This window comes from Janthinobacterium rivuli (assembly GCF_029690045.1).
Lineage (GTDB): Bacteria > Pseudomonadota > Gammaproteobacteria > Burkholderiales > Burkholderiaceae_D > Janthinobacterium > Janthinobacterium rivuli.
In genome coordinates, this window is record NZ_CP121464.1 from 3260424 (window position 1) to 3375766 (window position 115343).

Below are 115343 nucleotides of genomic sequence, written 5' to 3' on the forward strand. Positions count from 1 at the left end.
ACCGCGCCCGGGCGCATCCCCGTTGGCCTGCGGGGCATGCTGCGCAGCGAGCGGCATGCGTGCGAAGTGGATGCCGCCGCCGTCGTGCGCCGCGTGACGCCGGAAATGCTGGCGCATGCGCCAGTGGCGGATTTCTCCTGTGCTGCGCTCGACGCGTTGCGGCAGGTGGCGCCGCTGCTGGACGCCACGGGCTGGGCGTGGGGGCCGACGGGCGGCGTGGGCTTTGCGCTGGCGAGCAGCTTGCCCGTGCTGCGCGCCGACAGCGACCTCGATCTCGTGCTGCGCATCGCCGCGCCGCCGGACGCCGCCCAGGCCGAGGCCCTGCGCGCCATCGCGGCGACCGTCACGGCATGCCGGCTGGATCTGCAGATCGACACGGGTAGCGGCGGCTTTGCGTATGCCGAGTGGGCGGCGGGGCGGGCCAAGGTCTTGCTGAAAACGGACCGCGGTCCCGTGCTGACGGCTACGCCATGGGCGCTGGCATGAGCGTGCTATTTACCTTTCCCGGCCAGGGCGCCCAGACTCCGGGCATGCTGCATGCGCTGCCCGGCGATGCGGCCGTGGAGACAGCCCTGGCCGAAGCGGCGGTCGTGCTGGGCCACGATCCATTGGCGCTGGACACGGTCGCCGCGCTGGCGTCGACGCGGGCCGTGCAATTGTGCCTGCTGATCGCGGGCGTGGCCATGGCGCGTTCCTTGGTCGCGCGCGGCGCGCTGCCTGACATGGTGGCCGGCTTTTCCATCGGAGAGTATGCGGCGGCCGTCGTCGCCGGCGCGCTCGATTTCACCGATGCCGTGCGCCTGGTGGCGCGGCGCGGCGAATTGATGGAACAGGCGTATCCCGCCGGTTACGGCATGGCGGCCATCATCGGACTTGATCTTGCGCAGCTGGAACCCTTGCTGGCGCAAGTGCATGGCGCGGCCACGCCCGTGTATGTCGCCAACCTGAACGCGCCGCGCCAGATCGCCATTGCCGGCAGCGAACCTGCTTTGCACGCCGTGATGGCACTGGCCCTGGCGCATGGCGCCAGCAAGACCAGGCGCCTGGCCGTCAGCGTGCCGTCGCATTGCCCGTTGATGGAGGCTGCCGCGGGCGACATGGCTGCCGCCTTCGATGGTGTGGTAGTGCGCCGGCCATCGCTCGTCTACCTGAGCAGCAGCGCGGCGCGCGCGCTGTTCGACCCGGCCCGCATCCGCGACAGCCTGGCCGCCAACATGGCGCAGCGCGTGCAGTGGTCCGCTACCGCGCGCCTGGCATGGGAACGGGGCGCCCGGCTGGCGCTGGAAATGCCGCCTGGCAGCGTCCTCACGCGGCTGACGGCGCCCGACTTCACGGACGGCGTGGCCATCTGCTGCGACGGCAACCGGGGCGACAGCCTGCTGGCGCTGGTGGGTCGGGAGCTGGGCGGCGAATTGCCTTAGAGTTTCGCGCTTAATCCAATCTGGAAACCCCGGCCCGGCAAGGGCGCGATGTATTTCAGTGGAGAATTGTGCGGCCTGGCATCGTCATCGAGCAGGTTGGTGCCGCTAATAAACACTTCGAGACCTGCGAACGGTGAATTCGGCACCTGCAGTGCGCGGCTCACCTGGAAGTTCACCATGGTGTAGCCATCGAGCGGCACTTCCTCGCTGACGCTTTTGCCCAGATACTTCTGCTTGTCATACCAGGTACTGGACAGCCTGGCCTTCCAGCCCTGGTTTTCCCACAGCACGTTGGCTCCATAGCGGTTGGTGGGCATGTTGGGCAGATAGGCGCCATCGTTGTGCGCGCGCAGCTTGTCGGGATTGTCCGCCTTGTTCTTGACCAGGTCGGCAAATGCGGAGAGGTTCAGCTTGCCGTAGCCGCCAAGCTGAATCACCTGGGAGGCGTCGATCTCGAATCCCTTGACCGTCGTATCGGTCTGTTTCCAATATTTCAAGGGCAGGCGATTGGCCATCTGGGCGCCCGAGTGGCCAAGGTAGAGATAGTTCTCGTACTTCATGACGTAGCCCGTTGCGGACAGCTGGAAGCCGCGATTGGCGAATAAGCCCGTAAGCTCGGTATTTCGCGCGCGCTCGGCTTTCAGGTCCTGGTTGCCTTCTTCCTGCGTCATGATCGAATAGTGGCGGTTGCTCGCGTACAACTCATTGACGTCGGGTGCTCTTTCCGAGGCGGCATAGCGCAGCTTCGCGCCGAAAAGCTGGCCTAGCTTAGCCGAGGCCCCCAGGCTATAGCTGTTCAGGCTGAACGACTTGTCCTCGAGTTTGACATTTTTCGCATTCCTCGACGTCTTGAATCCGCTCTTGCGGATGTCGTGGTCCACTTTTTCATGGCGAAAGCCGGCATCGAAAGTGGCCCAGTCGAGGTCGAGGCTCTCCTTGACGAACAGGGCATTGCTGACCGTGCTCGCATCGGGCAGGTACAGCTGCGTCCCGCTGCCGGCGATATCCCTGGCTTTATGGCTGAGGCCAAGCAAGCCGCTCAATGGGCCCGCGCGCCGGTGCGCCAGCAGCAGTTCGGCTTGATTGGTGTCGAACTGGTAATCGTTCGCCTTGGCCGCGCCGAGACGTTCTCCCGACGCATTGTTCAGGCGGGACACGCGCAGCTGCGCGCTTTCCATATACGCGACGGGGTCGAGCAGCTTCGCTTCCAGCGCATATTTATCCTGGCTGATCACGACGCCGACGGGCAGCCCCTCATCATAGTTCGCGCCGAACGACTTGTTTTCCATGGAAAAGCCCGGCACGCCATACTCGCTATTCTTGGTGTCGAGGCTGACGGCCACGTAGCCGCGATCGAAAAAGTAGGTGCTGCCGACGGCAAAGTGGGAATTGCTGGCATGGCTGTTGCCCAGGGTGCCATGGTAGTCGGGAGTCACGTCCTTGTTGATCTTGTTTTGCGCCGTCTTGGGCGTACCGGGCACGTAAGCGGGGTTGGCCGGATTGACGTAGGTCTTGCGCTGCCAGACGGAGGTCGGCTGATTCGTATAGAAGGAAAAATCACCGTCGGCCCAGTCCGGATTCTCCTTCATGAACTGGTCGATAAACGGTTGCGACGCCTTGTTGTAGACTTGCTGGACCCTCGCTTCTTTCTGGCAACTGTCGGCCAGAAAGGTATTCACGCCGCCCTTCAAGGGGAACAGCTGGCTGTTGCACACGCCCGCCTTGCTGTTGCCAGGAATATCGTAATGCCCGATCTTCTGGAATGACATCTGCAAATTCGTCGAGAAGCGCTTGCCATCGTTGAAATTCATGCGCAAGCCCTGGGCGTTGGCGTCGTTGAAGCCCTTGCGCAAGACGAATTCCAGGTCTTTCTCCTTGCTCTCCATCTTCCTGGAAACGAGGCCGGAATCGACGTCGACGCTGCCGCCAATCGCATTGCCGCCGAAACGCACGCTATCGGACGATTTGTTGACGGTCACGCTGCGCGCAAACAGGGGATCGAACGGGATGTTGATGTCGCCGCTGAGCGCATTCATGCCGAGAATGGACTGGCCGTCTTCGAGTATCTGCACGCGGCTGCCGCTCAGGCTGCGTATCACCGGTGCGCCCGCATTCGGCCCGAAGGCGCTGCTTTGCACGCCCGAGACATGCTCGAGCATGCCGCCCAAGGTCCTGTTCTGGGCTTGCGTATTCTCGACCAGAACGACGCTGTCGATGCTGGATGGCTTGTCTGCCCGGACTTTGATGGTCTGCAGGGTGACGTCGTCGGCCGCATAGGCGAGCGGGGCAGTGGACAGCATGGCGGCTGCGAATACGTGATGGCGCATAAGACTCTCTAAAAAGACGGAATGGGTGCTGGCGCTGGACGCAGGCGCAGCGCGAAGGCATAAATGCAATTGAGTTGCAATAATAGCTTTCGTTCAGCGCTATTGCAAGTAAACTGCATTTAGCCGCATGGAAAGCGCAGCGCGGACAGCCGGCATGTGCCGGCTACCGTGTAGCAAAGTGCGGAGGTGGGGTGGAGTTACGCGGTGCGCGTGTGCGGCGCAGGCTGAATGCGTCCGCCTGCGCCGTGATGGGGGTGCTGCTTCAGGTAAGCTTCAATGGCTTCGCGCCTGCAGCCGGCGCGCGCGCCGTTTGCGTTCCCAGATGACGATGCCCGTCACCGACAGCATGGCCACCATCACGCCCATGAAGGACATCATGATGCGGCCTGGCAAGCCGAGGATGCGGCCCGAGTGCAGGGGGAATTGCAGTTGCACGAAGACGTCGGCCGCCGTGCCTTCCCATGGCTTGTGCTGGCCGATGATGCTGCCGTCCATGCCGTCGACGTAGAGGTTCGACAGGCCCATGCCGGCCGCGCCGAATTCGTCGGCCGGGTCGAAGAAGGAGACGTTGTAGAACGAGTAATTGCCGCCATAATAAATGCCGCCGATGGGCGCCGTGATGCCACGCTGCACGGCCTGCTTTTTGGCGATGTCCACGGCTTGCTCGAAACCGATCACGGGCGTGATGTAGGTGCCGTACGGTGCCGGCGTCTGCGTTTCGTACGGTCCCGGCGTGGTGGTGGAGACGAGCGACATGACGGGATAAAATACTTCGCGGTACAGGTTCAGCGAGAACGAGGTAAACGCGACAACAATAATGACGGCCCACACCCACAGGCCGCCCGCGCGGTGCAGGTCGAAATTGAGCTTGTAGCCGCCGGCCGCCCAGCGCACGACCCACGACGGTTTCCAGCGCTGCCACCAGCTGGCGGCGTCGCGGTGGCGCGGCGTTTCGTCTTGCGCGCGCGGGCGCAAACGGCGCGGCGTGGTCAGGTAAAACGCCACCATGCTGTCGAGCAGCCAGATCAGGGCAACCGTCCCCATCAGCCAGTAACCCCAGCGGTCCGTACCCCAGAAGGCGGGCACGTGCAGGCTGTAGTGCAGATGGCGCAGGAACGGCATCAGGCTGCGGCGCGACAGGGAAATGGCCGTCGAATCGCGCGTGCCCGTGATCTGCGCCGTGACGGGGTCGATGTAGACGGTGTTGTAGTCGAGCACGAACGGCTTGTTGGTGGCCGGATCAGTGAGGGGGCGCACCATGAAGGCGCCCGCATGGCCTTCTTCCAGGCCCAGGGTCATGTAATTGACTTCCACGCGCGGATCGGCGGCGGCGACTTTTTGCGCCAGCACAAATGGTTGCTGCAGGGGACCGCGGCCCGGTGTGTCCATGATGTCCGCGTTGAGCCACTCGTCCAGTTCGTGGTCCCACGACGTGACGGCGCCCGTGAGGCCCGCAACGATGAGGAAGAGGGCGATGGTGAGACCGGCCCAGCGGTGTATGACAGTCCAGAAAGCGCGCATGCGGTACAAACCTTCAACATGAAACCGGCTTGTTACCGCCAGCAGGCGCCACCAGGGCGCACAGGGCCAGGCACGAGCCTGACATTTTGATAATGGGAATCGTTCTCATTATCCGCCGTGACGCGGCGTTTGTCCAGCGCCACTGATGTTGCCCAAGGTTAAATAGCGCATGCTAAGATGCTAGCAAGAAGTTAATTTACATTCCACATGGAAATATTCAAGGCTGAAGCGGCATGCGCATAGAAGACCGGAACAATGTCCGCATTCGCGAATGCAGCGCCGTGCCGCCAAGGCACGCGGCAGCCACCATGGTGTTCATGCATGGCTTTGGCTGCGATCAAACCATGTGGCGCTACCTGGAACCGCTGTTTCGCCCCCACTACCGCACCGTGCTGTTCGACCTGGTCGGCAGCGGCGCTTCCGACCTGGACGCCTATGATTTCGAAAGCTACGCGCGGCTCGACGCGCATGGCGCCGATTTGCGCCGGGTCATCCATGCCGTTGGCGGCGGCCCCGTGATTTGCGTCGGCCATTCCGTCAGCGCCATGAGTGCCTTGCTGGCGACCATTGCCGAACCGGAGCTGTTCGCCGCGCAAGTCATGCTGGCGCCGTCACCGTGCTATGTCGACGATGCGGCGGCCGGCTACCGTGGCGGCTTCAGCCGTGCCGATATCGACGACTTGCTCGATGCCATGGACAGCAATTACCTGGGCTGGTCCGCCGGCATGGCGCCTGCCATCATGGGCGCGCCCGACCAGCCGGTGCTGGCAGGCGACCTGGTGAGCAGCTTTTGCCGCACGGATCCCGCCATCGCCCGGCATTTCGCGCAAGCGACGTTCTTGTCCGACCACCGCGCCGTCTTGCCGCACAACAGCATACCGGCCCTGATCGTGCAATGCAGCGACGACTTCATCGCGCCGCCGTTTGTGGGCGACTACCTGCGCGAGATGCTGCCGCACAGCAGCCTGCACGTGGTCGACAATGTCGGCCATTGCCCGCACATGAGCGCGCCCGATGCCAGCTACCGCGCCGTCCGCCACTTTCTCGACGGCCTGCACCTGTAATGCGCGACACGATGCCTTCCTTGCCTGATACCACTACCTTGTTCCAGCACGCGGCCTGCGGTTTGTTGCTGTGCACGGCCGACGGCACCATCGTGCAGGCGAACGCCACGTTTTGCGGCTGGCTCGGCTATGGCGCCGAAGAATTGATCGGGAAAAAGAAGTTGCAGGACTTGCTGACCATCGGCGGGCGCGTGTTTCACCAGACGCACTGGCTACCGTTGATGCAGGTGCAGGGCAGCGTATCGGAAATATTGCTCGACATGCGCCAGCGCCAAGGGCAATCCATCCCCATGCTGTTCAACGCCGTGCGCCGCGTGCATGACGGCGTTCGCTATGACGAGATCGCCGCCTTTGTCGCCAGCGACCGGCGCAAGTACGAACAGCAGCTGCAACTGGCGCGCAAGGAGGCTGGCGAACTCAACGAGCAGCTGGCGGCCGCCGACCGGCGCAAGGACGAATTCCTGGCCACCCTGGCGCACGAGCTGCGCAATCCGCTGGCGCCCATGCGCAATGTGCTGGAAGTGTTGCGCCTGGCGCAGCTGGATGACCCGCAGCTGCGCTGGGCGCGCGACGTGCTGGGCCGGCAGGTGGGCCACATGACGCACCTGGTCGACGATTTGATGGAAGTGTCGCGCATCACGCAGGGCCGTCTGGAACTGCGCCGCGCCAGCGTGGAACTGGCGCCCGTGGTGGAGGCCGCCCTGCACAGCGTGGCGGAGCTGGCGGCGCAATCGGGCCACAAGGTGCTCGTGGAGCAATGGCCGCAAGCCATCTGGCTCGATGCCGACGCCACGCGCCTGGGGCAGATGATCGGCAACCTGCTGACCAACGCCGTCAAATACACGCCCGCCAAAGGCGTCATCGGGCTGGACGTGGCATGCACGGAAAACGACGTACACATTACCGTGCGCGATTCGGGCATCGGTATCGCGCCTGAGCACCTGGACAAGGTATTTGACCTGTTTTCGCAGCTGGAGCCGGCCCTGTCGCGGGCTCAGGGCGGGCTGGGCATCGGCCTGTCGCTGGTGCGCGGCCTGGCCGAATTGCATGGCGGCAGCATCAGCGCGCACAGCGACGGCGTCGGGCAGGGCAGCACCTTTACATTGCGTCTGCCGCTGCCGGCCGTGCCTTTGCTGGCGCCGCCCGAATCCAACCGCCGCTTGCTGGCCGGCACGCGCGAGGGCAAGGTGCTGGTCATCGACGACAGCGCCGACGCGGCCGAAAGCCTGGCGCTGGCGCTCGACATCCTCGGCTATGACGTGCGCACTGCCTACGATGGCCCGGCCGGCATGGCGGCGGCGCAAGTTTTCATGCCGCAAGTGATCCTGCTCGATATCGGCTTGCCGCACATGAATGGCTACGACGTGGCGCGGCTGTTGCGTAGTGAACCCTGCGGCAAGGACGCCATCCTCGTGGCCGTCACGGGCTGGGGCCAGGACAAGGATCGCCAGATGGCATCCGATGCGGGCTTCGATTTGCACCTGACCAAGCCCGTGGATTTTTACGAGCTCGATGCAGTGCTGCAAAAGATGCTGCAAACGAGCTGAGTTGCCGCAGGGCCGTCCGGCCCGCATGCGGCAGCCATTGCCTGCGCCTGTTCGCCTCCCCATCATCTATTTCCGTTGGAATACCTCACTTGTTTGCGGTAAATCAAACACGGAATACCAATACTCAATTCATAAAAAATTTCATTTAAAAATTAAATGTTATTAATGGATAGATTCTGATTATTATTAAAAATAATTTGACTTGAAAAAATAATTAAAATATCCTCTCATCGTGGTTGCGATAATGCGGGTCAAAAAATATTATTGATCATCAAGCGCACGATATTATCGATAGATTTGGTGATTTATTGATATATTCTGTGTATTTTTAATTGATACATTTCGCGTATTTTTATGCGCCAGTGATGAATTCCGATTGCGTGCGAAGCGCTGCCGGTAATTTGACTGGATCTTCGTTATTTCATCGCACAAAGGATAGTTGTAATGTTTAATTCCATTCCAAATAGGGGTAAATCCATGGCAACAATTAACGTACTGGTGGCGGTCAATGTCGGTCAGGCAGTGGCGCAAAAAAATCTGAGCAAGTATGTCTTCATGGTCGACACGACGGGCTACTCGGGCAACGGCAACGAAGGCGGCAATGAACTGGTGACCACCTGCCAGAACGGCGACACCATCGTCTGGAACGTCGAATCGCTGGACCCGGCCGAGCAGGTTTCCATTCACAGCTTCGGTGGCACCGCCATCAGCAATGGCATGATCAATCCGGCGCCTTACCCGCAATACAGCAATACCGTATGGGGCGGCCGCGTGAATGCCAAAGGCAGCAATGTGCAATATACGATGACCTTGTTGCTGGCGGGTAATACGCTGCTGACCTTCGATCCGTTCATCGTGGCGTCGAATCCGCAATAAGCGAGGTGATGGCCATGTCCGGCACCTTGCGCGCATGGCCTTTTTGTTTTGATGTTTCTTTAAAAGAATATTTTCCTGATACCCTGGATTGCTAATTGATTCATTGGTTTCCTTGCTCTGATTAAATGCTCCGCTGCGCGGCAGTATAATTAATTGTTTCCTCTCTCGCTTATCGAAACGAGTCCCCGGTCTTTTCAATCGTTATTCCCTTCGCGTGTTTTTTTCTACCCGTCGTATAATGTGGCCGCGGCAACCATCCTTCTTGGTGCCGGACACCGTTTATGGTAACGACGCGCTTGCGAAGAATAAATAATGGAACAATTGACGGAACTTGAGCTGGAATGCTTCCGGCTGCGCCATGGAGATGGCCGGGCGGACCGCTGCGTGGACTGGGCCGTGGAGCGCTTGCGCCTGGATCAGGAGGGCGACGACCTGAATATCGTGCTGCTGGCCAGCGCCCGGGGCGTTGACGAGGTGCTACCCTTGACCGAGGCCATCATCGGACGCTACCGCGGCGACGCGCGCCTGGAGGAACAATTCCTCGCTGGCAAATACATCGTCGAACTGCGCGCCGCCTATCTGGCAGGCAGCGAAAGCGTGCAGTCGCTCGACGCCAGGCTGACGCGCCTGTATCCGGCGCTGGGCTATCCCGACTGGCTGGTCATGCTGAGCCGCAATTGCGAATACGCGCTCGACGTGCCCGATTTTCAGCAGCCGTTTGAACTGGAATTCGACTACATCGCAAGCTTGTGGGTAGAAGCGGACGATGTCGGCGGCTTTGAGCGGCGGTATGACCGCGAGAGGTCGAACCGGCAAGGCATGCCTTGCTGAACGAAGCTTGAGCTCATCAATATTCAGCCGTACTGATACATGCCTGATGCATGACTTGATTACATGAAGAAAATCGATATTTTTGTCTGTTCCGACGCCGGGATGCGCGCCTGTGCCAGCTGGGAAGATGCCTTCGATGCGTTTCCCGTCACCGGCATCACCTTGCCAGGGGAACTCGATTTTGCATCGCTGGGTCAATTGCTGACCCAGTCGGCAGAGCCGGTGCTGCGGCCCCTGCGGATCGAGGGGCGCGACATACACGTATTCAATGATGCGATTGCGCAAGCGATAGGCCGGATGGCGGATGACGACTTGCTGGCGCTTGCCGTGGCATGGTCCAGGACGGCGCCATGGGCGGACCTGAATGTCCAGCCATGCGATCTGGCCGGATTGTTGATGGAATTGAAATCAAACTGGCATCGGTCCGCCACGCCGGACAAGGCGCTGTTTGCGTGGGTGGACGCTTAAGGCCGCCGGGCGCTGACGCGCCAGCGGCCGCCTGCTTATTCCATCAGGCCGGTTGCGCGCCGCCCACATTGCGGCTGCGGTTTTCCACCAGCACGGAAATGCCGAGCACGACGATGCCGCCGCAGGCCAGCATGGCGCCGACCCAGCCCGTCGAACGCAAGCCCATGCCCATGGCGATGGCGATGCCGCCGGCCCAGGCGCCCAGCGCGTTGGCGATGTTGAAGGCGGAATGGTTGAGGGCGGCGGCCACGGTTTGCGCGTCGCCGGCCACGTCCATCAAGCGCGTCTGTACGGCGGGAGCAACGGCGATGCCGGCGCCGATGGCGAACAGGTTGATCGCCGTCAACCAGACGTTGCTGCTCGTATAAGTAAACGCGGCCAGGGCGGCCACGTTCCACAGCAGCACGCCAAAGATGGTCCACAGGCGCGAGCGGTCGGCCAGCCAGCCGCCGATCAGGTTACCCACCGTCATGCCGACGCCGATGATGGCCAGCAAGATGGAAATGACCAGGGGCGACACTTTCGTGATTTCCAGCAAGGTTGGCGTGATGAACGTGTAGACGGCGAACATGCCGCCGAAGCCGATCGCCACCATCAGCAGGGTCAGCCACACTTGCAGGCGGCGGAACACGCCCAGTTCGCGGCGCGGGCTGGAATCGCCGGCAGCGACCATCGGCACGAAGATGCGCACCATCAGCATGGTCAGCAAGCCCAGCGCGGCGACCAGCAAAAAGGCCGAGCGCCAGCCGAGGGTCTGGCCGATATACGTGGCCAGCGGCACGCCGAAGATATTGGCCACGGTCAAGCCCATCAGGACCCTGGCCACGGCCTGGCCCCGCTTGTCCGGTTCGGCCAGCGCGGCCGCCACCAGCGCCGCCACGCCGAAATAGGCGCCATGCGGGATGCCAGCCACGAAACGCGCCACGACCAGCAAGCCATAATTAGGGGCGATAGCGCTGAGCAAGTTGCCGCCAGCGAACATCAGCATCAGACAGATCAGCATCAGCCGGCGCGGCATGCGCGCCAGGAAGATCGTGATCAGGGGCGCGCCGACGACCACGCCCAGCGCATAGGCGCTGATCATGTGGCTCATCTGCGGCAAGGTCGTGCCCAGGTCGTTGGCCACCACGGGCAGGATGCTCATGGAGGCGAATTCGCCCGTGCCGATGGCGAGGCCGCCGATGGCCAGGGCCAGGTCGGCATAGCCAGCGCCAAAAGGCGCGGTGACGCGCGGAATCAGGGGATCTACGGAGGCGTGCATGTTCTTGTTGGTTGGGTAAGCAATGACAGGGTGGAGTGGTGCGTTGTGGCCCGGCCGGAAGTGGCAATGCGCCACCAGAGTCGACGGCTGGCCGGTATTTTCGGGCGATAGGAACTGCCCAAGGACAACATTGTAAAAGATTCGAGCAAGCTCTGCTGGGCGATGGCTAAAATCTGCTGCACTGCACACAACCGCACTTGCGCTTGTTGTTAACGATAACACGGAATCTGCGCGATTCCGCCACAGGGCAGACGAAGAAAAGCTGGCTGTGGCGGAATTGGTCTTCGCAGCGCCTTACTTCGCTAATGATTGCTGCAGCGCTTCCAGTCCCGCTACGTAAATGCCGTGGAACAGCTCCGTCACGTCCTGTTCGCTGACCCCGACAGGCGTAAAGCGGCCGGACCAGGTGACCCGCGCGCCAGCGCTATCCGCCAGCGGCTCGACTTGCAGGGTCGACAGGTAGTCGCTGGCAGGAAACGGCGCCTGCAGGATGGAATAGCTGTAGCTGCGCGCCGCATTGTCATACGCTTCCAGCTGCTCGACGATGACGTCGCCGGCCGGGTTGGCCAGGTGGCGGATGCGGCCCCCGTCGCTGAGCGTGCTGCTGGGAATATACGGCAGCCAGTCGGGCAGCGAATTGAAGCCGCCGATCAGTTGCCACACTTGCGCCGGCGTGGCGGCGACGTCGATGAAAGTCGTGGTATGTGCCATGATGGTATTCCTTTATATATTAGTTGCTGCCAGTTGGCAGCGGCGCGAACGGCGACACCAGCTGTTCGGCGCGCATCTCTTGCCAGAAGGCGGCGGAAATGACGCTGTTCAATGCCTGCTGGTCTTCGGCCAGGCGTTCCGGACGGCTGGCGCCGGGGATCACGGCAGCCACGGCAGGATTGGCCAGCGAGAATTGCAGGGCGGCCGCCTTCACGCTGACGCCGTGGCGCGTGGCAATCGCCTTGATGCGTTCCACATTGGCAATGATTTCGGGTGATGCCTTCTGATATTCAAAGTGCGCGCCACCGGCCAGGATGCCCGAGCTGTAGGGGCCGCCGACGACGATGTCGACGTTCTGTTTTGCCGCGGCTGGCATCAATCGCTGCAGCGCACGCTCATGGTCGAGCAGGGTGTAGCGCCCGGCCAGCAGGAAGGCGTCCGGCTGGGCTTCGGTCAGGTCCAGGGTCAGTTCCAGCGGTTCCACCTTGTTCACGCCCACGCCCCAGGCCTTGATGACGCCTTCTTCGCGCAAGCGGGTCAACACGCGGAAGGCGCCAGTGCGGGCAATCTCGAACTGCGCCAGCCAGTTGTCGCCGTGGAAGTCTTGCGCGATGTCGTGTACCCAGACGATGTCGAGGTGGTCCGTATCCAGGCGTTTCAAACTGTCTTCGATCGAGCGCAGGGTGGCGTCGGCCGAATAGTCATCGACGATCTTGTTCTTGCGGCCAAATTCGAACAAGCCGCCTTTTTCGCCCAGTTCGCGGGCGGCCGGGTCTTCCAGTTCATCGAGGATGAGGCGGCCGACCTTGGTGCTCAGTACGTAATCGTCGCGGCGGCGCTGCTTCAGGGCGGCGCCCAGGCGCAGCTCTGCCAGGCCGGCGCCGTAGAACGGAGCCGTATCGAAGTAGCGGATGCCCGATTCCCAGGCCGCGTCTACCGTTGCCATTGCTTCCTCTTCGGGAATGTTGCGGAACATATTGCCCAGCGGCGCCGTGCCGAAACCCAGTTTGCCTGTCAGTAAGTGTTTGATACTCATGATGTTTTCCTTCAATGTGTGGATCAGTGAAGACAGAATAGCTGGACAAGTTAAGCCTGTCCGAGACATAATTTGCGCAACTTGAGTCCTGAAAGGTCTGATATGCTGGACATCCGCCAATTGCAATACTTCATCGCCGTCGCCGAGGAAGAACACGTGGGGCGCGCCGCCGAGCGCCTGCATATTTCACAATCCCCGCTAAGCCGGCAAATCGCCCAGCTTGAAGAGAAGCTGGGCCTGACCCTGTTCGAGCGCAGCGCGCAGCGCATCCGCCTGACGCGCGACGGCCATACTTTTCTGGCCGAAGCGCGCGCTTTTATCACGCACGGAAATCGCCTGGAAGCATTGGCGAAACGCCTGGGGCGCGGCGACGAAGGCGGCCTGTGCATCGGCTATATCGAAAACGCCATGCATGCGGGCGTGTTGCCCGATGGCTTGCGCGCCTTGCGCGCCACGCGCCCGCAAGTGCACATCGCCCTGTATAACCTGCATTCGGCCGAGCAGATCGAAGGCTTGCGCCAGCGCAGCCTCGATATCGCACTGCTGTGCGAACCGCCGCTGCCGAACGATCCGGACCTCGATTGCGCGCAAGTGCTGAGCGACCCCATGCTGCTGGCCTTGCCGGAGACGCACCCGCTGGCGGTCAAGGCCGAGCTGACCCCGGAGGATCTGGCAGGCGAGGAGTGGATTGCCGTGCTGCACAAGGAAAGCGTGCTGAAACACGATAACTTCATCGCCGCCTGCGCGCGCGCCGGTTTTACGCCCGATATCCGGCTGGAAGCAACGGAACCGCTGACGGCGCTGGGCCTGGTGGCGGCCGGACTGGGCATGGCCATGATCCAGCACAGCCTGCGCCAGCACGCGCCGGCCGGCGTCGTCGTGAGGGAACTGCCGTGGTTCAGCTATCGCACGCCCTTGTGGCTGGCCTGGCACAAGGTCAACCTGCGTCCGCTGGTGGGGATTTTCCGCGAGACACTACTGGAACAGGCCAGCGGTGTGGCCATGGCGGCGTAAAAAGACGTATAAATAAGGCAATCATTCGTCAGGAGGATTGCCATGTTTGCCATGGATGTATCGGTGTGGGAATTGGTGGCGCGCGCCGTCATCATTTATCTTGCCTTGCTGCTGATGGTGCGCATGACGGGCAAGCGAACGGTGGGACAATTCACGCCGTTCGACTTGCTGGTGGTCATGCTGCTGAGCGAAGCCGTCTCGAATTCGCTGTCGGGCGGCGACGATTCGATTCCCGGCGGCCTGGTGCTGGCCTTGACCTTGATCTGTCTCAACATGCTGATCGCCTGGCTGAGTTCACGCAGCCGCAAGTTCGCCGACCTGGTCGATGGCAAGCCCGTGCTGCTGGGCCGCGATGGCCAGATTTTTGACGATGTCGTCAAGAAATGCAGGGTGGCTGGCGGCGATGTGGAGCAGGCGCTGCGCGAGGCGGATTGTTCCTTGCAGGACATGAAATGCGCTTTCCTGGAGGCCGATGGCAAGATCACCATCCTGCAAAAGTAAGCGGCCGGATCACATTTTCTTGCTGCGCTTTAAATGCAGGGGCAGCCACCACCACATGCAAATGATGAGCGACCCCATCAGCACGCCGGCGATGATGCCGGCGATGTGGCCAAACACTTCCGACATCACCAGGTTGGTGCCCAGGATAAACGCCAGCGCCAGGGTAAAGGCGCCGCACATCATGATGCGGTCGGCCACTCTTTTAAAACGTTCTCGGTCTTGCAGGGGCCGCATCACGCGGTGCTGGATGGCTGGCGCGCTGAGCAGCACCAGGCTGGTCATGGACAGGAAAAACGTCAGCAGGAAGACGACTTTTTCCGCCTGCACGATCTTCGCGAAGCCGCCGTTGAAGGGCAGGATGATGAGGAAGGCTGTCAGCATCTGCGCGCCCGGCAAGAGGATGCGCAATTCGCTGAGCAGGTCGGACAAGTCGCCTTCGTCGCCTTGCTGGTCATCGTCATCCTGGTCTCGCGCTTGCGGCATGGGGCTATCCTCGTGGTGGTGATGGCACTAGTCTACCCGGGAGTGCCTTGCCTGACTGTGGGCGGGCGCACCTTCAGAACCATTGCGTGTAGCGTTGGCGCAAGCGCCACAGCGGCGTCGAGACGATGGCCGTGGCGCTGTGCGAGGCGTCGTGGCCGCAATGGCCGCAACTGTGGCGCCGGTGCGGCGCCAGCGCGAAGCTGCCCAGGTCCAGGTGCGGGTGGCCGCAGCGGGCGCAATCGCTGCAGTCCAGCGGCGCGCCAGCCTGCAGCGCGGCGGCCAGCGCCTGCGCGGCGGGCGGCGTGATGTTCAGCTGCACTATGTCGGGAGGAAACAGGCCGGGCAGGGCGCGGCAGTCGATGGCCAGCGCGGCCGTGTCGCGCGCCAGCAGGGCGCCGCCGTCATCGGCCCGGGCGCGCAGTTGCAGCACGCCATCCGGGCCCAGGCGCAAGGTGGTGGCGTGAAATTGCATGGGGTCGAACAGTTCCGGGTACAGCACATAGCCCATGGGACTGGCGTGCTGGCGGCAACGCATGGGCTGCGTTGTTTGCCGGTCGGCCAGGTCGGCTTGCGTGCCCCAGTAGCACTGGTGCGTACGGCACCAGTGGCGCGCCGCGCCGTTGCGAAATTTTCCAGCAGGCAGCAGATCGCACAGGACGATGGCGTCCAGCCCCGCACCGGCGCGAAAGTGGCCCGTGATGTGGGACGTGGTGACGGCAAGATCGCCCGTGCTCGCTTGCAGGGGCCAGCAGATGCCGGGCAGGGTCAGCGGCGTGAGCAATGGGACCTCCGCGCAGCTATCGGCTTGCGAGCCGATAGTGGGCTGACATGAAAAAGCCCGCCGTCTCGGGCGGGCTGTGCTGACGGGAATGCCAAAGGCATGGCCCGGTTTATTCTTCCGTATCGGCCAGGGTGACGATGGCGCGCGCCCACTTCGAGTATTTCAGGTTCGCCAGGTCGCGCACGGTCTTGATATTGAAGGCCTGCTTGAGCAGCTCCGCATCCTTCTCGCTCACGCCTTGCAGCGCATCGACGGGGGCATCAGCGATTTCCTTGAACGTCTTTTTTTCGTAAGCCTTGTCTACCGCTTTATTGATGTTCATGTGTTGATACTCCTCAGTAAGTGGGGAAATTAATTCTACACGTTTTTGTAAAGTGTCAATTTACGCTTGCAAGTTGTGCCGAACTAAATATGATGGAGGTGGATGCCTCGGCAGCGAGGCCATCCGTGCGTTCGCTTCGAGATTGTAATTATGGCATTTTATTATTCATAGTATAATGATTTCCATGGCGGAGAAAGGTCTGCGCCATGCCGGACGCCGCAGTCACGCGGCACGAATCGATAGCGTTCAGGAGAATATGATGAGTTTGCTAGACCAACTTGCAGGACAAGCGATGAGCGCTTTGGGTAATAAAAGTGCTGACGGGGAAGCCCCATCGGGATTGATGGCCAGCGTCATGGACCTGGTCAACCAGCATGGCGGCTTGCCCGGTCTGCTGCAGAAATTCCAGGAAAGCGGCCTGGGCGACCAGGTGGCCAGCTGGATCGGCACCGGCGCCAACGCGCCCGTGTCCGGCGACCAGATCAAGGATGCGCTCGGTAGCGACACGATCACCCAGATCGCTGAAAAAGCGGGCGTCGCGCCGGACGCCGCCTCGGGCGGCCTGGCAGCCTTGCTGCCCCAGTTGATCGACAAGCTGACGCCCGACGGTCAGGTACCGGAAGGCAATGACCTTGTCAGCCAGGGTTTGAATATGCTCAAGGGCAAGATCTTCGGTTGATTCCCTGGCCTTGAAATGAAAAACCTCGCAGCAATGCGAGGTTTTTTTATGTGCAAGGTTTTTGGCAGAGAAGTGCGAGCGTCTGAAAAACGCCTGTGGCTAGGCGCGGCCCCGAAGACAGTACGAATAGTACGGCGAGGGGCAGGCAACAACGCCACGGGCGTTTTTCAGGCGGCGGCCATCATGCCGAAATATGGCTGCTCGACAGTCAGCCTGGCCGTACTGCCTTCCACCAGATACGAGCAATAGCGGCGCCGTTCGGCGCTGCCGCCGCGCCGCTCCATCAGTTCGCCGAGCATGGCGACGGCGTCGGTGGCCATCTTTTGCACGGGCTGGCGCAGGGTGGTGATGTCGTAGCTGAGCCAGCCCGACGCATCCAGCGCGTCGAAACCGGCCACCGACATTTGCAGCGGCACCTGGATGCCCATCTGGTGGCGCGCCGTGTCCAGGCAGCCGATGGCCATGATGTCGTTGCCGCAGATGACGGCGTCCGGCACGCGGCCCAGGCGGTCGATGACCTTGCGCAAGCCCCGTCCGCCGCTGGCGTAATCGTAGTTGCCGCTGACGACGATGGGGGCGGGCAAGCCCAGGCTCAGCAAACGGTCCAGCATGCCGGCCTTGCGCTCCTGCGCGACAGCCGAATCGCCGGGGCCGTCGATGATGGCGAACTGGCGGTGGCCCGCTTCGGCCAGACGCGAGACGAGCAGGCGCGCCGCTTCGGCCTGGTCGCACAGCACGGCGTGCACGGCGTGCTCGCGCGGACTGCGGTTGAACAGCACCAGCGGCACGTCGCGCCGGCCGAATTCGGCCATCTGCTCGTCCGACAGGCAGGCGGCCACGACAGCGCCATCGACCTGGTATTGCCACACATCGCACAAGACCTTGCCGATATCGGCTTCGCGCTCGAGGGTAAACAGTAACAGGCGCTTGCCCTGGCGGGCGATTTGCTGGCTCAGGTCGGACAGCACTTGCGGATAGTACAGATTGGCCAGGTTGGAAATGATGACGGCCACCAGGTTCGAGCGCCGCGTGATCAGGCTGCGCGCGGCCGCGTTGGGGATGTAGTCGAGGCTGATGGCCGCCTGCATGACCTTGGCATGGGTGGCTTGTGAGATGCTGGCGCCCGGCTTGAAGCAGCGCGACACGGCCGATTGCGATACGCCTGCCAGCAGGGCCACGTCATACGAGGTCACGCGCCGTCCCGCGCCGGGTATGGCGCGGCTGGTGGTGCTGGGTGTCCGGGCTACAGTATTCTTTTTTCGCATATTGGTCTGGCAAGCAACCTGTCTCAAAATATTCCTGCAGGCCCGGCCGCTTGTGGCGGCCTGGGCGGGCAGAATGAGCATAGCGCAAAAGATTGCCGCATGGCAAGACGGCCTTCTTGATTATGTTGCAAAAAATATGACTGAATGGCAAGTGTCGAGCGCCCCCCTTAATCGGGGCTGTCACAGGGGCCGCTGCCATAGGGGCTGAGGCGTCCCGGCGGGTCCACGCGGCGCGCGCTGAAATCGCTGGCCAGGGTGGGTAAGGGGAAATCTGCCGTCGCGCTCGCCTCCGTGCCGCTGACCGTGCCCCGCACCGTCAGGGTGACTTCCACCCAGGAAGCATAGTTGCGCGGATAGCTGACGGTGACGGTGGCCATGCCCAGCGCGTCGCTCAGGCCGCTGGCGCTGACGGTCAGGGGGATGCCCGGGTCGAGCACGCCATTGCCGTTGCGGTCGTAGGCGGCGTCAAAGATGCCGTTACGCAAGACGTCTTCATTGGCGCAGCTGTAACGGGGCAGGGCCAGGCGCCAGACGCCTGTGTCGGGGAACTCGGGCTTGTCCGCCTGCCACACATAAGATCCCTTGGCGTAGTGGCTGGGCCACGCTGCCGCCGTGATGGCAACGCCAGGCACGGCATTGCCAGCGCTGTCGGAGACGAACACGGCAAAGTCCTTCTGCAGCACGCTGGCCGAATGCTCGCGCAGCAGGCTGCCCGTGCCCAGCTTGATCGACAGCGCTTGCCGCGCCACCGTCAGGCGCACGAGGGCCGTGGCCGCCGCTTGCGGCGCGCCCTCGATGCGGGCCTGGATCAGCACGCCGTCGCGGCCGCTGTCGGCCGGCCCCGCCACGTACACGGCGCGCGCCAGGCCGTCGCTGCCCGTCAGCACCCGGCCCGCCTGCCGCAGGTAGCCGCCGCTGGGGTCGCTCAAGATGCTGAACAGCACGGGCGAGTTCTTGACCAGGTTGTTGGCCGCGCCATCGCGCACCACGGCGCTGAGTGTGCTGATACTGGTGCTGGCGTTGTCGGCCGCAGTGGCCGTATTGGCGCGCAGCACGGCAGGATCCGCTTGCACGGCCAGCTTGCTGGCGCTGCTCAATGGCGCGACGAATTCCAGCCGCGTCTGCGCCGTGGGACCGCCCGCCACGGCGGCCGTGATGGTGGTCACGCCCGCGTTGGCCGATTGCACATAGCTGCGCGGCAAGTTGCCATTGCTGAAAATCAAGCTGGCGGGCAAGGCCTGGCTGCAATCGCTGTCCGCAAACAGGCTGCCGCGCGAGGTCGACAGGCTGGCGCTGCCCGTTTGCGCCACGCCCGCCTTGTCGTAGCGCGTGTCGATGGGCTGGCACGCCAGGGTGGCCACTTCCGGCAGCACGTCCGCGCCGCTGGCGTCCTGGCTTACGGCTGGGCTCAGGCGCAGGTCGCTGCCGGCCACGGCATACGCTTGCGTGGCGGCGGCGCCCAGCGCGCTGACGGACACGGCATCCTTGCCCAGGCTGCCTGCCGTGACGCGCAGCACCAGCTGGCCTTGTGCATTGCTGAGCGCTGCGCCGCCATCCTTGACGCGCACGCCATTGCCGGCGCCCGTGCTGTAGGCGATGGCGGCGCCGGCCACGGGCCGCTTTGCCGAGTCGCGCACGGTGACGGTGAGGTCGGCGCCCTGGCCCAGCATCAAGGCGGCCGGCCCCAGCAATTCCACGCTGCTGCCTGTGACGGCCACCGTGCCCTTGCCGCTGCGCGTGCCCACATTTGCCGTCACGGTGATGCTGCGGTTGCTGTTGGCGCCTCCGGTACCCAGCAGGGCGCGCGCCTGGCCGTTCTTGTCCGTCACGGCGTCGACGCTGCCGAGGATGCCGGAATCGGCGGCGAAGGAAATCTTTGCATTGGGTAAGGCCAGGTTGGCGCCATCCTTGACGAGGGCCGTGACGGCCACTTCGCCGCCGGGCTGGCCCGCCGAAGCCAGTTCCGTGCTCGAAAACACCAGGTTGACGGCGCTGGCCAGGCTGGCTGGCTCAGGCGGCGTGACGGGAGGAATCACGGGCGGTATCACGGGCGGGGTGACTGGCGGATTGACGACCGGCGGCGGGCTACCGCCGCAGCCTGCCGTGCTGTGCAGTGCGCAGCCGGCGCCTGCCTGGGTATCGGCCGAACCGCCGCCGCAGCCGGCCAGGGAAACGAGGAAGGCGGCCAGCAAAGTAGCGGGCAGGCGGCGTGGGCGGCGCAGAGGGGCGAGGGGCACGATGGGTCTCCGGGAGCTGGCCGAGTTGCTCGGCATCACTTCCAAGAGTAGCTTTTGCGCACGGCAACTACTTGATGCAAAGCAAGCTTATGCTGTTGACGGGGCTGAACGGGTTTTGCTGGTGCAATGTCCTGCCTTCTGATAACATAACGCCCCTTTATTCAGGGAAGGGTCGACATGGCCAATGCTTGCGGCGTCGATTTCGGCACGTCAAATTCCACGGTAGGCTGGGCACGTCCCGGGCAGAGCACCATGCTCGGCCTGGAAGATGGCAAGACGACCTTACCGTCCGTCGTCTTCTTCAATGCGGAAGACGAGGAAGTCAGTTTTGGCCGCGCGGCGCTGGCCGGCTATCTGGCCGGTTACGAAGGGCGTTTGATGCGCTCGCTGAAAAGTTTGCTGGGCACGAGTCTCATCGATGGCCAGACGGAAGTGGGTGGCCGCGCCTTGCCATTTCGCATGTTGCTGGCCCAATTCATTGGTGAAGTAAAACGCCGCGCCGAGCAGTCCGCCGGCCGCGAATTCTCGTCCGCTGTGTTCGGCCGTCCCGTCTTCTTTATCGATGACAATGCGCAAGCCGACCAGCTGGCGCAAGACACCCTGGCCGAAGTGGCCCGCTCCGTCGGCTTCAAGGACGTCGCCTTCCAGTTCGAGCCGATTGCCGCCGCCTTCGACTACGAGTCGCAAATCGACAAGGAAGAACTGGTGCTGATCGCCGACATCGGCGGTGGTACCTCCGACTTTTCGCTGGTGCGTTTGTCGCCCGAGCGGGCAAAAAAGACCGAACGGCGTGAGGACATCCTCGCCACCGGCGGCGTGCACATCGGTGGCACGGATTTCGATAAATACCTGAGCCTGTCTTCCGTCATGCCTCTGCTCGGCTATGGCAGCCGCCTGCATAACAATAGCGAAGTGCCGTCCAGTTACTATTTCAACCTGGCCACCTGGCACACGATCAACCTGGCGTACACGAAGAAGATCTGGGTGCAGCTGGCCGACGTGTGCCGTGATGCGCGTGAGCAAGACAAGATGGGACGCTTGCAAAAGCTGATCGACGAGCGCGCCGGCCACTGGCTGGCCATGAAAGTGGAAGAGGGCAAGATCGCCCTGTCCGACGCGGCCGAAGTGCAGCTGGAGCTGGACCGCCTGTCGCCCGCGCAAAGCCTGTTGCTCAAACGGACGCAATTTGATGAAGCCATCGGCCACCTGTGCGGTTCCGTGGAAGAAACCGTGCTGCGCCTGCTGCGCGATGCGGGCGTGGCGCCGGACGCCGTCGATACCGTCTTCTTCACGGGTGGCTCGAGCGGTGTGCGCCTGCTGCGTGAAAAGATCGCAGCCCTGGTGCCGGCCGCGCGCAAGGTCGAGGGCGACCTGTTTGGCAGTATTGGTGCGGGACTCGCGCTGGACGCCGTGCGCAAGTTCGGCTAAGCTGGCCCACCGCAGCATCGCAGAAAGAGCCTGACTTCATGAATGTGTTTGACAAACCGATCGTCATGATCGACTTCGAGACGACCGGATTGTCGCCCGACATGGGCGACCGCATCACGGAAGTGGCGGCGCTTCGCATCGAGGGCGGGCGGATCACGGACCGCTATGTGACCCTGATCAACTGCAATGCGCGCATTCCCTCGTTCATCACGGGCTTGACGGGCATCACGCAGGCCATGGTGGACAAGGCGCCGCCCGTGGCCGAGGTGGTGCCGCAGTTGCTGGATTTTATCGGCAGCGATGCCTTGTCGGCGCACAATGCCAGCTTCGATGAAAAATTCCTGCGCGCGGAAAGCGCCAGGCTGAACCTGACACCGGCGCACCAGTCGCTCGTGTGTTCCTTGAAACTGTCGCGCCGCGTGTTTCCTGGAATGGCCAGCTACAAGCTGGGCTTGCTCTCGAGCCAGCTGGGCATCGCCTTCAAGAGCGCCGCCCACAGGGCCGAGTCCGATGCGGAAGTGGCGGCGCAAGTGCTGATCCATATCGGCCGCCATTTGCGCAGCAGCTATGGCATCGCCGATGTTGACGCCGACCTGCTGGTGTCGCTGAACAAGCTGGCCGCCGCCAAAGTGCCGCAATTCCTGCAAAAACACCCATCGCGCCGCTGAGCGCCATTCTCCCTCTAAGCGGGCTCATCAAAACGATATAATTTTGTTATTTCGTTTGAGCCTGCTCAAGTCCTTCCCCCGCATCGAATTTAAAATTTAAGCAACACACGATTTCGCCGCCCTGGGCCGCCGTTTTGCGCGTGCTGCCGGCAAGCGCAATGTGGATGGGGGCGCACATGGACAAGCACCATACTGCCAGAGATAGCCACGAAGCGTATATCTGGTTCCGCACGGCTGCCGAGCAGGGTAATGCCTACGCCCAGTTCAACCTGGGATTAATGTACAAAAAGGGCGAAGGCGTGGCGCAGGACGATGCGCGCGCTTTTGTCTGGCTACGCCTGGCCGCGCTGCAAGGACTGGCTTTTGCACAGAACCACCTGGGCGCCCTGTATTACCACGGCCGCGGCGTGGCGCAGAGCGACGAGGACGCCGTGCTGTGGTTTCGCCGCGCGGCCGCCCAGGGCGATGCCTCGGCCCAGCAAAACCTGGGGCAGATGTACCGCAAGGGACGCGGCGTGCTGCAGAGCGACGAGCTGGCCCTGGCGTGGTTTTACCGCGCCTCGGAACAGGGCGTGGCCAGCGCGCAATCTCTGCTGGGTGAAGCGTATGCGCAGGGTCTGGGCGCGAAAAAGAACGATGCGCTGGCCTTGGCCTGGTTCCGCAAGGCCGCCTTGCAGGGCGATGCGCAGGCGCAGCTGAACCTGGGTCTCGTCTACAAGCGGGGCCAGGGCGTGGTGCAAAGCGATGCGCAGGCGCTGGCCTGGTTCCACCAGGCCGCGGCCCAGGGCCTGGCCGTGGCGCAGCGGCAACTCGGCGTCGCGTATGCGGAAGGCCTGGGCGTGGCGCCCGACCAGTTGCGCGCCTACGCCTGGCTGCAGCGGGCGGCCGAGCAGGATGACGCCGACGCCCAGTTCAACCTGGGCCTGATGCTGGCGCGCGGCCAGGGCGTGGACAAGGACGAGGCGCGCGCCGTCATTTGGTACCGGCGTGCCGCCTTGCAAGGCCATTGCATGGCGCAATACAACCTGGGCGGCATGTTTGCGGGCGGACGCGGCGTTGTCCGCGACTTGCGCCAGGCGCTGGACTGGTACGCCAGGGCGGCGGCTCAGGGTGCGTCGAATGCGCAGTTCAACCTGGGCGTGATGTATGCCAATGGCCAGGGCGTGGAGCGCGACGAGGTATGCGCCGTGCGCTGGTACCGCACGGCCGCCGAGCAGGGCGATGCCAGCGCGCAAAACAACCTGGGCGTCATGTACGCGAACGGCCATGGCGTGCCGCAAGACGATGGCCTGGCCGTGCATTGGTATGCGCGCGCGGCCGGCCAGGGGCATGCGCTGGCGCAATACAACCTGGGCGGCATGTACAACAGCGGGCGCGGCGTGGAGAAAGATCCCGTTTGTGGCTACATGTGGCTGGCGCTAGCGGCCGAGGGCGGCGATAGCGGGGCGGCGAAGGCGCGGGAAGCGGCTGCCGCCAGGCTGGAGCCGGCGCAGCTGCAAGAGGCGCAGCAGCGCATGCGGCAATGGCACCAGGTGCGCTTTCCGCCGCGGACGCCGCGCGACTGAAGCGTCGGCTGTGCACGTGGACGCGTGCTGCATGCGATAATTGCCGGCAGGCATGTCGCGCAAGCGGCGCGGTTTTCGGCATAGTGAAAGGTGGAACATGGTAAGGCAGGCAGGCGAGGATGCATCCGAGCAAAAAGTCATCGACGACATCGCCACGCATGGCTGGCATGGCGTGCATATCAGCGCGGATGAAGAAGGTCCCGGCTATGCTTTTAGCATAGGCGCTTGCCACAGCTTCGGCCAGCCTGAATTCCTGATCATGGGCTTGCCACGGGCCATGGCCCACCAGATACTCGATGTGGCGCTGGACGCCGTGCGCAGCGGCGCCATCACGGATTTCACGGCCACCACGGACGTCTTGCTGGAAGGCCATCAGTGCGCCTTCGTGCGCGTGCCCGTCGAGCAATACCGCAACTATGTCGGCTATGCGCGCTGGTATTACCAGGGCGATGATTTTATCTTGTACCAGATCGTCTGGCCGTCGCGCGATGGCCATTTTCCATGGCAGGCGCAAGCCAGTGCGCAATATGTGGCGAGCCAGCCTCTGCTGGGACCGGCGCCGCTGGTGGCATGACGAGCATTGTCACCGGCACGGCCACCGTGTGCGTGTTCGACCCGGCGCTCCTGCGCCACAGGCTGGATGATGACTGCGACTGGTGGAGCCTCCCCAGCGCGGAACTGGCTGCCGTGAATGCGGGGCAAGTGGCGTTTTTCAACGTAGGCGGCGACGGCGCGTATGACATTGCCTTGCATGCTGAACTTGCCGAGCCGCAGGTAGTCGTGCATCTGGCCGTCACCTCGGGCCGCGTCTTCATCGGCGCCGGGGAAGACGTCACGGGCGGCGGCCTGGAACCGGACACGGCCTATGGCGGCCTGTTCGTGGACGTCCCCGCAGGCAACTACCGCCTGCAGGCGCGCCGCGATGGCGCGCACATCAGCCTGGCATTCGTGCCCGATGCGCGCGGCAGCAATGCGTTTGGCGACCTCGTGCGCATCTGATTCCATTGAGCTTCTTGCTATTGCCCCTGGCTACGCATCCATGCGCGCCACGCCCGCACTTTGCCGGCGGTCCAGAAACAGGCTGTTGCCGTGGATTTTCTTGGCCTGTTTCTTCGCTTCGGCCGCCTGCGTGGCGATCTGATGGTGCGTGTAGTACTGGTGCGCCTCAACCTTGATGACGCCCAGCGACAGGCTGATCAACGAATAAAACACTTTCTTGCCTTGCCGGTCTTCGCTGATGTAGCCGCCCCGTTCGCAGTCGCCCGAGCTGTAATAGGCGAGGATGGCGGCCGCGAAGTCGTCCAGCATGGCCTGGCAGCGCGTTTCCCAGTCTTCGCTCTGGAACAGGATCATGAAATCGTCGCCGCCGATGTGGCCGATGAAGTCGCGGTTCGGGTCGCAATGGCCGCTGAGGATTTCTCCCGTCAGCTGGATCACGTCGTCGCCCTTGCGGTAGCCGTACACATCGTTGAAGGGCTTGAAGTGGTCGAGGTCGCAATAGCAGACCCAGAAGCGGCTGCCGCTGTGCAATAAGCGGTCGATATGTTCGTTGATGGGCACGTTGCCGGGCAGTTGCGTCAGCGGGTTGGCGTAGCGGGCCGCATTGATCTGCATCTGCGTGATTTCGCGCATCAGGTCGTGTCCCGTGCCCATGCCCAGGTAACGGCCGTGCTCGGTGATGATGAAACCGTTGAACAGGTGGTGGGCGTCCGACTGCACCATGGTGTAGCTGAGTTCCTGCAAGCTCGTCTCGTGGTCGGCGATCAGGGGTGTGGCATCCATGAACAGGCTGCAGGATTTCTTGCCATACAGTTCGCGCTGGTAGGGGCGGGCGAAGTGGTCGATCATTTCGAAGCGGCTGATCAGTCCCAGCGGCACGCCGTCGTCGACGACGGGGATGATCATCAGCTTCGGGTCTTTCAGGAAAATATCGTACACCTCGTTATTGTTTTTCTCGGGCGACACGGCCGCCACCCGGTGCAGCAGCTTGCGGATGCTGGCGCCGTTCTTTTCCAGGCTGCTGCGCTGCGGATATACGGCCACGCCGTTGCGCCCCAGCGCCTGCACCACTTCGGCCGGCAGCGCGCGTGCCGGCACCGCGTTGGGCCGGCCCAGGTGATAGCCTTGCCCGAAGGCCACGCCCAGGTCGCGCAAGACCAGCAATTCCGTCTGCGCCTCGATGCCTTCGGCGATCACCAGGGTGCCCGATTTTTCCGCGATTTCCTGGATCGAGCGCACGAATTGCAGTTTCACGGGGTCATTATTGATGCCCTGGATGAAATGCATGTCGATTTTCACGTATTCCGGGCGCAGTTCCGACCACAGGCGCAGGCTGGAAAAGCCTTCGCCGAGGTCGTCGATGGCGATCTGGAAACCCATGTTGCGGTAGTGCAGCACCGCTTCGCGCATCAGCTCGTAGTCATACGTGGGCTGGTTTTCCGTCAGCTCGATAATGACGCGGTCCGGATTGATGCCGATATGCTCGATGTATTCCAGGGTTTCGCCATGGCGGGCATTGCGCAGCAGCAGGCATTCGGGGCTGACGTTGAGGAACAATTTGCCAGGTAGTTGCAGTTCGGCAAAGCGTTCGAGCACCACTTGCCGGCACAGGTGCTCCACTTCCAGGGTCAGGTCATGCGCGCGCGCCACCTTGAACAGATTCATCGGCGCGTGCAGGGGGCTGTCGGACGGCCCCCGTATCAAGCCTTCGTAGCCGATGATGTCGCCGCTGTGCATGTGGATGATGGGCTGGAACAGCGCACTGAGCTTGCGGCCCGCGAGGATCTCGTGCAAGGCATCCGTCCCTTCGATGCTCATGGATATCGATGGCGGCGTCAGGTAAGCCACATTCGATGGCATCGCGCCGGGCGGCGCGGCGGTGGGGAGGGCGAGAGTGTGCATAGGCGGACGTGGCGGCACGGCCTCTGGACGGGCCATGAACATGTTGCCGATAGTAAAGAAGATTTATGACGGCTTGATGAAACGACTTCGCTTTTGATAATGTTTCCTGCATGAACGTCAGTTTGCCGATTCCGTCGAAAGCGAGATTTATCATGGTGATCCACGTGAATTTGCCAAACAAAAGACGGCAAATCCACCGGATAACTGTGCTTTAAAAGTGGCAATCCGCGCTATGATTTCTCTTGGCGAAAGTCAACATAGGCAGCCGCAGAGTTTGCTTGAGCGGCATGCTTTCCCCGACATCCAACAATGAGACGACAACCCATGCAATTACGTAGTGCAACCCTCATATTCAGCTTGATGACCGCTTTCGGCGGCAATGCCCTGGCGCAAAGCGCCGCGATGCCATCGTGCCCGGCTGCCGACGGCGCTGCCGTGACGTATCCGGTCAGCAAAAAAGTCGACCAGCAAGACAGCTATTTCGGCACCACCATCGCCGATCCGTACCGCTGGCTGGAAGATGCCAACAGCGCGGAAACGGGCGAGTGGGTCACGGCGCAAAACAAGCTGACGCAGTCGTATCTGGGCACCATCCCCGAGCGCGCCGCGATCAAGCAGCGCCTGACCAAGCTGTGGAACTATGAGCGTTTCTCTACGCCAACGAAGCAGGGCGGCCGCTACTTCTACAGCCGCAACGACGGTTTGCAGAACCAGGCCGTGCTGTACACGGTGAAAAAACTGACGGACGAGCCGCGTCTGCTGCTGGACCCGAACACCCTGTCGACGGATGGCACGGTGGCGCTGGCCGGCACCTCGATCAGCCCGAACGGCAAGTACCTGGCGTATGCCACGTCGGCCTCCGGTTCCGACTGGAACGAGTGGAAAGTACGCGACATCGAATCGGGCAAGGATTTGACGGATCACATCCAGTGGGCTAAGTTCTCCGGCGCTTCGTGGACCAAGGACAACACCGGTTTCTTCTACAGCCGCTATGACGCGCCGAATGAAGCCACCAAGCTGGCCGATATCAATTACTTCCAGAAATTGTATTTCCACAAGATCGGCACGCCGCAAAGCGACGACGTACTGGTCTTCGACCGTCCCGACCAGAAGGAATGGGCGTTTGGCGGCAGCACCGTCAGCGACGACGGCAATTATTTGATCATCACGGCCACGCAGGGCACGGAACGCAAGAACCGCGTCTTCTACAAGGACTTGCGCCAGAAGAACGCCAAGGTCGTCGGCTTGCTGGAAGAATTCGACGCGTCGTACTCGTTCATCGACAATGACGGTCCCGTGTTCTTCTTCAAGACGGACAACAAGGCGCCAAAATCGCGCGTGATCGCCATCGATACGCGCAAACCTGCGCCTGCCGATTGGAAAGAAATCGTGCCGCAAAGCGCGGAAACCCTCGTCGCCGTCAACCTGATCAACAACCAGCTGGTGCTCGACTACTTGAAAGATGCGCAAACGCAAATCAAGATCGTCGACCTGAAAGGCAAGCTGGTGCGCGAAGTGGCCTTGCCGGGCATCGGTTCGGCCGGCGGTTTTGCGGGCAAGCGTGGCGACACGGAAACGTTCTACTCGTTTACCAGCTTCACGACGCCAGCGACCATCTACCGCTACGACATGAAATCGGGCAAGAGCAGCGTGTACCGCCAGCCGAAAGTCGATTTCGACCCGAACGCCTTTGAAACACGCCAGCAATTCTTCACCAGCCGCGACGGCACCAAGGTGCCGATGTTCATCGTCTCGAAAAAAGGCATGAAGCTGGACGGCACGAATCCGACCTATCTGTACGGCTATGGCGGCTTCAATATTTCGCTCACGCCGAGCTTCTCCGTGGCGAATCTTGCCTGGGTAGAAATGGGCGGCGTCTACGTGATGGCCAACCTGCGCGGCGGCGGAGAATATGGCGAAGCTTGGCATCAGGCTGGCACCAAGCTGAACAAGCAAAACGTCTTCGACGACTTTATTGGCGCGGCGCAGTGGCTGGTGGACAATAAAGTCACCTCGCCATCGAAACTGGCGATCGGCGGCGGCAGCAATGGCGGCCTGCTGGTCGGTGCGGCCATGACGCAGCGTCCCGATCTGTTCGCTGCAGCCATCCCGCAAGTGGGCGTGCTCGACATGCTGCGCTTCCACAAGTTCACCGTGGGCTGGGGCTGGGTGCCTGACTATGGTTCGTCGGACGACGCCGAGCAGTTCAAGGCGCTGGTGAAATACTCGCCGCTGCACAATCTGAAAGCGGGCGGCTGCTATCCAGCCACCATGATCACGACGGCCGACCACGACGACCGCGTCGTGCCAGCCCACAGCTTCAAGTTCGCTGCAGCTGCCCAGGCAGCGCAAGGTGGCGCGGCGCCCGTGCTGATCCGTATCGACAGCAAGGCTGGCCATGGCGCCGGCAAGCCGACGACCAAGCAGATCGAAGAAGTGGCTGATCGCTGGGGCTTCCTCAGCCGTTCGTTGAAGATGACGCCGGTAGTGGCGGAGCCAGCCAAGGTGGCGGCGCAGTAAAACGCGGTAGGTCGGATTAGCGCGGCATCGCCGTGCGTAATCCGACACCACCGGAGCCAACAATGTGTCGGATTACGCGGCGTGCCGCCGCTAATCCGACCTACGTTGCTCTGCGTGCACGATCCTAGCCAATACCCCCTCCCCAAACACCGCCTGAAACGGCAAATCCTTGCGCTGCGCGTAGCCGATATAGCAATCGCACTTGAAGCGCGGGCAGCTGCGTTCTTGCAGCATGTCGGCCAGGTCATCCACATACAAATTCCCCAGGCGCTCCGGCACGAAATGGCAGCGCGTCAGTTCGCCATCGCCATCGACGGACAGCGACGCTTCGCCCGCCAGGCACGGTTTGCCGCGCGAGGGAGACGGGCGGCGGTTTTGCGCGAACCACGGGTCGATGGCGTCAAACCAGGTCAGGTCTTCCCCGCTGTAATAGCCGGGGCCACGCCGGTCAAACGCGTTCAGCCACAGGTAGACGTGGGCCGGCAGGGCCGCGCGCAGGGCGCGGATGGCGTCCAGGTGTTCGTTCATGGCGACGACGCCGACGGAGTAGCGCACGCCCATCGTGTCCAGGCGCGCGCAGCGTGCGAGAAAGCGGGCAAGGGTCGTCTGGTCCGGGTGGTAGGTGCACCACAGGCCGATTTTTTCCAGGCCGTCCATCGCTTGCAGCCAGTTCAGGGGACCGGACAGATTCGTTTGCAGCGCCACCTGGCGCACATGGGGCAAGGCAGCCAGCGTCTGCATGGCCGTACGGTAGTGGCGCCGCACCAGCGCTTCGCCCCAGGGCGTAAACAGGACGCTGATGTCCCGCTTTTGTGCCGCCACCCAGCTGGTAAACCGCGCCACTTCGCGCGCATCGCGGGCCAGGGTGGCGCGGCTGTCGCGCTTCTTGGCGAACGGGCAGTAGCCGCAGGCGTAGTTGCAACTTGCCAGGGTGCCACGGTATAGCAAGGACAGCACGCCTGGCTGCGCGGTCAGCACGCCTGGCCGCCTTCGGCCATCAGCGTGCGCACCGTCTCGGAGGCCAGCCACGGGCCGATGGTGTCGGCGTAGCTGTAGCCGCGGTCGTTCAGGCGCAGCAGGGGGCCGTTTTCTTCCACCAGTTCCAAGGCGTGCAGCTCGGCCAGTTGCGGAAGATCAAGCTCGCAGCGCGTGCCGAAGCGCGCCGTGTAGGCGTCGCGGTCCAGGCCCGGTTCCGTCAGCAGCGACTGGATCACGTAGCGGCGGCGCTGTTCCGCATCATCGAGCACATAGCCGTGTTCGGCCTGCGCGAAGCGTTCCTCATCCAGCGCCAGGTAGTTGTCGATGATGCCGATGGTCTCCGTTCTCGCCACCGCGTACTCGCTCGAATAATGCAGGCGCGAAGTGTAAGAGCGGGCGCCCGCGCCCAGGCCCACCATGCCGTCATTCTGGCAGCAGTACGAGGGACCGTTCTGCTCCGGTGCATGCGGTGCGCGGAACATGCGCATCGAGACCTGTTCATAGCCCAGGGCGCGCAGATGGTCGCGCGCGGCCGCGTACAGGGCCAGGCGGCTGTCGCCGTCGCGCGCCAGCATGATGGGGTTGAGCGACTGCGCGCCCTGGCGGCGCGCCACCTTGCCGAGACCCGTCTGTTCCCGTACGTACAGCGGATACAGGTAGATTTCCTCGGGCGCAAACGCCAGCGCGCTGTCGATGGACGCGAGCAGGCTGGCCACGGTTTGCCCGGCGATGCCGTAGATCAGGTCCAGGTTCAGGGTGGGGAAGCCGGCCGCGCGTATCAGGCCGATGGCGTGATGCACGGTGGCGTTTTGCTGGGGACGCGCCAGCGCGCGCATCTCGCCGGCGGCAAAGCTCTGGATGCCCAGGCTGACCCGGTCGATGCCATGCGCGCGGCAGACGGCAAGCCGCTCGGCCGTGATGGTTTCAGGCGACGCCTCGATGCCGGCCGGCGTGTGCTGCAGGTCGATGCCGAGGATGTCGCGCGCGCCACACAGCAGGGTGTCAAGCTGCGCCGGTGACAGGTAAGTAGGCGTGCCGCCGCCCAGCGCGAAGCGGGCAAAGCGCCGTTCGCCCAGCGCGCCGTTGAGCGCGCGCATCTGCACCAGCACTTGCTGGACGTAGCGCTCGACCATGTCGGCACTCGGGCGCGCCATGGCGAACAGGTTGCAAAAGCCGCAGCGCATTTCGCAAAACGGGATGTGGATGTAGGCGAAGAGGGCGGAGCGGTCCTGCTGCGCCCACAGGGGCGCCAGCGGCGCGGCCTGCGGCAAGGCGCGGTAGGCGGCCTTGTGCGGATACGAGTATGAATACGCCTGGTAGGGCGTGTGGCGCATGCGCTGCGCCAGGGTGCCCGGTTGTTCGGATGGGTTCACGGTGGGGACTCCTGAGAAATGGTATCTGGCGTGAGGAAGAAGTGCGCGTACGGCACCTGCCACACGCTGTCGTGGGCGATGCGGTGGCCACGGTAGCCGTCTTCGCCATACGCGCTGCCGTGATCCGAGCAGACGATGGCAAACGTGGGCGCGCGCGCGGCGCAGGCGGCAAACAGGGGGGCCAGCGCGCCATCCACATAGCGCAGGGCCGCCGCATGGCTGTCAAGATTGTCGGCGCGGCAGCCGGGCAGGTAGGCGCGGTTCGGCGTGTGCAGGGCGGCCACGTTGATGAACAAGAAGGTGCGCTGATCGTTTTGCGCCAGCAGCTGGGTCGCCAGCGCCACCTGCTTTTGCGTCGAATGGCGGCTGGCCACGCCCATGCCGGCGCTCCAGTGGCTTTCCTGGAACAGCGACGGCAGCACCGCGCCCAGCGCCGTCTGCTTGTTGAAAAAACCCACGCCGCCGATGCAGATGGTGCGGTAGCCGCGCGCGGCCAGCGCGGCGGGCAGGTCCGCTTCTTCGAACGCAAACGTGTGCGGCGAGGTGGTTTCGCTGCCCGCAAAAGCGCTGGCGAACAGGCGCGGATGGCGGCCCGGCGCTGCCGGCGTGGGCAAAAAACCGGCAAAGAAGGCCTGGTGCGCCGCATACGTGAACGTGGCGGGCGAGTGGCGCTTGTCCCAGCCGCCCGGCGGCAGAAAACGGCCCAGCACGGGCAGTTCGCCCGCTTCATACAGGGCTTGCGCCACGTCATGGCGCAGGGTGTCGAGCGTGATGAAGACGATGTCGTGGCTGCCGACGATGGCGTGCATGTCGGGGATGGCAGGTGTGTCTTTAAACATGGGGCAGTTGCGTCAGTTGCGCTGCGTAAGTGTCCGCGCCTTGCCACAGCAGGCCTGGCAGCAGGTCGCCGAAGGCGTTCGCCTCCAGCACATGGGCATGGCCATGGCGCACGACGAGGTCGTAGCCCGTCACGTGACTGTGTGGGAAGGCGCGCGCGGCCTGGGCGCTGGCCGCTTCCAGCGCCGCCAGGTCGGCTGCGTCCAAGAGGCCGGCCGTGTCGCCACGCCGGTTGTCGAGGTGCAGATTCGTCATCATCTGGTGGCCGATGCGCGCCACCCGGTGCGCCGGCTGGCCGGCCAGGGTCACGACGCGCAAGTCGTAGTGGCCGTCGCCGCAGCGCGGCTTGTTCAGCCATGTTTCCGCATACAGTTCCTGGGCGGCCAGCGCGTCGACGAGGGCGGCGATGTCGTGTTCGGATTCGTAGCGCGCCATGCGCTTGACGTTGAACAGACGCGCCGCGCCATCGCCCTGCTGCAAGGCGGCCGAGGTGGTGGCTTGCTGGCGCCCGGCCTTGTTGCTGCGGTAGGCGACGACGCCCGACGCGGAGGAGCCGTAGCGCGGTTTCAGGTAAACGCGGTCAAGCTGGTGTTCGTGCAGCAGCGACTGCAGGTGCTCATAGCCGTGCACGGGGCCGAGCAGGCTGGGAATGGCGATGCCGTGCGCGGCCAGGTGGCGCTGGCACGCCAGCTTGTCCGTCATGAGACAGATTTCGGCTGGCGCATTGACGACGCGCGCCTGCGGCAGGTCGGCCAGCTGCGCCGCCAGGGAGGCCATGGCGGATGCAAATCCTGCGAACCACGCATCCATGGCCAGCAGCTCGCCATGTTCCGGTGCATGCACGGGCGCGCGATCAAGCTGTCGACAACCGTCATGCAGCAGCCGCAGGTGCGCCGCCGGGTCGTCGCCAGGCGGCTCGATCTTGAACAGGCAGGGCCGGCGCAAGGCGTCCTCGAGCAGGGCAGGCTGCGCCAGCCAGTCGCGCCATTCCAGCACCTGCGCGGGCGGCAGGCGCAATTGCGCGCGCGCCGCCTGCATCAGGCGCACGCGCTTGCTGCCGCTGGTGGCCAGCAAAAGCATCAGGTTTTATTCGCCGACGGCGACATAGCGATAGCTTTCGCCATCGTCTTCATCGGCTTCCTGCGGATCGTCCAGCACCACCTCGAAGGGCAGCGCCTTCAGCTTGGCCTGGTTTTCTTCCGAGATGTAATGGTGCGACAGGTCCAGGCGCTTCAACTTGCCCAGCTGCGTATGATTGAGCATGGCTACGGCGCCCAGGTCGCCGATGGTGCCCAGCGACAGGTCGAGGGTGTCGAGCTGCGCCACCAATGGTTCTTCCGCCAGCCAGACGGCCAGGTCGTCGGCGATTTCCGCGTCGCGCAAGCCCAGGTAGCGCAGGGTTGGCACGGTCAGCTGCGCCAGCACCTTGCGGTACAGGTCGGCGTCGCCCGAAAAGCCATAGTCGTCCGTGCCCAGCCACAGCTCCAGGTGTTCCAGCTGCGGCATGCTCGATTGCGCCAGCGCTTCGGCGATCTTTTGATCGATGCCGCCCGCTTCGATGGTGAAGCGGCGCAGGTTCTGGTGCGCGAACGGTTCGATGACGAGTTCATTGCCGCCACGGATGCGCAGCTCTTCCAGCTGCGGGAAAGCGTCCAGCAGCGGCTTGTAGCTGCCTTGCACGATCCACGAGATTTCGCATTCCTCGTACGTCATGTCGCCGATGAACAGGGCGCGCAAGTTCGGCAACTGCGGCGCGTGACTGGCCAGCGCGGCGATCACCTCGTCGGCGCCCGCTTCGTACGGGTCGCCCCACATGCCGATGATCAGCGCTTCAAGCGCATTCTTGTCGGTTTTTTCCAGGAAGCCGGCGATCAGGTCCGGCATCTTGCGCTTGTCGTCATACTCGAGCGAGAGGCGGTAGACGATATCCTGTCCGGATTGCAGCGCGATATCAGGATCGTACTCGACGACTTTTTTCTTGTGGAAGAGGGTGGTGCTTTCGGAAATCGTCATTGCTAAGGCTCCATGAAAGACAGTGAAAATCTTGTCTAATCCAAAATCTTAGCATGGGCGAAAGAGCTTATTGCACACTGCTGAAAAGCAACTATCTATGGATGACCACCAATAATGCCTTGCCTTCCGTCTTGCCCAGGTTGCGTATCGTATGTGGCTGGTCCGCCGGATAGCGCGCCGTGCCGCCATTCTTGACCTTTTTCTTCGCCGTTCCCACTTCCAGCTCCAGGTTGCCGTGAATCACCGTCAAATGCTCGGTGGTGCCCGGATCATGCGGTTGCGACGCCAGCTCACCGCCCGGCGCCAGGGTCACTTCATACCATTCATATTTGCCGGCCAGTTCCATCGGCCCCAGGATGCGCAGCACGTAGCCAGCGTGGTCGCCGGGCAGGGTGGGGGTTTCGTGGGCGTCCGTGATGCGGATGGTTTCCACGGCTTTTTCCGCGCTGGACAGCAATTCGCCGATCTGCACGCCCAGGGCGTTGGCCAGGCGCCACGTGATGGCGATGGTGGGATTGGCTTTTTCGCGCTCGATTTGCGACAGCATGGACTTCGACACGCCGGCGATGCGCGACAAATCCTCCAGTGTCAGGCCGCGCGCCAGGCGCAGCCGTTGCAGGGTGGCGCCCACTTCGGGCGGAGAATTGGTCGAAACGCTGGTTTTCATCGGCAGGTGGCTTGCAAAGTTCAAAAGGCTTGGGTAATATCCACTATATTGAATTTCAGTTCGAAATAGTGGATTTTGAGGAAAAACACGGAAACGTGTAGACTTCAAACAGCGCTTCACGGTACAGCATTGTGCGCGCACCGGTCAAGCGGCCGCTTTTCCCTATGGCGGCTGAGGTCACACGGATACCACAAACGCAGGGACACACAAGGATCATCATGAGCGAGCAAGCGAAGAACACCTTTTTCAGCGGTCTGCAACAGAATCTCGATCAACTGCGCCAGCAGGGCTTGTACAAGCCCGAGCGCGTGATCGCCTCGCGCCAGGGCGCCGAAGTGGTGTGCGACGATGGCCGTACCCTGATCAATATGTGTGCGAACAACTACCTGGGCCTGTCCGGCGACCTGCAGACGCAGGAAGCATCCATTGCCGCGACGCAAAAGTATGGCTATGGCCTGTCGTCCGTGCGTTTCATCTGCGGCACGCAAACCGTGCATAAAGAACTGGAACAGGCGATCTCCAGCTTCCTCGGTACGGAAGACACGATTTTGTACGCGGCCGCCTTTGACGCCAACGGCGGCGTATTCGAGCCCCTGTTCGATGAAAACGACGCCATCATCTCCGACGCGCTGAACCACGCTTCCATCATCGACGGCATCCGCCTGTGCAAGGCTGGCCGCTACCGCTACGCCCACAACGACATGGCCGACCTGGAAGTGCAGCTGAAAGCGGCCATTGCGGCCGGCAAGCGCCACAAAGTCATCGTCACGGACGGCGTGTTCTCGATGGACGGCACGATTGCGCAACTCGACAAGATCTGCGACCTGGCCGACCAGTACGGCGCGCTGGTGATGATCGACGAATGCCACGCATCCGGCTTCATGGGCGCGACGGGCCGCGGCACGCACGAGCACCACAATGTGATGGGCCGCATCGACATCATCACGGGCACACTGGGCAAGGCCCTGGGCGGCGCCATGGGCGGTTTTACCTCCGCGCGCAAGGAAGTCATCGACACCCTGCGCCAGAAATCGCGCCCGTATCTGTTCTCGAACACCCTGGCGCCATCGATCGCCGGCGCCTCGCTGTCGGTACTGGAACGGCTGGCCAAGTCGACGGAACTGCGCGACCGCCTGCATGAGAACACGGCCTTCTTCCGCAGCGAGATCGAACGCATTGGCTTCACCATCAAGCCGGGCACCCATCCGGTGGTTCCCGTGATGCTGTTCGACGCTCCCGTGGCGCAGAAATTCGCCGCCCGCCTGTATGAACTGGGCGTGCTGGTGACGGGCTTCTTCTACCCGGTCGTGCCGATGGGCCAGGCCCGTGTCCGCGTGCAGCTGTCCGCCGCCCACACCCGCGAACAGCTGGTGCAAGTGCTGGCCGCCTTCGAGCAGGCTGGCAAGGAACTCGGTTTGCTGACTACCACTACCACTACCACTACTAATTAATACGAATTCAGGAAAATAGCATGGAACGCATCTTAGTCATTGGCGCAAACGGCCAAATCGGTAGTGAGTTGGTGGGCGCCCTGGCGCAGCAGCACGGCGCGGACAACGTCATCGCCAGCGACATCGGCACGAACAACCTGTACCAGGCCAAGCGCTACGCGCAATTGAATGTGCTGGACAAGGACGGCCTGGCGAAGATCATCGCCGACGAGAACATCACCCAGGTGTACCAGCTGGCGGCCATGCTGTCGGCCACGGGCGAAGCGGCGCCGCTGAAGGCGTGGAGCCTGAACATGGATGGCTTGCTCAATATCCTGGAACTGGCGCGCGAACGGGGCGAAGCGGGCAAACCGCTGCGCATCTTCTGGCCATCGTCGATCGCCGCCTTCGGCCCGAACACGCCGCAAGTAAACACCCCGCAAATGACGGTGATGGACCCGACGTCGATGTACGGCATCAGCAAGCTGGCCGGCGAGCGCCTGTGCGAGTATTACTTCAACAAGTATGGCGTGGACGTGCGCAGCATCCGCTACCCGGGCATCATCAGCTACAAATCGCCTCCGGGCGGCGGCACCACCGATTACGCCATCGCCATCTTCCACGCGGCCTTGCGCGGCGAGCGCTATGACTGCTTCCTCGACGCGAACACCACCTTGCCGATGATTTACATGCCCGACGCCATCCGCGCCACCATCGAACTGATGGACGCGCCGGTCGAGTCGATCAAGATCCGCTCGTCGTACAACGTGGCCGGCGTGTCGTTCAACCCCGAGCAGCTGGCCAAGGCCATCGTGCGCATGGTGCCGGACTTCAAGATCAGCTACAAGCCGGACAGCCGCCAGGCCATCGCCGACAGCTGGCCGCAAAGCCTGGACGACGGCAAGGCCAGCGCCGACTGGGACTGGAAGGCGCAGATCGGCGTCGAGCAGATGGTCACCGACATGCTGGCCAATGTCGACGTCGGCCATGCCGCCAAGGCAGCCTGAGTTTCGCAGCAGTACTAAAAAAACATACTAAATAAAGAGACACTACATGGACATGAGCGTATTTGACCTTTTTAAAATCGGCATCGGGCCGTCGAGTTCCCATACTGTGGGGCCGATGGTGGCGGCGCGGCGTTTTCTGGTCGAATACGGTCCGCTGGACCAGGTGGTGGGCGTCGAGGCGGCCTTGTATGGCTCGCTGGCGCTGACGGGCGTGGGCCATGCCACGGACAAGGCCGTGATTCTTGGCCTGATGGGCGAAACGCCGCAGGACGTGGCGCCCGATGAAGTTGACAGCAAGCTGGCCGCCATCGAGGCGGCCGGCGAGATCGCCTTGCTGGGCAGGCACGTGGTGCCGTTTACGGCTGCCACGGGTCTGGTCTGGCACAAGAGCGTATCCTTGCCCGAACATCCGAACGGCATGCGCTTTACCCTGAAACTGGCGGACGGCAGCCGTGCCGACAAGGTGTATTACTCGATCGGCGGCGGTTTTATCCGTGAGGCCGAGGAAGTTCAAACTGCGGCGCAGGCCGAAGCGGCCGTGGAGTCGGCCGCCAGCGCTAGAGTCGTCTTCCCCTTCGACACCATGGAGCAGTTGCTGGCGCACGGCGTGGAAAGCGGTTTGTCGATCCCTGAAATGCTGCGCGCGAACGAGTGCGTCAAGCGCAGCGAAACGGAACTCGATGAAGGCCTGGATCGCATCTGGCACGTCATGCGCGACTGCATCGCGCACGGCCTGGAAACGACGGGCAACCTGCCGGGCGGCTTGAACGTCAAACGCCGCGCCGCGAAATTGTGGCGATTGGCGCAGGAGGCGAAGGCGTCCGACAACCGCGCCAACGACTTGCCGCACGACGCCGTGCACCTGGTCAGCCTGTATGCGATGGCCGTCAACGAGGAAAACGCGGCTGGCGGCAGGGTCGTCACGGCGCCGACCAACGGCGCCGCCGGCATTATCCCGGCCGTGCTGCGCTACTACGCGCAGGATTGCCGCCCCAGCGATCCGGTCGGCGGCGTGCGCCGCTTCATGCTGACGGCGGCTGCCATCGGCATGCTGTGCAAGCGCAATGCATCGATCTCGGGCGCCGAAGTGGGTTGCCAGGGCGAAGTGGGCGTGGCCTGCGCCATGGCGGCGGCCGGCCTGGTGGCGGCCCTGGGCGGCACGAACGAGCAGATCGAGAACGCGGCCGAAATCGGCATCGAACACCACCTGGGCATGACCTGCGACCCGATCGGCGGCCTGGTGCAGATCCCTTGCATCGAGCGCAATGGCATGGGCGCCGTGAAAGCGATTACGGCTGCCTCGCTGGCGCTGAAGGGCGACGGCACGCACTTCGTCAGCCTCGACGAAGTCATCGAAACCATGCGCCAGACGGGTGCGGACATGCAGGACAAGTACAAGGAAACGTCGCTGGGTGGGCTGGCCGTTCACGTCATTACCGTCAATCACGCGGCTTGCTGATGGCGGTATTGTCGGCTTAGCGCAAAGCGCGTAAGCCGACAAGCACCATGCAATAGCTCACTCCTCCTCAAACAACTGCTCCAGCCTTCGTGGATAGTTATTCAAAAAATCGCGCGTCACGGCGAAGTGTTCCGTGTCTTCATACGCCACTTCGTGGATGCCGCCGCCTGTAAACATCAAAATCTTTGCGTTAGGGTAGGCCAGTAAAATCGGCGAATGGGTGGCGATGATCAGCTGCGAGTCGTCCTGCACCAGCTGATGGATGACGGACAATGCCGCCATCTGGCGGCTCGGCGACAGGGCCGCCTCCGGCTCGTCCAGCAGGTACAGGCCCTTGCCACGCAGCTTGTTGATCAGGGTCGCCATGAACGCTTCGCCGTGCGATTGCGCGTGCAGCGACTTGCCGCCATAGCTGGCCAGGTATTCGGGCATGTCGTCCATATAGGTGGCGACGTTGAAAAAGCTTTCGGCGCGCAGGAAATAGCTGTCCTCGGGCTTCTTGTAGCTCTTGCTCAGACGCAGATGCGCGTGCAAGCCCGATTCCTCGTCCGAGGGCAGGGCGATGCGCACGTTGCGCGTGCCGCCATCCTTGCCGAAACCCAGCGCCACGGCCAGCGCTTCGAGCATGGTCGACTTGCCGCTGCCATTCTCGCCCACGAAAAACGTCACGTCGCGGTGGAAGTCCATGTGCACGAAGTCGCGGATGGCGGGAATGGTGAACGGATAGTGCTCCAGGTCGACGACGGCGTCGGGGCGCAGCGCGGCGCTTTGCAAATACGGTTTTTTACTCAGCGACATGGCCGGTTCCATGAATGACCCGCAGGCGGGCCGACAAGCACCAGTGTGGCGCAAATCCGGCGCACGCGCCAGCACGGGCGCCGGATTTTTTGACTTAAGGCTCGCGCATGCAATCGCCGAAGTACTCGTGGAAGAAGGCGGTAGGGCGATTTTTCTTGTCGAGCAGGCCGAAATGACCGCCGACCTGGCGTCCGACAGTCATCAGGGTGTTGGCTGCACTTTTCGTTCCGGCATAGCCTTTTTGTAGCAGCCAGGCGGTGCGCACCGGAACCGACATATCCGCCGTACGTCCGGCCAGCAAAGCGTCGACCAGGCACACTTGATCGCGGGTATCGGTTTCCAGATAAGCGTCGGGACTTCCTTGTGCGGCATACAGGCCTTCCTTGCCGCCAGCCAGGATCAGATCGAGTTCCAGCGGATTGCGGCCAAACAGATCGAATTCATTTTTCCCGAATGGGAAGCAATAGCTCTTGGCTGTCTGCTCCGTACTGCCTTGCGTGGCCATATGCCACCAAACAAAGCTGGAAGCACTGACTTTCTCGCCATTCTTCAATTCGTGGCTATGGGCGACCAGGTGCGGCAAAGTCATCGTGAAGGAACAACCGCTCGGCACCCAAGCCCTGTCCCTGGATTTTGATCCTTTCGCGTTGGTCTTTTGATTGATGGTTGCCGCCTCTCCAAAACACCGCAAGTCATACCCCAGCATGAACAAACACGCCTCGAAGGCATGGCAGCGGGCGGACATGTCGGCGCTGTCCGCCTTGAACCAGTCGCACTGTTCCAGCACGGCGCGCAGGATCCAGCCCAGCTTGACTTGCCATTGCGCCCAGTCCTGGCACGATACGGCCTTGCGGAAGAATTGCGGTGCGCCGGCAAAGCCACCGTCGATTCCCTTGGGATTGCGGATTTGCTTACCGCGCGCGGCGCCCGAGGGGAATGCCAGCCAGTGCTTCTTTGCCAGATTGCTGCCTGCCTGGCTGCGGTACTGCGCATACAGCATGGCCATGGCCGCGCCGACGCGGCTGTCGTAGATGGGCGAGCCGCTGTCGTCAAACAGGGCGTGGATCTTGGTCAGGCCCGCGTCGAAGCGCTCCACGGTATCCGTATCGAGGGCGTCCAGCGAGGCGTCCGAGTCGAGCGCCATCAAGGGCGCCAGGCGCGTGAAGTAGGCGACCAGGCGGCCTTGCGCATGCAGACGCTTGAGGAAGACGATGGCGCCGCGCACGCCGCCCCATTCGAGGATGGCCAGGCAGGCGGCCAGCGTCTGGTCTTCATCCTGCCGCGCGATGGCGTCCTTCAGCCAGCCGCGCAGCTGGCCCAGCGAGGCGCGTGTCTCATGCCAGTTGCCAGAGACGACCGCCTTGCCTTGCGCATCGGTCCAGCGCGTGCTCCACACATAGTGGCCCAGCACCGCTTCGAGGCCCGTCGCCTGCACGTCCAGGCCGCCCGGCACGAAGCGGCTGCGCGCCATCTTCAGGTGAAAGGACCTGGCTGGCAGTTCGGCCGCCAGCCAGTCGATAAAACCGCGTACATCGTCCTGCTTGAGAAAATCGTCTCGTTTCATGTGGCTTGGCTGCGGCATGGTCGTCGTGGGCTGGCTGGGGTGCCCGCGTAGTCAGGAAAGCGGCCATGATACAGTTGCCATGCGACAAGGTGTGTCGTTTGACAACAGACGCTGCCCGCGCGACGAGGGTGGAGCCCGGGCAAACGCGACGGATTCGCCTTGGGCGGCGGCTGGCACTATAATATCCGCTGCCATTCATGATCAACCGCACTCAGCTCAACTGGACTCTTCAAATTTATGCATTACGTGTCTACCCGCGCTGATAAAGCGCCATCGAATCTGCAGCAATTCTCCGACATCCTCCTGGGCGGCCTGGCCCCCGATGGCGGACTGTATCTCCCTGAACACTACCCGCAAGTCACTGGTGCCGAGCTCAACGCCTGGCGCACATTGTCGTATGCCGACCTGGCATTCGAAATCCTGAAGAAGTTCGCCACCGATATCCCGGCCGCGGACCTGAAGGCACTGACGGCGAAAACCTATACCAAGGCAGTCTACAAGAACGCCCGTGCCGGCGAAAACGCGGCCGATATCACGCCGCTGCGCGTGCTCGAAGAAAACGTCGTCAAGGGCGGATCGACCACCCTGATGCTGCAGGCGTTGTCGAATGGCCCGACCCTGGCCTTCAAGGACATGGCCATGCAGCTGCTGGGCAATCTGTTTGAATACACCCTGGCCAAGACGGGCGCCGAACTCAATATCTTTGGCGCCACCTCGGGCGACACGGGCAGCGCGGCCGAATACGCGATGCGCGGCAAGAAGGGCATCCGCGTCTTCATGCTGTCGCCGCACAAGAAAATGAGCGCCTTCCAGACGGCGCAGATGTTCAGCCTGCAAGACCCGAACATTGTCAACATCGCCGTCGAAGGCGTGTTCGACGACTGCCAGGATATGGTGAAAGCCGTGTCGAACGACTTGCCGTTCAAGGCGAAACAGAAGATCGGCACCGTCAATTCCATCAACTGGGCGCGTGTCGTGGCGCAAGTCGTGTACTACTTCCGCGGCTACCTGGCCGCCACCACCAGCAACGAGCAAAAAGTGTCGTTCACGGTGCCGTCGGGCAACTTCGGCAATATCTGCGCCGGCCATATCGCCCGCATGATGGGCCTGCCCATCTCGAAACTGGTGGCGGCGACGAATGAAAACGACGTGCTCGACGAATTCTTCCGCACGGGCGTCTACCGCGTGCGCAAGTCGGCCGAAACGTATCACACGAGCAGCCCGTCGATGGATATCTCGAAAGCGTCGAACTTCGAGCGCTTCGTCTACGACCTGGTAGGCCGCGACAGCGACCGCGTGCGCGCCCTGTTCACGAAAGTGGAAACGCATGGCGGCTTCGACTTGTCCGGTAAACCTGGCAGCGATGGCGACGAATTCAAGCTGGTGGCCAAATACGGCTTCAAGTCGGGCAAGTCCACGCACCAGGACCGCCTCGACACCATCCGCGACGTGGCCGACGACTATGGCATCACCATCGACACGCACACGGCCGACGGCATCAAGGTGGCGCGCGAGCACCTGGAGCCGAACGTGCCGATGATCGTGCTGGAAACGGCGCTGGCGGCCAAGTTCAACGAAACCATCCTCGAAGCGCTGGGCGTGGACGCGGAACGGCCAGCCGGCTTCGAGAACATCGAAGACTTGCCGCAAAAGTTCGTCGTGATGGATGCGGACGTGGAAAAGATGAAGGCGTATATCGCCGCCAATACGGGCTTGTGATGACAGACGCCAGCACTGTACGCAAACCGATGCTGTCGGTGGCCGAGGCGCAAGCCTTCATGCTGGGTGCGGCGCGCCCAGTGGCCGAGGTGGAACTGGTCGACACCATGCGCGCCAACGGCCGCGTGCTGGCCACGGCGCAAACGTCGACCCTGAACGTGCCCGAGCGCGACAACACGCAGATGGATGGCTATGCCGTGCGCGCACAGGATTGCGCCAGTGGCGCGGCCAGCTTGCCCGTGTCGCAGCGCATCGCGGCAGGCCACGTGGGCCAGCCCTTGCAACCTGGGACGGCGGCGCGCATCTTCACGGGTGCGCTGATCCCGGACGGCGCCGATTGCGTCGTCATGCAGGAGCAGTGCACGGTGCTTGACGGCGTGGTGACGGTCAATCACGTGCCGCACGCGGGCGAATGGGTGCGCCGCCAGGGCGAGGATATCCGCGCCGGCGGCGAAATCCTCGGTGCGGGCCGGCGCCTGCGCAGCCAGGAAATGGGCCTGGCCGCCTCGGTGGGCCTGGCGCAAGTGCCCGTGCTGCGCAAGCTGCGCGTGGCCGTGTTTTTCACCGGCGACGAGCTGGCCATGCCGGGCGAACCCCTGGCGCCGGGCGCCGTCTACAACTCGAACCGTTTTACCTTGCGCGGCCTGCTGGAAAATCTCGGGTGCGAGATCACGGATCTGGGCATCGTGCCAGACAGCCTGGAAGCGACAAAAGCCGTGCTGCGCCAGGCGGCCCAGGGCAATGATCTGATCATCACTTCGGGCGGCGTGTCCGTCGGCGAGGAAGACCATATCAAGCCGGCCGTGGAAGCGGAAGGGCGGCTGAACATGTGGCAGATCGCCGTCAAGCCGGGTAAACCCCTGGCGTTTGGCGAGGTACAGGACGCGTTCTTTGTCGGCTTGCCCGGCAATCCCGTGTCCAGCTTTGTCACGTTTTTGCTGTTCGTGCGCCCCTTCATCCTGCGCCTGCAGGGCGTGGCGGGCAGCCTGGCGCCGCGCAGCTACAAGCTGCCGGCCGCGTTCGAGCGCCTGAAGGCGGACAAGCGCAACGAGTTCTTGCGCGCCAAGGTCAATGACGAGGGCGAGCTGGAACTGTTCGCCAACCAGAGTTCGGGCGTGCTGACGTCCACCGTGTGGGGCGATGGCTTGATCGATTGTCCGCCGGGGCTGTCGATTGCGCGCGGCGATATGCTGCGTTTTATCCCGTTTAACGAATTGCTGTACTGAGGAAGTATCGATGAAGATCAATCTGCGATTTTTTGCCAGCGTGCGCGAGCTGGTGGGCACTGGCCAGGAAGTGCTGGAAGTGGACGCGGGCGCCGCGTCACGGCTGACGGTGGGCGAGGTGAGAACCTTGCTGATCGCCCGCGGCGGCAACTGGGAATATGCGCTGGCGCAGGGCCGCGCCCTGCGCATGGCCCACAATCAGGTGATGTGCGATGCCGATACCGTGATCGGCGAAGGCGACGAGGTGGCGTTCTTCCCGCCCGTGACGGGCGGTTGATCGCGCTTGCCAGTGAGACGGCCACTTCATCGAAGTGGCCGTTTTTTCATGACGACTTGGCTTTTGGTTTATCACCGCTGCACGTGGCGCAGGCGACGGCTTTCTTGTAGCGCCAGTATTTCGAGCCGATGAAGATGGCCGACGCCACCAGCGACCAGGCCAGCGCGCTGAGGATGTCGGCCTGGCTGGTGGTGCCCTTGCTGTACTCGACCACCGTCAGGATGATGAATAAGATCGAACTGGCCAGCAAATAGCGGGAAATCCAGAATCCTGCGCCCATGTGTTTCTCCTCTTGTCGTCTCGTTGTCTCGTGAAGTCCAGCCGCTGATCGCTGCGGCATCTGCGCGCAGTATGCATCATTTTTCGGCATTCTTGCCATCCCCGCGCCTTATCTCGACTAAAATGCCGGGGTTTTCACCGTCTTTCCAGCTTGCCATGACCCATTCCAGCCTTCCTCCCTTTCACATCGCCGTCATCGGCGGCGGCCCCGCCGGCCTGATGGCCGCCCAGGAAGCGTCCAGCCAGGGCGCCAGGGTGGAACTGTTCGACGCCATGCCGTCCGTCGGCCGCAAATTCCTGCTGGCGGGGCGCGGCGGCATGAATATCACCCATGCGGAAGACTACTGTTCCTTCATCTCGCGCTACGGCAGGCCGGCACGCTGGATCAAGCCGGCGCTGGACCAGTTCGGCCCGCAAAAAGTGCGCGACTGGGTACACGGCCTGGGCGTGGATACCTTCGTCGGTTCCTCGAACCGTGTCTTCCCGACGGATATGAAAGCGGCGCCGCTGCTGCGCGCCTGGCTGCACCGCCTGCGCGAAGCGGGCGTGCAATTTCACATGCGCCACCGCTGGACGGGCTGGCGCGACGGCCAGCTGGTATTCGCCACGCCGGACGGCGAACGCCTGCGCGCCTTCGACGCCGTGATCCTGGCGCTCGGTGGCGGCAGCTGGGCGCGACTCGGTTCCGATGGCGCCTGGGTGCCGCTGCTGCAAGAGCAGGGCGTGGCCGTGACGCCTTTGGTGCCGGCCAATTGCGGCTTCGACGTGGACTGGAGCGAGCATTTCAGCAGCCGTCATGCGGGCGAACCGCTGACCACGGTGGCCATCTCGGCGCGCAACATCCATGACTGCATGATCAAGCGCCAGGGCCAGTTCGTCATCACGGCGGGCGGCGTGGAAGGCAGCCTGATTTATGCCTTATCGGCCGCGCTGCGCGAGCAGATCGCCGCCGAGGGCAGCACTACCATCTGGCTCGACCTGGCGCCCGACCACACGCATGAACGCGTGTTCGAAGAAGTGACGCGCCCGCGCGGTTCCCGTTCCATGTCCAGCCACCTGAATAGCCGTTTGGGCATCAAGGGTGTGAAATCGGGCTTGCTGCGCGAATGCCTGAGTGCGGCCGACTTTGCCGATGAAGCCAAACTGGCGGACGCCATCAAGCTGCTGCCCGTCACGCTCGTGCGTCCGCGCCCCATCGATGAAGCCATCAGCAGCGCCGGCGGCGTGGAATTCGACGGCATCGACGGCAGCATGCTGCGCGCCATGCCGGGCGTGTTCCTGGCGGGGGAAATGCTGGACTGGGAGGCGCCGACGGGCGGCTACCTGCTGACGGCCTGCCTGGCGCAAGGCAAGGCGGCTGGCGAGCAGGCGGTCAGCTGGCTTGAGGCGCGGTCCGCCTGATCCCATCACCGTGCGCCCGCGCGCTGCCGTGGGCGCATGCGCTGTCCTCTCTCCCGATAATTTTGTTGACAATAAACAATGCCCTGCGCTAGTATCGTGTTTCGCTATATCGACTGCCGGTATAGCGAAACACGATATGGAGGGCAGCATGGACGCTATCAACTTTTCGCACTACCTGCCGCTTTCCGAGGCCACGTTTTATGTGCTCGCTTGCCTGCATGAACCCCTGCATGGCTATGCCATCATGCAAAAGGTGGACATACTCAGCGAAGGCAGTGTCAGCATTGGTCCCGGCACCTTGTATGGCGCTTTTGCTACCTTGGAAAAGCAGGGCTTGATCGTCAAGCTCAGGGAAGAGGAGCGGCGCAAGATATATGGCATGACAGAACTGGGGCGTGCAGTGCTGAGCGAGCAGGTGCGGCGCCTGGACATCATGGCAGCCACAGGGAAAAGAACATTGTCACTTCTACAGGGGAATGCGGCATGAGCAAGCAACTGGTCAAGAAATTCAAATGGTGGTGGGTGTGGCAAGACGGGATGCATGAGCGCTGGCTGCAAGAGCAGGCGCGCCAGGGATTGCACTTGCATGCCAGCGATCCGCTCGGCATTCGCATGACGTTCGAGCGCGGCGCACCGGCGGACATGGCATATCGCTGGGACTTTCCGGGCGTAAAGGCGGATCCTGTCTATACGCAATTATTTGTCGATGGAGGCTGGGAACGCGTGGTGGATGTGGGGGGATGGCGTTGCTGGCGCAAACCTGTGGTGGATGGAAAAATTCCCGAAATTTTCACGGATGTACCATCGAAGGTGCGGAAATACCAGCGTAGCCTGGTCCTCTTGCTGGTAAGCGGATTGCCATTCTTTCTGGTGGTCGTTGCGCCAGCATCACGCCATGTCTTGTTGGCGGAGCCCCGGGCGAGCGCGGTCACTGGCGCTGGCCTGCTGATGCTCGCCTACGCCATTGTCAAACTCGTGCAGCGTATGCGACAGTTGCGCCAGGGCAGGGCGCAGTAGCAGGCCATTGTGTGGTGGCCGGTTAATGCCAGGTAATCTCGCCTGAGCCACTCTTTTGCGTCTCGCGCTGGCGCGGGTTGCCGTGGACGTGGATGTCGCCGCTGCCGCGCAGGGTCAGGTTGCTGGCGTCGCGCACGAAGACGGTGCTCGTGCCGGAGCCTTGCAGGCTGACGCTGGCCTTGTCGGCCGCCAGGTGCTCGGCATCGATGTCGCCTGAACCACTGAGGTCGGCGCGCAGGAATTTCGTGTTGCCGCTGGCGGCGATGCGCCCGGAGCCCACCATTTCCAGCACCACGCTGTCGCTGTTGCCCGCATTGATGTCGAGGTCGCCACTGCCGTTGACGGTGGCGGCAACCTGCTTGTAGCGTCCGGTAAAACTGACGTCGCCCGAACCCGTCAGTTCCAGAATAAAACTGTCGCCCGAAAACCCCGTGATCTTGCTGTCGCCATTGCCGTGCACTTCCACGCGCACGAGGGCCGGCAGCACCAGTTCCACCTGCAAAGGCTGGCGATGGTGGAACAGCATGCCTTTCGGGCCGATATGCAGGGTGGTGCCATCGGCCGTCGTGTCGACGTTCGACAGCAAGCGCTGCTCGCCGCTCACCTTCAGCGAGGGCGTGGCGCCGCGGCGCAGCACCAGGTCGATGGGGCCGGCCAGGTCGATGCTGGTGATATTGGCGGCCACCGGGCGCGTTTCGCTGCGCACGGCACGGCCGGCGGCGCTGCTGGGATTGCTGATTCCCTTGGCGCGCAGCGCCGCGTATGACATGGCGATCAGGACCATGGCCAGCAAGAGCATGGACAGGCCAACTTTGAGCAAGCGTTTCATGGCAGCCTTTCTAGTGACCTTTGAGCAGGGAAACATTCATGGCAACGTAGCGCTTGATGCCGATCAAGGTATAGCGCGTTACGACCAGACTGAGCAGGAAGATGGCGATGCCGCCGAGCAGCATACCCACGCCAAAGACGGTTTGCGTGGTGCGCGCATCGCGGTCCATGTCGGTGGAGATGCGGATGCCGCCGCCAGCCAGCGCCTCGGCCCGCTCCATCATGCGCGAGGAAGCGCCGGGCGTCCTGGGTTCGGACTCGGCCGGGTCATGCTGCAAGGGGCCGGGCAGGTGATCGACTTCGATGCCCGTGTCGCCGATGGTGATGCGCGTTTCGCGCCGTTCGCCGTTTTCGCCGCCGTCATCGTCATGGATGAAGACATGGCGCAGCGGACCGTCGAGCACCAGTTCGTTGGCGCCGGACAAACCGCTGGCCGTGATGGCGATGCCGGCCAGGTAAAAGCTCAGGCCGACGGCGTACAGGGTGGCCAGCAGGGCCGCGTAGACGGCGGCAGGCACGACCATGAACAGGTTGAAGATGGCCAGGCCCACGAGCGAGACGAGCAGGCGCAGCAGGTTGACGGGGGTTTTCTTTTGCTCGAAAGCCTGGCGGTGCGTGCTGCTGCGCAAGGTGAGGGCGATTTTTTTCGGGTCGCCCAGGTCCTCGGCGATTTCGTGCTCGCTGCGGCCGGCCGCAGCGCCTTCGATGAAGGTCTGCTCGTAATAGTCGAGGGTCTTGGCCACCAGGTCCGGTGGCAAGCCTGCCAGCGCGCGCCGCAGTGCGTCGAGATAATCTTGTTTGTTCATCATATTCTTCCTGTCCGCCGCTTCAGCCCATGGCCGGCAGCAGCATGCTTGCCTGGCTCAGCATCAATGGTGCTTGTGGCGCCTGCTGTACTTGAATGACGATCAAGGTGGCCAGTATCACACCAGCCAGCAGCGCCAGGGCTTTCAAGCTATTTTTCAAGTGCAAGGTGGTGTGCATGGTATTCCCCGTGGCATGGCCGTTGTCGATGGTCAGACTGTACCCAAGCGTACGCGAGCGCACCAGCGCGGTGCGACAGAATGCAATTTCGCGGGGGCGAGCGACATCAGGGGAGGATGCACCGTCAGGTCTGTTTTGCCGTCTTGCCCGTGGTGACGACCCTGGCCGCCGCCACGCCGCTGCGCACGGCCGCCTCGATGGTGGCCGGATAATCCTGCGTCCGGTCCTCATTGGCCGTGTAGTCGCCGGCCAGCAGCAAGCCCGGCATGCCGCTGGCGTTGCCGGGGCGTAATAAATCCGGCGTGCAGGCAAAGGTGGCGCGCTTTTCCGTGATCAGCTGGGTCCACACGGGCTGGGCCAGCTCAGGACGTTGCAACACCTGCGCCAGCTGCGCCGCGATGGCTTGCGCCAATGGTCCGTGGCCTTGCTCTGCGGCATAGCCGGAGGCGCTGATGACGACGGCCAGCAAGCCGGCCTGGCTGGCGTCGAGCTGGCCCCGGTCGAAGACGAACTGGCCCCAGTGCTGCAGCTGCGGCGTATCGACGAGAGCGTAAAACGGCAAGTCCAGGTGCACCGAGGCATCGTATTGCAGGTAGCAGGTGCTGATCGCTTCCGGCGTGAAGGCTTGCATGCGGTCAATTGCGTCATCGAGGCGTGCGTCCTGCAAACCTTGCAGCAGGCTGGCTGCTTGCACGGACGAGGTGGCCACGATGACGCCGTCATACTGCGCGCCATCCTCGCCGCCGTCATCGAGTCGCCAGCGGCCATCGGCCAGGGCGTGCAGGGCGGCAACCTTGGCGCCCGTGCGCACTGCGCCGCCATGCTGTTCTACATAGCGGGCGGCCGCGTCGGGCAACACGCTGCTCAGGTCCGCTTTCGGGATCAGCATGTCGGAGGCGCGGCGGCGGCTTGCGCCCAGGCTGTCGCGCAGCACGTTGAGGAAGACGCGGGCCGAGGCGCGCTCGGGCGGCGTATTCAGCGCGGCCAGGCACAGCGGGTGCCACATCAGCCGGTTCAGGCGGTCCGTCTGGTCGAAGCGCTGCAGCAATTCGCTGACCGTGCAATCGTTGTACAGCTGCCAGCCCATCGTCCGCATGGCGGTGGAAAAGCGCATCAGGGCCAGCTTGTCGGCGCGCACTAATCCCTTGGCGCGCAGCAGGGCCCAGGCCAGGTGCAGCGGCGCGGGCAGGCGCGGCGCGATGAAGTCCATGCCGCCGGAGTTCGCCGGATAGCGCATCTGCAGGGGCAGCGTGAGGATCAGCTCGGCAGGGTCTTGCCCCGTCAGCTTGATCAAGCGCAAGGTTTCCGTGTACGCGCCCAGCAGGATATGCTGGCCGTTGTCGAGCACCGTATTTTCTCTTTCGACGCGGCGCGCGCGTCCGCCCAAGGTGCGCGCCGCCTCGAATACGCTCACCGCGTGACCGGCGCGCGCCAGTTCCATGGCCGCCGCGCAGCCAGCCCAGCCGGCGCCGATGACGGCGTAGCGTTGCTTCACGCTACGCTTAGCCACGAACCCAGGTCTTCCAGGCCAGCCACAGTTTGCGGATCGGCGTGAGCGAGATGCGCTGTTTCAGCACGTGGTAGCCGTCGCGCTCGACTTCATTGAGCACGGTGCGGTAGATGGCGGCCATGATCAGGCCCGGGCGCTGGGCGCGGCGGTCCTCGGCTGGCAAGAGCGCGAATGCTTCGTCGTAGGCCTTTTGCGCGCGCGCCACCTGGAAACGCATGAGGTTTTCAAAGTTTTCGCTGTGGCGCGCGTTCAGCAGGTCGGCTGCCGTCACATTGAATTGCTGCAATTCGCTGATCGGCAAATAGATGCGCCCCTTGCGCGCATCCTCGCCCACGTCGCGGATGATGTTGGTCAGCTGGAAGGCATGGCCCAGTTTTTCCGCGTACAGCAGGGTTTCCGGGCGGGTCGCACCGAAGATGCTGGCCGACAAGATGCCCACCACGCTGGCCACATGCCAGCAATAGCGGCTCATGGCCTGGTAGTCGAGGTAGCGGGTCTGGTTCAAGTCCATTTCCATGCCGTCGATGATGGCCTGCAAATGCTTTTCTTCCAGTTGATACACGGCCAGGTGCGGCTCCAGCGCGCGCATCACGGGATGTGTGGGGTTGCCCTCGTACATGGCCTTGACTTCCTTGCGCCACCAGACCAGCTTGGTGCGTGCCACGGCTTCGTCCGTGCATTCGTCAACCGTGTCATCGACTTCGCGGCAGAACGCGTACAGGGCCGTGATGGCCTTGCGGCGCTCGGCCGGCAGGAACAGGAAGCTGTAGTAGAAGCTGGAGCCGCTCTGGGCGGCCTTTTGTTGGCAGTATTCGTCGGGAGACATAGTCAAAAGAGCAAGGGTTGCAGATCGAAGCCGCTATTCTATCGTCTTACAGAGTGGGCGACGGGGGAAAAGCCGTTTTTACTTGCGTCTCTTGACGCAGGCTTTTGCGCGACATGCGCAGCGCGCGCCAGAAAATGATCAGCCAGTCGCGTTTCTCCAGCTTGGGGCGGCGCCGGAACACGTCGTAATTGACGGCTTCGATGCATTCGAGGATGCGCAAACCCCCTTGCACCACCAGACGCAGCTCCCAGCCGATGCGCCCGCGCAGGCGCAGGGCCAGCGGCGCGCCGGACAGCATCAGGGCGCGCGTGCGGGCCACTTCGAAGCGCATCAGGGCGCTCCACTTGCCGTGCGCCTCGGGCCGCTCGAAGGCGGCGGCGGAGACGGCAAAGCGGGTCAGGTCTTCCATCGGCAGGTAGATGCGCTCTTTTTGCTGGTCGATGGCGACGTCTTGCAGGAAATTAATTAGTTGCAAAGCTGAACATATCGCATCGGAATCGCGTACATTCTGTTCATCGGCCGCGCCATACAGGTGCAGCATCAGCAGCCCCACGGGGTTGGCGGAACGGGCGCAGTAATCGAGCACGTCGTCGTAGCTGGCGTAGCGCGTCGTTTCCACATCCTGCTTGAAGGCCGACAACAGATCGTAAAACGGCTGCAGCGGCAGTTGGTGTTTGGCGATGACGGCGGCCAGGCGTTCGAACATGGCGGCGTTCTCGCCGGCATGGCCTTCCTGGCGGGCGATGCGGCCCAGCGCCGCTTCATAGGCGTGCAGGGCGGCCAGGCGCTCGGCCGGCCTGGCGTCGCCCTCATCGGCCAGGTCGTCGGCGCTGCGGGCGAAGGCATAGATGGCTTCGACGGCTGGCACCAGGCGGCGCGGCAGTAAAAATGATGCAACAGGAAAATTTTCGTAATGGTCTACAGGCATGAACACACTTCTCTAGTCTTGCGTTTGTCCGGCCCCCACAAACGCTGGATTGTGGCCGGGCGTTGTACGTCTCAAGATTAATGACGCATAAGTCACTAAAAACTTTTACGCACGATTATAATTAATAACCAGAAAGTCATTAGGCGAAGAGCAGTCCCCGCCATGACCAAGCTGATATTGTCACAAATTTAAGGATATCGCGTGCGAAAAAGTTTGGCTTGGCCCAAAGGACAAGCAAAAAGTTTCTCCGCATAAAAATATTGCAGCCCGCATAGTAAAGGAAAATACCTTGTTTGCCCTGAAAACCCTGCGCCGCGAGACCGGCGCTTCCGCACTTCCTGCCCTGCGGCTGATCGCCGCCGCCGCTCTGGCGCTGACTCTGGCGGCCTGTTCCAAGCCTGCCGTCAAAGTGGAAGACGTGCGCCCCGTGCGCGCCATCGTGTTGTCTAGCAGCAATGTTGACGTCAGTGCAGAGCTGTCGGGCGAGGTCGTACCCCGCATCGTGTCGCAGCTGGGGTTCCGCGTGGGCGGCAAGATCGTCGCGCGCAAGGTCGACGTGGGCGCCAGCGTGAAGAAGGGGCAAGTGCTGATGCAGCTCGATCCCGTCGATTTGCAACTGTCGCAGGCGCAAGCCAAGGCTTCGCTGGTGAGTTCGGAAACGAGCCGCGACCTGGCGCGCGCGGAACTCAAGCGCTACCAGGATTTGCGCGAGAAGAACTTCGTCAGCCAGGCCGTGCTCGACGGCAAGGACGCCACCTACAAGGCGGCGCAGGCGAACGTGGAAGCGGCCCAGGCCCTGTACCGTGGCCAGGCGAACCAGTCCGGCTATGCCAGCCTGCTGGCGGACGTCGATGGCGTCGTCACGCGCATCGAGGCTGAAGTGGGGCAGGTGGTGGCGCCCGGCGCGCCCGTCGTGCAAGTGGCGAAGAGCGGCGAAAAGGAAGTCGTGATCGGCATTCCTGAAGACAAGGTGGAAACCTTGCGCGGCGTCAAGGATGTGGTCGTGCGCCTGTGGGCCGATCCGAAGCAGGGCTTGCCGGGCAAAATACGCGAAGTGTCGCCCGTCGCCGATGCCGCCACGCGCACCTACACAGCCAAGGTCAGCATTCCGGACGCGCCGCAAGTGCGCCTGGGCATGACGGCTGTGGTGCAGTTCGCCTCGCAAACGGCCACGCCGCAGATCAAGGTGCCGCTGACGGCCCTGTTCAACGAGAAATCGCAAAGCTCCGTGTGGGTGGTGGAAAACGGCGCCGTGAAGCTCGTGCCCGTGACGGTGGGCGGCGTGGCGGGCAATGAGTTGCTGCTGACCTCGGGCGTGAAAGCGGGCCAGACGGTGGTCACGGCCGGCGTCAACCTGCTCAAGCCGGGCCAGAAAGTCACCATCCTTGGCGCCGAGCTGGCCAGCAAGCCTGCCGTCGTTGCTGCCGAGGCCATCAAATGAAGGGCGGCTTCAATCTGTCGCGCTGGGCGCTTGAACACATCCCGCTGACGCGCTACCTGATGGCCGTGCTGCTGATCGGCGGCATGCTCAGCTACGCCAGCCTGGGCCAGGATGAGGATCCCCCGTTCACCTTCCGCGCCATGGTGCTGCAAGCGTACTGGCCCGGCGCCACGGCCTTGCAGATGGCCGAGCAGGTGACGGACAAGCTGGAAAAGAAACTGCAGGAAACGCCGTACATCGACGAGATCACCAGCTATTCGAAGCCGGGCGAAACCTTGATTTTGCTGGAGCTGCGCGAATCGGCGCCGCCCAAGGAAACGGCGGCCGCCTGGTACCAGGTGCGCAAGAAGATCGGCGACATCCAGGGCACCTTGCCGGCCGGCGTCGTGGGCCCGTTCTTTAATGACGAGTTCGGCGACACGTACGGCTCCATCTTTGCCCTGTCCGGCGACGGTTTTACCTACGCGGAAATGAAGGATTACGCGGACAAGGTACGCCAGGAGCTGCTGGCCGTGGGGCTGGTATCGAAGGTGGAACTGTTCGGCGTGCAAGATGAAAAGATCAATATCATCTTTTCGCACAAGAAATTTGCCCAGCTGGGCATTCCTTTCGACGCCATCGTGCAGCAATTGTCCGCGCAAAACAGCATCAACGCCACGGGCGTGCTGGTGACGCCGACGGACAATCTGCAAGTGCGCGTGACGGGCGCCATGGTGACCGTCAAGGACCTGGAAAACCTGGAACTGCGCGCCAACGGCACCACCTTCCGCCTCGGTGATTTTGCCACCGTAAAACGTGAACTGGTCGATCCGCCCAAGGACAAGATGCGTTTCAACGGCAAGGAAGTGATCGGCCTGGGCGTGTCGATGGAAAAGGGCGGCAACATCATCGACATGGGCAAGGCCTTGCAGGCAACGGTCACGCGCATGAAGAGCGAATTGCCAGTCGGCATAGAATTGCAGCGCGTGTCGAACCAGCCGGAAGCCGTGTCCGCCTCCGTGGGCGAGTTCGTGCATACCCTGATCGAAGCCATCCTGATCGTGCTGGCCGTCAGCTTCGTGGCGCTGGGCTTGCACACCAAGCCGCTGCGCATCGACGTGCGGCCGGGCCTGGTGGTGGCGCTGACCATTCCCCTGGTGCTGGCCGTCACCTTCCTGTTCATGCGCCTGCTCGACATCGACTTGCACAAGATTTCCCTGGGCGCCCTGATCATCGCGCTGGGCTTGCTGGTCGATGACGCCATCATTGCCGTCGAGATGATGGTGCGCAAGATGGAAGAGGGCATGTCGCGTTTCGACGCGGCCACGTTTGCCTACACGTCGACGGCCATGCCCATGCTGACGGGCACCCTGATCACGGTGGCGGGCTTCTTGCCCATCGGCCTGGCCAAGTCGGCCGCTGGCGAATACACATTCTCCTTGTTCTCCGTCAATGCACTGGCCCTGATCATTTCGTGGGTGGTGGCCGTCGTCTTCACGCCCTATATCGGCTACGTCTTGCTGAAAGTGAAACCGCACGCGCATAACGACCATGAATTGTTCGACACGCCGAACTTCCGCCGCTTCCGCCGCGCCGTCACCTGGTGCGTGGAATGGCGCAAGACCACCATTGCCGCCACCTTGGCCATCTTTGCGCTGGGCATCTATGGTTTCAATTTTATCGAAAAGCAATTCTTCCCCGATTCCAGCCGTCCCGAACTGATGGTGGAACTGTGGTCGCCCGAAGGCACAACGTTCGCCGCGAATGAAAAGCAGGTCAAGAAGTTCGAAGCGTTTGTGGGCAAGCTCGACGGCGTGGAAAGCGTGACCAGCTATGTCGGCACGGGCAGTCCCCGTTTCTACTTGCCGCTGGACCAGATCTTCCCGCAGACCAACGTGTCGCAAGTGGTGGTCTTGCCGAAGAGCCTGGCTGACCGCGAACGCTTGCGCCAGCAAATCGTCGATGTCTTCAAGAAGGATTTCCCGGAAGTACGGGGCCGCGTCAAGCTGTTGCCGAATGGGCCGCCGGTGCCGTATCCCGTGCAGTTCCGCGTCTTGGGGCCGGAAGTGGCCGGTGTGCGGGCCATCGCCGACCAGGTCAAGGACATCATGCGCGCCAATCCGAACACCCTGGGCGTCAATGACAACTGGAATGAATCGGTGAAAGTGCTGCGCCTGGACCTGGACCAGGACAAGATGCGCGCGCTGGGCGTCACCTCGAAAACGGTGATGCAGGCGGCCAATACGATCCTGTCGGGCACGGTCATCGGCCAGTTCCGCGAGGACAACAAGCTGATCGACATTCAGGTGCGCCAGCCTCTGGAAGAGCGGGCCACGATTTCCGTGTTGAATGACACAAATATCCCGACGGCGACGGGCAAGTCCGTGCCGATCTCGCAGCTGGCCCGCGCGCATTTCGTGTGGGAACCGGGTGTCGTCTGGCGCGACAAGCGCGCATGGGCCATCACCGTGCAGTCGGACGTGATCGACGGCATCCAGGGCGCCACCGTGTCGACGCAACTGGCGCCGCAGCTGGACGCCTTGCGGGCCAAGTTGCCGTCCGGCTACCGCATCGTGGTGAAAGGCGTGGCGGCCGACAGCGGCGAGGCGGAAGCGTCGATCTCGGCGAACCTGCCGTTGGCCATCTTCATCATCTTCACCCTGCTGATGTTGCAGCTGCACAGTTTCTCGCGTTCCCTGCTGGTTTTCCTGACGGGACCGCTGGGCGTGGCGGGCGCCGCGTTTGCCTTGCTGGCGCTGGGCCGGCCACTTGGTTTCGTGGCCAACCTGGGCATCATCGCGCTGTTCGGCATGATCATCCGCAACTCGGTGATCCTCGTCGACCAGATCGAGCAAGACATCAAGGACGGCTCGGCCCCGTGGGATGCCATCATCGACTCGGCCGTGCGCCGCTGCCGCCCCATCGTGCTGACGGCCGCCGCCGCGGCGCTGGCCATGATCCCCTTGTCGCGCTCCGTGTTCTGGGGGCCGATGGCGGTGGCCATCATGGGCGGCCTGATCCTGGCGACGGCCTTGACTTTACTGTTCCTGCCGGCCCTGTATGCGGCCTGGTTCCGGGTCAGGAAGCCGGAGCCGGTGAGCGCAAAAGAAGGCTAGCAGCCAGCGCTACGGCGCAGGCATAAAAAAGGCGGCATTCCTCTGGGAAATCCAGTAGAATGCCGCCTTTGCTTTACCGAGCGCTTGCTCCGGGCTTGCTCATAAGTCCACGGTAGCCAGATCGCTCCCGAGTTGTTAAAATCAGGGAAGCAGTTTGTAGCAAGTAGCACACAGTAGTACAAATGCGGATGTGGTGGAATTGGTAGACACGCTGGTCTTAGAAGCCAGTGCTTCGGCTTGGGAGTTCGAGTCTCCCCATCCGCACCAATCCGGGTTGTTCCAGCCCGGAGGTGTAGCACCATCAAGTTGTTCTTCAGCCTCCTTGCAGGCGTCTTTCCCGTTTTCCTGTTGTCTTGCCTGTATTTTCGTCATGCGGGATGTCTTTGTTTGCGCTATTTTTCGTCAGCGACCGGGCGGCGGGGCGGGGCTCAGGCGGAGATTTGCCTGAAAAATGGCCAAATTGAGGTAAATCAAAGGTTTTTTGCCCGAAATCTTCGTCGTGAGCGCATTTCTTTGTTTCGGACGGGGCGCCAGTTCGCATATACTAATGAACGAAGCAGGCTGGAAAGCCTGTCTCTGGCGAAACAAAGAATGCCGGGGCAAGAGTAAAGGCAGGGCACCTCCAGGCTGTGGCGACTCGTTCGCCGCCGCTGGTATCCTCTGTGGCCGGGCTGCAAAGCCAGCCACTTTCCCGAAGTCCTTTGTTATAATGCCACGCTTTACCGAATGATGGCCGGCCCTGCATTTACTTAGAAGCAAGGCTGGACGCTCGGAGCCCTGTCGCAGTACTGGAAGCGGCGGATTGTTTGGTGCCTGGTGCGGGTTTTTCCCTCAGCCGGGTAGACCAGGTCCATCGTCCTGTTTTCAGTACTTTTACAGATGAATATGCGAGCGAGTGAAGCTGGACCCATGTCTTGCCGCCAGTGATGGCGCAAGGGGTCGGGTCTTCTTTTCTCGCACCAACAGTGTTTATTTTTTGGACGATTTTTTACATGGCAACTGCAGTCGAAACCTTGGGCAAACTCGAACGTCGTATCACGATCTCCTTCCCGCTGACGGACGTCCGCACGGAAGTTGAGAAGCGCCTGAAAGTGCAAGCCCGTACGGCTAAGGCACCGGGCTTCCGTCCGGGCAAAGTGCCGTTGAAAATGGTCGCAGCACAATACGGCTACCAAATTGAATCCGAAGTGCTGAATGACAAAGTCGGCCGCGCGTTCAACGACGCCGCCAACGAAAACAATCTGCGCGTGGCCGGTTTCCCGAACATCGTGCCGAAAGAAGAAGCAGCCGAAGGCCAGCTGGCTTTCGACGCAACGTTCGAAGTGTATCCGGAAGTTGCCATCGGCGACCTGACGGCCGTTGAAATCGAAACCGTGCAAGCCGACGTGTCGGAAGCCGAAATCGACAAGACCATCGACATCCTGCGCAAGCAGCGCGTGCACTTCCACACCAAGGGCGAAGCTGGCGAACACGGCGACGGCGGTGAGGCTATCGCTGCCAATGGCGACCGCGTGACCGTTGACTTCGTCGGCTCGATCGACGGCGTTGAATTCCCGGGCGGCAAAGCTGAAGGCTACGCTTTCGTGCTGGGCGAAGGCCGCATGCTGCCAGAATTCGAAGCAGCAACCCTGGGCCTGAAAGTGGGCGAGTCCAAGACTTTCCCATTGTCGTTCCCAGAGGACTACCATGGTAAAGACGTCGCCGGCAAAACCGCTTCGTTCACCATCACGCTGCAAAAGCTGGAATGGGCGCACCTGCCGGAAGTCGATGCTGAATTCGCCAAGTCCTTGGGCGTTGCCGATGGCGACCTGGCCAAAATGCGCGAAGACATCAAAGTCAATCTGCAGCGCGAAGTCGCTGGCCGCGTAAAAGCCCGCAACAAGGAAGCCGTCATGGACGCGCTGATCAAAGTTGCTGAGCTGGAAGTGCCAAAAACCCTGATCGCTCAGGATTCCGAGCGTCTGGCCGAAATGACCCGCCAGGACATGGCGCAGCGCGGCATGAACGTCAAGGACGTGCCTTTCCCAGCAGAACTGTTCGCAGAAAAAGCCGAGCGTCGCGTACGCCTGGGCCTGATCCTGTCGCAACTGGTGGGCGACAACAAGCTGCAGGCGACGCCTGAGCAAGTCAAGGCGCAGATCGAAGATTTCGCCCAAAGCTACGAAGACCCACGCGAAGTGCTGAAGTACTACTACAGCGACCGTCGTCGTCTGGGTGAGATCGAAGCCCTTGTATTGGAAGAAAACGTCGTCACCTACGTGTTGGGCCTGTCGAAAGTCACGTCGAAAGCAGTTGCTTTTGACGAACTGATGGGAAGCAACGCACAAGCGTAAACCAGTTGGTATTGGGATGCCTGCTCTGGCCGAAAGGTGAGGGCGGCTTCCCCTAACTGCTTCACAAGGAAATGAAATGACAGGTATGAACCGTAATCCGGCGCTGGACACACAGATGCTCGGCCTGGTGCCGATGGTGGTGGAACAAAGCGGTCGCGGCGAGCGCTCGTATGATATTTACTCGCGCCTGCTGAAGGAACGTTTGATTTTCATGGTCGGCCCGGTCAATGACCAGATGGCCAACCTGGTTGTCGCCCAGCTGCTGTTCCTGGAAAGCGAAAATCCGGAAAAGGAAATCTCGCTCTACATCAACTCGCCAGGTGGTTCGGTCTCGGCCGGCATGGCCATCTACGACACCATGCAGTTCATCAAACCGGACGTCTCGACCCTGTGCACGGGCATGGCTGCTTCGATGGGCGCTTTCCTGCTGGCCGCTGGCGCCAAGGGCAAGCGTTTCTCGCTGCCGAACTCGCGCATCATGATTCACCAGCCGTCCGGTGGTTCGCAAGGCATGGCGTCCGATATCGAGATCCAGGCGAAGGAAATCCTTTACCTGCGCACCCGCTTGAACGGCATCATGGCCGAGCGCACGGGCCAGTCGATCGAACAGATCGCCAAGGACACCGACCGCGACCGTTTCATGTCCGCCGACGAGGCCGTTGAGTATGGTTTGATCGACAAAGTGTTGACCAGCCGCGCTTGATGAGCCCCTACCGGTATTGCTAAGCATGTAAGTAAACGCCCGGGCGATCAAACGTTCGGGCGTTTCGCTTTTATTTCGGGTAGCATGGAGCTTGTGCGCGTTGTTGACTTGCGCCATGGCTAGCAGCCTTTACGGGCGGCAACCATCATCCGGCTTGCGATTTTGCAATATTGTTAATGCAGTTCCAACCAAAATGCCTTATGTCAGACAAAAAATCCTCTAGCGGCGAAAAATTACTGTATTGCTCGTTCTGCGGCAAAAGCCAGCACGAGGTGAAGAAACTCATCGCCGGCCCGTCCGTGTTCATTTGCGACGAGTGCATCGACCTGTGCAACGACATCATCCGTGATGAAACGTCGAGCATCGAGACGGTGACCGGTACCAAATCCGACCTGCCGACGCCGCAAGAAATTGCCGCCTTGCTCGATCAGTACGTGATCGGCCAGCAGACTGCCAAGCGCATCCTGTCGGTGGCGGTGTACAACCATTACAAGCGTCTCAAGCACCTGGGCAAGAAAGACGACATCGAACTGGCCAAGAGCAATATCTTGCTGGTCGGTCCTACCGGCTCGGGCAAGACCCTGCTGGCACAGACCCTGGCGCGCATGCTCAACGTGCCGTTCGTGATCGCCGACGCCACCACCCTGACCGAAGCCGGTTACGTGGGTGAAGACGTGGAAAACATCATCCAGAAGCTGCTGCAAAGCTGCAACTATGACGTCGAGAAAGCTCAGCGCGGCATCGTCTACATCGATGAAATCGACAAGATTTCGCGCAAGTCCGACAATCCGTCCATCACGCGCGACGTGTCGGGCGAGGGCGTGCAGCAAGCCTTGTTGAAATTGATCGAAGGCACGATGGCTTCCGTGCCGCCACAAGGCGGCCGCAAGCATCCGAACCAGGATTTCGTGCAGATCGACACGACCAACATCATGTTCATCTGCGGCGGTGCCTTTGACGGTCTGTCGAAAGTGATCGCCAACCGTTCCGAAAAGAGCGGCATCGGCTTCTCGGCCACGGTGCGCAGCAAGTCGCAAAGCTCGGCTAGCGAACTGATGCTGCAAGCGGAACCGGAAGATCTGGTCAAGTTCGGCCTGATCCCGGAACTGGTCGGTCGTCTGCCCGTCATCGCCACCCTGGCGGAATTGACGGAAGAGGCGCTGATCCAGATTCTCGTCGAGCCGAAAAATGCGCTGATCAAGCAGTATTCGAAGCTGCTCGAGATGGAAGGCGCGGAACTGGAGATTCGTCCGGCCGCCCTGCATGCGATCGCCAAGAAAGCGCTGGCGCGCAAGACGGGCGCCCGTGGCCTGCGTTCCATCCTGGAACATGCTTTGCTGGACGTCATGTACGAACTGCCGAGCGAACAAAATGTAGTGAAGGTCGTCATCGACGAAAATACCATCACCAGCGGCGCCAAACCTTTGTTGATTTATCAAGAGACTGCCAAGGCCTCCGGAGAAAATTGATTACTGCTGAGACAAATGCATAAAAAGGATTTTGATTCCTTAATGCATGGCAGTACAATTTAAATCAATGAGTGCAGGCTTCAATCGGAAAGCCACTCGCGGCGCTTAGCTGCGCGTGGCTTTTTTACTGTGAAAACTGCATTTATTAACGTCATGCGGGTGTGTTTTGCGAAATAAACAGAAAAATGTTTGTTTCACAGAATTATTTATTCTCGCCGGTCTTGTGTTTTGGCAGCGAGCGCCAACATCGTAAACACGCTTTCTATAAGGTACGCCATGACAACTTCCAAATTAACTGAGCAAACTCAACTGCCGTTATTGCCGCTGCGGGATGTCGTCGTTTTCCCGCATATGGTGATACCGCTGTTCGTTGGCCGTCCAAAGTCGATCAAGGCGCTGGAAGCTGCGATGGAGCAGGGCAAGAGCATCATGCTTGCCGCTCAAAAAGCAGCCGCGAAGGACGAGCCGTCTCCTTCGGATATCTATGAAATTGGCTGCGTCGCCAATATTCTGCAAATGCTGAAGCTGCCCGATGGCACCGTCAAGGTGCTGGTCGAAGGCGCGCAGCGTGCCCGAATCAACCACATCAGCGATGCGCCGACGCACTTCATCGCCGACCTGACGCCGCTCGAGTCCGAGCCGGGCGACGAGTCGGAAGTCGAAGCCATGCGCCGCGCGATCGTGCAGCAGTTCGACCAGTACGTCAAACTGAACAAAAAGATTCCACCGGAAATCCTCGCTTCGCTGTCGGGCATCGACGATGCCGGCCGCCTGGCCGACACGGTGGCCGCGCATCTGCCGCTGAAGCTGGAGCAAAAACAAGTCATCCTGGAAATTTTCAGCGTGGCCAAGCGCCTCGAGCACCTGCTGGGCCAGCTCGAAGGCGAGCTCGACATTCTGCAGGTGGAAAAGCGCATCCGTGGCCGCGTGAAGCGCCAGATGGAAAAGTCGCAGCGCGAGTACTACCTGAACGAGCAAGTCAAGGCCATCCAGAAAGAACTGGGCGAGGGCGAAGATGGTGCCGACCTCGACGAGCTGGAGAAAAAAGTCGCTTCGGCCAAGATGCCGAAGGAAGCGCTCGACAAGGCTACCAACGAGCTGAAAAAGCTGAAACTGATGTCGCCGATGTCGGCCGAAGCCACCGTCGTGCGCAACTACATCGACACCCTGGTCAATTTGCCTTGGAAAAAGAAATCCAAGGTCAATAACGACCTGTCGAATGCGGAAAAAGTGCTTGAGGGCGACCACTACGGCCTCGACAAGGTCAAGGAACGCATCCTGGAATACCTCGCGGTGCAACAGCGCGTCGACAAGCTCAAAGCCCCGATCCTGTGCTTCGTCGGCCCTCCTGGCGTGGGTAAAACCTCGCTGGGCCAGTCCATCGCCCGCGCGACGAACCGCAAGTTCGTGCGCATGGCCCTGGGCGGCGTGCGCGACGAAGCCGAGATCCGCGGCCATCGCCGCACCTACATCGGCTCGATGCCGGGCAAGATTTTGCAATCGCTGTCGAAAGTCGGCGTGCGCAATCCTCTGTTCCTGCTCGATGAAGTCGACAAGATGGGCGCCGATTTCCGTGGCGATCCATCGTCGGCTCTGCTGGAAGTGCTGGACCCGGAACAGAACCACACGTTCTCCGACCATTACATCGAAGTCGATTTCGACTTGTCTGACGTGATGTTCGTGGCCACGTCGAACTCGTACAACATTCCGCCAGCCTTGCTTGACCGCATGGAAGTGATTCGTCTGTCCGGTTACACGGAAGATGAAAAAACCAGCATCGCGCAGCGTTACCTGCTGCCGAAGCAGATCAAGAACAATGGCTTGAAGGAAGAGGAAATCTCGGTGGCCGAGTCGGCCTTGCGCGACATCATCCGCTACTACACGCGGGAAGCCGGTGTGCGTTCGCTCGAGCGTGAAGTATCGAAGATCTGCCGCAAGGTGGTCAAGATGCTGCTGCTGAAGAAATCCGACAAAAAAGTCATCGTCAACTCGAAGAACCTGGATAAATTCCTCGGTGTGCGCCGCTATGATTTCGGTGTCGCAGAGAAAGAAAACCAGGTCGGCCAGGTGGTTGGTCTGGCATGGACGGAAGTGGGCGGCGATCTGCTGACCATCGAAGCCGTGTCGATGCCGGGCAAGGGCGGCATCATCCGCACGGGTACCTTGGGCGACGTCATGAAAGAGTCGATCGAGGCAGCCCGCACGGTGGTGCGCAGCCGGGCACAGCGCCTGGGCATCAAGGCGGACGTGTTTGAGAAGAGCGACATCCACATCCACGTGCCGGAAGGCGCGACACCGAAGGATGGTCCTTCGGCTGGCGCGGCCATGACGGTGGCGATGGTGTCGGTCTTCACGGGCATTCCCGTGCGTGCCGACGTGGCGATGACGGGCGAGATCACCTTGCGCGGCGAAGTATTGCCGATCGGCGGCCTGAAAGAAAAGCTGCTGGCGGCCCATCGCGGCGGCATCAAGACGGTCCTGATTCCAGAGCAGAATGTGAAAGACCTGGCCGACATTCCGGACAACGTCAAGAACAAACTGGAGATCGTACCGGTGCGCTGGATCGACAAAGTGCTGGAAATCGCCCTCGAACGCATGCCTGAAGCGTTGGCGGATGTCGCTGCGGTGGAGGCTGTCACGGCCGCCGCGGCCAAGCCTGACGCGGCCGGCGAGGTAGTAAAACACTAACGTTTTACCCCTGTTTTCCCCAAACAAGCGCTTTTAGAGCGCTTGTTTTATATTGAAACGTGAATTGCGCCCCCAAAGCGCTTGACACATATACAGTGTGGCTTGTTTAATACGCCTGCACATTTTTTTCGCCGGACAGCTGTGGTGCCAAAAGTGCCGCAACGATACGGTAAACGTTTTATACCTTTGTAATTGGGGATGCTAGTGAACAAGACTGAATTGATCGACCACATTGCTGAAAAAGCTGACATTTCCAAAGCCGCCGCTGCGCGCGCACTCGACGCTGTTATCGGCGGCGTGACGGAAACTTTGAAAAACAACGACAGCGTGACGCTGGTTGGTTTTGGCACTTTCTCGGTCAGCGAACGCGCTGAGCGTACCGGCCGCAATCCGCGTACCAAAGAAGCGATCACGATCGAAGCTGCAAAAGTTCCAAAATTTAAAGCTGGTAAAGCTTTGAAGGATGCTGTAAACTAACGGACTTCGGTGAGGTGACAATCACCGGAAACATTTGGCGGCGCCTCCGGGTGCCGCGATTTCAGGGTTGAAGTTCTTCGAATAACAACCCTGGATACAAATGCAAGTAGTACTGTGTATTTTTCGGAGTGGTAGTTCAGTTGGTTAGAATGCCGGCCTGTCACGTCGGAGGTCGCGGGTTCGAGTCCCGTCCGCTCCGCCAAAAAAATACGCTCTTAAGGAGTGGTAGTTCAGTTGGTTAGAATACCGGCCTGTCACGTCGGGGGTCGCGGGTTCGAGTCCCGTCCGCTCCGCCAGAATATAGAAGCCCGCGCTGCTGAATAAGTAGCGCGGGTTTTTCTTTTTCAGCGCCAGATTATCTCGGCGCGCCTGCTTTTAAAATCCCGTCCTGCCGTTTTGAATAAAAACACCCGCATTTAAATCCGCTTTAAGCTGCGTCCGGTTAAATGCGCGAGTCCGGCGCCTTGCCGTCCAGGCGGCGCCAGGGCAGGGCGCGCGCCCTGATTTACTCTTGCTATAGCGCTATGGGCATTGTAGAATCAGGAGATAATGGCTTGGGCGTCAGAATCCTGCTTTAGTTCCAGCGCCAAGTTGTTGAATCTAAAGGGGAAGTGGACATCTGTCCCGTCCATTCCGCCGAAGAAATCAAGGCGAACGCATGTTCGCCTTTTTTTATAGTGATCCACTCATCCCGAATTGGCTGACCATGTTTGAATTTATTCGTACCCATCGACGCTTGATGCAGTTTCTCCTGATGCTGGTCATCGTCCCGTCTTTTGCACTGGTCGGTATCAGCGGCTACCAAAGCTTCGGCGATGGCGCGAACACCATCGCCAAGGTCGGCGACCAGGTCGTTACGCAGCAGCAATATGAAGAAGCGCAACGCCAGCAGATCGACCGCTACCGCCAGATGATGGGCGAGCAGTTCGACCAGAAAATGTTTGACACGCCGGAAGCGCGCCAGAGCATCCTCGACAACCTGATCGCCGAGCGCGCCGTGGCCGCCGAAGTGGGCCGTAGCCACCTGGTCATCAGCGATGCCGTGCTGCAAAAGGAAGTGCTGGAAATCCCAGGCTTGACCTTGCCGGACGGTAAATTCGACCTGGAACGCTACAAGGCCATGCTGGCCGCCCAAGGCATGACGCCGCAGATGTACGATGCGCGCCGCCGCAGCGACCTGGCCCTGCAGCAACTGGCCGGCGCCGTGCAAGGCACCGCCTTCGCGCCAAGCACCGTCTCCAAACGCCTGTCCGACATCACCTCGGAAGAGCGTGAAGTGCAGGAACTGTTGCTGCCGATCGCCCAGTACGTGTCGGAAGTCAAAGTGACGGACGCCATGATCAAGGCTTTCTATGACAAGAACAGCAAGTTCTTCGAGATCCCGGAACAAGCCAAGATCGAGTACGTTGTGCTTGACGACAGCGCCGCCGGCGAGCAAGTCGACGTCACCGACGCCGACGTGACCGGCTACTACGCGAAGAACCAGAAAGCCTACACGACGGAAGAAGCGCGTCAGGCCAGCCATATCCTCGTCGCCGTCAAGAAAGACGCATCGGCCGCCGACAAGGCAGCCGCCAAGGCCAAGGCTGAAGCCATCCTGGCTGACGTGCGCAAGACGCCTGCCAGCTTTGCCGCCGTGGCCAAGGCCAAGTCGGAAGATCCGGCGTCCGCGGAACAGGGCGGCGACCTGGGCGTGATTGGCAAGGATGGCTTGCCTACGCCGTTGCTCAATGCCGTCGCGAAACTCAAGCAGGGTGAAATCAGCGACGTCGTCGCTTCCGATTTCGGCTTCCACATCCTGACCGTGACCTCGCTCAAGCCACAGCACGTGCGTGCGCTCGATGAAGTACGCGGCGAGATCACGGCCGACCTGCGCAAGCAATTCGCTGCCAAGAAATACTCGGAAATGGCGGAAACGTTCACCAACACGGTCTACGAGCAATCGGACAGCCTGAAGCCGGTGGCCGACAAGCTGAAACTGAAAGTGGAAAGCGTCGCCAACCTGTCGCGGACGCCGTCGCCAGCACTGGGCAAGGCGCCGTTCAACAACGCCAAGTTCCTGACCGCCATCTTCTCGAACGATTCGCTGAAAGACAAGCGCAACACGGAAGCCGTGACCGTCGCTCCTAACGTGCTGATCGCCGGTCGCGTGGTGGAATTCAAGCCTGCCAGCAAGCGTCCGCTGGCCGAAGTCGAAGCGATGATCCGTCAGCGCGTGACCCTGGAAGAAGCGGAAAAGCTGGCCAAGAAAGCGGGCGAGACCAAGCTGGCCGCCTTGAAGGCTTCGGGCGACGCGACCGGTTTCGGCGCGGCGCAATGGGTATCGCGCAGCAAGCTGGACGGCATCAACCGTGCCGCCATCGCGCAAGTCATGAAAGCGGACACGAGCAAGCTGCCAGCCTACGTGGGTGTGGACCTGCCAGCCCTGGGCTATGGCATCTACCGCATCGCCAAGGTGCAGCAGCCGGCGCAAGTGGATGCAGCACGCCGCCAGCAAGAGAAAGACCAGATCAGCGGCATCCTGGCACAACAGGAAATGTTCGATTACGTCGAGTACCTGAAAGCCAAGGCCAAGGTGAAGATCGTCAAGCCGGTCACCGCGCCGGTTGCAGCAGCGCCGGAAGCGCCGTAATCAGTTTTAGCCCATAAAAATAGCCGCTTTCGAGCGGCTATTTTTTTGTCTGTGGAATGTGCGTGTCAATGAATTTACCATGACCACCAGCGTAAAGCTGGGGTCAGACCCGCCGGGTCTGACCCCGGATTTTTGCCTCGGGCTAGAGCTAACGTCAACAACCGGCTTACTTCGCGTCCAGCAACGGCGCCAGCCGCGGCCAGATATTCTTTAAAATCGTCGGATGCGCCTGCGCATTCGGGTGCATGCGGTCGGCCTGGAACAACTGCGGCTGGTCGGCGATGCCTTCGAACATGAAGGGCACGAGTGGCGCCTTCCATTCCTTGGCCAGCTTGCCGTACACGCCATAAAACTGCTCGCCATAGGCGCGGCCATAGTTGGGCGGCATGCGCATGCCCACCAGCACCACCTGCGCGCCCGATTTTTTGGCCGCCTCGCCCATGGCGCGCAGATTCGCTTCGGCGGCCGCCACGGGCAAGCCGCGCAAGCCGTCGTTGGCGCCCAGTTCGATCAGCACGACGTCGGGCTGGTGCTTGGCCAGCAGCGCAGGCAGGCGTGCCCGGCCGCCGCTGGTGGTCTCGCCGCTGATGCTGGCATTGACGATGCGCGTGTCGTTCTTTTGCGCTTGCAGCCGCTGTTCCAGCAGCGCCACCCAGCCCGTGCCCCGTGCCAGCCCATACTCGGCCGAGAGACTGTCGCCGAGCACCAGCAGCGTTTTTGGTGCAGAATAGGCGTTCGTCATGCCTGACACCAGCAGCAGGGCTGCCGCAGGAAGCAGGGACAGCGCGCGCCGCCGCATGCGGCTGCTGCCCTCGACACTTATTTGTTCACGAAATTTTTTAAGATAGATCAGCATGCCCGAATTCCCTAAAGCGACTTCCACCAGTTTTCTCCCATCAGACGCAGCGGCCCAGCGGCCCGCCGCACCCAACAGCCAAAATGCCCGGCCGGCCATCGAAGTGGTCCAGCTGGCCAAGCGCGTACCCGATGCCGATGGTGAGCTGACCATCCTGCATCAAGTCGATTTTACCGTGCAAACGGCGGAGACGCTGGCCATCGTCGGCGCTTCCGGTTCCGGCAAGTCCACCTTGCTGGGCTTGCTGGCGGGACTCGACACGCCCAGCGAGGGCAAGGTCATCCTCGATGGCACCGATATCTTCGCCCTCGACGAAGACGGCCGCGCCGGTTTCCGCAAGGAAAAGCTCGGTTTCGTGTTCCAGTCCTTCCAGCTGCTGGCCCACCTGACGGCGCTGGAAAACGTCATGCTGCCGCTGGAATTGCGCGGCGACCCGGACGCGAAAGAAAAGGCGCAAGCCATGCTGGGCAGAGTCAACCTGGGCAGCCGCCTGAAACACTATCCGAAATACCTGTCCGGCGGCGAGCAGCAGCGCGTGGCCCTGGCCCGCGCGTTCGTCACGGAACCGCCGCTGCTGTTCGCCGATGAACCGACGGGCAGCCTCGATGCGGCCACCGGCGAAGCCGTGATCCAGTTGATGTTCGAGTTGAACCGCGAACGGGGATCGACTCTGGTGCTCGTCACGCATGACAGCTCGATCGCGGCCCGTTGCGGGCGGACGATCACGATTGCGGCTGGTCGATTGGTGTGATTGTTGCGCGAGTTTGTCGGATTACGCGCTTGCGCGCTAATCCGACCTACCCGACCTACCCGCCCTCCGAGGTGTAGCTTGGATTAGCGCAGCGTAATCCAACACACCCGCGCCAAAGCTTATGCCGACAAGGCATTGATCAACCTGCGTATCGCCGGGATCAGTTCCCCCGCCGTCAGCCCGATCGGGCCGCTGCCTGCCGCCACCAGCGCATCGGCCGCCGCGCCGTGCAGCCACACGGCGCCTATCGCCGCTTCCCATTCCGGCCAGCCCTGCGCCAGCAGGCTGCCGCACAGGCCGGACAAGACGTCGCCCGTGCCGGCCGTCGCCAGGGCGGGGCCGCCCGTGTTGTTGACCACTACAGTGCCATCCTGCGCGGCGATCACCGTGCCCGAACCTTTCAATACCACGATGGCGCCCAGCTGCGCCGCCAGCTGGCGCGCCGCGCCCAGGCGGTCGGCCTGCACCTCGGCCACCGTCATGTCGAGCAGGCGCGCCGCTTCCAGCGGGTGCGGCGTCAGTATCGTCGCCCCCGCGCCCGTGCGCACGGCCAGCGCCGATTGCAGCTCCGGCTCGGCCGCCATCAGGTTCAGCGCGTCCGCGTCCAGCAGCAGGGGGCTGTCGCTGTCAATGGCACGCTGCAGCAGCTCCACCGTGCCGGCCTTGTCGCCGAGGCCGGGACCGGCCACCAGCGCGGCAAAGTGCAGGCCCGAGAAATCGACGTCCCTGGCGTGCCGGCACATCAGCTCCGGCTGGCCGCTGTCGAAGGCGGGCGGAGCGTCCGGAAACGCGATGTAGACTCTTCCCGCGCCCGCATGCAGGGCCGTGCGGGCCGCCAGGATGGGCGCGCCGGCCATGCCTTGCGCGCCGCCGATGATGGCCACGCTGCCGTAGCTGCCCTTGTGCGTGTTTTGCCGGCGTGGCTGCAACTGGCGCGCGAACAGGTGCAGGCCACCCAGCTGCGCCTTCGCCGCGGGCAGCAGGGAGGGAGCGATGGCCAGCGCGGCCACTTCCACTTCACCCGCATGGTCGCGGCCATTCGCCGTGTGCAGGCCCGGCTTGTCGCCGATGAAGGTGAGCGTATGCGTGGCGCGGATGGCGACGCCGTCGATGGCGCCCGTGTCCGCGTGCAGGCCGCTGGGCACGTCGAGCGCCAGCACGGGGCAATCGAGATTGTTGACCAGCTGCGCCATGTCGCGGCATTCGCCGTCGAGGGGACGCGACGCGCCGATGCCGAACAGGCCATCGATGACGAGGTGCCATGGCGCCGCGCCCACCGCGGCCGAGGCCATGGACGTTGCCGCTTCCATCAAGCGCGCGGCGCTGTTGCGCGCGCGGCTCAGCGCCTGTTCGCGTTCGGGCGACGTGGCTTGCGCCTCGGGCGCCAGCCAGACGAGCACCTCGGTGCCGCTGCCGGCCAGGTGCGCGGCCGCTTCCAGCGCATCGCCGCCGTTGTCGCCGGGGCCAGCCAGCACCAGGACGCGCCGGTGGCCCGCATCGTCGCCATCTTCCTGGGCGTGCAGCAGCTTCAGGGCGGCACTGGCGGCAGCCTGGCCCGCGCGCTGCATCAGCAGCCCTTGCGGCAGGTCGCGCATGGCCGCTTGTTCGATGGCGCGCAGTTCGGCGATGGAGTACAGCGGTGTGGAAGAGTCAATCAGGGGCATGGCGCGTGTTCCGTTAGTCAGCATGTCTTCAACATAAGGCCGAAGCGGGCGAAAGGCAAGGCGCGCACGCCTGCGGTGCGCCGTAAATTGTGCGGCTACAATAGCCATCTCACATAAGTGCGGGGGCAAGGCGATGGATTGGCAATTCTGGATCGACCGGGGCGGCACCTTTACGGACATCGTGGCGCGCCGTCCTGACGGCAGCCTGGCCACGCATAAACTGCTGTCGGAGAATCCCGGCCAGTACCGCGACGCGGCGCTGGCCGGCATGCGCCAGCTGATGGACCTGGCGCTTGACGCGCCGCTGCCCGTGGAGCGGGTGGGCGCCATCAAGATGGGCACGACGGTGGCCACCAATGCGCTGCTTGAACGCAAGGGCGAGCCGACCGTGCTGGCCATCACGCGCGGTTTTCGCGACGCCTTACGCATCGCCTACCAGAACCGTCCGCAGCTGTTCGCGCGCCAGATCATCCTGCCGGAACTGCTGTACGGCGACGTGATCGAGATCGAGGAGCGCATGGGCGCGCACGGCGACGTCGTGACGCCGCTCGACGAGGCGGCCGCGCGCACGGCGCTGGAACAGGCCTATGCGCGCGGCGTGCGCGCCATCGCGGTCGTGCTGATGCACGGCTACCGCTACCACGCGCACGAGGCACGGGTGGCGCAGCTGGCGCGCGAGGCAGGGTTTACGCAGGTGTCCGTGTCGCACGAAGTGAGCCCCATGATGAAACTGGTGGCGCGCGGCGACACGACCGTGGTCGACGCCTATCTGTCGCCGATTTTGCGCCGCTATGTCGACCAGCTGGCGATGGAGCTGCCTGGCGTGCATCTGCAATTCATGCAGTCGAACGGCGGCTTGACGGATGCGCGCGCCTTCCAGGGCAAGGACAGCATCTTGTCCGGCCCCGCGGGCGGCATCGTCGGCATGGTGCGCGCCAGCGCCCTGGCCGGCTTCGAAAAAGTCATCGGCTTCGATATGGGCGGCACCTCCACCGACGTGTCGCATTACGCGGGCGAGTTCGAACGCGTGTTCGAGACGCAGATCGCCGGCGTGCGCATGCGCGCGCCCATGATGAGCATCCACACGGTGGCGGCCGGCGGCGGCTCCATCCTGCATTTCGACGGCGCCCGCTACAAGGTGGGGCCGGACAGCGCGGGCGCCAATCCCGGCCCCGCCAGCTACCGGCGCGGCGGCCCGCTGGCCGTCACCGACTGCAACGTCATGCTGGGCAAGCTGCAGCCCGCCTTCTTCCCCCGCGTCTTCGGCCCCGACGCCAATGAAGCGCTGGACGCGGCCACCGTGCGCACCCAGTTCGAAGCGCTGGCGCGCACGGTGAACTCGACGCCGGAAGAAGTGGCCGAAGGCTATATCGCCATCGCCGTAGGGAACATGGCCAACGCCATCAAGCAGATTTCCGTGCAGCGCGGCCACGACGTCACCGAGTACACGCTCACCAGCTTTGGCGGCGCGGGCGGCCAGCATGCCTGCCTGGTGGCCGATGCGCTGGGCATGCGCACGGTGTTCATCCACAGCCTGGCGGGCGTGATGTCGGCCTACGGCATGGGCCTGGCCGACCAGAGCGCCATGCGCGAGCGCGCCATCGAGGCGGCGTTGGGCGCGGACCTGGCCGGCGATTTCGCGCAACTGGGCGAACTGGCGCGTGGCGACTTGCTGCGCCAGGGCGTGGAAGGGAAGCGCATCGCGCTGGTGTCGCGCATGCACCTGCGCTACGAAGGCACGGATTCGGCCCTCGTCGTGCTGTTCGATACGGTGGCGAGCATGCAGGCGCAATTTGAAGCGGCCTACAAAAAACGCTTTTCCTTTTTGATGCCGGCGCGTGCGCTGATCGTCGAGGCGATCTCCGTGGAAGCCATCGGCGCGTCCGATGCGCCGCAAGTGGCCGCGCCGGTCCATGCACCGCGCGCAGGCGTGCTGGCGCCCGTGCAGATGGTGGACATGTACTGCGCCGGCGCGTGGCGCGACAGCGGCCTGTATGGGGCAGACAGCCTGCGCCCCGGCGATAGCATCGATGGCCCGGCCATCGTCAGCGACGCCAACGCCACCACCGTGATCGAACCGGGCTGGCGCGCGGACGTCACGGCGCACGGCCATCTGGTCTTGCGCAGGGTTGTCGCCTTGCCGGAGCGGCGCGCCAAGGGGTTGCAAACAGCGACGCAGGCCGATCCCGTGATGCTGGAAATTTTCAATAACCTGTTCATGTCGATTGCCGAGCAGATGGGCCTGCGCCTGCAAAATACGGCCCATTCCGTCAACATCAAGGAGCGGCTCGATTTCAGCTGCGCCATCTTCGACGCGCAAGGCCATTTGATCGCCAACGCGCCGCACATGCCCGTGCACCTCGGTTCCATGGGCGAGAGCATCCGCACCGTCATGACGCGCAATGCGGGCGCCATGCGGCCGGCCGACGTCTTCATGCTCAATGATCCTTATCACGGCGGCACGCATCTGCCCGACGTGACGGTGATCTCGCCGGTGTTCGATGAGGCGGGCGGCGCCATCCTGTTCTACGTCGGCTCGCGCGGCCACCATGCGGACATCGGCGGCACGACACCCGGTTCCATGCCGCCCGACTCCACGCGCATCGAGGAAGAGGGCGTGTTGATCGACAACTTCAAGCTGGTCGACGGCGCCACGGGTTTGCTGCGCGAAGACGCAACCCTGGCCCTGCTGGCGGGCGCCAGCTGGCCGGCCCGCAATCCGCAGCAGAATGTGGCTGACCTGCGCGCCCAGGTGGCGGCCAACCAGAAGGGCGCCGAAGAACTGCACAAGATGGTCGCGCATTTCGGTTTGACTGTCGTGCAGGCCTACATGGGCCACGTGCAGGACAATGCCGAGGAAGCCGTGCGCAGGGTCATCACGACCCTGAAGAATGGCAGCTATGCGCTGGACCTGGACAACGGCGCGCAGATCAAAGTGGCGATCAGGGTCGATGTGGCGCGGCGCAGCGCCGTCATCGATTTCACGGGCACGTCCAGCCAGCTGCCGAACAACTTCAATGCGCCGTCCGCCGTCTGCATGGCGGCCGTGCTGTACGTGTTCCGCACCCTCGTCGACGACGAGATTCCCTTGAACGCGGGCTGCCTGAAGCCTTTGACCGTGATCATCCCGTCCGGCTCCATGCTCAATCCGCAGTATCCGGCCTCCGTCGTGTCGGGCAATGTGGAAACCTCGACCTGCATCACGAATGCCCTGTATGGCGCGCTGGGGGCGATGGCCGCCTCGCAGGGGACGATGAACAATTTCACGTTCGGCAGCGAAAAGTACCAGTATTACGAGACGATATCGGGCGGCTCGGGCGCCGGCCCCGGTTTTGACGGCACGGACGTGGTGCAGACGAACATGACCAATTCGCGCCTGACGGATCCGGAAATCCTCGAGTGGCGCTTTCCTGTGCGGCTGGACAGCTACAGCATCCGCGCAGGGTCGGGCGGGGCGGGGCGCTGGCACGGCGGCAATGGCGGCGTGCGCCGGGTGCGCTTCCTGGAACCCATGACGGCGGCGATCCTGTCGAACAACCGCATCCATCCGCCTTTCGGCATGGATGGCGGCGCGGCGGGTGCGCTGGGACGCAATTACGTGGAGCGGGCGGACGGCACGGTGGAGCACCTGGCGCATATCGGCAAGACCGATATGCAGGCGGGCGACGTGTTCGTGATCGAGACGCCGGGCGGCGGCGCTTACGGCAAGACGGAATAGGCTGTGGCTCCGCTCAGCTGCGCGCGCACCTGGCCCACGTCGCGCATGGGCGCGCGGCCGAACTGGCGGCTGTATTCGCGGCTGAACTGCGATTCGCTGGCGTAGCCGACCCGGTAGCCGGCCGTGCCCGCGTCGATCTGCTCGACCAGCATGAGGCGCCGTGCTTCCTGCAATCGCAGCAGCTTCTGGTACTGCATCGGCGTCATGGCGGTAATCGCCTTGAAGTGATGGTGCAGCGACGACATGCTCATGTTCGCCATGCCGGCCAGGTGCTCGATGCGCAGCGGCTCGCAATAATTGTGCTTGATCCAGTCGATGGCTTGCCCCACCTGGTGCGACTGGCTGCTGGCCAGCGCCATGTGCCGCAGGCGCGCGCCGACGGGACCATTGAGCAGGCGGTACGTCAGCTCGCGGCGGATCAAAGGCGCCAGCGCGGCGATCTCGCCCGGTTTGTCGAGCAGGCGCACGAGGCGCAGCATGGCGTCGAGCAGCTCGGCCGACACGTCGCTGACGGAAATGCCGCGCGTTGCGGGCAGGATTTTCTGCTGCGCCGCGCTGTTACTGCTGCTTTCGCTGTCGAGCAGCGCGGCCACGTCGGCGATGTCGATGCCGAGCACCACGCACAGGTGCGGCTTGTCTTCGCTCGCTTCCACCACGCGCACCTGCACCGGCAAGTCGACGGACGTCAGCAGATACTGCATGCGGCTGTAATGGAAGGTTTCGCTGCCCAGGGTGACGTCTTTCGCGCCCTGCGCGATGATGGCCACGCTGGGGCGCGCTGCATGGAACAGCGATTCCGTGACCGAGGACTGGCGGTGGAAACTGAGGTTGCCGATGGCCGTCGCGTAGTCGCCCGTGCGCGGCGCGTGGCGGCTGATCAGGGCGGCGATTTCATCTTGTGGAGTAAGTGGCGTGGACATGGCGTTCAGTATGCATGAGGCGAAGTAGGGCAGGGGCTGATCTTACGCAGATTTGGAGGATCGTGCAAAGGTCTTGCAGGATCGCGGTAACGGCGGGCCGGCTTCTCGGGCACACTTGTGCAATCGCCTGCATGGCACGCGTCCCCCCTCGTCACACACATCTAGATACAGGAGTTTTCATGACCACCATCGCCAAAGGCTACGCCGCACTGGGCCCGACTTCCGCACTGCAACCGTTCACGTTCGAGCGCCGCGCCCCGCGCGAAGACGACGTGGCCATTTCGATCAAATACTGCGGCGTGTGCCACTCCGACATCCACCAGGCGCGCGACGAATGGGGCGGCGCCGCCTTCCCGATGGTGCCCGGCCATGAAATCGCCGGCGTCGTCACGGCCGTCGGCGCCAACGTCAGCAAGTTCAAGGTGGGCGACCACGTGGGCGTGGGCTGCTTCGTCGACTCGTGCACCACCTGCAAGACGCGCAACGTGGACCTGGAACAGTACATGCCAGGCCTGATCCAGACCTACAACGGCCTGGAAGCGGATGGCAAGACGGCCACGCAGGGCGGCTACTCGGACAGCATCGTCGTCAAGGAAGGCTATGTGCTGTCGATTCCCGACAACCTGCCGCTGGACGCCGCGGCGCCGCTGCTGTGCGCCGGCATCACCCTGTATTCGCCGCTGAACCACTGGAAAGCCGGTCCTGGCAAGCAGGTCGCCATCCTGGGCATGGGTGGCCTGGGCCACATGGGCGTCAAGATCGCCCACGCCATGGGCGCCGAAGTGACGGTGCTGAGCCAGACCCTGTCGAAGCGCGAAGACGGCCTGCGCCTGGGCGCCGACCATTACTACGCTACCAACGACGCAGAAACGTTCAGCAAGCTGGCCGGCACGTTCGACCTGATCATCTGCACCGTGGGCGCGGCGATCGACTGGAACCAGTACATCAACCTGCTGAAAGTCGACGGCAACATGGTCATCGTCGGCATCCCCGACGGCGCCGTGCCGCCCGTGAACGCCTTCGGCCTGGTGGGCGCGCGCCGCAGCCTGTCCGGCTCCATGATCGGCTCGATCAAGGAAACCCAGGAAATGCTGGATTTCTGTGGCAAGCACAATATTGTGTCGGACATCGAGATCATCCGCATTCAGGATATCAATGAAGCGTTTGAGCGCGTGGTCAAAAGCGATGTCAGATATCGTTTTGTGATCGACATGGCATCGCTGGCTGAGTAATTTGACAAGGGGTCGGACCCGTCGGGTCCGACCCCAGCTTTTCCGGTGCTGAGCCCTGAGCATCATTGGATACTCCGAGCGACGCACAAGGCTGGGGTCAGACCCATCGGGTCTGACCCCTTAGTCGCCCTCAACACCCCATCCCCGCCAAAAAATCAAGCTCCCGCGTCAATTTTTCTTTCCTTGCGTCAAAAATCGGCATAAAATGAAACCGTACAGTACAGTTTCACTGCGTGGATTTAAAAAAATCAGCCATCCCCGGCGTGTTGGCCCGGGCAGGGGAGGCGTCATGGATAAAAAATGGACACTTCAGTAAATAAAGGAGCGCCGGCGATACCGGCGGTCTTCAGGGGCAAGCGGCTTGCCTTGACGGTTTTTGGCGTTTTTCTTGGCTTTTCCGGCCTGGCCCTGGCGGCGGGCGGCATCGAACTCATTACCCTCGGCGGTTCCTGGTACTACCTGCTGGCCGGTCTCGGCTTGCTCCTCGCCGGCGTGCTGTATCTGCGCCGCAAACCCATCGCCAGCGGCGTTGTCGCCGTGCTGGTCATCGCCACCCTGGCCTGGGCCGTGTGGGAAATCGGCTTTGCCTTCTGGCCCATGGTGCCGCGCCTGGCGCCGTTCCTCGTCATCGGCCTGGTGGCCGCCTTGCTCCATCCGTGGCTGGCGGGACGCAAGCACACCGGCCAGTCGCGCGGCTTCGCGGCCCTGTTCGCCGTCGTGCTGGTGGCCGGTTTCGCCGCCATGTTCCAGCCGCACGGCGTGCTCGATGCCACCGTGCAGCCGCAGCAGGATGCGCTGGCGCCGGTGAACGGCGGCAGCGCCAACTGGGCGCATTACGGCTATGGGCCGAAGGGCACGCGCTTCGCGCCGTACACGCAGATCGACAAGCGGAATGTCGACCAGCTGCAAGTGGCGTGGACCTACCGCTCGGGCGAGCTGGCTGAAGGCGCGTCCGAATCGCAAAACACGCCGCTGCAGATCGGCGACACCATCTATACGTGTACGCCGACGAGCAAGGTCATCGCGCTCGACGCGGACACGGGCAAGGAACGCTGGACTTTCGATCCGAAGCCGGCCAACATCAAAACGTGGAACCGCTGCCGCGGCGTGGCTTACTACGAGCCGGCCAAAGTGATAAAGCCATTCCAGTTTGACGGCATGGCCGCGGCCAGCGCGCCGGTGGCGGGCGTGTGCGCCAAACGCATCGTGCAAGTGACCATGGATGCGCGCCTGATTCAGATCGACGCGCAGACGGGCAAGCAGTGCGAGGGCTTCGGCGACAAGGGTTCCGTCGACCTGACCGTCGGCCTGGGCAAGGTCAAGATGAACGTGCCGTACTACGCCTACACGTCCGCGCCCACGGTGGCGCGCAACCTGATCATCCTTGGCGGCTGGGTCTTCGATGGCCGCTCCACCGATGAACCGTCGGGCGTCGTGCGCGCCTACAGCGCCGACACGGGGGAACTGGTGTGGGCCTGGGACCTGGGCAATCCGGCCATCACCAAGCTGCCGCCGGAAGGGCAGACGTACACGCGCAGCACGCCGAACATGTGGTCGGCACCCGCCTTCGACGATGCGCTGGGCCTGGTCTACCTGCCGACGGGGAACGAGCAGCCCGACTTCTGGGGCGGCAAGCGTCCGCCGCTGACGGAAAAATACGCGTCGGCCATCGTCGCCCTCGACATGGCCACGGGCCGCGAGCGCTGGACGTATCAGACCGTCCACCACGATATCTGGGATTACGACGTGGCCGCGCAGCCAGCCCTGTACGATGTCCCGGACGGCAAGGGCGGCAAAATTCCCGCGCTGGTGCAGCTGACCAAGCGTGGCCAGATCTTCATGCTGGACCGCCGCACGGGCAAACCGATCGCGGACGTGGTGGAAAAGCCCGTGCCGCAAGAGCATGCGGCCGGCGACTGGGTGGCAAAGACGCAGCCATATTCCACCGGCATGCCGGCCCTCGGTGCGGACACGCTGACGGAGCGCGACATGTGGGGCGCCACCTTCTTCGACCAGCTGGCCTGCCGCATCAGCTTCCGCAAGCTCAATTACCAGGGCGAGTTCACGGCGCCGAGCACCCGCGAAACCTTGATCTATCCGGGCTACTACGGCGGCTTCAACTGGGGCGGCGCGGCCGTCGATGAAAGCAATGGCTATATGTTCGTCAACGATATCCGCATGCCGCAAGTGGTCAGGCTGGTGCCGCGCGAAACGGTGGACGTGGCCAAGCTGACGGCTGGCCACGGCGTGGGCAGCACCTATCCGATGGATGGCACGCCGTTCGTCATCGACCACAAGGCGTTTAACTCGCCGCTGGGCATTCCCTGCCAAAGTCCGCCATGGGGCGTGTTTGCCGCCATCGACCTCAAGACGCGCACGAAAGTGTGGGAGCGACCGGCCGGGACGGTGCAGGATGCGGTGGTCAATGGCGTCAAGGCGAGGCTGCCCATCCCGCTGGGCATGCCCACCCTGGGCGGCGGCATGAGCACGGCGTCCGGCCTCGTGTTTTATGCGGGCACGCAGGATTACTATTTGCGCGCCATGGATATCGCCACCGGCCGTGAAGTGTGGAAGGCGCGCATGCCGGTCGGTTCGCAAGGCACGCCGATGACGTATGTGTCGCCCAAGTCGGGTCGCCAGTACGTGGTGGTGGTGGCGGGCGGCGCCCGCCAGAGTCCGGACCGGGGGGATTACGTGATAGCATACGCGCTTCCCAAGACACAGTAAGAGTTAGCTTCATGCCCCAGTTGCGCACCGTTCCCGCTTCCCCGAGTACCCGAAGCGAGGAGCGGCGGCGCAAGCTGCTGGTGGCGGCATCCAGGCTCTTTCTTGACTCCGGCTACGACGGCGTCAGCATGGACGCCATCGTGGCCGAGGCGGGTGGTTCGAAAGCCACCGCCTACCGCTATTTCGGCAGCAAGCAGGACCTGCTGGTGGCCGTGGTCGAATACCTGTGCGCCGATTTCATCATCGACCTGCGCCGCCTCGATACCTCGCAAGCGGGCCTGGAGCAGGGCTTGCAGCTGATCCTCGATGAACTGGTGGCCGTCGTCACCAGCCCCCGCCACGTGGATTTCTACCGCCTCGTCGTCACGGGCGCCGCCGCCGTGCCGGCCGTGGGCCTCACCTGGTACGAACACGGCCCGCAAGTGTGGCATGCATTGATCCTGCGCCTGCTGGAACAGCAGCGCACCCAGGGCCGTATCGCGCCCGACACCTCGTTTTCCAACCTGCCGCAGATTCTCTTCGACGCTGTTTTTTCGCACCTGACCACGCGCACCGTCATGCTGGGGCAGGGCGGCGATGCGGCCACGTTCCGGCCCTTGATCGCGGAGTTGATCGAGCTGGTGCTGGCGCGGGTGGGATGTGGCCGTCTGCCGCCGCGTTAAGCTGCACTGAAAATTACCCCCCTTTTTCCACGGATTTGCAAGGGCATCTGAGCCACGTTGCCGGTCTGATTCCGCCTGTCTTATCGGCCGGAGACTAGCCTCCGGGGCCGCGTCTGGATGATTTAAAAATAAATTTGTAATTGTGACAATGCGAGTGTTTTTAGCATTTTTTTATGATTATATTATTCACTGGCATGACGGAAATGAGCGATGTGCTTAATTTACGGCCATTCGACAGTTTCACGCACTTCCAGCATGGCTTTTCCCAGTTCATTTCCCGATTCATTCTTGAAGGGTGCGATGATGACAATACTGTTTAATGACTTGTCCTGGAATCAACAAGAGCAATTCAAGACCACATGCCGGCGCCATGGCATCGATCCAACCGCCGTTCGGGCGACATTATCAACCGAAAATATGGGCAAGGGCGTCTTGTGCGGCCATCCGGCGGCCAGTTCCGCTTTCCCCCCCGATAATATCGTCCAGGTCGACAGCATAAAACAGCTGAAAGCCCTGGGTCGCGGTGAAGGCGTGGACGATGTTCTCGGCGCCACCGGTGCGGCCGAGGTCAGCTACCCCGCGCCGCTGGCCGAGATGGCGATGCCGGACCTGGCCGCATTTGGCGGGAAGGCCGTCAAGCTGCGCAACAGCCTCTCGCGCCCGCAATTCCAGGCCGTTTCCGACGCCATGAACGCCTACCTGCTCGGTGATTCAAGCCGCGTCGCGGAGTATGAAGACTACATCAACACGCTGCACTTTCCGCTGCAAATGGCCGTCTACGCGGTGACCGACCTGGAAATCACGGCTGCCGATCCATTGGTGGTCGACAATTCGAGCGCGCCCACCAGCCTGATATTCGGCACGGTCACGGTGCAGCCGGGCGGCTATATCGAGGCGCGGTCCACATTGCAGATGAATGTGCAAACCATGACCATCGTTTCCTGATCTCGTCACCGAGAATGTCGTAATTGTCACGTTTTATTTTCAACATCACATGCAGTTGATGTTTCGTGTCGAGATCGCGAATATTAACGAATGGCTTCATTCCCATAATATGGCTGATGACTTGACGGATTTTTATCCAATCTGAAGGAGCGAGATGATGGTTAAACACTTTAAAGATCTGAGCGACGAGCAAGTAGCGAAATTCAATGCGCGCTGCGCCCAGCTCGGCGTGGATCCGAGCAAGATTCAGACCAGCGTGACGACCGCCGGCGCCGAGAACGGCCTGCACTGCGGGCATCCCGCCGCCAATTCGACTTTTCCTCCCGCGAACATCCTCAAGGTCGCCAATGTGGCGCAATTGAAGGCCCTGTGCGCCTGCAAGGACGAGGATTATGTGCGCGGGCTGGAAAGCGATGCCCAGGTCAGGTATCCGCAACCGCTCTCGGAGCTGGCGCTGCCGCCGCTGTCGTCCCACGGGCGCGACGTGGCTTTGATCGAGAACTTCATGACCGAGACCCAGAAGGCGGCGGTGGTGCAGGCCTTGCACGCTTTCCTGGTGGGCAACTCGAACAAGGTCAAGGATTACGAGGCGATCATCAACGCGATCCATTTTCCGATGTCGCTGGCGGTCTACGCAGCCCAGGACATCACGATCACCGCCGCCAATCCGCTGGTGCTCGATTCCGACCAGATCGGTTTGTACAATTTCGGCGTCGTGACGGTGGAGCCGGGCGGCAGTATCCAGGTCGTCACCGCCGCCCAGATGGATTCGCAGGTATTCAACGGCCAGACAGCGTTGGGCGGTGCCGGCGGCACCGTTCCGACCATTAACTTCCGGGGTGCCAACGGCAGCGACGGCACCGACGGCACGGCCGGCACCGACGGCAGCAACGGCGGCAATGCCGTGCAAGGTTCGCCGAGCGGCAATAACTGCGATTGCAACAACCCTTCGCCGGTGGCCGCCACGGCCAGCGGCAACGGCACTGCGGGCAGTGCCGGCACCCGGGGCGCGGACGGTTCCATTTCCGGCACCTCGGTATTTTCGCTGGGCGCGATCTCCGGTCCGATCCAGGTGACCTACATCGGCGGCGTGGGTGGCAAAGGCGGCGCCGGCAAGGCTGGCGGCAAAGGCGGCAATGGCGGCAACGCAGCCGGGGCGGCGGCTGCGCCCTGCAATAACTCCTACGCCGGCACCCCGTCCGGTAATGGCGCCAATGGCGGCAACGGCGGCAATGGCGGCAATGGCGCCAACGGGCCGAACGTGACGATCTATTACACCTCGATCACATCGGACACCACGTTTTCGATCGACACCTCATCGATCGCCGCCGGCGCGGGCGGCGCGTCGGGCGCCGGCGGCGCGGCCGGCAGCGGCGGCACCGGCGGCGGCACGGCCGGGAACCCCGGCACGGCAGGCGTGCCCGGCATCACCGGCTCTCCAGGTACCCTCTCGGCGCGTCTGCAACCGGCGTAAGGGCAGCTTCACGACTGTGGGTGACCTCCCCGCGCAAGCCAGCGCGGGGTCTTGAAAGGGAGAAGAGATGACTACTTTTGATGGCAGCACTGCAGTGATACGTCTGCTTGGCCAGGATGCGATTCCGGTTCCGGACGCCGCCGCCGGCGCCGCTGGCACGGCGGGGGCCGCCGGTACGGCGGGCAGCTTGACGTCTGGAAAGTGCTGCAACTGTTCCAGCAACGGGAGCGCCGGCGGACCTGGCGGCTTCGGCAATAATGGTTCGCCCGGCGGGCCGGGCTGGCCGGCACCCACCTTCACGATGGTCGTCGGCAGCGTCGAGGGCTTGCTGACGATCTCCTCGACCGGTGGCGCGGGCGCCGCAGGCGGCGCGGGCGGCGTGGGCGGACTCGGCGGACTCGGCGGCGCGGCCGGGCAAATGCCGGCTTCGGTCGAAACGAGTTGCCTGGAGGCGTCCGGCGGCAAATCGCCCGAGTGCAGCACGGCGGTCGGCGGCGTCGGCGGCAATGGCGGCAATGGCGGCATCGGCGGCAATGCCGGGTCTGGCGGCAGCGGTGGCGGCGTCACCATCACCTACACCACCATGAGCCAACCGATCGTGGCGATCTCGACCGGCGGGCTGGCCGGTCCCGGCGGACTGGGCGGCATGGGCGGCGCCGGCGGCCTGGGCGGCGCCAACGAAGTCGCCTCGGGCACCAGCGATCCGAGCAACGCGGCCAGCGGCAGCGCCGGAGTGGCCGGTGCGAGCGGCAACCCCGGCGTGGCCGGCGCCGTCGGCGCGGTGCTGATACTGCAGAGTCAAACAGCGGTGGCGGCATGATGGCCGACGCCGCCCTCGAGTCCTACGACGCCGCGCTGGCAGCCGAACTGGTGCCGCTGGCCACCTTGGCCAACGCGTCGCTGGCGAACCTGTACCTGCCGTCCGACTGGGGCCTGGCATACAGCTACACCGGCGCCGCCTCGATGGGCGGCTGCCAGTACTTCCTGGCGGTCAGTCCAGCTTCCTCGCCGACCATGTGCGTGCTGGTGCTCGGCGCGCTGTGGAGCGATTTCATCGCCTTCTACACGCCCGACAACCATTCCTTGTTCCTGGTGCCGAGCAGCGTCGTCGGCACCGCCGCGGCGATCTCGGCCGACGGCGGCTTCGAAACCATGTACCAGTCCATCCGCAGGTCGCTGTGGGTAGACCTGGCCAAGATCCAGCGGACCATTCCCGCCTTCGCCACCACGTTGCCGCTGGTGGTGGTCGGCCTCGGGCCGGGCGCGCCGGTGGCGCAACTGGCGTCGCTCGACCTGCGGCCGAACAAGACGCTGTCGCCGTCGCCGGTGACCAGCTTGCAGTCCTACGTGTATTCCTGCCCGCCCTTCGCCGACGCCGCCTTCGCCGCCTCGTTCGCCAGCATGGTGCCGGCGGCCTACCGGGTGCAGGCGCCGGCCGACCTGTTTCCGTCGCAGCCGCTGCCGGCCAGCGGCTACGTCCAGGCCGGCGCGCAGCAAAACCTGGCCATGGCGATCCCGACCTACGATTCGCCCTGGGTCGAGCGCGACGGTCCGTACTACCAGCAATTGCTGACGGGGGTGGCCCCCGTCAATGACGGCGCGGGCACAACGGCCGCGGTGCCCGGATTCGATCCGCTGCTGGCCTTTGCGATGGCCAAGCTGTCGGCTATCCCCTACCAGATGGCCCAGCATCCGGGCAGCACCCTGGCTTTCACTTACAGCCCCTACGTGCTGCAGCAAAACCTGAGCGTGGGCGCGACGGTCTGGGCCAGCCTGTTCGAGGGCCCCGACACGCTCGTCATTGCGCTGCGCGGCACGTTCACGTGGATCGAACTGATCACCCTCGTGAGCAATGCCGCCCCGTCCTCGCCAGCCTGGCTCGGCGGCAATTACGGGAAATATGCCCAGCCCCTGGTCGACCTGTATGCCAGCGGCCGCGACAGCCTGCGCGCCGCGCTCAACGTGCTGGGCAACAAGCCGGTGATCCTGACCGGGCACGACTGCGGCGGCGCGCTGGCCAACCTGATGGCGGTCGACATCCTGACCAATCCGCTGACCGGCAATCGCACGGTCGCTTCGGTCTACACCTTCGGCACGGGACCGGCGGCCGATCTCACGTTCGCGCGCAACTATGGCTTGAGCCGCCTGGGCAGTTGCAATTTCCAGGTGGCCAGGACGCTCGACATCATGCCCGCCTTGCAACTGCTGGGCGCACCGCAAACCCTGGGCACGCCCGTGCCGTTGTCGGGAGGTGATTTCGACAGCTACAACGGCAGCACTTTCCACGGCTTGTACAACTATATCGACCTTCTCAATCCAGGGAGCTGAACGATGGACGCTGTGACGCGACGCGCGATGTCGCCGTATTTTCTGCGCCAGCTGGAGTACTACGGGGTCGATCCGGCCGCGCTGGCCGGGCCGGTGCATGCCGGCCTGGTCCTGAGCGGGGATCCCGCGCAGTCCGACCTGGCGCCCCAGTCGGTCGGACCGAGGCAGGCGGCCGTGTTCGCGTTGAGCGCACTGACCCTCGGGCCGGGGCAACGCTTGCTGGTGAGTGGCAGGGCCGGGCAGCGCGTGGTCCTGGTGCTCGCATCGCTGTCGATGGCGGACGACGCGCGCCTCGTCCTGACGGCCAACACCGACCTTGTGGTCGATCAATGGTGCCCCGGCGCGGCGCCGGGCGGAACCAGGGTAGTCTTGCTGACCGCCCCCGACGGCCAGGCCGGCCCGGCCGGATCGCGGGGCGCAACGGGTGTGAACGGCATTGACAGCCATACCCCGGGCGGCCCCGGCACCTTTGGCGGGGCCGGCGGGCACGGCAGTCGCGGCCTCGACAGTCCCGACGCGCTCATCACCATCGCGCGCCTGGGCGGCGACACGCTGTTCGAAGTCAGCGCGGGCAAGGGCGGCGATGGCGGCGCCGGCGGCAAGGGCGGGCAGGGCGGCCAGGGCGGCATCGATCCGGCCACCAGGAAGATGGCGGCGGGCGGCGCCGGCGCGGCCGGCGGACCCGGCGGCCATGGCGGTTCCGGCGGCAACGGCGGGCGCCTGCGGGTGTGGATCGAGGCGATCGATCCGGGCGCCAGCTTCACCACCCGGGCCGACCAGATACCGGGCGGCACGGCCGGCGCCGGCGGCGCGCCCGGCATTCCCGGGATGGGCCATCCGGATGGCGCATTCGGCCAGCCCGGTCTGCCGGGCAATCCCGGTTCGGCCGGCGCGCCCGGAGTGGTCGAAGTAAAGTTGGTTTGACGGAAACAGTCCTTGAAGCTCATGCAACGGGAGTAAATGATGTTCATCAACACGTTCTCTTGTGAGGCCCGTCGTGGGTAGCGCGGCCACCTTCGACGCGTCGCAACTGGCGCCCACGCTGCTCAAGCTGGGCATCGCGATCGGCATTCTGCGCGCGGTCCAGGGCCAGGCCAACAGCTACGAGCTCAATCCGGACTGGTTCCAGAACCCCATGAATCTGACCGGGGACAATCTGTCGACCAACGGCGCGACGATCGCCGAACTGTTCGCCGAGCTGCTCGGCGAAGTGTCGGCCAGCGCGCTCGGCTTGCCGGCCCAGGACCTGGGCAGCATGGGCGTGTGGAATCCGATCCCGTATCCGGGCAGCCTGACGGCGACCGGTTTTTACCTCGTCAATTACGCCGTCAATCCGGACCTCGTCAACAGCGACCAGGTATTCGGCATCGGCGTGCTGCACCAGTGGGATTTCGCGGCCCAGGGCGTGGCCGACGGCGTCAGCGACATCGAGGTCAGCGCCTGGGGCTTGCTGCCGGTCTTGAAAATCGGGCAGGGCGGCATGCACATGGTGCTGGGGAACAGCGACTTCCCGCTCAACATGGGCGTGCAGTTCGCCGCCGCAGGTGGGCAAAAAATCATCAACAGCAACGGCCTGTCGTTCAACGGCGTCAAGTTCAGCGCCCAGCTCGACCTGGGTGCGCCGTCGGTCGACCTGTCGGTGGTGGTGATGCAACTGCAATTGCCGACCGAACTGGCCCCGGCCGACCGCAACCTGAGCCAGATCGCCCAGATCACGCCGCAGGAATGGCTGAGCACGGTGTCGACCCTGTTCGTCTCGGCCTTGCAGCAAGTGCTGAGCCAGGACAATCGCGCCAGCAACCTGTTGCCGATCCTGGGCCTGTCGCCCATCGTCCCCGATTCGGCGGTACGCCTGCCGCTGCTGCGCTGGGACACGCTGCTGTCGCAAGCGAAGGCGGGCGCCTCGCTGGGCGCGCCCTTCGTCGCCTGGTTCAACAGCCTGCTGGCCGACGAGGCCGCATTCCCGGCCTGGATGGGCGCGATCGGCGCCTTGCTCGGCGTGGCCGCGCCCGAGGTGGCCGGCGACGGCAGCGTGGCCGCGCCGTTCATGGTGCCGCTGCTGAGCGAGCCGGCCTACGGCGCGCTGGCGCTGACCATGGTCACCCAGGTCGACGCCCTCGGCACCCGCTACCTGCTGCCGGGCCTCAATTTCCGCGGCAAGGGCCAGCAGCTGGGCACGGCTCCGGCGCACATCCTGATCCAGGCCCAGCTCGACCTGGCCCAGTTTTCGCTGGCCACCACCGGCCAGCTTGGCGTGAGCACCAGTTTCCTCAACCTCAATGTCGGCATCGCGCTGACCAGCACCGACGCCGGCAAGCCGCTGTTCGCCGGCAGCGTGGGCGGCGAACAGTACAGCTTTGGCAGCTTGAGCGGCGGAGTTTCGGTCTTGCAAAGCAGTACCGCGGCGATGAAGGTGGTGCCCGCGTTCCAGCTGGTCGATGTGTCGACGCCAAATGGGCAATACGCGCAGATCGACCTGACCCAGCCGGGCACCCTGGTCGAGCAGGCGATCACGGAGTTGTACACCCTGGTCGACGCTGCCCTGCAGGGCGTGTTCGGCCTGGCCGGCGGCTCCTCCTATGGGCGCCAGGCCGCCATCCTTCTCGGCGTGATCGCGCCGGACCTGGAGGCGGGCGTGAGCTGGCCGGCCACGCTGGCGCCGCCGTTCAGCGCCGCGCAAATGGTCACGTCGTTCCAGAACCCGGTGGCCGCGTTCAGCACGTATTACAGCGCGCTGCTGCAAGACGGCACCCTGGTCGACGGGCAATTGCCCGTGTACTGGCTGCTGCGGGCGGCCGGCGCCTTGTTCGACCAGACCGGCGTCACGACCAGCGTGACCGGCAAGGGCCAGGCGGCCGACCCGTGGCTGTTTACGCTCACGGAGGCCAGCCTGCCGGCGTCCCTGCTGGCGTATGTGGAAAGCCAGGCCGGCGGCGCCAACCGCCTCACCTTGGGCCTGCAACTGAGCCCGGACATCAGTTACGCCAGCCTGCAAACGCTGGACATCGGCATCGACGTGTACGCGCTGAGCATGCAGTTCGGTAACGGCGCGCCGGTGCAGGCGTGCATATTTCCGGGCATCGCCGCGCACATCGCGCTGTCGCAAACCCTCATCACGCCGGCCGTCGCCGGCGCCGCCGTCAGCGTCGACGGCGCCTCCTTCAGCGGCAGCTGGTCGCCCTACGACAGTTGGCACTGGAACGTCGCCGTCGGCCAGCCGGCCATCATCGTCGACGGCACCTCGATGCCGGTCGGGCAGGACATGGTGTTCTCGGACGCCGATTCGCTCGATGAACTCGTCACGAAGCAGGGACAGACCTTCGCGCCCATCGTCACCGCCCTGTCCGGCGTGGCCGTGTACCGCACCAGCAACCGTCCCGGCCTCGCGCTCAACGCCTTGCTCGGTCTGCTGCCGAACCTGGGCGCCTTCGTGCCCGCCGGCCTGAGCTGGCCGGCCACGATGCCGGTGATGAAGCCGGACGGCTTCACCGACCCGGTCGGCGACGTCAAGCGCCAGATCTCGGCGCTGCTGGCGCAGGCGGACTACACGAAAGCGGCCATGTCCTTGCTGGGCTGGGCCGTCAGCGATGGCGCGCCAATCCCTGCGGTATCGGGCAGCGGCAGCTACGCGGCGCCGTTCGCGGTGGCGGTCGACCTGCCGGGCGACCTGGACCTGGCCGTGTGGACGTCGGCCCTTGGCCAGACCCTCGGTCTGGGCTTGCAGCGCAGCTTCAGCTTCAGCGCCCTCGGCATCGACACCAGCACCGATCTGCTGCTGCGCTTCGTCGAAGTGCCCCTGACGGGCGCCGCGCCGCAGAGCAACTACCTGCCAGGCTTGCGCCTGCAGACCCTGCTCACGCCGCAAACGCCCGTCGTGGTGCCGAGCACCGACGGCACCGTCAAGACGCTCGTGTCGATGCGGCTCGGGATCGACATGGCGCTCGACCAGGGCAGCCTCGTGCTGCAGCCGCAGGTGCTGCTGACCATGCATAGCGGCGACGACACGCTGGTCTACGACCTGGACCAGTTGACGCACGAGAGCAGCGAATGGGTGGCCGTGTTTTACGGCCTGCTGAACGTGGGCGTGGGCCAGTTCGTCACGCCGTTGCTGGGCAACGCCGCCATCGGCAACGCCTACCAGGTGCTGGGCCTGATGAACCTGGTCGTCCCGCTGTCCAGGGCCGATGCACTGGCCGGCGTCGATTCGGCCGGCTGGACCGCGATGCTGGCCGATCCGCTCAATTACTTCATCGAACGCGGCATCGCGCTGTTCCAGGATGCCGACAGCCGGGCCCAGGCGGTGGCGCTGCTCGAATCCATCATCGGCATCACGATTCCGGCGCTGCCGCTGCCGATGCTGCAACTGTTACACGCGCTGCAACTGGTACAGGACCAGGACAGCGGCTTCGCCCCCTGCCTGTACGACTGGGTGGCGCTGGCCGCCAATCCGGCGGCGCAGCTGGAAAGCCGTTTTACCGCGCTGATGGACGACCCGGCGCGCGTGGCCCAGCTGAGCGCCGAACTGTGCTCGCAGATCGAACCGGTGATCGTGGGACCGGTGCAATTGTCGGTGTCGGAGGGCGCGCTGATCCAGGTCAGCCTGCTGGCCGACGCGCTGCCGATGTGGGGCAACTTCCTGCAGATCAGCGGGGCAATGGGGTTCGACCTGCGCAGCAGCGAATTGAGCGCCGAACTGGGCCTGTATTGCGCGCAAGTGCAGCTCGAAGTGCGCTCCAAGCTGGCCGTCACGGTCGCCGCGGCGCCCAAGGCCGCGTTCGCGGTCGAACTGTGCTGGGGCGACGGCACCCAGCCAATGCCGCTGCCGCTGACCCTGTATCCCTTCGACGCCGCGCTGTTCCTCGAGCAAACCATCGCGCTGGCGCCCAATTTCGCGCTCTCGACCTTTTTCGGGCAAGTGGTCGACGCCCAGCTGCTCAACGCCTACCCGGTCGCGCGCACCGCCATGTCGGCGCTCGGGCTGGCATTCCAGGACAGCGCCACTGGCCTGTGGTTCACCAAGTCGCCGCTCGGCCTGTTCGGCGATCCGCTCGGCTGGCTGCTGGGCGACGCCGTGCTCGGCGCCAATGGCCAGCTCAACATCGCCGCCCTGGCGCGCGTGTTCTCCACCATCACGGTCGCCTCGCAAGCCTCCAGCGGCGTCGGCATCAAGCCGATCACGGGCGGCCTGTGCATTTTCGGCTTGCCGTACAGCCAGCAAATCGAGCTGGTGGCCGATGTTGCCGCGCAGACATTCATCATCACGCCCGGCCTCGCAGCCGGCAAGACGCTGGCGCTGGCCGACGGCGTCGAGTTGCGGACGCTGGCGTTTTCGCTGTCGCTGGGGCCGAACTTCCAGCCCGGCCTGGCCGGCAAGGTCTCGCTCAGCGGCAAGGTCGCGGGCGACACCACGCTGGTGCTCCAGGCCGCCTACGACAAGGTATTCCACCTGTCGGCCAGGCAGCTCGAGAGCGGGCAGAACTTCCAGATACTGCCGTTCCCCGGATGGCAAACGCTGGTGGTCGAGGCGGCGCAGCAAGCCGCGCAAGCCTTGCTCAAGCAACTGACCGCCGTGCTGCTGGACGAACTGGCCGCCGGCGGCGCGGCCGCCTTCGTGGCCAGCCTGCGCAGCGCCTCGGACGAATTGCAGGTGCCGCAGCTGGTCCAGCAGCTGATCGCGGTCAGCGAGGAGGGAGCGGACGCGGTCGGCAGCGCGGCGCTCGCGTGGCTGTCCGCACGCCTGTCGAGCGCCAACGCGCCGGCCACCGTGCAAGTCGTGGCCGGCCTGCTCAAGCCGTATTTCGCCAGCATCGAGACCGATGCCGGCCTGTTGCGCTACAAGCCATCGGCCAGCCTGCCGGTCACCCTGGTGACGGGGGTGCAAACCCTGTCGGACATCTTGCAGGTCGGCCTGTGGGTCGAACTGAACCTGCCCACCGGCGACAGCATCGTGCTCGAGATCGCGCCCACCGGCATAGGCATTCCGGTGCTGGCCGACGGCACCCCGGTCAGCCCGGTCAAGCCGCAGCTGAACTTCCAGCTGGCCATCCTGGCGCCGCTGCAGGACGGCTGCGGACCGAAACTGTCGATGCAGTTCGACATGCTCAGCAGCAAGTTCCTGCTCGGCGTCGACCCGGCCGGCACGGCGCTGGCCGCCAGCAGCTACTACCGCGAATTGCTGCCGACCTTCTTCGGTCAACCCGATACGACCCAATGGAGCCAGGATGTCGTTGAGTGGCTCGAATCGATCCTGCTCAACATCGTGCCGCGCTACCTGTCGATCCTGGTGCTGAACCAGGCCGCCGTCAGCAAGTGGATGGAGCAACCGCTGTTCTCGTCGGACAAGGGGCCGAGCGCCGCCACCATTTTGCTGGCCTCGCAACTGATGATCCAGGAAGACAAGCTGTACATGCTCAACAGCCTGTCCGCGCTGGAAAGCCTGACCATTGAGCAATTCCTGGCCCGTTTCCTGCGCGCCATGTTGGCCCAGCAGTTCCAGCTGGTCAGCATCGGCAAGACCGGCGGCATCTGGCTCGGTCCGCGCAGCGACGGCAGCGACTATTTCGGCCTGCGCGTGATGGTGCCCGGCCTGGAACTGGCCGCCGTGCCCTACGTGACCTTGCAGCTGGGCGACGAAGACACCGAATGGATCGCCAAGGCGGGCGGCGACCCCGACCTGAAGGGCGGCGTCTCGCTGTACGTGCCGATCAGCACGGACTCGCCGGAATTCAGGAAATTGCTGCTTGAACTGGTCAACATCGGCATGGATTTCCATGGCAAGGAAGGCCAGAACCTGGTCCAGATGAGCCGCTTCAGCCTGGGCGCGGTCGCGCCGCGCGGCCTGATCACCTTCGACTTCGACAAACCCAGCCGGGTCACGTCGTATGGCGGGGGCGTGATGCTCAGCGATATAGGCATTTCGCTTGCGCCCAATGTGGCCGTGCCGGGCGGGAAGGCCAATCCGGTGGCGGAAAACCTGCTCGGCTCCGGCAGCGACGCCTCGCCGCAGTCGGCCAACCCGGTCGCCAATCCTGGTTTCTCGGTGCGCACCTCCTATGTCAACGATTTGTACGTCGAGCTGTTCAGCGGCGACGGCAGCGAGGGCACCCAGGTGTGGTTCCCGGTGCAGCGCAGCTTCGGCCCCCTGTACGCCAGCCAGATCGGGGTCGGCTGGGAGCAGGACAAGTATCTGCTCGACATGCTGTTCGACGGCAACGTCACCATGGCGGGCCTGTTCATCGGCCTCGATTCGCTGTCCGTCGGCGTGCCCGTCAAGACCCCGCTCGACCCGAGCGCCTACAGCATGGACCTGGCCGGCATCGACATCCAGTTCAGCGGCGGTGGCGTGGAAATCGCCGGCGGCTTCCTCAAGCAGGACAACCCGCTCAGCTACGACGGCTACGCCACCGTCAAGGCCGGCTCCTTCGGCCTGCTGGCGCTCGGCTCGTACGCGCTGGTGCCGCTCGATCCGGCCAGGCCGGACGGCCCGACGGCCGCCTCGCTGTTCATCTTTGTCAACCTGAACATCCCGCTCGGGCCCACCCCGGCCTTCTTCATCAACGGCCTGGCCGCCGGTTTCGGCTACAACCGCAACCTGCGCATCCCGGACGTGGGCGACATCGCCGAATTCCCGCTGGTGCAGGGCGCCATCGACAGCAGCGTGTTCGGCTCGGGCGCGACGCCGGATTCGGCCCTGAGCGTGCTTTCCAAGGTGGTCTATCCTGAAATCGGGCAATACTGGGCCGCAGGCGGCATCCAGTTCACCAGCTTCCAGATGCTCAACTCGTTCGCGCTGCTGATCGTCAAGTTCGGGCGCGAGTTCTCGATCGACCTGATCGGCATCAGCTCGGCCTCGTTCCCGCCCAAGGCCAAGCCGGCCAATGCGCTGGCCTACGTGGAACTGGGCTTGCTGGTCTCGTTCCGTCCCAGTGACGGCGTGGTGTCGGTGCGCGCGCAACTGACGCCGAACTCCTTCGTGCTGTCCAAGGATTGCCAGTTGACGGGCGGCTTCGCGGCCATCGTCTGGTATGACGGCCTCTACGCGGGCGACTTCGTCATCACCCTGGGCGGCTACAACCCGGCCTTCAGCGTGCCCGAGAACTATCCGGTCGTGCCGCGCCTGGGCTTCAACTGGCCGATGGCCATGCCGATCGGTTCGCTCAACATCAACGGCGGCGCCTATTTCGCGCTGACCCCGTCGGCCATCATGGCCGGCGGCTACCTGAAAGTGTTGTTCGAAAGCGGCCCGCTGCGCGCCTGGTTCGCCGCCGGCGTCGATTTCCTGATCCAGTGGCAACCGTTCTATTTCAAGCTCGAGGCCTACATCACCGTCGGCGCCGGATTCGAGACCGAGGTGGCCGGCGTCAAGCTGTCGCTGACGGCCCAGATCGGCGCACGCCTGGTCCTGTGGGGCCCGCCGATCGCCGGCGAGGTCGGGGTCGACTGGTACGTGATTTCGTTTACGATCCCGTTCGGCGACAGCAAGCAGGCCCAGCCCGGCACCAATCCGCTCGACTGGGACGCCTTCCAGCTCAGCTTCCTGCCCGCGCTGAGCATCGACACGGCGCCGGCGGGCGCCAGAACAGCCCCGGCCGCGCTGATGGCGCTGGCGCAGCAGGCGCCGACCCCGGCGCTGACCCAGGCCTACGCCGTGCTCAAGCCGCAAGTGACGCGCGGCCTGATCGGGGACTACCCGGATGTCGGCTGGGTGATCCAGAGTCCGTTCGCGCTCACCGTCGGCACCGTCGTTCCGGCGACCACCTTGCGCTTCGCCGGCGCCGCCGCCAGCTTCAGCGGTCCGGCCATCGGCATCCAGCCGATGGCGCAAGTCACCGTGACGACGCCGTTGACCTTGAGCGTGCTGGGCTGGTCCGTCAAGGACAATGCCTGGGAAGCGATCGACCTGGATGCGCGCCTGATCGACGTGGGCATGCAGCAAAGCAGCTCGCCCGATGCGCTGTGGTCGAAGAACTCCTTCGATCCGAATGGCATCCCGCAGGCGAAGTCGATTCCCGGCACCATCCTGGGCGCCACCCTGCAGGGCTCGCAGGTGTTGCTGTATGCGCCGGTCGGTCCGATGGACATGGCCACGCTGGCCTTCGTCACGTTGGGTCCGCTGCCGCTGCCGTTCGCCTGGACGCCGAACTACCCGGCCCAGGCGGAGCCGCTCCAAACCGACCGCGCCGAGGTGATCGCTTCGACCATCATGGACCCGCTGGTCGTGCTGCTGCGCAACGACATCCTGGCCGCGCTGCGCCTGTTTGGCCAGCCGGCGCTGGAGGCGCCCAACCTGTCGGTGCTGCAACACAACGTCGGCAACATCTTCCAGTCGCCGCCCAGCATCGCGCCGCTCGGCATGGACCTCGCGCCGGTGATCACTGCCTCGACCACGATGGCGCAGGCGGCGCCGCGGGTCGCCGCGGAAGCGCCCGCCGCCGTGAACGCCAGCCGGGTGATTGGCCACAGCCGGCGCTACCGGGCCGGCGCCACCCGGCACGCGCTGGGCAAGGGTGACACCGCCTTGCCACTGATGCGCTACCGCAGCCGCGCCAAATGGGTGGCCGGCCTCGGCCAGTTCGCTGCCAAGGTGGCCGGCAAGCTGCACCTGACCCTGGCGCCGGGCGCGACCAGCATCGTGCGCCTCGGCGACGACGCCGCGCGCAGCGTGGAGCTGCGCGGCAACCTGGCGCTGCGCCTGCTCGCCTTCAACCGCTACGAGGAGCCGTTGCAGCTGCGCCTCGCCGATCCGGCGTGCGGCGCATACCACGAGCTGCCAGCCGCCACCAGCGAGCTGGTGGTGATCGCCGGCGACGCCAGCCCGGACGGCGTTGCCGGCTGGTACCACGACAGCGACTGGACGCGCCTGAACCACTATTACTTCCAGGCCGACGGCTGCCTGCTGCGTCCGGAAGCGGCGCCGGTGCTGAAAAAACCGCAGCGCGGCCAGATCCTGGCCAGCGACGTCCTCAAGGGCAACCAGGTGCGCCAGGCCGATGGCAGCCTGGGGCAGGGCTGGCTCGAAACCCTGTTCTTCGAGCAGGTGTCGACGGTGGCGGTGCTGGTCGGCGGCTCGGTCCGGCCACGCGTGCAGGCGCGCTGGACCGACGATCCCGCCAACCCGGCGTATGCCGGGGAGGACGACCTCGATCCGCAATTCGTGCTCCAGGCCGGCGCGCTGCAGGTGTATGTGTACCAGGTGCCCGATTGCCTCGACGGCAAGCTCGGCCTGGCGCTGCTGGTGCACGGGCGCGACACCGCCTGTTACCGCTCGCCGGCGTCGGCCAGCGTGCAGGGCGTGTTCGGCTTTTGCGCCGACGCGGCGACCCTGAAATCGGGCGGCTTGAGCGGCCTCATGCAGTGCGCCGCGGGGGCGCCGGCCGATACCGCGCCGCCGTCTTGCCAACTTCAAATAGCATAAGGACAAGTCCATGAACGATATCGCCATCGCCGACGAGGATGTGCCGCTCGCAGCGGGACAGATCCGCTTCTATTGCGCCGCCGAGCCCCCGCTCCAGGCAGGTTCCTACTGGTTGCAGGCGCAACAGACGGTTGACGGGCTCAAGGCCGATGTGAAGGGCAACAGCTTCGGCGTGCAAACCCCGTTCCTGGTGAGCGGCCCGCGCTTCCAGCTGCCGTCCCAGGACTTGCAGCTGGTCTATCCGCCGGCCAATATGGTCGGCAACTACGAGGAATCGCTGCCGCACGTGGTGTTGCGCACCCGCACCTTGCCGTGGGTCAGGTCGATCGACGGCAACACCAACAACGCGGGCGACAACGACGGCACCACGCCGCCCTGGATCGGCCTGCTGACGCTGTATCCGGACGAGCTCAAAGGCGCCACCCCGCAGGTGATCACGGTGGCGCAGCTGATCGACCCGGGCGACCCGTCCATCCTGGGGCCGACCCTGATCGACGCGGACACCCTCAGTGCCGATGAACTGGCCTCGCAACTGCTGGCCATCGACCTCGACCTGGCCGCCTTCCTCGCGCTCGCGCCGTCGCTGGCCGAACTGCCGCTGCTGGCCCACGTGCGCGAAGTCAACACGGACCAGAAAGAGGTGCTGGGCATGGTCGAGGACGGCTGGTTCTCGGTCGCCGTCGGCAACCGGCTGCCCAGGAGCGGCTGCGACAACAGCTGTTTCCTGGTCTCGCTCGAAGGCCAGCAGGCGCATCTGCACGGCGGCCCCGCCATCGCGGCCCAATACAAGACGATCCGCCTGGTTTGCCTGGCGACCTGGAAGTTCACCGCCGCCGGCCCGCGCGGCAGCTTCCTCGACTACATGCAGAACCTGTGCGGGCAGGGCGGGGTCGACCTGATGCAGCCGACCCACCGACCATTCCCCGCCGACTTGAGCGGAGCCGAGAAAACGGCCGTGGAGGCACTCCAGATCGGCTACATTCCCCTGCAAAACGTGACCCGCAGCGGCGAAGTGACGACGTCCTGGTACCGCGGCCCTCTGTCGCCGGTGCCCACCAAGGCCGACCCGCTGGGCCCGTATTTCTTCAGCGACCGCGCGATCCGCTACGACCCGGCCAACGGCTTGTTCAACATGTCTTACGCCAGCGCCTGGCAAATAGGCCAGTTGCTCGGCTTGTCTGACGCGGCCTTCGCCAGTTCGCTGTTCCAGTGGCGCATCAACAGTTACCAGGCGGCCCTGTCGGCCGTCGCCTCGGACCACCTGCACGGCCTGGCCGACCAGTTCCAGCAGCCGCGCGCCGGCGTCACGCCGGTACTGCTGGCGGTGCTCTCGAGGGTGGCCGGGCAGGCCGTCTCGATTGCCCCGCTCAAGGCGCATGAGCGGCGCGACGAGGACCTGTTGCCCGGCGTGGTGCCGGACTGGGAGGAGCGCATCGCCGCCGGCGAGGACGCGCTGCACCTGTTGCACCAGCACGTGCGCAAGCCAAACTAAACGAGGAAGTTCACATGACCACAAGCAGCCATAGCGGCGCGACCGAGTTGCTCAAGATGTACCAGCAGGCGCTGGCCAGGACCGATGGCGACAAGGAAAATGGCCTGCTCGACATTCCCGACGACATCGTCGCCTGGCTGGCCGAGCTGTGCCTGCTGTACGGCGTGCCGTTCGAATATCTGGTACCGGACGCGGCCATGCTGCCGCCTGAATCGATCCGTTTCTTTTACATGGACCAGAACTGGACCGATTGCGCCGTCAACGGCGCCGTCAATATCGCGCTCGGCTCGTCGCAGGATTACGCGCAAGTGCTGCGCACCTTCGAGCGCCTGGCCCAGCAGGCCGCGCTCGCCGTCGGCAACGTGCGCCCCAAGCTGCGCCGCAAGGCGCTGCCGCCCACGCTGCAGGTGGGCGGCACGGTGACCGGCGTGCTGCTGCGCTCGGCCGCCGTCACGGGCTGGCCGGGTATGGAGGTGAACGCCTTCTTCGACGTCCTGGGCACCAGGCCGGTTCCCCTGCTGCGCCTGGACCGGCTGTCCGACAACGTGCTGCTGGCCCTGTTCAACGGCGTGCCGCAGCTGGTCAACTTCTCGGAGCCGCCGGAAGGCTTGCATTTCGGCGTCATCGGCGTGCCGGCCGAGCCGGGCGCATACCAGATCGCCCTGCGCGGCCTGGGCGGCGCCTTCCCGGCCGGCAAGCAGATCAACGATAGCCACGGCGATGCCTGCACCTCGCCGATCGCGTTTCGCGGCGGCGACCGCGCCAGCGGCGTGCTCGACATCGTCAAATGCAAGGACGCCATGGTGGACAAGCTGGTCGGCCTGGGCGCCTGGCAGGCCGGCGCTGCGTTTACTTCCTCGCAATTCGCGGTCGAGATGGTCAAGGGGGCGGGCTTGCAGCAATTCGAACCCGCGACTGGAAAAATTTGCAACGGAAATCTGGTGAAAGCATGAGCACGCCTATCGTCAATCCAACCTGGGCCGGCCCGGTCCTGCTGACCCCGATCTACCTCGACGCGCTGATGGTGGGCGCTCCGAACCAGACGGGCGACTGGGCCGCCGTCGCGGTGCAGTACGACCAGCTCGGCCTGCGCCTCGGGCAGCCGCAGCCGAGCGCGTTCGAAATTGCGTCGAACCCGCCCGCGCTCGGTATCCACCTGATCTGGACCGTGCCCAGCGCGCTGCGCCATGGCCAGGTGGACGCGCTGGGCGGCGTCAGCTTCCCCTCGCTGCCGAACCGCTGGATCGTCACACGCAGCTTCATCGCCCAGCCCGGCGACGTGCCGCAACTGACGGCCTGGGTGCTCGAGAGCGATTACCTCGGCCCCGCGCCCGAAGGCACCCACGTGTTTCCCGATCCCGACGGCGGCAGCACCTTGCGCTACATCGGCCGGCGCTTCGACCTGAGCGCCTGGGACGGCACCACCTCGACCTACGGCAAGGCCTTCCTGCAGGCGATGGGGCCGGGCGACCCGACCTATGTCGCGGTGTACGACAACATGACCAACGTGCTTGCCTTCCACGACGACATGGCGGGCGCGGCCGCCGGCGTGTACAGCTACAGCAGCTGCGGCTGGTATGCCACGCCGGACGACGATCCGCTCTACGGCAAGACGGTCGACATGCCGTCCGGCTTCACCACCGAAGAGCAGTGGCGGGCCATCATGGACACCATGCAGTGGACCGTCGGCAATGACGCCGACCTGGCCGACGCCGAGCTGGACTGGCAGGCCTGGCTGGCGGCCAACCCGGTCAGCGGCGGCCCGCCCCTGAACGCCGCCCAGAATCAGTGGCCGGCGCAGAACCTGTGCCACGGCTTTGTGTATGGCTTGCAATGGAAGGGGAGCGACGAGTTTTACCCGATCAACAAGATTCTGGACGGCACCAATCCGCCCACGGTGGCGATCGGCGCCAACGCCGAGGAGGCGCTGTCGGCCTGGCTGGCCAAGGAAGTCGGCAGCGTCGAGGCCGAAGCTTTGCTGCTCGCGTTCCAGCAGGACATGGTGTACGACTACGTCGACAACCGCAGCGTGTTCCTGGTCCAGTCGCAGGCGGCGCGTTTCGCCACCCAGGGCGGCGGCAAGCAATGGGTCGTTTTCCAGGATGGGCAAACCTCGTCGCCGACCGACATCCCGACGGGCGCCTATTCGGTGCCGCTCGATCCGGCCGCAACCGCGGCCTTGATCAAGCTCAACAGCGACCAGTACCGGCTCGACGCCGACACCGCCTTGCTGGCCACCTTGAAGTGGCAGTTGTACGCGGCTTACTGGAAACTGGAAAACTATCCGCGCACCAATCCTGGCTACGGCGCCAAGGCGCAGGCGCAGATCGATGCCCTGAGCCCGCAGGTCGGCGCGCTGCAAGACCAGATCGCCGCGCTCGCGCTGACCCTGGAGCAGGACAGGGCGGCGCTGCAGACCCTGGTCGCGCCGCTGAACCTGACGATGAACACGATCAACCAGGCGCGCTTCAACTACCGCCAGGATCCGGTGATTCTGCTCGCTGGCGCCAGCCAGGACACCAAGTTCGGCGCCCTGGGTTCCAGCGCCGGCGACGGCCAGCTGTTCACCCGCTTCACCGGCCAGACCATTTACGCGATCGACGTCGTCTACACACCGGTGCCGTTTGACGTGACGCTGGCGGTGGACGATTTCCCGGCCATCGTGTGGCCGGCCGGCGTCATGATCCCGAAGGAAATGCATGACTATTGGTTCGAGACCTTCCTGCTCGACACCAACAACGCCCAATTGATCGCCGCGCGCGCGTTCGAAAAGGCGAACATTGTCCCGAGCGCGGCCCAGCTGGCCGACCTGAGCGCGCAAATCGCGCGCCAGCAAACGCTGGCCTGGAACGGGCCGGCCGCCGAGGTGGTCGACGTGCGCACGATCGCCGGGACCGCCGGCCTGTATGGCGTGCCGCCGGCCAAGCTGTCGGTTGCCGCCTGGACCCCGCCGTGGGCGCCGATTTACCTCGACTGGGAAATCGAATGGCATCCGAGCGCCGCCACCCCGCAAGCGATGCTGGCGGACTGGCAGCTCGACGAACTCGATTTCGAATGGACCGGCACCACCGTGACCGCCGCCGCCGCCACCTACACCGGGCGCAGCATCCTGAACGGGCAAAGCGCGCTCGGCCTGCAGGACAAGCTCAACGACTTCCTCAACAGCGATCCGAACACGGCCCTGTTGCCGCAATACCAGATCGACGAATTGCGCGACATGGCCGCCACCATCGGCCAGTTCGACGTGCTGGCCCAATCGATGTCCGGCATCATCCAGCAACTGATCATGCAACAGCTGAAAATGAGCAAGCTCAGCTCCGTCCAGAAGACCGAGATCGCCGAACTGCTCGCCGACGTGGCCAGCTACTTGCCCGATGCGGGCGCCGACCTGTTCTTTCCTATTCACGCCGGCCATTTCCGCATCCCCAAGCTGCAGGTGGTCGATGCCTACGGCCAGATCCTGCGCGGCTCGCAACTGAGCGACAACCTCGAACCGATCCGTAGCGCCAGCCTGGTGACCTTGGGCGAGGGCAACAGCAAATACATGCAGCTGACGCCGCGCGTGACGCAGCCGCTGCGGCTGGACTTCCGCATGGTGAAGGCGGACGATGACAGCGTGCGCAGCAATTCGTCGGACCTCACCAGCGCCATCTGCGGCTGGGTGATCCCGAACCATATTGACCATAGCCTGGTGGTGTTCGACCCGGCCGGCAACAACCTGGGCGAGGTGATGCTCATCGACTACGGCAACGATGCGGTCGATGTCGGCTCCGGCTTGCGCTGGGACGCCGTGCCCGGCAGCAATGCGGTGCTGGGCAGCCCGCCCGAATTCGGCCCAGCCATGCGGCACCTGAACGATTTCGTCGACGGCATCCTGCTGCGCGGCTCCGAGGGATGTCCGGCCCTGCAGGAGTTGCTCGACGTAATAGATTCGAGCCTGTGGAAAGTCGACCCCCTGGGCCAGCCGATCCAGGGCAACCTGGCGATCCTGCTGGGCCGCCCGATCGCGATGGTGCGCGCCCTCGTCACGCTCGGCGTGAGCGGCTCGGACGCCAACGACCAGTCATGGGCCGACACCAGCATGAACGTCACCGGGGACTTCACGTCGGTGGCGCTGCCGCTGCGCATCGGCGACATCGGCTTGAGCAACAACGGCGTGATGGGTTACTTCCTCGACGACGACTACAGTTGCTTTTATCCCTACTACGGCTATGACGACCGGCTCGCCATCCCGCGCCGGGTGATGGCCGACCGCACTCTGGCGCCGCGCGACAAACTCGCGCGCATGGCCAGCGACCTGGCCGCCAGCGGCGCACCCGGCGCGCCCGGCCCGAACTCCTACCTGGTGGGCGACCCCGGCTTCACCACCGTGGCCGACGGCGTGACCACCCACAGCGTGACGATGCTGGTCGACCCGCGCGGCTGGATGCCGGCCATCTCCGGCTACCTGCCGGTGCAATGGCTGTCGTTGCCGGCCGGGCCGGTTAACAGCGCGCTCAACAACATGTCCACGACCTTCCGCACCGGTCCGGTATTGCTTGAGACGCCGCAGATCCAGTTGCCGCTGCCGGCCAGCGTGAAAGGCGTATGGACCTGGGTCGAGCGCTCCGGCGTGACCACCTGGAGCGAGAGCGACGCGCTCACCAGCGCCGCCGCCGTGGCGGCGCTGCCGGCCACGCGGCCGATCCTGAGCGAAGGCTGGCTCAAGCTGAGCGGCGCCCTGGGCGGCGACCAGCCTTGATTTTTCACTTACCCCGATAGAAGAAAGATGCGATGAGCGCGACAGTCCTCACTTATGTACTCTCCCCGGCCACGGCCGTGGCCAACAGCCGCGTCAATTTCACCCTCGTGGCCAGCAACGGCGGCGCCAAGCCCTTGCAGCTGACGCCGAACGATGAAATCTACATCTGCCTGCCGGTGGGCAGCGGCGCCACCGACTTGACGGCGGACTTGAGCACGGTCAACACCGGGGCGCCTGCCAGCTGGCGCTGCAGCAAGAACGCCTCGGCCGCCCCGTACAATTTCCTGATTTCGCCGAGCCAGAACGTCACGCTCGCCGCAGGCGCCTTCCTGGCCTTCGAATTCAATGCGGTGGTCATCAATCTGGAGCAGGGCAACGTATCCGTGCTGCTCGATGAGTTCATCGGTGCCGGCCAGGCCAAGACCAGCTTCCCGGTATCAAAAAGCGTGGCGGTGCTCAGCATCGTGGCGCAGGCGGTCCCGCAGATTGTCGGCCTGGGCCAGAGTACGACCCTGAAATGGACGGCGGCCAAGGCCGCCTACGTGACGATTTCGCCGCTGCCGAACCAGTACAAGACCATCGACCAGCTGGTCACGACACCGTCGAAGGACGTGGCCCCCGGCGCGGTGCAGGTCGCCTACACTTTCTACGCGTGGACGCCTTCGCAAGAATTCGCGCGCGACATCGTGGTGGTGACGATCAGCGCGCCGGTAGTCGAGAGTTTCGAACCCAAAAACAGCCCGGCCATCAATTATTTCGATACCGTCACCTTGAGCTGGAATGTCGACTACGCCCAAACGGTGCAACTGACCACGGACACGGGCGTGGTGCAGGTGGGCAGTTCCGGCAGCTTGCCCGTGCAGCCCTACAACAGGTTGCAAGGCAATTCGGCCACCTACACGTTGCGCGCGACCGGGCTTGGCCAGCCGGTGCTGGCGCAGATCGACATCCCGTTCAAGCCGGTGACGGTCGATTACTTCCGCTATCCGGCCTTCGGCGTGACCAACACCTACCAGGTCGGCGTGAGCAACGGCGTTTGGCAGGTTGACCAGTTCACCGGCTATTTCCGGCTCACGGCGAGCGGCGCCTACGGGCCGGTGGTTCAATACCTGGGCGATTATCCTTCGCTGCAGGTGCAGGTGTTCCTCGCCAGCGCCGACAGCGTGGCCGCCGGCACGGCGGTGACGCTGCAATGGCAAACCAGCCTGGCGCTGTCGGCCAACCTTGGCGCGAACGGCGTGAGCCGCGCCATCGCCAGCGACCAGGTGGCCAAGGGCAGCGTCGTCGTCAACCCGGCCGTCACGACCGACTATGTGCTCAGCGTCAGCGACGCCAACGGCAACATCGTGACCAGTTCCCTCAGTGTCGTCGTCAGCCCGTCGTAATCAATCAACCCTGCCAAATGGAGCAATCTTATGCGAGAATCTGAACGTGTCATTTACGAAGCCATCCGCAAGGTCAAACCCTCGCTGATCGAAACCGAGCTCACCCCCGCGACCCGCTTCGACAAGTTCGACATTGCGTCGCTGGAAATGGCGATGATCGTGTTCGAGATCAACGACGCCTTCGACATCGAGATCGAACTCTACACCTTGATGACCCTGGACACCATCGAGGACGCCTGCGTCCACGTCGACCAGGAGCGCCGCAAGAACGGAGCGGTCGGGACGGTGGTCGCCGATGCATGAGCTGAGCGACGAGCAAAGGGTGGTCATCACCGGCATGGGCTGCGTGTCGGCGAGCGGGATCGGGGTGGCGCCGTTCTGGGATGCGCTGATCCATGCCAAATCGGCGATCCGTCCCGTCACCCGGACCCAGGTGGGGCATACGATCACGGCGCCGGCCGCCGTAGTCGAAGGCTTCCAGTTGCAGCAGCACATACGCACCAGCCAGCAACCGCTGCTCGACCCGTTCTCGCAGTACGCGCTGGTGGCGGCCCAGGAGGCGATCGCCGACGCCGGCTGGAACCGCGAGCAGGTTCCGGGCGACCAGGTGGCCGTGATCCTGGGCACCACCAGCGGCGGCGAGGCCTCGCGCGAGGCCGAGGCGATCCGCCTGTTCCACCTCGGCAAAAAGAGCTGCAATCCGGCGCTGGTGGTGCGCACCAACCATCAGGCGTCGGTCAGCTGCATCTCGATGGAATTCGGCTTCACGGGCCCGGCCTTCGTGGTCCATAGCGGCTGCGCCTCGGGCACGCACGCGATCGCGCAGGCCTTTTTGATGCTGCGCCACGGCCACGCCGGCTACGCCATCAGCGGCGGCAGCGAGGCCAGCGTCATCTATTCGACCCTGCTCGCCTTTCAGGCCATGGGCGTGCTGGCCAGCGACACCTGCCGCCCGTTTTCGAGCGGCCGCAGCGGCCTGGCGCTGGGCGAGGGCGCCGGCGTGGTGGCGCTCGAAACGCTGGCCTCGGCGCGCGCGCGCGGCGCCGTCGTGTACGCCGAACTGGCGGGCGTCGGCATCACCTCGGACGCGGGCGACCCGGTCAACCCGCTCGCGCAGGGCTCGGCCGCGGCCATGAACAAGGCGATGCGCTCGGCCGGCCTGCGCCCCGATCAGATCGGCTACATCAACGCCCACGGCAGCGGCACCGAATCGAACGACCTGGTCGAAAGCGCGGCGATCCGCAGCGTGTTCGGTGCGCGCGACGCGGTGGCCGTGTCGTCGACCAAGGCGGTGCACGGGCACGCGCTGGGCGCGACCGGCGGCTTCGAGTTGATCGCCGCCACCCTCGCGCTCAAGCACGGCCTGATCCCGCCGACCGCCAATTTCCTCAAGCGCGATCCGCTGTGCGACATCGACATGGTGCCCAATGAACTGCGCGAAAAGCGGATCGATGCCGCCTTGTCCAATTCCTTCGGCCTGGGCGGCATGAATTCGGTGCTCGCCATCAAGCGTTGCCCGGCATGACGAGCTCGCACATGGCCGCCCAGCGGCGCGTGGTGGTCACGGGAATGGGCGTGGTCTCGGCCGCCGGCAACGACCTGGCCAGTTATTGGGACAATTTGCGCAACGGGCGCAGCGGCGTGGCCGCGCTCAGCCGCGAGGGCGAGCAGTGGTGCGCGACGGCGCAGGAACCTGTACGCCTGATCGGCGCCCAGGTCAGCCTGCCGGCCGCGCGCACGGTGGCGGCCAATATATCGCCCGAAAGCATCGACGATTTCGCGCGCTTCGCCCTGCACGCGGCCGAACAGGCGATGCGCCAGGCCGGCTTCGACTACCTGATGGAGAACAGGGAAGAGGTCGGCGTGGTGCTGGGCACGGCGATGGGCGGCGAGGATGCGCGCAACCTGGCCGGCTTCCGGGTGTATGTCAAGCGGCGTCCGCCGGCGCCACAAACCCTGATCCGCGCCATGGCCAACGCCGGCGCGAGCACCGTCTCGATGGCCTTCGGCCTGCAAGGGCCGAGCCACTCGGTGGTGAGCGCCTGCGCCTCGGCCACGCACGCCATCGGACAGGCTTACCAGATGATACGGGCCGGCCTGGCCGACGTGATGCTGGCCGGCGGCAGCGAACAGTTGCCGTCGTACAGCCTGTACAGCGCGTGGCGCCAGATGCGCGTGCTTTCGCCGGACGCCTGCCGGCCCTTCGGGGCCGACCGCAACGGCATGGTGCTGGGCGAGGGCGCCGGCGTGCTGGTGCTCGAAACGCTGGCCTCGGCGCGCGCGCGTGGCGCCACCATCCTTGGCGAAATCTGCGGCTTTGCGATGAACGCCTCGGCCGCCGACTGGACCCGTCCCGACAGCGCCAGCATGGCGCGCTGCATCGCGCGGGCCGTCAAGAGTGCCGGACTCGACGTCGAGCAGGTCGGCTTCGTGATCGCGCACGGCACCGGCACCTTGCTCAACGACGCGGCCGAGAGCGAGGCCATCCACGCAGTGTTCGGCCGCCACGGCGCCAGCGTGCCTGTCTCGGGCGGCAAGGCGATCCACGGGCACGCTTTGGGCGCCACCGGCGCGCTGGAATGCATCAGCGCGCTGCTGGCGCTCGAGCACGGGGTGGTTCCGCCGATCGGCGCGCCGCACATTCCCGACCCCGCCAGCAGGCTCAACATCGTCCATGGGACGGCCATCGGGCATGGCAAGCGCCATGCACTGTGCAATTCGTTCGCCTTTGGCGGACTCAACGGCGTGCTGGCAGTCGGGCGCCACGACGGGGAACCATGATGCTGCTGAAAAAACTCTACTTCATCGCCAGGACGCGCCTGCTCAACTACAAGATCGTCAGCGTGTTCAACCCCATCTTCAACCGGGTGATCGGGGGCGACAAGCGGCCGCTGTACTTCGACATCGACGAGACCTGTCCCGCCTTGCGCCTGTTCGAGCAGAACTATGACGCGATCCGGGCCGAGCTTGACGCCGTGCTGCCGCACCAGCACGAAATGCCGCGCTACCACGACATCGATATCGACCTGTTGTATGCCTCGGGCCGCTACAACCGCGAGAAGCGCTGGAACGTGTTCATGCTGTACTGCTACGGCGAGAAGCCGGAATTCAACCGCAAGCAGTGCCCGAAGACCTGCGAACTGCTCGACGCGATTCCGCACCTGTGCCAGGGATTCTTTTCGATCCTCGATCCCGGCAAGTCGATCCCGCGCCACACCAGCCCCTCGCGCTACTACCTGCGCTACCACCTCGGCCTGAAAGTGCCGAAGCACAATCCGCCGTCGCTGCTGCTGCACGACACCAAATACACCTGGAAGGAAGGCGAGGCAGTGCTGTTCGACGACAGCTGGGACCATGAAATCATCAACGACGCCCAGGAAGTGCGGGTCGTGCTGATTGTGGACGTGCTGCGCCCGATGCCGCAGCCGGCGCACATGCTGGGCCGCCTGATCATGCTGATGGCGCGCCGCGTCTACGCCATCGGCACCCACCGGCGTGCCAGCAACTACACCTGGAAAACCGATTAAGGAGTTCCCATGCGAAAAAATGGTGCGATCATCATCACCGGCGGCAGCCGCGGCCTGGGCCAGGCCTTCGTGCGCGACGCGCTGGCATGCGGCCACATCGTGGCTACCTGCAGCCGCAACGAGACGGCCTTCATCCGCGAACTGCGCGCTGCCGATCCGGACGAGAACCGCTTCTGCTGGCGCGCGCTCGACATCACCAACGGCGCCGAGAGCAAGAAATTCGTCAAGGAAGTGGCACGCCGCTACGGCGCCATTTCGGGGCTGGTCAACAATGCCGGCTACAGCGACGGCCAGTTGCTGACGATGATGAACGAGGAACTGCTGCAAAAGCTGCTGAGCACCAACCTCGAGGCCTTGATCCGCATCACGCATTTCGTGGCGCCTTATCTGCTCAGGGAGGGGGCCGGCAGCATCATCAACATCGGCTCGATTTCCGGCAAGCGCGGCTTTTCCGGCATGTCGATCTACGGCGCGACCAAGAGCGCGCTCGACGGCTTCAGCCGCTGCCTCGCGCGCGAGCTGGGCGAACGCATGGTGCGCGTAAACGTGGTCGCGCCAGGCTTGATCGCCACCGAGATGGCGGACGCGACCTCGGAAGTGGAGAAACAGAAGATCATCGGTCTCACGCCGATGGGCCGTTTCGGCACCGTCGCCGACGTGGTCGGCGTCGTGCGTTTCCTGCTGTCCGACGATTCGGCCTTCATCACAGGACAAAGCATTACCGTCGACGGCGGCTTTACCTGTTAAGTGCCAACGCGCCAGGGAGGTCTACGGCAGCGCTGTCTGGCAGGGGCCGTCGGCGTGGCCTGGCCCTCGCGGCGCATACGCATGAACTCGACGCCCGCGAGCACATTACCGGAGCCCGAACCGGCTGGTCGCAGGGCATGCACGGGTCGGCGCATTTGACTGGACCGCCGTCCGGCTATCGCTTAAGGTGGTGGCTTTCGTAGCTCGGGACTTTCCATGCGCGTTTTACCTTCCATTCGATGGCTGACTGACACAACAGAATTGCGGAGTTGCATTTTTGGAAGCCCGGCGTGAAGGTCGAAACGCCCTTGCTCGTTCCCGTGCTGGCCGCGCTGCCGGTGTGCGCCTGCATGGCCATCCTCGGTCTGCCGGCCTACAGTAATGGCTATATAGTTGCCTTTCGTACGCTTTTCTTCGTCGCCTGCCTGGTGTGGCTGATTCCGCTGACGCTGCTGCAGCGGGCCATGTGGCGCCGCGAATGGTCGTGGCTGCGGATGGGGATGATACTGTTGGCGGTCACCTACGCAATGGCCATTGTGAACGCCTTGCTGGGGCAGCGCCTTGGGATTTCGCTCGGAATGGAGAAGGGCTACCACTGGGCCTCTCTCGCACGGGGTCTGGATAGCTGCTGGCTGGCGCTGATCGCGTTCTGCGCGGTGCATGCGGTGGGGGTGTATTACCTGTCGCTGCAACAGGTCCGCCTGCATCTCGTCCAGGCGCAAAGCGCTGCGCGCGACGCCGAGCTGCGCGCGCTGCGCCTGCAGGTCAATCCGCATTTCCTGTTCAACTCCCTGAACGCGATTTCCGCGCTGGTGTCGGCGCAGTCCAACCGTGAAGCCAACCGCATGCTCGCGTGCGTGTCCGATTTCCTGCGCGCCACCCTCGCACACGACGGCCGCCACGAGCATACGCTTGCCGATGAATTGGCCCTGCTCGACGCCTACCTCGCCATCGAAAAGGCGCGGCTCGGCGAGCGCCTGCGCCTGACGATGAAGGCCGGCCCTGACCTGCTCGACAGCGTCGTGCCCTATCTGATGCTGCAGCCGCTGGTGGAGAATGCGATCCGCCACGGCATCGCGCCGCTGGCCGCTCCCGGCCGGCTCGATATTCTGGTCGAGCGCGCCGGGGCGCGCCTGCTCATCGACGTGCGGAACGACGGCCAGCAGCGGGCGCACGCGGAAAGCGGGATCGGCCTGAGCAACGTCAGGGAACGGCTGCGCCACCTGTACGGCGAGGCTCAAGAAGTGGACGCAGGCTGGCGTACGGACGGTCGCTTCCACGTGCGCATCGCCATGCCGCTGCGCGGTATGGGGGCGGCGGCATGAGCATCCGGGTCGTTATCATCGACGACGAGCCGCTGGCCAGGCTGGCGGTCAAAGTCAGGCTGGCCCGGCGCGATGCCTTCACGCTGGTTGGCCAATTCGGCGACGGCGCCAGCGCTGGCGAAGGTATTCTGGCGCTGAAGCCCGACCTGGTGTTCGTCGACGTCGAAATGCCGGGCAAGTCCGGCCTCGAAATGCTGGCCGCACTGGCGCCGGCGCAGCGGCCGATGGCGATCCTGCTCACCGCCTACGACGGCTTCGCCCTGCAAGCCTTCGAACTGGCCGCCCTCGATTACCTGCTCAAGCCCGTCGATGACGAACGCTTCGACGAAGCCCTTGACCGTGCTGAGCAGGCTTTTCCCTATCGCGGCCATGGTCGTGCCGCAGCGTCGGCGACGCCGGCAGCGCGCACTTTCAGCGTGCGTGTCGGATCGCGCACGGTGCTGGTGCCGGTTGCGGAGGTCGAACGCATCGAGGCCGACGGCGATTACGCCTCCCTGCATGCGAACGGCAAGACCTGGCTGATGCGTGAGCGCCTGCACAACCTGGCCATGCAGCTCGATCCGCGCCAGTTTCATCGCGTGCACCGCTCGTCCATCGTGCGGCTGGACATGATCGCCGAGCTGCGCTCGCTCACCAACCGGGACGCCATGCTGCGCCTGCGCGACGGCAGTGTGCTGCGCGCCAGCCGCTCCTATATGCCCGCTCTGACGGAAGCACTGCAACGCCGCGACAAGAAAGCCGAATGAGGCAGGGCGCAACACGCGCATTTTTTCACGCAACAATCAAAGGCTTCGTAGTCCAACTTGGAGGAATGTATGGCAGGTAGAAAGAAGTTTGTCGCAGCAGTCGTATTGGGTGCGTTGTTGTCGTTTTCCGCCTACGCGGCGGAGGACACTGTCCTGAGCGCGTCCGCCCGCGCCGCGATCGTGCAGACACTGGTCACGAAAATGAACGCGAATTACATCGAACCAGCGGTGGCTGAACGGGTCGGCAGTGCGATCACCAGGAAAAATGCGGCAGGAGGTTATGCGAGCGCCGCCAGCGTGAAGGCGTTCAGCGAGGTGCTGGCGAAGGACTTGCGGGAATTGAGCGGTGACTTGCATTTCAGCGCCGCGTTTTACGAAGGTCTTCGTGAGCGCAGCGGTGCCGACGAACTGCCTAGCCGCGCCAAGATTGACGAATGGCGCGACCAGACCGTGCGGCGCGGCTATGACATCGAGAAGATCGAACGCCTTCCCGGCAACGTCGGCTATATCGAGCTGCGCGGCTTCGGCGGTCCGGAATTCGTCGGCGCGGCGTACACGGCGGCGATGTCGCTCATGGCGGGGACGGATGCGCTGATCCTCGACCTGCGCCGCAACGGCGGCGGCAGCCCGGCCAGCGTGGCCTACCTGATGAGTCATTTCTTCCCGTTCGGCGACGAGCGTCACCTGATCGACATGTACGATCGTCCGACCGGCACGACGCGGCAGTTCTGGACCGTGAAGACGGTCACACAGCGTTACGACAAGCCCGTGTACGTGCTGACCTCGGCCCGCACGTTTTCCGGCGGAGAGGATTTCTCCTATGGCATCCAGGCGCAGAAGCGCGGCACGGTGGTCGGAGAGACCACCGGCGGCGGCTCCAATCCCGTGAGCTGGTACAACCTGGGCCAGGACATCATAGTTGCGATCCCGACCGCGCGCACGACCAATGTCGTCACCAAAACCAACTGGGAGCACGTCGGCGTGAAACCGGACATCGCCGTGCCGGCGGCACAGGCGCTGCAGACGGCGCACGTCGCCATCCTGCGCAAGCTGGTGTCATCGGCCAAGGAGGGCAACGAGCGCAAGGAACTGCAGCGCGTGCTGGCGATGGCGGAGAAAGGGGAGTCCGAGAAGCCGGTCTACACGCTCAGGGGCGAGCGTTAATATCGCCGAGCTGATCAACCTTGTGGCGGCAAGGGGGACGTAGGTCGGATTAGCGGCGGCACGCCGCGTAATCCGACACTACTGAGCCAACAATGGTGTCGGATTACGCTACGCCTCGGCGGCCCCGCTAATCCGACCTACGTGAATGATCGGAAATGGCCTGCGCAGCAGGTTTGCAGTGCGTCCCTCAGATCAGGTGGCAATACCGTACTTGTGCTGCGTGGCCGCATACTGCTGCTTGAGCGACTCCAGCTTCGGATGCTTGGGGTCGATCTTGCTGATCACCTGCATCTGGTGCTGCGCCTGTTCGGCCAGCGGGGCTTCCCAGCCCAGCATGTTGAGCTGGCGCAGGATGGCGTCGACGGAGGCGAACAGCACGGGCAGGTTGCCTGGGGTTTTGCGCAGGGCCTGGCGCAGCACGAATACCGCCCCCTTGAGCTCTCCGCTTTCCGACTTGCTGGCCGCATCCTGCATCAGTTCCTGCACCTGGTGCGTGATCTGCTGGCCCATGCCTTGCGCCAGGTCGTGGCGGCCCGCCTTCTCAAATACGTCGACGGCCGCTTCCATCGTCACGTCGCTGTCGGCTTCGTTGACGAGTTTCATCATGACGTCGGACGCGGCCTGCTCCAGGTTGTTTTTCAGGCAGCTTTGCACGAGGCCCACCTTCAGCTGCGTCGACAGGCCCCGCGCCGTGTCCAGGGCGGCGGCGGCCAGCTGCAGTTCGCTGGCGGCGGCGATGTCGTTGCCCGACAGTTCATGCAGCATGGCGGCCGAGATGGCGCGGCACGCTTCCACGTTGGCGCCGCCGCGCAAGGAGCGCTCCATGTCGCGCAGCACGCCGCTCGCTTGCGGCGCGTCGCCTTTCTTGACCAGCGTCTTGACCAGGTTGACGTGGTCTTCCGGGTCGCGAAATTCCGAGTACTTCGCTTTCGTCACGACCTGTTTATACGCCCGTTCGGCCGCGCCGATGTCGCCCGTGTCATAGGCGATGCCGCCCAGGTGGCGCAAGCGGCGCACCATGTGCGGCGAGATGGCCACCGCGTCCTCGAGGATTTTCTTTGCCTGCAGCTGCTGGCCCATGGCTTCATGGTTCTTCGCAAGAAGGTCATAGGCGGCCATGAAGCGGGGATAGACCTCCACCAGTTCCAGCAGCGCGTCCTGCGCCTCTTCGTGGCGCTGCTGCTCGAACAGGGTGCGCGCCAGTCCCAGGTGGGCCCAGGCCATGGGGCGCGTGGCCAGCATGTCGGCGTACAGCTGTTCCGCTTCCTTCCATTCGTCCAGGGCGATGTGCAGCTCGGCGCGCAGGCGGGTGAAATCGGCCGCCAGGCGCGGGTGCTGCAGTTCGGCCGCGCGGCAGCTTTTCACGGCTTCGCGCAAGTCGCCCTTGTCGATCAGCTGGTAGGTGGGCAGGAAGAGGGCGCGGCGCTCGATGGCGCGCGCGATGCGTCCGCTCAGCACATCGACGGTGAACGGTTTCAATATGTAGTCCGACGGGGTCAGCTCGGCCGCGCTGATGACCTTGCTGTGGATGGCTTCGGAGGTCAGCATGATGAAGATCGTCCACAGGCCGATCAGCTTGTGGTGGCGCAAGTCTTCCAGCAATTGCTGGCCATCCTGGCCGTCCGTACCGCTACCAAGATCGTATTCGCACAGGATGATGTCGAACGGTTTCTTCGTCAGCAAGCGGATGGCCGTGCCGGCATTGACGGCATATTCCACCTTGGTGATGGCCGCCTGGTTCAGCATATTGTGCAGATTGCCCCGCATGCTGGGGTTCGGGTCGACGATCAGGACAGATAAGTCGCTAGTTTCTGGCATGGTTCAGCTCTCGTTCATCTGTTCGGTCATTTGCGGGAACTCTTCTTATATATGTATCTGCCTGGCAGTATTACTTTTTATCAGCATACTGCAAAGCCGGCCGACACTGCCAGCAAAATGCATGCAATCGGGCGTGGGGCAGGGCGCCGGGTGCTTCCGGTGGCGCGCGGCGTTGTATTTCATGGCGCCGCCGCCCTGCGCGCCAGTGCCGGCACCGCAAATTCCAGCAGATAGTTGACTAGCATGATAGTATCCTAATTACAACTAGTGTTGGATGCCGCACAATCTTGCGGCCAGGCATGCGCAAGGCTGTACCGGGCGCTCTTCTTCTCTCTGGTGTCGATACCCGTATGCGTGTTCCTGACCTTTCTTCCCTGCGGCGCATTGCCGTTCCCCTTGCGTTTGGAGGCAACAGCGAACAGCAGCATACGTATTTTGCGGAGCTGCACCGGGTCGGCATGGTCACGCAAGTGCTGGGCATTATCGCCTTCAGCCTGACGTGGCTGATGATGCCCGATTCCTATCATCCAAACCAGACGCATGCCGTGCTGGCCTTGCTGGGCATGTTGACGAGCCTGGTCGTGCGCTACCGCTGCACCACCTTGCCCGTGCTGACCATTACGGGCGCCTGCGCCGTGCTGACCCTGACTTTTGGCCTGCGCACCATGGCCGACGCCGTGCAGCACGCCAGCTTCTGGGTCTTGCCGGTGGGCGTCTTCATGACCCTGGCCATCGCCTCCATCTTCAATGGCGGCCTCAGCTACCTGGCCGTGGTGGCCGGCGTGTGGTGGAATGTGGGCCACGGCCTGTATCCCGTCAATGCGGGCTTGCCCGACCAGTCCTGGGCGCCGTTGATGATAGCCGTCAGCGTGCTGTTCGGGCTGGCGCTGAATGTCAGTTTCAGTTTATTGCGTTTGCGAAACTATCACTCCAAGGTGGAATTGACGCGGCTGGCTTTCCAGGACAGCCTGACGGGCCTGAACAACCGCCGCATGTTCACGCAGCGCGCCCAGCAGATGCATGGCGCGGCCCATGGCGGCACGCTGCATTTCCTGATGATCGATATCGACGATTTCAAGATCATCAACGACCAGCAGGGACACGACGCGGGCGACGAAGTGCTCGTGCGCACGGCCGCCGTCATCGCCGACAAGGCGCAGGGCCATCTGTGCGGGCGCCTGGGCGGCGAGGAATTCGGCATCGTCTACGCGGGCGGCCGGGAAGACGCGCGCGCCTTTGCCGGCGCCCTGGTCGAAGCCGTCAGCCAGGCTTTCCTGGCAGCGCAGTTCGTGTCGATCAGCGTGGGCGTGGCCGAGCTGGACCGGAGCAAGGACCTCGGCCACAGCTACCGGCTGGCCGACGAGGCCCTGTACCTGGCCAAGCGGCAGGGCAAGAACCGCTACGTGATCGCCTGATGGCCGGCTGACGGTGTTGTTACCGTGTCAAAAACTGCCGCCGTTTGGGGCAAAAGCGGGGCAAAAGGGTGGCAAAAGGGGGGTAAAACCCCAAGTTCCGGTCATAAGGCAGGGGTAAAACGGGTATAATGCGCGCAAAGGAAATTTGCCGTACGAAAGATATTGTCATACCTACCTTTAACCCGCAGCCACGCTGCATCAACCACCTTCCAATCATGTTGATACTGCCGGGTTCCAATGCCCTGTCCCATTTCCGTAGCCACCGTCTGTTAAGCCAATTGCAAGCCGTCTCGCCTGCGATTGTTGCCGTACAAGCACGCTATGTCCATTTCATCGATGCCAGCGCGCCTCTCACCAGCGACGACAGCACGCGCCTTGGCGCCTTGCTGACGTACGGCGAGCCGGCCCATGCTGACAATACGGAAGGCGCTGCCGAAGAATTCTTCGTCATCCCCCGTTTCGGCACGATTTCGCCGTGGGCCTCGAAAGCCACCGACATCGCGCACAACTGCGGCATGGCGCACATCAAGCGCGTCGAACGCGGCGTCGCTTTCCGCATCAACCTGAAATCGGGCATCCTGGGCAGCGCCATTGGCGCCGGTAAATTGACTGAGGCGCAGTTGAACTCTGTGGCCGACCTGTTGCACGACCGCATGACGGAATCCGTGCTGCGCAGCGCGGACGACGCCAAGGACCTGTTCCGCACGCTGGAAGCGCGCCCGCTCGAATCGATCGATTTGCTGGGGCAGGGCAAGCTTGCTTTGGAAACGGCGAACACGGAACTGGGCCTGGCGATGTCGGAAGACGAAATCGACTACCTGGACGCCGCCTTCACCAAGGCCGGCCGCAACCCGACGGACGTGGAACTGATGATGTTCGCGCAGGCGAACAGCGAGCATTGCCGCCACAAGATCTTCAACGCCGACTGGACCATCGACGGCGTGGCGCAACCCAAGTCGCTGTTCGGCATGATCAAGAACACGCACGAACTGCAGCCGAAGGGCACCGTCGTCGCCTACAGCGACAATTCCTCGATCATGGAAGGCGCGACCGTGTCGCGCTTCTACCCGCGCGGCGACAAGCACGAATACGCGGCGTCGACGGAGCTGACGCACACCCTGATGAAGGTGGAAACGCATAACCACCCGACGGCGATTTCTCCATTCCCTGGCGCCTCCACGGGCGCGGGCGGCGAGATCCGCGACGAAGGCGCGACGGGCCGCGGCGCCAAGCCAAAAGCTGGCCTGACCGGCTTCACCGTATCGAATCTGTCGCTGCCGGACGCCGTGCGCAGCTGGGAAACGGCCGCTTCCGTGACGGCGCCGCTGGCAGGCCGTACGGATGCGGACCAGTACGGCAAACCGGAGCGCATCGCGTCGCCGCTGCAAATCATGATCGAAGGCCCCTTGGGCGGCGCCGCGTTCTCGAACGAATTCGGTCGTCCCGTATTGGGCGGCTACTTCCGCACGTATGAACAGAATGTCGGCGTCGACAAAGACGCCGTGTTCGGTTACCACAAGCCGATCATGATCGCTGGCGGCATCGGCAATATCTCGGCGCAGCACACGCACAAGAACGACATCCCCGTCGGCAGCCTGCTGGTGCAGCTCGGTGGCCCGGGCATGCGCATCGGCATGGGCGGCAGCGCCGCCTCGTCGATGACCACCGGCAGCAACACGGCCGACCTGGACTTCGATTCCGTCCAGCGCGGCAATCCGGAAATGGAACGCCGCGCCCAGGAAGTCATCAACGCCTGCTGGCAAATGGGCGCGGACAATCCGATCATCTCCATCCACGACGTGGGTGCGGGCGGCTTGTCGAACGCGTTCCCGGAAATCACCAACGACGCCAAGCGCGGCGCAATTTTCGACCTGCGCAAAGTGCCGCTGGAAGAATCGGGCATGGC

88 protein-coding genes and 3 tRNA genes (2 of these 91 cut by a window edge) are annotated in these 115343 nt (G+C 63.6%); 61 read left to right on the forward strand and 30 right to left on the reverse strand.

Features of this window, described 5'->3' with window-relative positions:
• Together P9875_RS14795 and mdcH are read left to right on the forward strand one after the other, a co-directional pair.
• On the forward strand, positions 1 to 486 hold the 3' portion of the coding sequence (locus tag P9875_RS14795; RefSeq protein WP_278315734.1) for a malonate decarboxylase holo-ACP synthase. Its footprint begins 123 nt before the window's first position; only the last 486 of its 609 coding nucleotides appear in the window; its start codon lies off the left edge, out of view; its stop codon occupies positions 484 to 486.
• On the forward strand, positions 483 to 1421 hold the full coding sequence (gene mdcH, locus P9875_RS14800; RefSeq protein ID WP_278315735.1) for a malonate decarboxylase subunit epsilon: 939 nt from the start codon (positions 483 to 485) through the stop codon (positions 1419 to 1421). The genes P9875_RS14795 and mdcH overlap by 4 nt, the downstream gene beginning before the upstream one ends.
• Here mdcH and P9875_RS14805 read toward each other — a convergent pair.
• Both P9875_RS14805 and P9875_RS14810 read right to left on the reverse strand, forming a co-directional pair.
• Positions 1418 to 3721 (reverse strand): TonB-dependent receptor, encoded by a 2304-nt coding sequence (locus P9875_RS14805; RefSeq protein WP_278315736.1) that lies wholly within the window; start codon positions 3719 to 3721, stop codon positions 1418 to 1420. The genes mdcH and P9875_RS14805 overlap by 4 nt on opposite strands.
• A 300-nt stretch (positions 3722 to 4021) precedes the next feature.
• Entirely contained in the window at positions 4022 to 5269 is a 1248-nt protein-coding gene (locus P9875_RS14810) for a PepSY-associated TM helix domain-containing protein (RefSeq protein ID WP_278315737.1), read from the reverse strand.
• 233 nt (positions 5270 to 5502) lie between these two features.
• On the opposite strand from P9875_RS14810, the gene P9875_RS14815 reads away from it, so the two are divergent.
• The 5 genes from P9875_RS14815 (at position 5503) to P9875_RS14835 (ending at position 10055) form a co-directional block, all read left to right on the forward strand.
• Positions 5503 to 6333, forward strand: a complete 831-nt coding sequence (locus P9875_RS14815; protein WP_278315738.1) for an alpha/beta fold hydrolase — start codon at positions 5503 to 5505, stop codon at positions 6331 to 6333.
• 11 nt (positions 6334 to 6344) lie between these two features.
• Positions 6345 to 7880, forward strand: coding sequence for a hybrid sensor histidine kinase/response regulator (locus P9875_RS14820; protein WP_278315739.1), 1536 nt, complete (start codon positions 6345 to 6347; stop codon positions 7878 to 7880).
• Positions 7881 to 8357: 477 nt separating this feature from the next.
• Entirely contained in the window at positions 8358 to 8756 is a 399-nt protein-coding gene (locus P9875_RS14825) for a hypothetical protein (protein WP_099403501.1), read from the forward strand.
• A 312-nt stretch (positions 8757 to 9068) separates the two neighbouring features.
• Positions 9069 to 9587 carry a hypothetical protein gene (locus tag P9875_RS14830; RefSeq protein ID WP_278315740.1) on the forward strand — a complete coding sequence of 173 codons (519 nt, stop codon included), beginning with the start codon at positions 9069 to 9071 and terminating at the stop codon, positions 9585 to 9587.
• Between the two features lie 63 nt (positions 9588 to 9650).
• Entirely contained in the window at positions 9651 to 10055 is a 405-nt protein-coding gene (locus tag P9875_RS14835) for a hypothetical protein (RefSeq protein ID WP_278315741.1), read from the forward strand.
• 43 nt (positions 10056 to 10098) lie between these two features.
• Here the strand turns inward: P9875_RS14835 and P9875_RS14840 are convergent, their stop codons facing one another.
• The 3 genes from P9875_RS14840 to P9875_RS14850 form a co-directional block, all read right to left on the reverse strand.
• The gene (locus P9875_RS14840) at positions 10099 to 11316 is read right to left on the reverse strand and encodes an MFS transporter (protein ID WP_278315742.1); all 1218 of its coding nucleotides are present in this window, start codon (positions 11314 to 11316) and stop codon (positions 10099 to 10101) included.
• A 294-nt stretch (positions 11317 to 11610) separates the two neighbouring features.
• Positions 11611 to 12027, reverse strand: coding sequence for an SRPBCC family protein (locus P9875_RS14845; protein ID WP_278315743.1), 417 nt, complete (start codon positions 12025 to 12027; stop codon positions 11611 to 11613).
• A 19-nt stretch (positions 12028 to 12046) separates the two neighbouring features.
• Positions 12047 to 13063 carry an aldo/keto reductase gene (locus P9875_RS14850; protein ID WP_278315744.1) on the reverse strand — a complete coding sequence of 339 codons (1017 nt, stop codon included), beginning with the start codon at positions 13061 to 13063 and terminating at the stop codon, positions 12047 to 12049.
• Between the two features lie 102 nt (positions 13064 to 13165).
• On the opposite strand from P9875_RS14850, the gene P9875_RS14855 reads away from it, so the two are divergent.
• A complete protein-coding gene (locus tag P9875_RS14855; protein ID WP_278315745.1) occupies positions 13166 to 14077 on the forward strand; it encodes a LysR family transcriptional regulator in 912 nt (303 codons plus the stop codon).
• Positions 14078 to 14119: 42 nt separating this feature from the next.
• On the forward strand, positions 14120 to 14578 hold the full coding sequence (locus P9875_RS14860; protein WP_099403507.1) for a DUF421 domain-containing protein: 459 nt from the start codon (positions 14120 to 14122) through the stop codon (positions 14576 to 14578).
• A gap of 9 nt (positions 14579 to 14587) precedes the next feature.
• On the opposite strand, the gene P9875_RS14865 is transcribed toward P9875_RS14860, so the two are convergent.
• The 3 genes from P9875_RS14865 to P9875_RS14875 all read right to left on the reverse strand — a co-directional run bounded on the left by P9875_RS14865 (position 14588) and on the right by P9875_RS14875 (position 16164).
• Positions 14588 to 15061: a DUF6328 family protein gene (locus P9875_RS14865; protein ID WP_099403508.1), complete on the reverse strand. Its 474-nt coding sequence runs from the start codon at positions 15059 to 15061 to the stop codon at positions 14588 to 14590.
• A gap of 73 nt (positions 15062 to 15134) precedes the next feature.
• A complete protein-coding gene (locus P9875_RS14870) occupies positions 15135 to 15842 on the reverse strand; it encodes a hypothetical protein (RefSeq protein ID WP_099403509.1) in 708 nt (235 codons plus the stop codon).
• 109 nt (positions 15843 to 15951) lie between these two features.
• A complete protein-coding gene (locus P9875_RS14875; RefSeq protein WP_034751103.1) occupies positions 15952 to 16164 on the reverse strand; it encodes a hypothetical protein in 213 nt (70 codons plus the stop codon).
• A 259-nt stretch (positions 16165 to 16423) separates the two neighbouring features.
• Here P9875_RS14875 and P9875_RS14880 point away from each other — a divergent pair, with 259 nt between their 5' ends.
• A complete protein-coding gene (locus P9875_RS14880; RefSeq protein WP_035818493.1) occupies positions 16424 to 16843 on the forward strand; it encodes a YidB family protein in 420 nt (139 codons plus the stop codon).
• Between the two features lie 167 nt (positions 16844 to 17010).
• Here P9875_RS14880 and P9875_RS14885 read toward each other — a convergent pair whose 3' ends face one another.
• Complete coding sequence (locus P9875_RS14885) at positions 17011 to 18108, reverse strand: LacI family DNA-binding transcriptional regulator (protein WP_176390687.1); 1098 nt, start codon at positions 18106 to 18108, stop codon at positions 17011 to 17013.
• A gap of 167 nt (positions 18109 to 18275) precedes the next feature.
• Positions 18276 to 20345 carry an Ig-like domain-containing protein gene (locus P9875_RS14890; RefSeq protein WP_278315746.1) on the reverse strand — a complete coding sequence of 690 codons (2070 nt, stop codon included), beginning with the start codon at positions 20343 to 20345 and terminating at the stop codon, positions 18276 to 18278.
• Between the two features lie 177 nt (positions 20346 to 20522).
• Between P9875_RS14890 and P9875_RS14895 the strand changes: the two genes are divergently transcribed.
• The 5 genes from P9875_RS14895 to P9875_RS14915 all read left to right on the forward strand — a co-directional run bounded on the left by P9875_RS14895 (position 20523) and on the right by P9875_RS14915 (position 25005).
• Entirely contained in the window at positions 20523 to 21773 is a 1251-nt protein-coding gene (locus P9875_RS14895) for an Hsp70 family protein (protein ID WP_035818497.1), read from the forward strand.
• Between the two features lie 38 nt (positions 21774 to 21811).
• On the forward strand, positions 21812 to 22441 hold the full coding sequence (locus P9875_RS14900) for a 3'-5' exonuclease (RefSeq protein WP_170846245.1): 630 nt from the start codon (positions 21812 to 21814) through the stop codon (positions 22439 to 22441).
• A gap of 176 nt (positions 22442 to 22617) precedes the next feature.
• The gene (locus tag P9875_RS14905) at positions 22618 to 24006 is read left to right on the forward strand and encodes a tetratricopeptide repeat protein (RefSeq protein ID WP_278315747.1); all 1389 of its coding nucleotides are present in this window, start codon (positions 22618 to 22620) and stop codon (positions 24004 to 24006) included.
• Between the two features lie 97 nt (positions 24007 to 24103).
• Positions 24104 to 24580: a DUF4262 domain-containing protein gene (locus tag P9875_RS14910; protein ID WP_099403512.1), complete on the forward strand. Its 477-nt coding sequence runs from the start codon at positions 24104 to 24106 to the stop codon at positions 24578 to 24580.
• A complete protein-coding gene (locus P9875_RS14915; protein WP_099403513.1) occupies positions 24577 to 25005 on the forward strand; it encodes a DUF6386 family protein in 429 nt (142 codons plus the stop codon). Before P9875_RS14910 ends, P9875_RS14915 begins: the two co-directional genes overlap by 4 nt.
• A 30-nt stretch (positions 25006 to 25035) precedes the next feature.
• Here P9875_RS14915 and P9875_RS14920 read toward each other — a convergent pair whose 3' ends face one another.
• Positions 25036 to 26823 carry a GGDEF domain-containing protein gene (locus tag P9875_RS14920; RefSeq protein ID WP_099403568.1) on the reverse strand — a complete coding sequence of 596 codons (1788 nt, stop codon included), beginning with the start codon at positions 26821 to 26823 and terminating at the stop codon, positions 25036 to 25038.
• A gap of 408 nt (positions 26824 to 27231) precedes the next feature.
• Between P9875_RS14920 and P9875_RS14925 the strand changes: the two genes are divergently transcribed.
• A complete protein-coding gene (locus P9875_RS14925) occupies positions 27232 to 29427 on the forward strand; it encodes a prolyl oligopeptidase family serine peptidase (RefSeq protein WP_278315748.1) in 2196 nt (731 codons plus the stop codon).
• A gap of 90 nt (positions 29428 to 29517) precedes the next feature.
• Here the strand turns inward: P9875_RS14925 and P9875_RS14930 are convergent, their stop codons facing one another.
• The 6 genes from P9875_RS14930 to P9875_RS14955 all read right to left on the reverse strand — a co-directional run bounded on the left by P9875_RS14930 (position 29518) and on the right by P9875_RS14955 (position 35295).
• Positions 29518 to 30405: an STM4011 family radical SAM protein gene (locus tag P9875_RS14930; RefSeq protein ID WP_278315750.1), complete on the reverse strand. Its 888-nt coding sequence runs from the start codon at positions 30403 to 30405 to the stop codon at positions 29518 to 29520.
• Entirely contained in the window at positions 30399 to 31778 is a 1380-nt protein-coding gene (locus tag P9875_RS14935) for an STM4012 family radical SAM protein (protein ID WP_278315751.1), read from the reverse strand. Before P9875_RS14935 ends, P9875_RS14930 begins: the two co-directional genes overlap by 7 nt.
• Positions 31775 to 32617 carry an STM4013/SEN3800 family hydrolase gene (locus tag P9875_RS14940; protein WP_278315752.1) on the reverse strand — a complete coding sequence of 281 codons (843 nt, stop codon included), beginning with the start codon at positions 32615 to 32617 and terminating at the stop codon, positions 31775 to 31777. The genes P9875_RS14935 and P9875_RS14940 overlap by 4 nt, the downstream gene beginning before the upstream one ends.
• Positions 32610 to 33695, reverse strand: coding sequence for an STM4014 family protein (locus P9875_RS14945; protein WP_278315753.1), 1086 nt, complete (start codon positions 33693 to 33695; stop codon positions 32610 to 32612). Before P9875_RS14945 ends, P9875_RS14940 begins: the two co-directional genes overlap by 8 nt.
• A 6-nt stretch (positions 33696 to 33701) precedes the next feature.
• Positions 33702 to 34628: an STM4015 family protein gene (locus P9875_RS14950; protein ID WP_278315754.1), complete on the reverse strand. Its 927-nt coding sequence runs from the start codon at positions 34626 to 34628 to the stop codon at positions 33702 to 33704.
• Positions 34629 to 34719: 91 nt separating this feature from the next.
• Entirely contained in the window at positions 34720 to 35295 is a 576-nt protein-coding gene (locus P9875_RS14955) for a helix-turn-helix domain-containing protein (RefSeq protein WP_034751403.1), read from the reverse strand.
• Between the two features lie 218 nt (positions 35296 to 35513).
• On the opposite strand from P9875_RS14955, the gene kbl reads away from it, so the two are divergent.
• The 3 genes from kbl to P9875_RS14970 are packed head-to-tail and all read left to right on the forward strand — an operon-like array spanning position 35514 to position 39191.
• Positions 35514 to 36746, forward strand: coding sequence for a glycine C-acetyltransferase (kbl, locus tag P9875_RS14960; RefSeq protein ID WP_278315755.1), 1233 nt, complete (start codon positions 35514 to 35516; stop codon positions 36744 to 36746).
• 20 nt (positions 36747 to 36766) lie between these two features.
• On the forward strand, positions 36767 to 37732 hold the full coding sequence (locus P9875_RS14965; RefSeq protein ID WP_278315756.1) for an NAD-dependent epimerase/dehydratase family protein: 966 nt from the start codon (positions 36767 to 36769) through the stop codon (positions 37730 to 37732).
• Between the two features lie 46 nt (positions 37733 to 37778).
• A complete protein-coding gene (locus tag P9875_RS14970; protein ID WP_278315757.1) occupies positions 37779 to 39191 on the forward strand; it encodes an L-serine ammonia-lyase in 1413 nt (470 codons plus the stop codon).
• A 57-nt stretch (positions 39192 to 39248) separates the two neighbouring features.
• Here the strand turns inward: P9875_RS14970 and P9875_RS14975 are convergent, their stop codons facing one another.
• Together P9875_RS14975 and P9875_RS14980 are read right to left on the reverse strand one after the other, a co-directional pair.
• Positions 39249 to 39989, reverse strand: a complete 741-nt coding sequence (locus P9875_RS14975; RefSeq protein WP_035818518.1) for an AAA family ATPase — start codon at positions 39987 to 39989, stop codon at positions 39249 to 39251.
• A 94-nt stretch (positions 39990 to 40083) separates the two neighbouring features.
• The gene (locus P9875_RS14980) at positions 40084 to 41553 is read right to left on the reverse strand and encodes a hypothetical protein (protein WP_278315758.1); all 1470 of its coding nucleotides are present in this window, start codon (positions 41551 to 41553) and stop codon (positions 40084 to 40086) included.
• Between the two features lie 237 nt (positions 41554 to 41790).
• Between P9875_RS14980 and thrC the strand changes: the two genes are divergently transcribed.
• Genes thrC through moaD form a run of 3 tightly spaced genes read left to right on the forward strand, consistent with a single transcriptional unit; the run spans position 41791 to position 44775 of the window.
• Positions 41791 to 43272 carry a threonine synthase gene (gene thrC / locus P9875_RS14985; RefSeq protein ID WP_219308925.1) on the forward strand — a complete coding sequence of 494 codons (1482 nt, stop codon included), beginning with the start codon at positions 41791 to 41793 and terminating at the stop codon, positions 43270 to 43272.
• Positions 43272 to 44498: a gephyrin-like molybdotransferase Glp gene (gene glp / locus P9875_RS14990; protein WP_278315759.1), complete on the forward strand. Its 1227-nt coding sequence runs from the start codon at positions 43272 to 43274 to the stop codon at positions 44496 to 44498. The genes thrC and glp overlap by 1 nt, the downstream gene beginning before the upstream one ends.
• Before the next feature lie 10 nt (positions 44499 to 44508).
• Entirely contained in the window at positions 44509 to 44775 is a 267-nt protein-coding gene (gene moaD / locus P9875_RS14995) for a molybdopterin converting factor subunit 1 (protein WP_035818523.1), read from the forward strand.
• Positions 44776 to 44821: 46 nt separating this feature from the next.
• On the opposite strand, the gene P9875_RS15000 is transcribed toward moaD, so the two are convergent.
• Entirely contained in the window at positions 44822 to 45055 is a 234-nt protein-coding gene (locus tag P9875_RS15000; RefSeq protein WP_035818526.1) for a hypothetical protein, read from the reverse strand.
• Positions 45056 to 45210: 155 nt separating this feature from the next.
• Between P9875_RS15000 and P9875_RS15005 the strand changes: the two genes are divergently transcribed.
• The 3 genes from P9875_RS15005 (at position 45211) to P9875_RS15015 (ending at position 47472) form a co-directional block, all read left to right on the forward strand.
• Positions 45211 to 46455, forward strand: coding sequence for a TIGR03862 family flavoprotein (locus tag P9875_RS15005; protein ID WP_035818528.1), 1245 nt, complete (start codon positions 45211 to 45213; stop codon positions 46453 to 46455).
• Between the two features lie 148 nt (positions 46456 to 46603).
• Positions 46604 to 46942: a PadR family transcriptional regulator gene (locus tag P9875_RS15010; RefSeq protein WP_099403525.1), complete on the forward strand. Its 339-nt coding sequence runs from the start codon at positions 46604 to 46606 to the stop codon at positions 46940 to 46942.
• Positions 46939 to 47472, forward strand: coding sequence for a DUF2812 domain-containing protein (locus P9875_RS15015; protein WP_035818530.1), 534 nt, complete (start codon positions 46939 to 46941; stop codon positions 47470 to 47472). The genes P9875_RS15010 and P9875_RS15015 overlap by 4 nt, the downstream gene beginning before the upstream one ends.
• A 22-nt stretch (positions 47473 to 47494) precedes the next feature.
• On the opposite strand, the gene P9875_RS15020 is transcribed toward P9875_RS15015, so the two are convergent.
• The 6 genes from P9875_RS15020 to hpnC all read right to left on the reverse strand — a co-directional run bounded on the left by P9875_RS15020 (position 47495) and on the right by hpnC (position 52548).
• Positions 47495 to 48301: a head GIN domain-containing protein gene (locus P9875_RS15020; RefSeq protein WP_035818532.1), complete on the reverse strand. Its 807-nt coding sequence runs from the start codon at positions 48299 to 48301 to the stop codon at positions 47495 to 47497.
• A 10-nt stretch (positions 48302 to 48311) separates the two neighbouring features.
• On the reverse strand, positions 48312 to 49109 hold the full coding sequence (locus P9875_RS15025; protein WP_278315760.1) for a DUF1700 domain-containing protein: 798 nt from the start codon (positions 49107 to 49109) through the stop codon (positions 48312 to 48314).
• Between the two features lie 19 nt (positions 49110 to 49128).
• Positions 49129 to 49284: a hypothetical protein gene (locus tag P9875_RS15030; protein ID WP_158301114.1), complete on the reverse strand. Its 156-nt coding sequence runs from the start codon at positions 49282 to 49284 to the stop codon at positions 49129 to 49131.
• Positions 49285 to 49408: 124 nt separating this feature from the next.
• On the reverse strand, positions 49409 to 50794 hold the full coding sequence (hpnE, locus tag P9875_RS15035) for a hydroxysqualene dehydroxylase HpnE (protein ID WP_278315761.1): 1386 nt from the start codon (positions 50792 to 50794) through the stop codon (positions 49409 to 49411).
• Positions 50787 to 51620: a presqualene diphosphate synthase HpnD gene (gene hpnD / locus P9875_RS15040; protein WP_278318836.1), complete on the reverse strand. Its 834-nt coding sequence runs from the start codon at positions 51618 to 51620 to the stop codon at positions 50787 to 50789. The genes hpnE and hpnD overlap by 8 nt, the downstream gene beginning before the upstream one ends.
• Before the next feature lie 46 nt (positions 51621 to 51666).
• Positions 51667 to 52548 carry a squalene synthase HpnC gene (hpnC, locus tag P9875_RS15045; protein ID WP_278315762.1) on the reverse strand — a complete coding sequence of 294 codons (882 nt, stop codon included), beginning with the start codon at positions 52546 to 52548 and terminating at the stop codon, positions 51667 to 51669.
• A gap of 289 nt (positions 52549 to 52837) precedes the next feature.
• Between hpnC and P9875_RS15050 the strand changes: the two genes are divergently transcribed.
• The 11 genes from P9875_RS15050 to P9875_RS15100 all read left to right on the forward strand — a co-directional run bounded on the left by P9875_RS15050 (position 52838) and on the right by P9875_RS15100 (position 67386).
• Entirely contained in the window at positions 52838 to 53989 is a 1152-nt protein-coding gene (locus tag P9875_RS15050; protein WP_278315763.1) for an efflux RND transporter periplasmic adaptor subunit, read from the forward strand.
• Entirely contained in the window at positions 53986 to 57084 is a 3099-nt protein-coding gene (locus P9875_RS15055) for an efflux RND transporter permease subunit (RefSeq protein WP_099403530.1), read from the forward strand. Before P9875_RS15050 ends, P9875_RS15055 begins: the two co-directional genes overlap by 4 nt.
• A 184-nt stretch (positions 57085 to 57268) precedes the next feature.
• Positions 57269 to 57351, forward strand: a tRNA-Leu gene (locus tag P9875_RS15060).
• Positions 57352 to 58076: 725 nt separating this feature from the next.
• A complete protein-coding gene (tig, locus tag P9875_RS15065; RefSeq protein WP_176390426.1) occupies positions 58077 to 59417 on the forward strand; it encodes a trigger factor in 1341 nt (446 codons plus the stop codon).
• 85 nt (positions 59418 to 59502) lie between these two features.
• Positions 59503 to 60120, forward strand: a complete 618-nt coding sequence (gene clpP, locus P9875_RS15070; protein ID WP_374106380.1) for an ATP-dependent Clp endopeptidase proteolytic subunit ClpP — start codon at positions 59503 to 59505, stop codon at positions 60118 to 60120.
• Positions 60121 to 60320: 200 nt separating this feature from the next.
• Positions 60321 to 61589, forward strand: coding sequence for an ATP-dependent Clp protease ATP-binding subunit ClpX (clpX, locus tag P9875_RS15075; RefSeq protein WP_010398446.1), 1269 nt, complete (start codon positions 60321 to 60323; stop codon positions 61587 to 61589).
• Positions 61590 to 61865: 276 nt separating this feature from the next.
• Complete coding sequence (gene lon, locus P9875_RS15080) at positions 61866 to 64277, forward strand: endopeptidase La (protein WP_034751007.1); 2412 nt, start codon at positions 61866 to 61868, stop codon at positions 64275 to 64277.
• A gap of 204 nt (positions 64278 to 64481) precedes the next feature.
• Positions 64482 to 64754: an HU family DNA-binding protein gene (locus P9875_RS15085; protein ID WP_010398442.1), complete on the forward strand. Its 273-nt coding sequence runs from the start codon at positions 64482 to 64484 to the stop codon at positions 64752 to 64754.
• Positions 64755 to 64879: 125 nt separating this feature from the next.
• A tRNA-Asp gene (locus tag P9875_RS15090) sits at positions 64880 to 64956 on the forward strand.
• A gap of 17 nt (positions 64957 to 64973) precedes the next feature.
• Positions 64974 to 65050 (forward strand) — tRNA-Asp (locus P9875_RS15095).
• 443 nt (positions 65051 to 65493) lie between these two features.
• Positions 65494 to 67386, forward strand: coding sequence for a SurA N-terminal domain-containing protein (locus tag P9875_RS15100; RefSeq protein WP_423221781.1), 1893 nt, complete (start codon positions 65494 to 65496; stop codon positions 67384 to 67386).
• Positions 67387 to 67552: 166 nt separating this feature from the next.
• Here P9875_RS15100 and P9875_RS15105 read toward each other — a convergent pair whose 3' ends face one another.
• Positions 67553 to 68242 (reverse strand): arylesterase, encoded by a 690-nt coding sequence (locus tag P9875_RS15105; protein ID WP_081922409.1) that lies wholly within the window; start codon positions 68240 to 68242, stop codon positions 67553 to 67555.
• Between P9875_RS15105 and P9875_RS15110 the strand changes: the two genes are divergently transcribed.
• Positions 68241 to 68993 carry an ABC transporter ATP-binding protein gene (locus P9875_RS15110; protein WP_402718129.1) on the forward strand — a complete coding sequence of 251 codons (753 nt, stop codon included), beginning with the start codon at positions 68241 to 68243 and terminating at the stop codon, positions 68991 to 68993. The two genes, P9875_RS15105 and P9875_RS15110, sit on opposite strands and share 2 nt — an antisense overlap.
• A gap of 119 nt (positions 68994 to 69112) precedes the next feature.
• On the opposite strand, the gene P9875_RS15115 is transcribed toward P9875_RS15110, so the two are convergent.
• A complete protein-coding gene (locus P9875_RS15115; protein ID WP_278315764.1) occupies positions 69113 to 70657 on the reverse strand; it encodes an NAD(P)H-hydrate dehydratase in 1545 nt (514 codons plus the stop codon).
• Between the two features lie 133 nt (positions 70658 to 70790).
• Between P9875_RS15115 and P9875_RS15120 the strand changes: the two genes are divergently transcribed.
• Positions 70791 to 74375: a hydantoinase B/oxoprolinase family protein gene (locus P9875_RS15120; protein ID WP_278315765.1), complete on the forward strand. Its 3585-nt coding sequence runs from the start codon at positions 70791 to 70793 to the stop codon at positions 74373 to 74375.
• Here P9875_RS15120 and P9875_RS15125 read toward each other — a convergent pair.
• Positions 74357 to 75295, reverse strand: a complete 939-nt coding sequence (locus P9875_RS15125) for an AraC family transcriptional regulator (RefSeq protein ID WP_278315766.1) — start codon at positions 75293 to 75295, stop codon at positions 74357 to 74359. The two genes, P9875_RS15120 and P9875_RS15125, sit on opposite strands and share 19 nt — an antisense overlap.
• Before the next feature lie 179 nt (positions 75296 to 75474).
• Here P9875_RS15125 and P9875_RS15130 point away from each other — a divergent pair, with 179 nt between their 5' ends.
• From P9875_RS15130 to P9875_RS15230, 21 genes are all read left to right on the forward strand, one after another.
• Positions 75475 to 76527, forward strand: coding sequence for an NAD(P)-dependent alcohol dehydrogenase (locus P9875_RS15130; protein ID WP_278315767.1), 1053 nt, complete (start codon positions 75475 to 75477; stop codon positions 76525 to 76527).
• Positions 76528 to 76893: 366 nt separating this feature from the next.
• Positions 76894 to 79254 carry a membrane-bound PQQ-dependent dehydrogenase, glucose/quinate/shikimate family gene (locus tag P9875_RS15135; RefSeq protein ID WP_278315768.1) on the forward strand — a complete coding sequence of 787 codons (2361 nt, stop codon included), beginning with the start codon at positions 76894 to 76896 and terminating at the stop codon, positions 79252 to 79254.
• A gap of 11 nt (positions 79255 to 79265) precedes the next feature.
• Positions 79266 to 79916, forward strand: coding sequence for a TetR/AcrR family transcriptional regulator (locus P9875_RS15140; RefSeq protein ID WP_278315769.1), 651 nt, complete (start codon positions 79266 to 79268; stop codon positions 79914 to 79916).
• Positions 79917 to 80171: 255 nt separating this feature from the next.
• Positions 80172 to 80861: a hypothetical protein gene (locus P9875_RS15145; RefSeq protein WP_278315770.1), complete on the forward strand. Its 690-nt coding sequence runs from the start codon at positions 80172 to 80174 to the stop codon at positions 80859 to 80861.
• Positions 80862 to 81015: 154 nt separating this feature from the next.
• A complete protein-coding gene (locus P9875_RS15150) occupies positions 81016 to 82335 on the forward strand; it encodes a hypothetical protein (RefSeq protein WP_099403539.1) in 1320 nt (439 codons plus the stop codon).
• Between the two features lie 67 nt (positions 82336 to 82402).
• Positions 82403 to 83155, forward strand: coding sequence for a hypothetical protein (locus tag P9875_RS15155; protein ID WP_278315771.1), 753 nt, complete (start codon positions 82403 to 82405; stop codon positions 83153 to 83155).
• On the forward strand, positions 83152 to 84663 hold the full coding sequence (locus P9875_RS15160) for a lipase family protein (protein ID WP_278315772.1): 1512 nt from the start codon (positions 83152 to 83154) through the stop codon (positions 84661 to 84663). The genes P9875_RS15155 and P9875_RS15160 overlap by 4 nt, the downstream gene beginning before the upstream one ends.
• A 3-nt stretch (positions 84664 to 84666) precedes the next feature.
• Entirely contained in the window at positions 84667 to 85587 is a 921-nt protein-coding gene (locus P9875_RS15165) for a hypothetical protein (RefSeq protein WP_278315773.1), read from the forward strand.
• Between the two features lie 73 nt (positions 85588 to 85660).
• Positions 85661 to 95077, forward strand: a complete 9417-nt coding sequence (locus tag P9875_RS15170) for a DUF6603 domain-containing protein (RefSeq protein WP_278315774.1) — start codon at positions 85661 to 85663, stop codon at positions 95075 to 95077.
• A gap of 10 nt (positions 95078 to 95087) precedes the next feature.
• A complete protein-coding gene (locus tag P9875_RS15175) occupies positions 95088 to 96569 on the forward strand; it encodes a hypothetical protein (RefSeq protein ID WP_278315775.1) in 1482 nt (493 codons plus the stop codon).
• Between the two features lie 14 nt (positions 96570 to 96583).
• On the forward strand, positions 96584 to 97522 hold the full coding sequence (locus P9875_RS15180; RefSeq protein WP_278315776.1) for a hypothetical protein: 939 nt from the start codon (positions 96584 to 96586) through the stop codon (positions 97520 to 97522).
• On the forward strand, positions 97519 to 101310 hold the full coding sequence (locus tag P9875_RS15185) for a hypothetical protein (RefSeq protein ID WP_278315777.1): 3792 nt from the start codon (positions 97519 to 97521) through the stop codon (positions 101308 to 101310). The genes P9875_RS15180 and P9875_RS15185 overlap by 4 nt, the downstream gene beginning before the upstream one ends.
• Before the next feature lie 32 nt (positions 101311 to 101342).
• The gene (locus tag P9875_RS15190) at positions 101343 to 102695 is read left to right on the forward strand and encodes a hypothetical protein (protein ID WP_278315778.1); all 1353 of its coding nucleotides are present in this window, start codon (positions 101343 to 101345) and stop codon (positions 102693 to 102695) included.
• Positions 102696 to 102725: 30 nt separating this feature from the next.
• Positions 102726 to 102998 (forward strand): phosphopantetheine-binding protein, encoded by a 273-nt coding sequence (locus P9875_RS15195; RefSeq protein WP_035818574.1) that lies wholly within the window; start codon positions 102726 to 102728, stop codon positions 102996 to 102998.
• Complete coding sequence (locus tag P9875_RS15200; protein ID WP_176389635.1) at positions 102991 to 104220, forward strand: beta-ketoacyl-[acyl-carrier-protein] synthase family protein; 1230 nt, start codon at positions 102991 to 102993, stop codon at positions 104218 to 104220. Before P9875_RS15195 ends, P9875_RS15200 begins: the two co-directional genes overlap by 8 nt.
• Positions 104217 to 105476 (forward strand): beta-ketoacyl-[acyl-carrier-protein] synthase family protein, encoded by a 1260-nt coding sequence (locus tag P9875_RS15205; protein ID WP_176389634.1) that lies wholly within the window; start codon positions 104217 to 104219, stop codon positions 105474 to 105476. Before P9875_RS15200 ends, P9875_RS15205 begins: the two co-directional genes overlap by 4 nt.
• Positions 105473 to 106222: an aspartyl/asparaginyl beta-hydroxylase domain-containing protein gene (locus tag P9875_RS15210; protein WP_099403549.1), complete on the forward strand. Its 750-nt coding sequence runs from the start codon at positions 105473 to 105475 to the stop codon at positions 106220 to 106222. Before P9875_RS15205 ends, P9875_RS15210 begins: the two co-directional genes overlap by 4 nt.
• Positions 106223 to 106231: 9 nt before the next feature.
• Positions 106232 to 106969, forward strand: a complete 738-nt coding sequence (locus P9875_RS15215) for an SDR family NAD(P)-dependent oxidoreductase (RefSeq protein WP_099403550.1) — start codon at positions 106232 to 106234, stop codon at positions 106967 to 106969.
• A 290-nt stretch (positions 106970 to 107259) separates the two neighbouring features.
• A complete protein-coding gene (locus tag P9875_RS15220; RefSeq protein ID WP_235211660.1) occupies positions 107260 to 108294 on the forward strand; it encodes a sensor histidine kinase in 1035 nt (344 codons plus the stop codon).
• Complete coding sequence (locus tag P9875_RS15225; RefSeq protein ID WP_035818583.1) at positions 108291 to 109040, forward strand: LytR/AlgR family response regulator transcription factor; 750 nt, start codon at positions 108291 to 108293, stop codon at positions 109038 to 109040. Before P9875_RS15220 ends, P9875_RS15225 begins: the two co-directional genes overlap by 4 nt.
• Positions 109041 to 109109: 69 nt before the next feature.
• Entirely contained in the window at positions 109110 to 110204 is a 1095-nt protein-coding gene (locus P9875_RS15230) for a S41 family peptidase (protein WP_278315779.1), read from the forward strand.
• Positions 110205 to 110396: 192 nt separating this feature from the next.
• Here P9875_RS15230 and P9875_RS15235 read toward each other — a convergent pair whose 3' ends face one another.
• The gene (locus P9875_RS15235) at positions 110397 to 112022 is read right to left on the reverse strand and encodes a tetratricopeptide repeat-containing response regulator (RefSeq protein WP_278315780.1); all 1626 of its coding nucleotides are present in this window, start codon (positions 112020 to 112022) and stop codon (positions 110397 to 110399) included.
• A 350-nt stretch (positions 112023 to 112372) separates the two neighbouring features.
• Between P9875_RS15235 and P9875_RS15240 the strand changes: the two genes are divergently transcribed.
• Both P9875_RS15240 and purL read left to right on the forward strand, forming a co-directional pair.
• Entirely contained in the window at positions 112373 to 113437 is a 1065-nt protein-coding gene (locus P9875_RS15240; RefSeq protein ID WP_278315781.1) for a GGDEF domain-containing protein, read from the forward strand.
• Positions 113438 to 113652: 215 nt separating this feature from the next.
• On the forward strand, positions 113653 to 115343 hold the beginning of the coding sequence (purL, locus tag P9875_RS15245; RefSeq protein WP_278315782.1) for a phosphoribosylformylglycinamidine synthase. Its footprint extends 2347 nt past the window's final position; 1691 of the gene's 4038 nt are visible here — the first part of the coding sequence; the start codon lies at positions 113653 to 113655; its stop codon lies beyond the right edge, outside the window.

Excerpts from the sequence above, each read along its gene's own strand:
- mdcH (WP_278315735.1), top strand. The coding sequence starts at position 483 with ATGAGCGTGCTATTTACCTTTCCCGGCCAGGGCGCCCAGACTCCGGGC.
- P9875_RS14805 (WP_278315736.1), bottom strand. The coding sequence starts at position 3,721 with ATGCTGTCCACTGCCCCGCTCGCCTATGCGGCCGACGACGTCACCCTG.
- P9875_RS14810 (WP_278315737.1), bottom strand. The coding sequence starts at position 5,269 with ATGCGCGCTTTCTGGACTGTCATACACCGCTGGGCCGGTCTCACCATC.
- P9875_RS14815 (WP_278315738.1), top strand. The coding sequence starts at position 5,503 with ATGCGCATAGAAGACCGGAACAATGTCCGCATTCGCGAATGCAGCGCC.
- P9875_RS14820 (WP_278315739.1), top strand. The coding sequence starts at position 6,345 with ATGCCTTCCTTGCCTGATACCACTACCTTGTTCCAGCACGCGGCCTGC.
- P9875_RS14825 (WP_099403501.1), top strand. The coding sequence starts at position 8,358 with ATGGCAACAATTAACGTACTGGTGGCGGTCAATGTCGGTCAGGCAGTG.
- P9875_RS14830 (WP_278315740.1), top strand. The coding sequence starts at position 9,069 with ATGGAACAATTGACGGAACTTGAGCTGGAATGCTTCCGGCTGCGCCAT.
- P9875_RS14835 (WP_278315741.1), top strand. The coding sequence starts at position 9,651 with ATGAAGAAAATCGATATTTTTGTCTGTTCCGACGCCGGGATGCGCGCC.
- P9875_RS14840 (WP_278315742.1), bottom strand. The coding sequence starts at position 11,316 with ATGCACGCCTCCGTAGATCCCCTGATTCCGCGCGTCACCGCGCCTTTT.
- P9875_RS14845 (WP_278315743.1), bottom strand. The coding sequence starts at position 12,027 with ATGGCACATACCACGACTTTCATCGACGTCGCCGCCACGCCGGCGCAA.
- P9875_RS14850 (WP_278315744.1), bottom strand. The coding sequence starts at position 13,063 with ATGAGTATCAAACACTTACTGACAGGCAAACTGGGTTTCGGCACGGCG.
- P9875_RS14855 (WP_278315745.1), top strand. The coding sequence starts at position 13,166 with ATGCTGGACATCCGCCAATTGCAATACTTCATCGCCGTCGCCGAGGAA.
- P9875_RS14860 (WP_099403507.1), top strand. The coding sequence starts at position 14,120 with ATGTTTGCCATGGATGTATCGGTGTGGGAATTGGTGGCGCGCGCCGTC.
- P9875_RS14865 (WP_099403508.1), bottom strand. The coding sequence starts at position 15,061 with ATGCCGCAAGCGCGAGACCAGGATGACGATGACCAGCAAGGCGACGAA.
- P9875_RS14875 (WP_034751103.1), bottom strand. The coding sequence starts at position 16,164 with ATGAACATCAATAAAGCGGTAGACAAGGCTTACGAAAAAAAGACGTTC.
- P9875_RS14880 (WP_035818493.1), top strand. The coding sequence starts at position 16,424 with ATGAGTTTGCTAGACCAACTTGCAGGACAAGCGATGAGCGCTTTGGGT.
- P9875_RS14885 (WP_176390687.1), bottom strand. The coding sequence starts at position 18,108 with ATGCGAAAAAAGAATACTGTAGCCCGGACACCCAGCACCACCAGCCGC.
- P9875_RS14895 (WP_035818497.1), top strand. The coding sequence starts at position 20,523 with ATGGCCAATGCTTGCGGCGTCGATTTCGGCACGTCAAATTCCACGGTA.
- P9875_RS14900 (WP_170846245.1), top strand. The coding sequence starts at position 21,812 with ATGAATGTGTTTGACAAACCGATCGTCATGATCGACTTCGAGACGACC.
- P9875_RS14905 (WP_278315747.1), top strand. The coding sequence starts at position 22,618 with ATGGACAAGCACCATACTGCCAGAGATAGCCACGAAGCGTATATCTGG.
- P9875_RS14910 (WP_099403512.1), top strand. The coding sequence starts at position 24,104 with ATGGTAAGGCAGGCAGGCGAGGATGCATCCGAGCAAAAAGTCATCGAC.
- P9875_RS14915 (WP_099403513.1), top strand. The coding sequence starts at position 24,577 with ATGACGAGCATTGTCACCGGCACGGCCACCGTGTGCGTGTTCGACCCG.
- P9875_RS14920 (WP_099403568.1), bottom strand. The coding sequence starts at position 26,823 with ATGAGCATCGAAGGGACGGATGCCTTGCACGAGATCCTCGCGGGCCGC.
- P9875_RS14925 (WP_278315748.1), top strand. The coding sequence starts at position 27,232 with ATGCAATTACGTAGTGCAACCCTCATATTCAGCTTGATGACCGCTTTC.
- P9875_RS14940 (WP_278315752.1), bottom strand. The coding sequence starts at position 32,617 with ATGTTTAAAGACACACCTGCCATCCCCGACATGCACGCCATCGTCGGC.
- P9875_RS14945 (WP_278315753.1), bottom strand. The coding sequence starts at position 33,695 with ATGCTTTTGCTGGCCACCAGCGGCAGCAAGCGCGTGCGCCTGATGCAG.
- P9875_RS14950 (WP_278315754.1), bottom strand. The coding sequence starts at position 34,628 with ATGACGATTTCCGAAAGCACCACCCTCTTCCACAAGAAAAAAGTCGTC.
- P9875_RS14955 (WP_034751403.1), bottom strand. The coding sequence starts at position 35,295 with ATGAAAACCAGCGTTTCGACCAATTCTCCGCCCGAAGTGGGCGCCACC.
- kbl (WP_278315755.1), top strand. The coding sequence starts at position 35,514 with ATGAGCGAGCAAGCGAAGAACACCTTTTTCAGCGGTCTGCAACAGAAT.
- P9875_RS14965 (WP_278315756.1), top strand. The coding sequence starts at position 36,767 with ATGGAACGCATCTTAGTCATTGGCGCAAACGGCCAAATCGGTAGTGAG.
- P9875_RS14970 (WP_278315757.1), top strand. The coding sequence starts at position 37,779 with ATGGACATGAGCGTATTTGACCTTTTTAAAATCGGCATCGGGCCGTCG.
- P9875_RS14975 (WP_035818518.1), bottom strand. The coding sequence starts at position 39,989 with ATGTCGCTGAGTAAAAAACCGTATTTGCAAAGCGCCGCGCTGCGCCCC.
- P9875_RS14980 (WP_278315758.1), bottom strand. The coding sequence starts at position 41,553 with ATGAAACGAGACGATTTTCTCAAGCAGGACGATGTACGCGGTTTTATC.
- thrC (WP_219308925.1), top strand. The coding sequence starts at position 41,791 with ATGCATTACGTGTCTACCCGCGCTGATAAAGCGCCATCGAATCTGCAG.
- glp (WP_278315759.1), top strand. The coding sequence starts at position 43,272 with ATGACAGACGCCAGCACTGTACGCAAACCGATGCTGTCGGTGGCCGAG.
- moaD (WP_035818523.1), top strand. The coding sequence starts at position 44,509 with ATGAAGATCAATCTGCGATTTTTTGCCAGCGTGCGCGAGCTGGTGGGC.
- P9875_RS15000 (WP_035818526.1), bottom strand. The coding sequence starts at position 45,055 with ATGGGCGCAGGATTCTGGATTTCCCGCTATTTGCTGGCCAGTTCGATC.
- P9875_RS15005 (WP_035818528.1), top strand. The coding sequence starts at position 45,211 with ATGACCCATTCCAGCCTTCCTCCCTTTCACATCGCCGTCATCGGCGGC.
- P9875_RS15010 (WP_099403525.1), top strand. The coding sequence starts at position 46,604 with ATGGACGCTATCAACTTTTCGCACTACCTGCCGCTTTCCGAGGCCACG.
- P9875_RS15015 (WP_035818530.1), top strand. The coding sequence starts at position 46,939 with ATGAGCAAGCAACTGGTCAAGAAATTCAAATGGTGGTGGGTGTGGCAA.
- P9875_RS15020 (WP_035818532.1), bottom strand. The coding sequence starts at position 48,301 with ATGAAACGCTTGCTCAAAGTTGGCCTGTCCATGCTCTTGCTGGCCATG.
- P9875_RS15025 (WP_278315760.1), bottom strand. The coding sequence starts at position 49,109 with ATGATGAACAAACAAGATTATCTCGACGCACTGCGGCGCGCGCTGGCA.
- P9875_RS15030 (WP_158301114.1), bottom strand. The coding sequence starts at position 49,284 with ATGCACACCACCTTGCACTTGAAAAATAGCTTGAAAGCCCTGGCGCTG.
- hpnD (WP_278318836.1), bottom strand. The coding sequence starts at position 51,620 with ATGTCTCCCGACGAATACTGCCAACAAAAGGCCGCCCAGAGCGGCTCC.
- hpnC (WP_278315762.1), bottom strand. The coding sequence starts at position 52,548 with ATGCCTGTAGACCATTACGAAAATTTTCCTGTTGCATCATTTTTACTG.
- P9875_RS15055 (WP_099403530.1), top strand. The coding sequence starts at position 53,986 with ATGAAGGGCGGCTTCAATCTGTCGCGCTGGGCGCTTGAACACATCCCG.
- tig (WP_176390426.1), top strand. The coding sequence starts at position 58,077 with ATGGCAACTGCAGTCGAAACCTTGGGCAAACTCGAACGTCGTATCACG.
- clpP (WP_374106380.1), top strand. The coding sequence starts at position 59,503 with ATGAACCGTAATCCGGCGCTGGACACACAGATGCTCGGCCTGGTGCCG.
- clpX (WP_010398446.1), top strand. The coding sequence starts at position 60,321 with ATGTCAGACAAAAAATCCTCTAGCGGCGAAAAATTACTGTATTGCTCG.
- lon (WP_034751007.1), top strand. The coding sequence starts at position 61,866 with ATGACAACTTCCAAATTAACTGAGCAAACTCAACTGCCGTTATTGCCG.
- P9875_RS15100 (WP_423221781.1), top strand. The coding sequence starts at position 65,494 with ATGCAGTTTCTCCTGATGCTGGTCATCGTCCCGTCTTTTGCACTGGTC.
- P9875_RS15110 (WP_402718129.1), top strand. The coding sequence starts at position 68,241 with ATGCCCGAATTCCCTAAAGCGACTTCCACCAGTTTTCTCCCATCAGAC.
- P9875_RS15105 (WP_081922409.1), bottom strand. The coding sequence starts at position 68,242 with ATGCTGATCTATCTTAAAAAATTTCGTGAACAAATAAGTGTCGAGGGC.
- P9875_RS15115 (WP_278315764.1), bottom strand. The coding sequence starts at position 70,657 with ATGCCCCTGATTGACTCTTCCACACCGCTGTACTCCATCGCCGAACTG.
- P9875_RS15120 (WP_278315765.1), top strand. The coding sequence starts at position 70,791 with ATGGATTGGCAATTCTGGATCGACCGGGGCGGCACCTTTACGGACATC.
- P9875_RS15125 (WP_278315766.1), bottom strand. The coding sequence starts at position 75,295 with ATGTCCACGCCACTTACTCCACAAGATGAAATCGCCGCCCTGATCAGC.
- P9875_RS15130 (WP_278315767.1), top strand. The coding sequence starts at position 75,475 with ATGACCACCATCGCCAAAGGCTACGCCGCACTGGGCCCGACTTCCGCA.
- P9875_RS15140 (WP_278315769.1), top strand. The coding sequence starts at position 79,266 with ATGCCCCAGTTGCGCACCGTTCCCGCTTCCCCGAGTACCCGAAGCGAG.
- P9875_RS15145 (WP_278315770.1), top strand. The coding sequence starts at position 80,172 with ATGGCTTTTCCCAGTTCATTTCCCGATTCATTCTTGAAGGGTGCGATG.
- P9875_RS15150 (WP_099403539.1), top strand. The coding sequence starts at position 81,016 with ATGATGGTTAAACACTTTAAAGATCTGAGCGACGAGCAAGTAGCGAAA.
- P9875_RS15155 (WP_278315771.1), top strand. The coding sequence starts at position 82,403 with ATGACTACTTTTGATGGCAGCACTGCAGTGATACGTCTGCTTGGCCAG.
- P9875_RS15160 (WP_278315772.1), top strand. The coding sequence starts at position 83,152 with ATGATGGCCGACGCCGCCCTCGAGTCCTACGACGCCGCGCTGGCAGCC.
- P9875_RS15165 (WP_278315773.1), top strand. The coding sequence starts at position 84,667 with ATGGACGCTGTGACGCGACGCGCGATGTCGCCGTATTTTCTGCGCCAG.
- P9875_RS15175 (WP_278315775.1), top strand. The coding sequence starts at position 95,088 with ATGAACGATATCGCCATCGCCGACGAGGATGTGCCGCTCGCAGCGGGA.
- P9875_RS15180 (WP_278315776.1), top strand. The coding sequence starts at position 96,584 with ATGACCACAAGCAGCCATAGCGGCGCGACCGAGTTGCTCAAGATGTAC.
- P9875_RS15185 (WP_278315777.1), top strand. The coding sequence starts at position 97,519 with ATGAGCACGCCTATCGTCAATCCAACCTGGGCCGGCCCGGTCCTGCTG.
- P9875_RS15190 (WP_278315778.1), top strand. The coding sequence starts at position 101,343 with ATGAGCGCGACAGTCCTCACTTATGTACTCTCCCCGGCCACGGCCGTG.
- P9875_RS15195 (WP_035818574.1), top strand. The coding sequence starts at position 102,726 with ATGCGAGAATCTGAACGTGTCATTTACGAAGCCATCCGCAAGGTCAAA.
- P9875_RS15200 (WP_176389635.1), top strand. The coding sequence starts at position 102,991 with ATGCATGAGCTGAGCGACGAGCAAAGGGTGGTCATCACCGGCATGGGC.
- P9875_RS15205 (WP_176389634.1), top strand. The coding sequence starts at position 104,217 with ATGACGAGCTCGCACATGGCCGCCCAGCGGCGCGTGGTGGTCACGGGA.
- P9875_RS15210 (WP_099403549.1), top strand. The coding sequence starts at position 105,473 with ATGATGCTGCTGAAAAAACTCTACTTCATCGCCAGGACGCGCCTGCTC.
- P9875_RS15215 (WP_099403550.1), top strand. The coding sequence starts at position 106,232 with ATGCGAAAAAATGGTGCGATCATCATCACCGGCGGCAGCCGCGGCCTG.
- P9875_RS15225 (WP_035818583.1), top strand. The coding sequence starts at position 108,291 with ATGAGCATCCGGGTCGTTATCATCGACGACGAGCCGCTGGCCAGGCTG.
- P9875_RS15230 (WP_278315779.1), top strand. The coding sequence starts at position 109,110 with ATGGCAGGTAGAAAGAAGTTTGTCGCAGCAGTCGTATTGGGTGCGTTG.
- P9875_RS15235 (WP_278315780.1), bottom strand. The coding sequence starts at position 112,022 with ATGCCAGAAACTAGCGACTTATCTGTCCTGATCGTCGACCCGAACCCC.
- P9875_RS15240 (WP_278315781.1), top strand. The coding sequence starts at position 112,373 with ATGCGTGTTCCTGACCTTTCTTCCCTGCGGCGCATTGCCGTTCCCCTT.